Genomic DNA, 106,256 nt, shown 5'->3' with positions numbered 1-106,256 from the left:
GAACTCAGAAGTGAAACCGCTCAGCGCCGATGGTAGTGTGGGGCCTCCCCATGTGAGAGTAGGACATCGTCAGGCATTAAAATCAAAAAGGGTCACCCCGTCTGGGGTGACCCTTTTTTTATTTTAAGCTTTGCTGAATAGGCTGCTCTCACATGGGGTTCCCCATGTGGAGTAGGGTGAGCCACGATGCCCAAAGGGCAAAGCAAGCACTGCTTGCTTAGTGAGCGAACGACCCGCATCTGTGATGCGGGGCCGGGCCATCGTCAGGCATGCTGCGAGCTGCTGGCATTTAGTGATTCGGCCCATCCATGGGCCTCACCCCTGCGGGGCGCCGTGAGCGGCGTCCAAAACGGCAGTCCTGCCGTTTTGTCAGGCATTAAAATCAAAAAGGGTCACCCCGTCTGGGGTGACCCTTTTTTTATTTTAGGTGTCCCGTCCTGAAATAGGTTTACACCTAGAGGATCTATTATGGACAGGCCACGAACTACGTACCGCAAACGCACTCAACGTGATTACACGCTGGGCTTTAAATTGCAGGTAGTTTCTGCGGTTGAAAAAGGCGATATGACCTATACGCAAGCCCAGAACATCTATGGTATCCAGGGCCGATCGACAGTGCTGACCTGGCTGAGAAAGCACGGTAAGATGGACTGGTCGCAGCCAACTCTTCACATTATGTCTACATCACCCAAAGCCAAAGAGTCACCCGCCCAGAAGATTAAGCGCTTGGAGAAAGAGCTTGATGATGAGCGAGCCAGAAACCTGCTGTTGAACGAAGTGGTGGATATTCTGGATGCTGAGCACGGGGCAGGATTGAGAAAAAAGCTTATTGCCAAGGAGCTAGAAGCCTCCAACAGCAAGGTAAAGTAAGCCTGAGTCAATCGAGCAGGCTTCTTGGCATTAGTCGTCAAGCAATTTATCAAAGTGAGCAACGCCAGAAGCGGCGGGCATCAGAACGGGTTCCAGTGACAAACATGGTCATGGAGCTACGAAGGTTTATGCCCCGCGTGGGCACTCGCAAGCTTTACCAATTGATCAAACCTCAACTGCTCGAGTTAGGGATAAAGCTGGGTAGAGACGGATTGTTTACCCATCTGCGAGATCAGCAAATGCTGGTGAAACCTCGTAAAAGCTATATCAAAACGACAGATAGCAAACACTGGATGAAGAAATACCCAAATCTGTTGAAGGGACTTGAGATTGATAAACCCGAACAGGTCTTGGTAAGCGATATTACCTACGTTGAAAGTGATGAAGGTGTTCATTACCTCTCGCTGGTCACTGATGCGAGTAGCCGCAAAATAATGGGGCATGAGCTGAGTCGGGATATGAAGGCAGAGAATGTTGTAAAAGCCCTTCATCAGGCAGCACGGGCGTGTCACCACACCGAATCGGTAATTCACCACTCTGATAGAGGCGTGCAGTATTGTTCATCGCTGTACCAGGGGGCGCTGAAGCTAAACAGGATGGTGCCGTCGATGACAGATGGCTATGATTGTTATCAGAATGCGCTGGCGGAGAGAGTCAATGGAATATTGAAACAGGAGTTTCTTCTGTATCGCTGTAAAACCTTCGCGGAGCTGAAGGTTTTAATTGGTGAATCGATAATGATCTACAACCAAATGAGGCCGCATCTAAGCCTCGGCATGAAGACGCCGGAAGAGGTGCATAGCAAAGCGGCTGCCTAGGGCAGCCGCTTTAAACTAAAAACCGTCAACTTATTCTAGGACGGGACAAGGCGTTGCTGAATAGGCTGCTCTCACATGGGGTTCCCCATGTGGAGTAGGGTGAGCCACGATGCCCAAAGGGCAAAGCAAGCAGTGCTTGCTTAGTGAAGCGAACGACCCGCATCTGTGATGCGGGGCCGGGCCATCGTCAGGCATGCTGCGAGCTGCTGGCATTTAGTGATTCGGCCCATCCCTGGGCCTCACCCCTGCGGGGCGCCGTGAACGGCGTCCAAAACGGCAGTCCTGCCGTTTTGTCAGGCATTAAAATCAAAAAGGGTCACCCCATCTGGGGTGACCCTTTTTTTATTGCGCTCGCTTTTAGCTCTGGCCTTTCTTGACACAGGCTATGACGCTTGAGACAGTCCTGATTCCTGCTCCGTCGATCTGATGACTGCCCGCCAGGCCGTCTGAGTGCACTGATCCCGGAAAGACGCGTACACAAAAACAATTGGAGACAAGTCTCATGCGTGTTGCCTTTACTCTATCAGCTCTGGCCTTTCTGATCGTAGGTGCAGCCACAGCTGCTCTTGCTCAGACTCAACCACCAGCTTCGCCTCCAGAACACTGGGGCCCAGTTTCGATCGATCTCAATGAAGTCGACTATCCCCATCCCGTTCAATATCTGGAAAGAGAGCTTGAGGGCGAGCGTGTTCGGATTGCATACATGGATGTCATGCCAACCGGCCCGGCAAATGGCCGCACTGTCTACCTGACTCATGGAATGAGCTACTACGGCTGGTATTGGGGCGAAACAATAGCAGCACTGGCAGATGAAGGGTATCGAGTCATTGCCGAAGACAGACTTGGTTGGGGCAAGTCATCAAAACCACTGATTCCTTATAGTTGGCATCTGCACGCAGAGAACATGGCCGCTGTCATGGATCACCTGGGCATTGAGCAGGCGGCAGTGATAGGGCACTCAATGGGTGGACAGATGGTTTCTCGCTTCGCGCGTTTATATCCAGAACGCACAACGCACCTGGTAATGGTAAACCCCATCGGTTTGTCCGGTAGGAGCGGTCCGGCCCCGATGTCACCGGTGACAGGGGACGTACTTGCGCCTGACCACACACCAGAAACAGATCGCCAAGCCGTTTATGAACGTCATCTGCGTACTGAAACCCGTCGAGTCGTCGAATGGAAGCCAGAATTCCTGGAACATGTCCGTATACGGTTTGGCAATGATATCAGCGAAGGAGGCCCGCTCAAGAATGCCATACTGGCAGCCAACCGCACTGGCGACAGCATGGCTGGTGACTGGCCACTCATTAAGGCCAGGGCTCTGGTGATAGGGGGGGAGGAAGATGGTGCAGGGTTCCCGGAAGCCGTTAGAAATGCGGCGTCTATTCTCCCGAATGGAGAGGCTCACCTGATACCTGGTGTGGGGCATAATCCACACCTTGAAGCACCCGACACGCTGAACCGTGAACTTGTCCGCTTTCTTGCTCGTTAGTCCTGAAAGACGCGCGCTGGAATTTTGGTATTGCTCTCGTACCGAAGCACAATCTGGCGCACGCTAAGCATTTCCAATCCGACGCGAGTCGAATTAATCTTTGTTGATAAAGATCGGGTGGCTTGATTGTCGTAGAATCGTGCTGCAGTCACTCACAGGGAAATAGCTCACACATGGCAAAAAACACTGATAAATCGATACCCGTAAAGCTTTCCAGTAGCGTTGATGTTAGCACGGCTGCGTCAGTTTATCGCAAGCTAGGGCGTGTCCACATGCCCGACATCCTGAGTTCGCAGAGTGTCAAACAGCTTGTCGAAAGTTTGAGTCAGGATATTCCCTGGAAACTGCACTTCAACAGCAGTGGCAATGTCTATGACCTGGAGCCTGCGCAGTTTGAAGCCCTGCCTGACTCAGGTAAAAAGTCACTGACTGACGCAATTCATGCAAATGCCAGAAGCAACTTTCAGTACCTGTTCGAGAACTTTCCAGTGTCTGACATGTATGAGTCAGGATACTTTAAACAACACTACGTGATGCGCGTTTATGAATTTCTCAACTCAGAGCGGTTTCTTTCCTTTGCGCGGGAGCTTACCGGAAATGCTGACATCAGGCTGGTAGACGCCCAACTGACCCGATATCAGCCGGGGCACTTTCTGACTTGCCATGATGATCATGTTCCGGGCAAAAATCGCGTTGCGGCCTACGTACTGGGATTAACAGACAACTGGCGCCCTGATTGGGGCGGGGCTTTGAATTTCGTGGATGGGGACGGACATATTGCAGAGGGGTACATGCCCCGACTGAATGCCTTGAACGTATTCAAGGTGCCACAATTGCATTCAGTCGGGTGTGTCGCGCCATTTGCAGGCTCGCCTCGAATCAGTGTCAGCGGGTGGTTTCGAACCTGAGCTGCTTGGGCTCAACGCAGTGCGATTCGCACGTCACCTACCCCGACATCTGCACTCAGATCCATGTCACCGTCGCCGGAGCCACTGGTATCGCTGCTGACGAGCACGCGCTGACTCTCAGTGTCAGATGCTCCTCTTACCCGAGTATCACCGACGCCGGCGCTGGCGGTGATGCGACCAGTTGATGCTCGTGAGGTCTCGATATCAATCGTGCCAACACCCACCTGAATATCGAACTCGCTGTTTATGTCGACAATTTCTACGGTACCGACGGCAAGTTCAATCGAAATGCGATCGAGATCCGGGATGCGAATTACCCAGTCTGCGGACACGTCGTCGGCGTCCAGTCCAAGGTTCAGCTCGCCCGCGTGGATACGGCTTTCTATATCTATCTTGCTCAAATCAGGTTCGTCGTCAAACCAGCTCAGGCTCCAGCGGCCATCTTCGGCTTTGATGACGACTTCGACTTCGATAGATCCCGAGTCAGAATGTTCGATCAGCAAGGTTCCCACATTGGTGTCGATGTCCAGTCGATCAATCTCGTCGCTGTCGAACGTGTGGCGGCGAACTTCATCGGCGCATGCCACACTTATGGAAAATGCCAATAATAAAACAGTGCCCAAAGTTTTTACGTTGATCATCCCTTACTCCTGCCCAGTAGTTACTTTTTGTATTGGTTACGCAAGTAATTGCGCGTTGCAATAGGAATAGCAATAGTTGTGCCAATCAAAAATATTCTTTATTAACAACAGGATGGAAAGTTGTGCTCAGTCTGGTATTGGCGGGATTGACTAAAAATGTGTGGCATTCAGTAAAAAAAAGGGGAGGCCTTTTACTGGGCCTCCCCCTTTTCATTCAACTGCACCTAAGGGGCGCAGCAGGAAGTTTTACTGACGGACGTAGCGCTTGATGCCGCCGACTGGGCCAACTTCTGCACCGTAGATCACACCATTGCGGTCTACAGTTACACCTTCAGCCGTACAGGTACCACGGCAATCAGGTTGCGGATCCGGGATCAGATAATGAACTTCACCGGTACGTGCGCTGCCGACACGGATACCACGAGTCCAGTGTCCCCACTGTGGCGCAACTGAGCCTGACTCGGAGTCTGCGGCGTACAGTACGTCATTCTCGTCGATGAACAGGCCACTGTTGCGGCTGAACTGGTACCAGGTGTCCAGCAATTCACCATCCTGTGTATAGATCTGAATGCGGTTATTGCTGCGATCAGAGATAAACAGGCGGCCCTGCGAGTCCAGTGCCAGCGCGTGGGGCTGCATGAAGTTCTCGGGGCCTGTGCCGTAGGAACCCCAGGTCATGACCAGATCACCGGAAGGGCTGAATTTCAGAATACGCGCCGTTGAGCCTTCCGCGTTAGAGTGCCCTTCGGCCACAAAAATATGGCCATCTGGAGCTACCAGCACATCATTGGGCTGGAACAGATAGTTAGGGTCACGGCCACCACCGGGCATGCCCAGAGTCATCAGGTGATGACCATCAGGGCTGAATTTGTGTACCTGGTGACCGTAGACTTCAGTTTCTTCTACACCGTCGCCGCGGTTGTCGCGCGCATCAGTTACCCAGACGTTGCCCTGTGGATCAACCTCGATACCGTGAGGCCATGTGATCATGCCGGCGCCAAAACTGGTAACCATGTTGCCATCGGCGTCGAACTTCATGACTGGATCCAGATTTGAGTTCTGGACACAAGCGCCAACGTTGCCGCTGCAGCGTTCTGCGACCCAGATGCTTTCACCATCAACATCGATGTGAACGGCACTGGTTGAACCCCATTCGCGACCAGCAGGAAGCTTCAGATAGTTTTCCACGGTCTGGTAGGGGTTTGGCAGGTCATTGACTGGATCCATATCCGGATTGCTGTAGTCGGTCTGCGCGCTGGCAGCGATGGACATGGCGCCGAATGCTGCTGTAATGGTCAGCAGGACGGCCTTCAATGGCTTATTGCTATTGCTCTGACTGATGTATGACATGTGTGGAGTGATCTCCCTTCTGATAACTGTTATGGGGCCGATCAGCATAAACTACCTGTTACGCTAACTCAATGATTACCGGACGTTACCGGTTCCTCCTGAGGCCAGATCTGACTGGGCTGCAGTGGCTGCTGGTAAACGCGAGTGGCATCAAAGTTCGTCTTGTCGATGCCATAGACCTCGAACAGGGTCTCCAGGCCTGTGGCAGGCTGATCTGTTGCGCTGTTAGAGTTCAGGCTGGTAAGCCGGCCAGGGTCAGTTACGACGGCGGCGGCATGCATAAGGCCAGCATCACGGGTCCCTGTAACCAGCAGAAACTGATTGCCACTGGCGGCGGGCCATGAGGACACCAGGCCCAGATCCCTGAAGGGCTCGCCCTGTTCTGGCAGACCAGCTGTGCTCCGGTGCAGGCGTCCGGTACTCTTTTCATACAACTCGTCGAAGGTATCGCCAGGTAAAAGGCCAGATGCCGTGAAGTAAAGATTGTTAAGTTTGTCCATGGCGCTGATGTAGCCGATATATATGATGTGGTTGTTGCGCAGATCTGCGGTGGTGACGCGCGACATCATCTTGATTTGATGGCGCTTGCCCGACGCCTGAACAACGGGGCCTATATTCAACAGGGCTGAGGCGCTGCCTTCTGGCATGTAGGTCATGTCGAGGTCGCGGAAGTAACTCTGAAGCTTACTGTTCTGCATGAACAGGGTGACCAGATCCTCGCGCGAGTTGATGTAGAAATCCCGCACCATGCGTGCAATGCGACCCTGCTCGTCCAGCTCACCAAAGATATAGTAGTCGCCCATAATGACGAGAATTGGGATCTCATCATCCATCATGGCCGCCCAGGGTTTGGAGCCCAGCACGGCAGTGACAGAATCAGAGGCAGACGGCCGGGTTCTATCCAGCCATTGCCAGACATTCGCCAGCAGCAATGCAACAACCAGGAGTCCCCAGGCAAGGTTTATGGCAGTCAGTCTGCGTTTGTGAACTGGCTGAGGCAGGCCGTCAGCCACTGCCCCGTGGTCATCTGGTTGGCTGGTGGTTACTACCATGTATTGTCCTTTAGGGATGCGCAGTTTAGGGTCTGCATCGGGGGCAATGGTCAGGTAGTATTTTTCGAGTCGAGTTCGCAGTTTATGAATATAAACGCGCACAACCGAGTCCCGGGCTACATCGAAGCTGCCATCCCTGCCGAGCACGTCGACGGCAATGTCAAACTCCTTGGGCTGGCGGGAGTTTTCAGAGCAGTCAATAAGGTAATCCAGCAGTTGCGTATAGACTGGAGAGCGCCCGAGTACGCCGCTGGCGACAACTTTGTCGCGGGCCTCTCGCAGGGCTGCTGTTGCTGTGTTGTTGTCGATGCTGCTTGGCATAAATGGGCCGGCTCCAGGTTCCTGGATAGCTGGTTTCTGGACTTGAGAGCCGATATTAAACCGCTGACTACGGTGTATGTCCAATAGCATCAGGAATATCGTATGAATGCTGGAATTTACGCGATGAATGGACTCATTCAATTTAATTCGGTGTGTTAATCTCGCCGTCTGATTTGGATCAATCCGATCGCTGGATTTGCGTGGGTAGCTGCGCTATTCTTCGCGGCACTATATACGGAGCGAACGACCGGTAAACGTGCCGGAGGGTTCACAGTGGGAGGTCAGCAGCATAATGAACGAATTGCTATATCAATTCGCAGAGTGGCTATATGCAACGCCATGGAGCCGTGCGATAGAAGAGTCGTTCTATCTTTATAACTGGATTGAAACGACGCATGTTCTGACAGTCATGCTCAGCCTCGGTATGCTGATTTTCATCGATCTGCGCATGCTCGGATGGGTCATGCCGCAAGTGTCAGCCGTGAAGATTGCCCAGCGTTTGAATACAGCCATGATGATTGGCTTCGTGATTATGTTCATTACCGGCATTCTGCTGTTCTACGCCAAACCAACTTACACCATTCAGAGCATCTGGTTCCGTATCAAGATGGTCCTCCTGCTGGGTGCATTCGTGAATGCTCTGTTATTCCACAAGCGTATGATGTCATCTGCCGGATCATGGGACATGGAACCCAAAGCACCCGCGCATTTGCGCCTTGGTGCGGCTTTGTCGCTGGGTCTGTGGGCTGGAGTTGTAACAACGGGGCGACTGATTGCCTATGACTGGTTTCATTGCTATCGGGACCTGCCAGCAGCGATGGCATGGGCTGCCGGTTGCGTGGCTGACTGAACAATGGGTTCAGCCGCGGTTGCGGAATGAGAGTTAACTGACGCCGACGCATAGCAGTCGGCTTGCGAGAGACAGGAGTACCCGATGGAACTTTTACCACTAGGATTCTTTGAATGGGCCGAGTCATCCTTCCTCGGATATATTGGCAAGACATATGGTGGCATCTACGCGACGCTGGGTCAGTCCGTGCATCTGATCTCGCTGGCTGTGCTGGGCGGGGCAGTGCTGGTCAGTGATTTTCGACTGTTAGGGTGGGTGCTGCGAGATGTGCCATCTGAGGTAGTCGCGGAACAGGCTCACAAATGGTTCAAGATTGCCCTGTTCACGATCATTGCCAGTGGTGTGTTCATGGCTGCGGCGATCGCTATCAAGCTGTATTACAACGCCGCCTATTGGGCGAAGATGTATGCACTGATCGCTGGTGTGTTGTTTGTATTTCTGGTGCGCCGTCCGCTTCTTAGAGGTGACCACTCACAGATCAATCCCTGGGTGCTCAAGCTCGTGGCTGTCGCGTCCATTCTGGTTTGGGTCAGCGTTGCAGCAACAGGCCGCTGGATCGGTTTTTCCTGATTGCGGCATTTCGGAAAAGAATTGGGAGTAAAGTTATGACAGAGCCAGCAAAGCTGAGCACAATTGAAAAGATTGCAGTCGCCAGTTCCGTGTTTATTATCGGTGCCGGTATTGTCTATTGGGGGCTTCAGGTTCAGAACGTCATGGAGCTGCTGGAGATGGCATACGGCTAGGTAACAGACGGGCAAAACCCTTGAGGTAAAAGCTGCAGGGGTAAAAAGCGGCGATCAATTGGGTATTTTCCAATGATCGCCGCTTTTGTTTTTATAGTATTTTCAGGTTTAAAAGATTCCCAGCTCCATCAGGAAGTAGTCGTCCATAAACAGTTCCGATACCAGTCGGTCCAGACCTTTGCCGATGGCTGCGCTGATGTCATCGCCTTCCGAGTCCACCCGGCTAAAGACGGAGGCCTGCCAGGCATTGCGGCCCTGGTTGTTCAGGCTGAGCTGGCAGCGAATCAGTACCTGCAGACCATCCGCAGTTTCTTCAATCTGCATTTCCAGCAGTTCACCCTGCAGCCGCAGATTGCCTTCATCTTCTGTCAGATTGGCTTCTGAGGCGGCAAGTGCCTGATTGAATGTCTGTTGGATCAATGCTGCAGGCGTCTGTTCGGACAGCGTTACATTATCCTGGCCGGGGCGAGCTATGTCTTGCTTGTCTGCAATGTCGCGGGCATCAGTGAACTCGCTGACGCTAATCGGGCCGCCGAACATGGACGCCAGGCTGACACCCGTGTCGCCTTTATATTGATAATCAACGGTAACTTCTTCGCCTGCCAGCGCCTGACATGCCAGCAGCATGGCGCCAGTCACAGTAAGCGCGCATAAAGTACGTAACTTCACAGTAAAACTCCCTCACTTCTCAAGATGGCTGTAGTGCAACTTGTTGTTGGTTTTAAACCAGTGTAATCAGTTGGATGGCTAAGATAAAGCACATTGGCGAACCTGACCTGACAAACAAAAGGGCCGCGGCGGTGAAGCGCGCGGCCCTTGTGAGTGCTCTTAAGTCGTTCAAGCTTACCTGGCTGACAGAGTCTGTCTTCCGGGCAGCTGTCTCAGACTTACAGAGTACCTTCTGGCCATGGCACACCCTGGTGGCCTGATGGTACAGACTTCATGCCTTTGAAGACGAACTTCTGAATACGCTTGCCTTCGTAGGTTTCAGTTGTATAGAGGTTGTTCTGCGAGTCAGTCGCGATGCTGTGTGGCGCATAGAACTGGCCAGGCTGACGGCCACCGCCACCAAAGCTGATCAGTACTTCCAGCGACTCACGGTCAATCACGTAGATTTTGAAGTTCTGGCCATCAGCCAGGTAGATGTACTTCTGCTCTGGATCGTTCGAGAAATCGATGTCCCAGGTAGAGCCCTGAGCCAGTGTCTCTGGAGCGATGTAAACTTCGCGAACATAAGTGCCGTCTTCGCGGAACACCTGGATGCGGTCAGAACCACGGTCACACACGTAGACCAGTCCGTCGTTCGACGGGATGGCGCAGTGAACCGGGCCACGGAACTGCTGCGGACGATCGCCGGGAGCGTAGTCAACACGGACGTCTTCCGGACGGTTGCCGTAGGCACCCCAGTAGCGCTTGAATGCGCCGGTGTTCAGGTCGATAACAGCAACCCGCTTGTGACGATAACCGTCAGCGAGGTAAACCTCGTTCGCTTCACCGTCGATCTCGATCTCAGCAACCTGGCCGAAGAATTCAGTGCTGTTGCTGTCTGGCTCGCTGCCAGGAATACCATATTCGGCAACGAACTGACCGTCACCAGTGAATACCAGTACGTGCGCGTCGCCGCCGCCATTGCCGCCGATCCAGACATTACCGTTGGGTGCCACTGCGATGCCGTGGTTGGACGCTGGCCAGGTGAATCCGTCACCGGGGCCGCCCCACGCGTTTACCAGGTTGCCTTCGGGGTCAAATTCAAGAATGGGTGGTGCAGGGGTGCAGCATTCGCTGACGCCCATTTTCAAGCCGATTTCGGTGATGCCGCCGAACATGGAGTCCTGATCGCGGTGAACCATGAATACATGGTCACGATCATCCACTTCAACGCCAATAGAGCGGCCAATGATCCAGTTGTTCGGCAGAGGTTTTGGCCAGAACGGGTCCACTTCAAAAGTGGGGGTCTCGACCATCGCGCCGGACTGCGCCACGGCGGGTTCTTCGGTGAGCCATTGGGCTCCCATCGCAGCGACTGCCAGCGTAAGACTTGCGCCAACAGCCAGTTTGATTCTTTTTGTCATTATGTAGCTCCCTCCAGGTTGGTTTCCGGGCATGTTGATCTTGTTGTGCCCAGAGTATACTCAGTAATCAATGCTCAGTATACTCACGTGTCCAAAAAAGTGATCCGCTGTCGTAGCTTGGGCTGAGGTAGATATGCAGAATAATAAGATGAGGGGAGTTCTGGCGGAATTCCTGGGGAGAATGCCGCGATTATTCAGGTGGCACTGGCTGGTGTTGATGGCGCTGATTTGCAGCGCTGGGGCTCAGGCTGATGAAATTCCAAGTCGCGTTGCCGTTCAGGCTTACGTCAAGGCAGAGGGCGACCGGCTCAACCTGCTGATGCGGGTGCCCATGGATGCCCTGCTGGAAGCACAGTTTCCGCTGCGTGGCGAGATAGGCTATGTGATCTTTTCACAGGCCAGGGGCGCCATGGAGGATGCTGCCTACAACCAGCTGTTGCAGTCTATACAGATGTTTGAGGGTGACCGGCTGCTGGAAAATCCGCGTCTGGACGCTGTGCGAATCTCCCTGCCATCCAATCGTAATTTCGTAGATTACCCGACTGCCATGCAGGCGGTTCAATCAGCCCCGCTTGATGACAGTGTCGACCTTTATTATCGCCAGGGCTTCCTGGATGTGCTCGCGTCCTATCCCATTGAGTCTGAGGATTCACGCTTTTCGATCGACGCGCGACTGGGCGGCCTTGGGCTGGAAACTACTACGGTACTGCGCTACGTCCTTGATGACGGTGCTGAGCGCTCATTCAGCTATATAGGCAACCCGGGGCGCGTCTATCTGGATCCGCGCTGGTATCAGGCGACGTTCAACTTCATCGCACTTGGTTTTGACCATATTCTTGAAGGTACAGATCATCTGCTGTTTCTGTTCTGTCTGATCATACCGCTGCGCCGCATCAGAGCGCTGATCCCGGTGGTAACCTCATTCACAATAGCGCATTCGATCACCCTGATAGCATCTGCGCTAGGGTGGGTCCCGTCTGCAATCTGGTTTCCGGCGCTGATTGAGTCGCTGATTGCACTGTCCATTGTGTACATGGCTTTCGAAAACATCATTGGTGTTCGGCAGCAGCATCGCTGGATTGTGACGTTCGGCTTTGGTCTGATCCATGGGTTTGGATTCTCTTTCCTGCTGACAGAGAGCATGCAGTTCGCCGGCTCCCATTTGCTGGCGTCACTGCTGGCTTTCAATATAGGTGTGGAGCTGGGGCAGATCCTGGTGTTGCTGATTGCTGTTCCTGTTGTTCATCTGCTTTTCAAGTATGTATTGCCGGAACGCGCCGGTGTTATTTTGCTGTCAGCAATACTGGCACATTGGGCGTGGCACTGGATGGAGGAGCGCTTTGCCGGCTTCTTCGCCTACCAGCTGAACATGCCTGCGCTTGATCGATATTTCTTTGTGGGTGTATTGCAGTGGCTGGCTCTGCTAGCCCTTTCACTGGCGGTTCTGTGGGCAATGCGGGGCTTTTTCTCGCGCTTCGTGGATGCGGGCGACAAGCAGGAAATGGGTGAGTCACGAATTGTAGGCTAGAGTCGCCTTGGTTGTGTGTCTCAAACGAAACTTGCTATGATTCGGCGCTGCCTCAAGCGCCTGCAAGGTTTGTCTTGATAATAATAAATCGGGAGTTAGTAGTATGAGCGGGATCGGAATTGTATTGTTCGGGATAGCGGGGCTGGCGTTTGGCTGGTTTGTATACTCCCGGTTTATCGCGGAAAAGATCTACCGTCTGGATCCGAATTTCCAGACCCCAGCACACGAGCTCAATGATGGTGTGGACTACGTTCCCACCAACAAATACGTACTGTGGGGTCACCATTTCACGTCAGTTGCTGGAGCGGCGCCCATTGTTGGTCCTGCCATCGCCGTATACTGGGGCTGGGTTCCGGCACTGTTGTGGGTTACCTTCGGCACCATTTTCTTTGCCGGCGTTCATGATATGGGCGCGCTGTGGGCGAGTACACGCAACAAAGGCAAATCAATCGGCGCGCTGTCCGAGAATGTGATCGGCAAGCGCACACGCTCACTGTTCCTGATTGTAATCTTCCTGCTCCTGTTGATGGTCAACGCTGTATTTGGTGTTGTCATTGCTACCGGCTTTGTGAACACCCCCGGATCAGTGTTCCCTGCCTGGATGGCGATTGTGGTAGCACTGATTATTGGCCAGCTGCTACGTCGCAACTACAGCCTGATGCTGCTGACCGCAGTGGGTGTTGTGATTCTTTATCTGTCCATCTGGGCGGGTACCTTCATTGAATGGTCGCTGCCGGAAACCATGTTTGGTCTGACAGCCAGCGCCAACTGGATCATCATTCTGTTTATTTACGCAGCCGTCGCATCAATGCTGCCGGTATGGATGCTGCTGCAGCCGCGCGATTTCATCAACGGTATGCAGCTGATTGTGGGCCTGGCTCTGCTCTACGGTGCAGTATTCCTTTCTATGCCGGAGATGGTGGCGCCCGCGTTCAATTCGCAGGTGGCTGAGGGTACACCGAGCATATTCCCGCTTCTGTTTGTGACCATCGCCTGTGGTGCGATCTCTGGCTTCCACGGAATCGTGGCCTCGGGCACCAGCTCCAAGCAGCTGGACAAAGAGACCGACGCGCGATTCGTTGGTTATCTGGGCGCGATTGGCGAGGGTTCCCTGGCGCTGATCACCATCGTGGCTGTATGTTCTGTGGCTTACGCGGCCAACACTGAACAGTGGCATGCGGTATATACCCAGTTCTCTGATGGTGGGGCGCCCGCATTCGTTGCCGGTGGTGCGGCGTTGATTTCTGGCTCGTGGGGCATATCTGAGAACTTTGCACAGGTGCTTCTCGCAACCATGGTGGCTTTGTTCGCTGGTACGACCATGGACTCGGGTGTGCGACTTCAGCGTTACATCATTCAGGAGTGGGGTGACATTTACGGAATCTCACTGTTCAAGTCTGGTCTGGTGGCCACGGGCGTCGCAGTTCTGGCGTGTTTGCTGCTGGCATTCGGCGCAGGTGGTTCCTCGGGTCAGGGTGGCATGATCATCTGGCCATTGTTTGGTGCAACCAACCAGATTCTGGCAAGCCTGACATTGCTGGTGATCACAGTGATGCTGCTCAAGATGGGTCGCCCTGCTTATTACACGCTGATTCCGATGATCTTTGTCCTGATTACCTCCTTCCTGGCCGGCATGATTCAGCTGGTGCAATTCTACGAGGCTGGTAATTACCTGCTGGTCACGCTCGACTTCATCGTGCTCGTGGTCAGCGTGCTGGTAATGCTTGAAGCAGCCTCGGTAGTCAGCAAGCTACGCAAGGAGCGAGCGCAGCTGGCTGAATAAGCTGCCGCATCGCCGAATCCGGCCCGCCACGCGGGTCGGATTCGAGCGATCGTTACAAATAATTGCAATGTGAATCACTGCATCATTAGTGTTGTGAAACTGATTGACTATAATCCGTATCGATAGCCGGAACGGCAGATTGAATGGAATTATGGTTGGAATGGTCCGAACCCTCGCGGTAATCCTCTGGTTGGCATTTCTGGCATGCGCCCCTGCATGGGCCTCCCGTGTGCCTGACTTTTCTCTGATCGATCAAAACGGCAGATTTCACCAGCTGAGTCGCTACAGTGACAGCGACATCGTAGTTCTGCTGACCTACCATAAGGACTGTGAAGTAAGCCGTAATGCGCTGACTGAGCTTGTTTCTCTTCATGAGCGGTTCTCCGGCAATGAGGTCAGATTTCATGTGCTGGTTGCCGATCCGACAGAAACTCGGGCATCGCTCAGAGATCTGGCGGAGCGGCTCGAAACGGATTTACCGTTATTGCTGGATGAAACGCAGCTGGTCACTGATGCGCTGGGATTTACTCACGCCGGTGAGGTGCTGGTTGTCGATCCCGAAATGAGTCAGGAGCTCTATCGAGGCGGTATCGGGCTATACGACGACAATCCCATGCAGCTTGCGCTGGCGGCCAGTCTGCCGGGTCTGAGTTCGCACCTGCATTACATCGTCCATTCTGAGCTGAACGGTGACCCTTTCATCCAGGAAACGATGCCGTTGACCGGCAATACCCTTGCGCTTGATCAGCTGGAACAGGCGCGTAGCGAGCCGATAAGCTACGAGGAAGACATAGTCCCGATTCTTCAGCGCCGCTGCGTAGAGTGTCATCGCGAAGACGGCGCCGCGCCCTGGGTGATGGGCAGTCATCGAATGATTCAGGGTTGGAGTCCGATGATCCGTGAGACACTTCTGACACGCCGGATGCCGCCGGGTCAGGTGGATTATCAGGATGCAGCGCGATTTGAGGATGTCCATCATATGACCAATGATGAGATGATCGCCATGCTTACCTGGATTGAAGAGGGCGCCCGCCGGGATGAGGGTTCCGAAGATCCATTGCTGTCCCTGTCGCCCAGGGAGTCCAGCTGGGAGCTCGGCGAGCCTGATTTGATAGTGGATTTTCCGGCACACCAGATACCAGCTTCCGGCGTACTCGACTATATGTTCGTTCCCATCGAGCTGGGATTGCCGGAAGATAAGTGGGTGCAGGCCTATGAGTTTGATGTAGATGCGAAGACGTCACTTCATCATGTGATGCTATACACCCAGGACGAACGGCAGCAAAGACAGAATGCCAGTCGTGGAGGGAGTCGTACGAATTTTGGTGGCTACGCGCCCGGGCGCGAATATGTAGTGCTGGATAGTGATACTGGCATCAAGTTGACGCGTGACATGCGGCTTATGATCCAGTTCCACTACACCACGATTGGGCGTGAACTGACAGACCGGTCCCGCCTGGGAATATACTTCAGGGACACACCGCCGACTCACGAACTGGTGAGAACTGCAGTGATGAATGGCGAATTTGAAATACCGCCAGGCGTCAGGGAGTTTCCAGTGCAGGCAGAAACGCTGATCGATACTGACAGTTATCTGTATAGCTTTGCACCGCACATGCACTACCGGGGTAAACATATAAAGTTTGAAGCGCAATTTCCTGATGGCACCACGGAGTCGCTGCTGTCCATTCCCAATTTTCAGCACAATTGGCAAATGGTCTATCGGCTGAAGGAGCCGCTGTTTCTTCCATCTGGAACGCGCATAGTTGCCAGCGGTGCCTTTGATAATTCCATTCATAATCCGCTCAATCCGGATCCCCGTGACCGCGTTGTCTGGGGGGATCAGGTCTGGGATGAGATGTTTATTACCTGGATGCGGGTGAGTCCTGTTAAATGAACGTCGTCCCACTTCTCGAGTGCCTTGCAGACGGGCAGTACCACTCCGGACAGGCAATTGGTGAGCGTCTGGGTATCAGTCGGGCTGCGGTATGGAAACAGATGCAGGCAATTCGCGACCTGGGTGTTGTGATTGAGGCTGTTACAGGCAAAGGATATTGTATCCGGGGTGGTCTTGAGTTGTTGGACAGCGCCCTGATCGAGGCGCGACTTTACCCTCAGGTCCACGCAGCGCTGGGGACGCCCGATGTCAGATTTTCTACCGGCTCAACAAATACCGATGCGATGCAGAAGGCAATGACCGGTGTCGAGCGTTATCTGGTATTGGCTGAGCATCAGGCTGCTGGCCGCGGGCGACGGGGTCGACAGTGGGTGAGTCCGTTTGGGCGAAACCTCTACATGTCCATGTTGTGGACGTTTCAAAATGGTATCGCAGCACTTGAGGGGCTCAGTCTGGTCTGTGCTTTGGCGGTCAAGCGCTCGCTGCAGGCCATCGATCGCGATATTTCCGTCAAGTGGCCAAATGACGTTTATCTAAATGGCAAGAAGCTGGCAGGCATCCTTCTGGAAGTAAGTGGCGATGTCGCAGGGCCTTGCCGTGTAGTGATGGGTGTCGGATTGAATGCGGCGATGCCGGCTGAGCATGCTGCTGCTATAGGTCAGCCTTTTGCCGACATTGCCTCAGACAGAGATGGCAAAATAAGCCGCAATGACCTGGCAGCCAAAGTCATCAACGAGTGGGTGGCAGTGCTCGCGCATTTCGAGAGCGAGGGTTTTGAACCCTTCCGCGAAGAATGGATGGCGTCAGACTGTTATCTGGGGCAGCGCGTTGAAATCCGTGCTGGTGAGCACCTGACTCTGGGTAGGCATGCTGGTGTTGATCTGTCCGGACGTCTTTTGCTGGACACTGATGTTGGTCGTATCACCGTGGCGGGGGGCGAGCTTATGCCCAGTTTGCGACCGGCGGCCGGTTGATGCGTCGGGTACTGGCTCTGTTGCTGGCAATCAATCTGTTGATCGGCTTGTGGCTGGGCTTGCGAGCTGAGTCAGTGTCTGAAGAGTCGGAGTTTTTACCTGCGTCGGCTGCCAGGCTGGAGCTGGTGTCGGACCTGCCCCCGGATGTCCGGGAAAGCCGTGAGCGATGTGCAGAGCTGGGGCCATTCTCAAACGAAGATTTGCTGCAAGAACTGCCGGCTCTGAATGAGTCAGTCTGGTCGCTTGGAACTGTTGTTTCTGGAGAGCAGTCTCTGTATCGCGTATACCTCGGGCCGGCCGCCGATCGCGCTGGCGCCCTGGTGATGTTGGCGGAAGTCCGGCAGCGGCTTGAGGAGGCTGGTCTCAATATTGACTCGTATGTAGTGGCAGAAGGTGTGCTTGATAATGCGGTATCTCTCGGCCTTTTCAGTAACATCGATAATGCCGAGCGGGTCCGCGATCAGTTGCTTCAGCTTGGCTACGATGTGCAGCTGGAGCCAGAGACAAGGCGCTCCGAAGTTCTGTGGCTGAGTGCAAAGCTTAGCGATATACCAGAAGGGCAGCTTGAATCCTGGCGTCCCATTCTGGCTGCAGACGGCGCCATTTCTATCTCAGAAAATCTCTGCGAAACGATTGCACATCGTAAATAATTCCCATAAAATGCCGCCTCTGCTTTAGAGACCCGGGAAAAAAGATATCCCGCAGGCTCTTCTGGGAGGGGTTCCCGAGCGGCCAAAGGGATCAGACTGTAAATCTGACGCGAAAGCTTCGGTGGTTCGAATCCACCCCCCTCCACCACTATATAGCCACTATATAAAGGTATATAGAAAAGGTTAGGAAGAGTCACCTTGCAAGGGGTGATATCTGGGATTCTGGCGACAGGCGGGTATAGTTCAATGGTAGAACACCAGCCTTCCAAGCTGGATATGCGGGTTCGATTCCCGCTACCCGCTCCAATGCAGGGGCTCGGTCTCTGGCTGAGAATTTTGCTCGCATAGCTCAGGCGGTAGAGCACTTCATTGGTAATGAAGAGGTCACCAGTTCGACTCTGGTTGTGAGCACCAGATTTTGTAGTAATGTGCCGGCGCGATGTATGTGCCGAAATTTTTTTATTTGATGATCCTCTGCAGCGGTATGGGTCATTTTCAGGCATGCTTGGTAAAGAAAAGAGGCGGTCACAATGGCTAAGGGTAAATTTGAGCGTAAAAAAGTACACGTCAACGTGGGAACAATTGGTCACGTTGACCATGGTAAAACAACGCTGACAGCAGCGCTGACGCGCGTTTGCTTTGATGTGTGGGGTACTGGTGAATCGCGTGCTTTCGACCAGATCGACAATGCGCCGGAAGAAAGAGAGCGTGGTATCACCATCTCTACTGCGCACGTTGAGTACGACTCACCAAACCGTCACTACGCACACGTTGACTGCCCCGGACACGCTGACTATGTGAAGAACATGATCACTGGTGCGGCGCAGATGGACGGCGCGATTCTGGTAGTGTCAGCTGCTGACGGCCCCATGCCGCAGACGCGTGAGCACATCTTGCTGTCCCGTCAGGTTGGCGTTCCTTACATCGTTGTGTTCATGAACAAAGCGGACATGGTTGACGATGCGGAGCTGTTGGAGCTGGTTGAGATGGAAGTGCGCGAGTTGCTCGACACTTACGATTTCCCGGGCGACGACACGCCGATCATCATCGGTTCTGCGCTGATGGCACTGAACGGTCAGGACGACAACGAAATGGGTACCTCAGCTGTGAAGAAGCTGGTTGAGACTCTGGACGAGTACATCCCTGAGCCTGAGCGTGACATCGAGAAGCCCTTCCTGCTGCCAATCGAAGACGTGTTCTCGATCTCTGGTCGTGGTACGGTGGTTACTGGCCGTGTTGAGCGCGGTATCGTTAAAGTGGGCGACGAGATCGAAATCGTTGGTCTGAAAGACACCACCAAGACTACCTGTACGGGTGTTGAGATGTTCCGCAAGCTGCTCGACGAAGGTCGTGCAGGTGAGAACGTGGGTGTTCTGCTGCGTGGTACCAAGCGTGAAGACGTTGAGCGTGGTCAGGTACTGGCCAAGCCTGGTTCAATCACTCCGCACACCAAGTTTGAAGGCGAAGTGTACGTACTGAGCAAGGAAGAAGGTGGTCGTCACACGCCATTCTTCAAAGGCTATCGTCCGCAGTTCTACTTCCGTACGACTGACGTGACTGGTGCGGTTGAGCTGCCGGAAGGTGTCGAGATGGTTATGCCTGGCGACAACCTGAAGTTCTTGGTAACGCTGATTGCTCCGATTGCGATGGATGAAGGTCTGCGTTTTGCGATCCGTGAAGGCGGTCGTACTGTAGGCGCTGGCGTGGTATCCAAAATCATCGAGTAAGTCGGTCGCCGGAAAATCTGAGAAATGGTGCAAGCCGAAACGCCTGCTGGGGGTTTCGGCTTGTGCATCTTGAAAAAGTATAGGCCAGTAGCTCAATTGGCAGAGCGGCGGTCTCCAAAACCGCAGGTTGGGGGTTCGATTCCCTCCTGGCCTGCCATTTATGGCAGCGCTGAGACAAATAGTTATGTCTGACAAGTCTACTACGCAGGCACCGAAGCAGGATTTGCTGAAGTGGATTGCCGTTGCAGTTATCGTCGCCGGTGGCGTGTATGCCAATGCATACTTCGCTGCTGAATCTCTGGTATTGCGGGTGGTTGGACTGCTCGTCCTGGCTGTGCTGGCAGGTTGGATTGCAGCTCAAACGGTCAAAGGCAGTGCATTCCTTAATCTGTGTATCGAAGCGCGCACCGAAATTCGCAAGGTGGTCTGGCCAACTCGGCAGGAAACAACGCAAACCACGCTGATCGTGCTGGTGGTGGTGTTTATTGTTGCGCTGGTGTTGTGGCTGCTGGATACAGCGCTGGGTGCGATCATCTCGCGTATCATTGGATAGTCAGGAGATATCAGATGGCAAAGAATTGGTATGTGGTTCATGCCTACTCCGGCTACGAGAAGCGGGTGATGCAAGCCCTCAAAGAGCGCATTACCCGTTCCGGAATGGAAGACCTGTTTGGCGAAGTGCTCGTCCCAACAGAAGAAGTACTGGAAATGCGCGCCGGTCAAAAGCGCAAGAGTGAGCGAAAGTTCTTCCCGGGATACGTTCTGGTGGAGATGGAGCTCAACGATGATACCTGGCACCTGGTGAAAGAGACTCCAAGAGTGCTTGGCTTTATTGGTGGTAAGGCTGATCGGCCTGCGCCGATCACGACCCGTGAAGCCAACCGAATTCTTCAGCGCCTTGAAGAGGGGCAGGACAAGCCGCGTCACAAGATTATTTACGAGCCGGGTGAAATGGTTCGTGTCATTGATGGTCCATTTAATGACTTTACTGGCACCGTCGAAGAAGTGAATTACGAAAAGAATCGACTGCGTGTGGCGGTGTTGATTTTCGGTCGCTCCACGCCGGTTGAGCTAGAGTTCAGCCAGGTCGAAAAAAGCTAACTGATTTTTAAAACCCCGTCGGGCCGCCAATTCCGACGGATAACAGGGGAGTTTCTGGCTGCTTTATGCTGTCGGCAACGCTCGAACCCACAGGAGAAGTACTATGGCAAAGAAAGTCACTGCATACATCAAATTGCAGGTTGGCGCTGGCAAGGCAAACCCAAGCCCGCCCGTTGGTCCTGCGCTCGGTCAGCATGGTGTTAACATCATGGAATTCTGTAAGGCCTTCAATGCCCAGACTCAGGGCATGGAAGCAGGTCTGCCAATTCCTGTTGTGATTACAGTATACGCGGATCGTAGTTTCACCTTTATTACTAAAACTCCTCCAGCATCTGTTCTGCTGCGCAAGGCATTGAATATTCCAAAAGGAAGCTCGCGTCCTAACACTGAAAAAGTGGCAAAAGTGACACGTGCTCAGCTGGAAGAGATCGCTGCCATCAAAATGCCAGATCTCACAGCAGCCGATATGGATGCAGCTGTTCGCACACTGGCTGGTACTGCCAGAAGTTCTGGTATCGACGTGGAAGGAGTGGAATAAATCATGGCTAAACTGACCAAAAAACAGCAGGCTATTGCTGACAAGATTGATCGTACCCGTGCTTATTCCATTGAAGAAGCTATCGCGCTTCTGAACGAGTTTGCATCACCAAAATTCAAAGAGTCCATTGACGTCTCTGTTAATCTGGGCGTTGATCCGCGTAAATCCGATCAGGTAGTCCGTGGCTCAACACTGCTGCCAAACGGTAGCGGCAAAACTGTCCGAGTTGCCGTGTTCGCTCAGGGTGAAAATGCTACCAAGGCAAAAGACGCTGGTGCAGACATCGTCGGTTTTGATGATCTGGCTGACAGCATCGCTGCTGGCAACCTTGACTTCGACGTAGTGATTGCAACGCCGGACGCAATGCGCGTGGTAGGTAAGTTGGGTCAGGTGCTGGGTCCGCGTGGCTTGATGCCAAACCCAAAGGTTGGCACAGTGACGGCAGACGTTGCCGGCGCAGTCAAAAATGCCAAGTCTGGTCAGGTTCGATACCGAACTGACAAGAAGGGCATTATCCACGGTGCCATCGGCAAGATCGGATTCGAAGCGGATGCCATCCAGGGTAACCTGGAAGCATTGCTGGCTGATCTGAAAAAAGCAAAGCCTGCCTCTTCAAAGGGCGTTTATATTCAGAAAGTTGTGCTGTCATCGACAATGGGCCCTGGCGTCCTGATCGATCACGCAGCCCTGAAAGTATAAGTATTGAGATTCGCGGCAGCAGATCTGTTGCCGCTACAGACTTTGGGGTTTTGGTGCGGGCATGTCCTGCACCAGAGCTGTCAAAGACCGTAGGTGTCAGCTGCAGTACGGGGTGACTTAATGTCCTACGCAGATGGTGAAACCCGTTCCGGCCCGCCGGAGCATTCCACCAGTTAAAGGCCCACTTTTCCATCAGGTTGAGTGGGAGCAAAACAACAAGGGCTGTCTATGGCAGTCCCTATCAGGAGTAAAGCTAGTGGCTATTAGGCTTGAAGACAAAAAGCAAATCGTCTCGGAAGTCAATGAAGCTGCTAACAATGCTTTGTCTGCAGTGCTCGCCGATTATCGCGGTGTCACTGTGTCGAGCCTGACTTCACTGCGCAAAAAGGCGCGCGAAGAGGGTGTGTATCTGCGTGTTGTACGTAACACACTGCTCAAGCGTGCTGTAGATGGTACTCAGTATGAGTGCATCCGCGAAGTGCTGACAGGTCCGACCATTCTTGCGTTTTCAATGGAAGATCCAGGCGCCGCGGCTCGCGTGCTGAAGGACTTCGCCAAAGAGAACGAGAAGTTTGAGGTCAAGGCTTTGTCTGTCGGTGGCAAGTTGTTGGGTGCCGACCAAATTGATGCTCTGGCTAAACTGCCGACTTACGATCAGGCAGTGTCCATGCTGATGAGTGTCATGCTGGCCCCGGTTACCAAGCTTGTTCAAACCTTCAATGAGGTTCCGACCAAGGTTACGCGCGCAGTTGCTGCGGTACGTGACCAGAAGCAAGCAGCATAACTCTGAGATCGAAACGGTTTATTTATTCATTTTTTATTAGGAGATAAGAGTCATGGCTCTGTCTAAAGACGATATTCTGAATGCAATCGCCGAAATGTCTGTAATGGACGTTGTAGAACTGGTTAGCGCGATGGAAGAAAAATTCGGTGTTTCTGCTGCTGCAGCGGTTGCTGTTGCTGCACCTGCTGCTGGTGGCGATGCTGCTGCTGCAGAAGAAGAAAAGACTGAATTTGACATCGTACTGAAAGCTGCTGGTGACAAGAAAGTAAACGTCATCAAGGTTGTTCGTGGCATCACTGGTCTGGGCCTGAAAGAAGCTAAAGACCTGGTTGACGGCGCGCCTTCAACTGTTAAAGAAGCTGCCAGCAAAGCTGAAGCAGAAGATGCGAAGAAGCAGCTGGAAGAAGCTGGTGCTACGGTTGAACTGAAGTAATCCTTCTGTTCAAGTCAGGCAGTAAAATTGTATACCGACAGGGGTAAAACCCCCTGTCGGTATTCAATGTTTATAAGGCAGGCATAATTTAGTGCAAAACGGATTCTGATCGAATCCTATGATAGTGGGGTATATCCGGGCATCTCCAGCGCCACTTTCCGGATATCAACAGACATACTTGCTAGGAAAACATAATGGCCTATTCGTATACAGAGAAGAAGCGTATCCGCAAAGACTTCAGTAAGTTGCCGACTGCGATGGATATTCCATATCTCTTGTCAACCCAGATTGACTCCTACAGGCAGTTTACCCAAGCCGGCCTAGCCCCTGATGTACGTCAGGATGTTGGTCTGCAGGCGGCGTTCAAGTCCGTGTTCCCCATTGTCAGCTACTCCGGAAAAGCCATCCTGGAGTTTGTCAGCTATGAATTGGGTAAGCCAGTGTTTGACGTCAAGGAATGTCAGCTGCGTGGCACCACATATTCCGCGTCCCTTCGCGTGCGTGTCCGGTTGATCCTTTACGATAAGGAATCAACTACACAGGCAATCAAGGACATCAAAGAGCAAGAAGTCTACATGGGTGAGATTCCCCTGATGACCGACAGCGGTACCTTCGTCATCAACGGTACTGAGCGTGTTGTTGTGTCTCAGCTGCATCGTTCTCCCGGTGTGTTCTTCGACCACGATCGTGGCAAGACCCACAGCTCGGGCAAGCTGCTGTACTCCGCGCGGATTATTCCGTATCGCGGCTCCTGGCTGGATTTCGAGTTTGACCCGAAGGACCTGGTATACGTACGAATCGACCGTCGTCGCAAACTGCCAGCCACAGTGTTGCTGCGCGCGCTGGATTTCACCGCAGAACAGATTCTCTCCATGTTCTTCGAGAACAACAGCTACCGTGTGGGCAAATCGGTCGAAGAGCTGATGCTCGAGCTGGTTCCGTCACGTCTTCGCGGTGAAGTATTGAACTTCGATGTCAAAGACAAGAAGGGAGAAGTCATCGTCGAATCGGGCCGTCGTATCACCGCGCGCCATATTCGTCAGATGGAAAAAGCCAAGCTTCAGGAGCTGCAGGTCAGCGCTGAGTTCGCCAGTGGCCAGTCGCTGGCAAAAGATATAGTCAACCCGGAAACAGGCGAGATCCTGTTTGAGTGTAACTCGCTGGTTACTCCGGAAATGCTGGACGCTATGATCGCGGCCGGCGTTGACAGTTTCGAAACAATTTACACGAACGACCTGGACTGTGGTCCGTTCGTCTCTGAAACGCTGCGAATCGACAGCACAACATCACGTCTTGATGCGCTTGTGGAAATCTACCGCATGATGCGTCCTGGCGAGCCACCGACCAAAGACTCGGCTGAAAACCTGTTCGGCAACCTGTTCTTCTCACAGGAGCGTTACGACCTGTCGGCTGTTGGTCGTATGAAGTTCAATCGTCGTCTCGGCCGTGAGGAAACAACCGGCGAAGGAGTTCTGAGCGTTGATGACATCGTTGATGTTCTCAAGACGCTGGTAGGCATCCGCAACGGCTTTGGAACCGTGGATGATATCGACCACCTTGGCAACCGACGTATCCGTTCTGTTGGTGAAATGGCTGAGAACCAGTTCCGTGTAGGTCTGGTCCGTGTAGAGCGCGCTGTCAAAGAACGTCTGAGCATGGCCGATTCCGAAGGCCTGATGCCTCAGGACATGATCAACGCCAAGCCGGTGGCAGCAGCTATCAAAGAATTCTTTGGTTCCAGCCAGCTGTCTCAGTTCATGGATCAGAACAACCCGCTGTCAGAAGTGACTCACAAGCGTCGTGTTTCTGCTCTCGGACCGGGTGGTCTGACTCGTGAGCGAGCAGGCTTCGAGGTTCGTGACGTACACCCGACTCACTATGGACGTGTTTGCCCGATTGAGACGCCTGAAGGTCCGAACATTGGTCTGATCAACTCCATGGCGACGTACGCTCGCACCAACGATTACGGTTTCCTGGAAAGCCCGTATCGTCGCATTATCGACGGCAAGGTAACCAACGAAATCGATTACCTGTCTGCGATTGACGAAGGTCAGTACGTGATTGCACAGGCGAGTGCGACACTGGACGCAGAAAACCGTTTTGTCGACAACCTGGTGACCGTGCGTTACGCCGGTGAGACAACCTTGATGCCGAAGGAACAGATCAACTACATGGACGTGGCACCTCAGCAGATGGTGTCCGTGGCTGCGGCGTTGATTCCGTTCCTTGAACACGACGACGCCAACCGTGCATTGATGGGTTCCAACATGCAGCGTCAGGCGGTACCAACATTGCGCGCGGAACCGCCGCTTATTGGTACCGGTCTGGAGCGCAACGTCGCAGGAGACTCTGGCGTGTGTGTGGTGGCTGATCACGGTGGCAGAATCGAGAGCGTCGATGCATCTCGCATTATTGTGCGTGTGAACGATGATGAAACACAGGCTGGTGAAGCTGGTGTGGATATCTACAACCTGACCAAGTACACCCGCTCCAACCAGAACACCTGTATTACACAGCGGCCCCTGGTGAAAGAGGGTGATCGAATCAGCCGCGGAGATATCCTGGCTGACGGCCCATCGGTTGATCTGGGCGAGTTGGCACTGGGTCAGAACATGCGCATCGCGTTCATGCCCTGGAACGGTTATAACTTCGAAGACTCGATTCTTATATCCGAGCGTGTTGTCAGCGAAGATCGACTGACAACCATCCACATCCAGGAGCTGACCTGTGTGGCGCGTGATACCAAACTGGGCGCCGAAGAAATCACGTCGGATATTCCAAACGTTGGTGAGGGTGCCCTCGGCAAACTGGATGACGCGGGTATTGTTTACATTGGTGCTGAAGTTGGTGCCGGTGACATTCTGGTTGGTAAGGTTACACCAAAGGGTGAAACACAGCTGACTCCGGAAGAAAAACTGCTGCGTGCGATTTTCGGTGAGAAAGCGTCTGATGTGAAAGACACCTCGCTGCGTGTGCCTTCCAGTGTAAAAGGCACCGTTATCGATGTGCAGGTATTCACACGTGACGGTCTGGAGAAAGACCAGCGTGCCAAAGAGATCGAAAAGTCGCAGCTCGATAAAGTACGTAAGGATATCAACGACGAATTCCGTATCGTTCAGGGCGCAACGTTCTACCGTCTCAAGCAGGCCTTCCTGGGCAAGAAAGTTGCCGGCGGTCCTGGTCTGAAAAAGGGCGCAGAACTGACTGAAGAGTACCTGGATGGTCTGGGTGCTGACGACTGGTTTAAGCTGCGTCTGGTTGATGAAGAGCTCAACAAGCAGCTGGAGCTGGCTGAGACACAGCTGAAGCGTCGTCGCGATGATCTGGATGAGCGTTTTGAAGACAAGAAGCGAAAGCTGGTGCAGGGTGATGACCTGGCGCCGGGCGTGCTGAAGATCGTCAAAGTGTATCTGGCCATCAAGCGCCGCATTCAGCCAGGCGACAAACTTGCGGGACGTCACGGTAACAAGGGTGTTATCTCCGCTATCATGCCGGTTGAAGACATGCCTTTTGATGAAAGTGGCAACCCGGTTGACGTGGTCCTGAACCCACTGGGTGTACCATCGCGAATGAACGTAGGTCAGATCCTGGAAACCCACCTGGGTGCGGCTTCCAAAGGCCTGGGTGCGCGTATCGACACGATGTTGCAGGAAAAGCGCAAGGTTGCTGAAGTGCGCAAATTGCTGGATGAGATCTATAACTCTGTCGGCAACAAGAAAGAGTCACTGGACGAGTTGACCGATGATGAGATTCTGGATCTGGCAAGCAACCTGAAAAAGGGTGTGCCGATGGCGACGCCTGTGTTCGACGGTGCCAATGAGACAGAGATCAAGCAAATGCTGAAGCTGGCCGGGATGGACGAAAGTGGCCAGGTCACACTGTATGACGGGCGTACCGGTGATGCTTTCGATCGTAAGGTCACAGTCGGCATCATGTACATGCTGAAGTTGAACCACCTGGTCGACGACAAGATGCACGCGCGTTCTACTGGTTCTTACAGTCTTGTTACGCAGCAGCCGCTGGGTGGTAAAGCCCAGTTCGGTGGTCAGCGCTTCGGTGAGATGGAAGTGTGGGCGCTGGAAGCATACGGCGCGGCCTATACGCTGCAGGAGATGCTGACAGTCAAGTCGGACGACGTCGCTGGTCGAACCAAGATGTACAAGAACATCGTGGACGGCGACCATCGTATGGAGCCAGGTATGCCTGAATCGTTTAACGTGCTTCTGAAAGAGATCCGGTCTTTGGGTATTGATATGGATCTGGAAGTTTCCGGTAAATAACGAATCGCCGATATTGTGATGCCAGCTGCATGACAGCTGGCGGAGGAAAGTAGAATGAAAGACTTGCTGGGATTATTGAAGTCACAGTCACAATCAGACGAGTTTGACGCTATCCGTATTGGCCTGGCCTCGCCGGAGATGATCCGCGCCTGGTCGTTTGGCGAAGTGAAGAAGCCGGAAACCATTAATTACCGTACTTTCAAACCTGAACGTGATGGTCTGTTTTGTGCGAAGATTTTTGGTCCGGTCAAGGACTACGAGTGTCTGTGTGGCAAATACAAGCGCCTGAAGCACCGTGGCGTTATCTGTGAGAAGTGTGGCGTTGAAGTGGCGCTGTCAAAGGTCCGTCGTGAGCGCATGGGCCATATCGAACTGGCCAGTCCAGTCGCTCACATCTGGTTCCTGAAATCACTGCCGTCGCGTATTGGTTTGTTGCTGGATATGACGCTGCGTGATATCGAACGCATTCTCTATTTCGAGTCATTCGTTGTTACCGATCCGGGCATGACGACTCTGGAGAAAGGCCAGCTGCTGACCGATGAGCAGTACTATGAAGCCATGGAAGAATTCAGTGATGAATTCGACGCCAAGATGGGTGCTGAGGCTATTCAGCAACTGATGCGCGACCTGGACCTGCCCGAAGAGATCAACCGTCTGCGCGAAGAGATTCCCGCGACTAACTCTGAGACAAAGTTGAAGAAGCTTTCCAAGCGGCTCAAGCTGCTGGAGGCATTTGCTGACTCTGGCAACAAGCCGGAATGGATGGTCCTGACCGTATTGCCTGTGCTGCCACCGGACCTGCGTCCGCTGGTACCGCTGGATGGCGGCCGTTTCGCTACTTCCGATCTCAACGATCTGTACCGTCGCGTAATTAACCGTAACAACCGTCTGAAGCGCCTGCTTGATCTCAACGCACCTGACATCATCGTGCGCAACGAGAAGCGTATGCTGCAGGAAGCTGTAGATGCGCTGCTGGACAACGGTCGTCGCGGTCGTGCCATTACCGGCACCAACAAGCGTCCGCTCAAGTCACTGGCCGACATGATCAAAGGTAAGCAGGGTCGTTTCCGTCAGAACCTGCTGGGTAAGCGAGTCGACTACTCCGGTCGTTCGGTGATCGTGGTAGGTCCGACCCTTAAACTGCACCAGTGTGGTCTGCCCAAGAAGATGGCGCTGGAGCTGTTCAAGCCATTCATCTTTGGCAAGCTGGAGCGTCGTGGTCTGGCTACGACCATCAAGGCCGCCAAGAAAATGGTGGAGCGCGAAACTCCGGAAGTATGGGATATCCTGGCTGAAGTGATTCGCGAGCACCCAGTTCTTCTGAACCGGGCGCCCACGCTGCACCGCCTTGGTATCCAGGCTTTCGAGCCGGTCCTGATTGAAGGCAAGGCCATCCAGCTGCACCCGCTTGTCTGCGCGGCCTATAACGCCGACTTCGACGGTGACCAGATGGCTGTTCACGTGCCGCTGACACTGGAAGCCCAGCTCGAAGCGCGTACACTGATGATGTCGACCAACAACATCCTGGCGCCTGCCAACGGTGAGCCGATCATCGTTCCATCGCAGGACGTTGTACTGGGCCTGTATTACATGACGCGTGAGCGAATCAATGCCAAAGGTGAAGGCATGGTGTTCGCTGATGCGGCAGAAGTTAAGCGCGCTTACGATACTGGTCAGGCGCATCTGCAGGCGCGCATCAAGGTGCGTCTGTCGGACTACGAGCTTAACGAAGCGGGTGAGACCGAGAAAGTGCGTCGCATCGTCGACACAACTGTCGGTCGCGTCCTGCTGTACTCAATTGTTCCGTCTGGTCTGCCATTTGCAATGGTCAATCAGAAGATGACCAAGAAGCAGATTTCCGGCATCCTCAACGCCTGTTATCGAAACGTTGGCCTGAAAGAAACGGTTATCTTTGCTGACCAGTTGATGTACACCGGTTACAAGTATTCAACCGTCTCTGGTTCGTCCATTGGTGTTAACGACTTCGTTATCCCGGAAGCCAAAGCCAAGATCATTGGTCAGGCTGAATCCGAAGTAGAAGAGATCGAAAACCAGTACGCCTCTGGTCTGGTGACACAGGGTGAGAAGTACAACAAGGTGATCGACATCTGGTCCCGCGCCAACGACCTGGTTGCCAAGGCCATGATGGAAGGTCTCTCTACCGAGCCAGTGATCAATAAAGAAGGCAAGGAAGAGCGCCAGGAGTCATTCAACTCCGTCTATATTTATGCTGACTCTGGTGCACGGGGTTCGCCCGCCCAGATTCGTCAGCTCGCAGGTATGCGTGGTCTGATGGCACGTCCTGATGGCTCCATCATTGAGACGCCAATCACGGCGAACTTCCGTGAAGGTCTCAGCGTTGTGCAGTACTTCACCTCAACGCACGGTGCGCGTAAAGGTCTGGCAGATACGGCATTGAAGACAGCGAACTCCGGTTACCTGACTCGCCGTCTGGTTGATATTTCCCAGGATCTGGTGATCACAGAGGAAGACTGTGGCACACAGGAAGGCCTGTTGATGCGTCCAATCATCGAGGGTGGCGATATTATTGCCGCGCTGGGTGAGCGAGTGCTGGGTCGTGTTCTGATCAGTGATGTTGTGCATCAGGATACTGGTGAAGTGCTGGTTGATGCTGGCACGATGCTTGACGAGAAAATGGTTGAGCGTCTGGAAACCATGGGTATCGACGAAGTACATGTCCGCTCTGCGATAACCTGTGATACGCGATTCGGTATCTGTCGTCAGTGCTACGGCCGAGATCTGGCGCGTGGTCACCTGGCAAACGTGGGTGAGGCTATTGGTGTCATCGCGGCACAGTCCATCGGTGAGCCTGGTACACAGCTGACGATGCGTACGTTCCACATCGGTGGTGCGGCATCGCGTGCAACCGCTGCTGATAACGTGCAGGTTCGTACCACGGGTACAGTCCACCTGCACAACATGAAGACAGTGACCAATGCCAACGGTGGCCTGGTTGTGGTTTCGCGTTCTGGCGAGCTGATCGTGAATGACGAAGCAGGTCGTGAGCGGGAGAAATACAAGCTGCCTTACGGTGCCGTGATTACGCTGAAAGAGGATCGCAAGGTTGAAGCTGGTCAGGTTGTGGCTACCTGGGATCCGCACACGCACCCGATCATTACCGAGGTAAAAGGTCGTGTTGCCTTTACCAATATGGAAGAAGGCCTGACTGTCCGTCGCCAGACAGACGAAATCACAGGCTTGTCCAGCCTGACCGTTATGGATCCGGCAGAGCGGCCGTCGGCAGCCAAAGAGCTGCGTCCGGCGATCACACTGCTGGATGAGAAAGGCAAGGAACTGCCACTGCCTGGCACGAATATGCCCGCAGTCTACTTCCTGCCGGCACATGCGATCATCGCTGTTCAGGATAGCGTTGATCTGTCGGTTGGTGACGTTATTGCCCGTATTCCGCAGGAAGGTTCGAAAACTCGTGACATCACCGGTGGTCTGCCTCGTGTTGCCGACCTGTTTGAAGCCCGCAAGCCGAAAGAACCGGCTATTCTGGCAGAGATTTCAGGTACGGTTACCTTCGGTAAGGAAACCAAAGGCAAGCGTCGTCTGGTCATCACGCCAAAAGAAGGCGAGAGCCTGCCAGATGGCAGCACTCACTATGAGACGCTGATTCCGAAATGGCGTGCCATGACAGTGTTCGAAGGCGAGTTCATCGAGAAGGGTGAAGTTGTTTCAGACGGCCCGCCCTCTCCGCACGACATCCTGCGTCTGAAAGGTGTTCAGGCCCTGGCCGAATACATCGTCAACGAGGTGCAGGAAGTCTACCGACTGCAGGGCGTGCGCATCAACGACAAACATATCGAAGTAATTGTGCGTCAGATGTTGCGTAAGGTTGAGATCACCGATGCTGGTGACTCTTCGCTGATTCGTGGCGAGCAGGTCACGATCACGCAAGTGTTGGAAGAAAACGACAGGCTGCGTGAAGCTGGCAAGATTGAGGCGCGTTATCAGCGTCAGTTGCTGGGTATCACCAAGGCGTCGCTGGCGACCGAGTCGTTCATCTCGGCGGCATCCTTCCAGGAAACCACGCGTGTATTGACCGAGGCTGCCGTAACAGGCAAGCGCGATCACCTGCGTGGCTTGAAAGAGAACGTGGTGGTTGGTCGACTGATACCAGCAGGTACTGGTCTGGCCTACCACGAATCGCGGCGTCAACAGGCAGCGGCATCACGAGCCCAGGAAGAGGGTTCAGGTGTTACCGCCAGCGAAGTTGAAGCAGCGTTGACGGAAGCGCTGAAAACAGGTGGCTAAACCGGGGAAACCCGACTGTAGCGCCTAATTCAGTTGACTAGAGGATGCGAGGTCTTTAAACTCTCGCATCCTTTACTCTGGTGAGTGGTCTTTTGTCTGTGGTTCCACGGAATCGCAGTAATCGGCTGCACGCCGGAGTACAAGTATTTAAATGACTAGTTCAGGAGTAATGAATGGCAACTATCAACCAGTTGGTTCGTAAACCAAGACAGAGCAAAGTCGCCAAGAGTGACGTGCCCGCTCTGCAAGGTTGCCCGCAAAAACGTGGCGTGTGCACCCGCGTCTACACAACTACACCAAAGAAGCCAAACTCAGCACTGCGTAAAGTATGTCGTGTGCGTTTGACTAACGGTTATGAAGTCACCTCCTACATCGGCGGTGAAGGTCACAACCTGCAGGAGCACTCTGTGATCCTGATCCGTGGTGGTCGTGTAAAAGACCTTCCGGGTGTGCGTTATCACACAGTGCGCGGCAGCCTGGATACATCAGGCGTATCAGCACGTCGTCAGGGTCGCTCCAAGTACGGTGCTAAGCGTCCAAAGTCTTAATTTTCAAATAAATTTTTCCAGTAAGGCCGCGTGACATTCGTCGGTGACGGGTGTGAATCGTGGATTTACCTGAATAGTGAGGTGAGTTATGCCCAGAAGAAGAGTGGCAGCAAAACGTGAAATCCTGCCTGATGCCAAATATGGCAGCAAGGTGCTGGCCAAGTTCATGAACCACGTGATGGAAGACGGCAAAAAGTCAGTTGCCGAGAAGATTGTCTATGGTGCACTGGATACAGTGACCAAAAATGGCGGTGGTGATCCGCTGGAAACCTTTGAAAAAGCCCTTGAGCAAATTGCACCGATGGTTGAGGTGAAGTCTCGCAGGGTGGGTGGTGCAACCTATCAGGTTCCAGTTGAAGTGCGCGCAGAGCGTCGTACCGCTTTGGCAATGCGTTGGTTGGTTGAGCATGCACGCAAGCGTGGCGAGAAGTCCATGGCATTGCGTCTGGCCGGTGAGATTTCTGACGCATCTCAGGGCCGCGGCAGCGCGGTCAAGAAGCGTGAAGATGTGCACCGTATGGCTGAAGCCAACAAGGCGTTCTCGCACTACCGTTTCTGATAAATCATTAAATTCAATTTTTTAAGCATATAGGTGCGATTGTGGCCAGAAGAACCCCATTGAGCCGTTACAGAAATATCGGTATCTGTGCTCACGTAGATGCTGGTAAAACAACTACGACCGAGCGAGTCCTGTTCTACACAGGTATGAACCACAAAATTGGTGAAGTACACGACGGCGCTGCCACCATGGACTGGATGGAGCAGGAGCAGGAGCGTGGTATCACCATTACCTCTGCTGCCGTGACGACATTCTGGCGTGGTATGAGTCAGCAGTTCGATGAACACCGTGTCAACATCATCGACACGCCCGGACACGTGGACTTCACCATTGAGGTTGAGCGTTCACTGCGAGTGCTGGATGGTGCTGTCGTGGTACTGTGTGGTTCTTCAGGTGTGCAGCCGCAGACAGAAACTGTATGGCGCCAGGCAAACCGCTACGAAGTGCCGCGTCTGATCTTTGTTAACAAGATGGACCGTGCCGGCGCTGACTTCCTGAAAGTGGTCAAGCAGGTCAAGAACCGTCTGGGTGCCATTCCTGTGCCCATGCAACTGGCCATCGGTGCTGAAGACAACTTCAAGGGTGTTATTGACCTGGTGAAGATGAAGAGCATCGTCTGGAGCGAAGCTGACCAGGGTGTGACCGTGGCTTACGAAGACATTCCTGCTGACATGCAGGCTGAGTCTGAAGAGTGGCGCGAATACATGGTCGAGGCAGCTGCCGAAGCCAACGAAGAGCTGATGAACAAGTACCTGGAAGGCGGTGAGCTGACTGAAGAGGAAATCAAGGCTGGTATCCGTATTCGTACGCTGGCCAACGAAATTGTTCCAACCTTCTGTGGTTCCGCATTCAAGAACAAGGGTGTTCAGGCTGTTCTGGACGCGGTAGTTGAATACCTGCCGTCACCAACAGAAGTGAAGGACATCGAAGGTACGCTGGAAGATGGTTCTGTTATCCGCTGTGAATCCAGTGATGATGAGCCATTTGCGGCCCTGGCGTTCAAGATTGCCACAGACCCGTTTGTGGGTACGCTGACCTTCTTCCGTGTTTACTCAGGCAAGCTCAATTCTGGCGACTCTGTCTACAACTCGGTGAAGATGAAGAAAGAGCGTGTCGGTCGTATGGTGCAGATGCGCGCCAACAACCGCGACGAGATCAAAGAAGTAATGGCCGGCGACATCGCTGCTGCCATCGGTCTGAAAGACGTTACCACGGGTGAAACGCTGTGTGATCCAAGCCGTATCGTCGTTCTGGAAAAGATGGACTTCCCTGATCCTGTAATCTCGGTTGCTGTTGAGCCCAAGACCAAGGCTGACCAGGAAAAGATGGGTATTGCTCTGGGCAAGCTGGCTCAGGAAGATCCATCGTTCCGTGTTGAGACAGATGAAGAGTCAGGCCAGACCATTATTTCCGGTATGGGTGAGTTGCACCTGGACGTTCTGGTTGACCGTATGCGTCGTGAATTCGGCGTAGAGGCCAATATCGGCAAGCCGCAGGTGGCTTACCGTGAAACCATCCGCAAGGCAGTTGAAGTGGAAGGTAAGCACGTCAAGCAGTCCGGTGGTCGCGGTCAGTTTGGTCACTGTTGGTTGCGCATCGAGCCGCTGCCGGCAGACGAAGAGTACCAGTTTGTGAACGAGATTGTGGGTGGTGCGATTCCCCGTGAATACATCCCTGCCGTTGATAAAGGCGTTCAGGAACAGATGAAAAATGGCTGTTTGGCGGGATATCCGCTGCTGGCCATGAAAGTCACAGTCTATGATGGCTCTTACCACGACGTTGACTCCAGTGAAATGGCGTTCAAAATCGCTGGCTCCATGGCGCTCAAGAAAGGCGCTCTGATGGCTGATCCGGCGCTGCTGGAACCAATCATGAAAGTTGAGGTGGTTACTCCAGAAGAGAACATGGGTGACGTGATGGGTGACCTTAACCGTCGTCGTGGCATGGTTCAGGGCATGGATGACACCTCCAGCGGTAAAGTGATCAATGCTGAGGTGCCTCTGTCAGAAATGTTTGGTTATGCAACCGACCTGCGTTCCATTTCGCAGGGTCGTGCGACCTACACCATGGAATTCCTGAAGTACGGTGAGGTGCCATCGAATATTGCTGAGTCCATCATCAGCAAAAACAAAGGCTGATTTTCTGAAAATATAGACTAGTTTCACGAGGTGATATTGTGGCTAAGGGTAAATTTGAACGTAAAAAAGTACACGTCAACGTGGGAACAATTGGTCACGTTGACCATGGTAAAACAACGCTGACAGCAGCGCTGACGCGCGTTTGCTTTGATGTGTGGGGTACTGGTGAATCGCGTGCTTTCGACCAGATCGACAATGCGCCGGAAGAAAGAGAGCGTGGTATCACCATCTCTACTGCGCACGTTGAGTACGACTCACCAAACCGTCACTACGCACACGTTGACTGCCCCGGACACGCTGACTATGTGAAGAACATGATCACTGGTGCGGCGCAGATGGACGGCGCGATTCTGGTAGTGTCAGCTGCTGACGGCCCCATGCCGCAGACGCGTGAGCACATCCTGCTGTCCCGTCAGGTTGGCGTTCCTTACATCGTTGTGTTCATGAACAAAGCGGACATGGTTGACGATGCGGAGCTGTTGGAGCTGGTTGAGATGGAAGTGCGCGAGTTGCTCGACACTTACGATTTCCCGGGCGACGACACGCCGATCATCATCGGTTCTGCGCTGATGGCACTGAACGGTCAGGACGACAACGAAATGGGTACCTCAGCTGTGAAGAAGCTGGTTGAGACTCTGGACGAGTACATCCCTGAGCCTGAGCGTGACATCGAGAAGCCCTTCCTGCTGCCAATCGAAGACGTGTTCTCGATCTCTGGTCGTGGTACGGTGGTTACTGGCCGTGTTGAGCGCGGTATCGTTAAAGTTGGCGACGAGATCGAAATCGTTGGTCTGAAAGACACCACCAAGACTACCTGTACGGGTGTTGAGATGTTCCGCAAGCTGCTCGACGAAGGTCGTGCAGGTGAGAACGTGGGTGTTCTGCTGCGTGGTACCAAGCGTGAAGACGTTGAGCGTGGTCAGGTACTGGCCAAGCCGGGTTCAATCACTCCGCACACCAAGTTTGAAGGCGAAGTGTACGTACTGAGCAAGGAAGAAGGTGGTCGTCACACGCCATTCTTCAAAGGCTACCGTCCGCAGTTCTACTTCCGTACGACTGACGTGACTGGTGCGGTTGAGCTGCCGGAAGGTGTCGAGATGGTTATGCCTGGCGACAACCTGAAGTTCCTGGTAACGCTGATTGCTCCGATTGCGATGGATGAAGGTCTGCGTTTTGCGATCCGTGAAGGCGGTCGTACTGTAGGCGCTGGCGTGGTATCCAAAATCATCGAGTAAGTCGGTGAAGGCATAAGAGAGGCGGTCGATAGGCCGCCTCTTTTTATTGCTTCGCTGTGTTAGGGTCAAAGAAGACTAAATTTGCTGTAACGAAATAGTTTTCTTGACATGGGGCTGTGTCAGCCTTAGAATTCCGCTTCCTTTTTTCCGGTCCTCAACTGGGATCCGGGTAACAAAAAAAGTAAGTATTTAATTTAAAAAGTGTTTGGAGAGCAGACTAGATGCAAAATCAGCGTATCAGAATTCGGCTGAAGGCCTTTGATCATCGGCTGATTGATCAGTCTACTCAGGAAATTGTCGATACTGCCAAGCGAACCGGTGCGCAGGTGAGAGGGCCAATCCCTCTGCCAACGAACAGGGAACGCTACACGATTCTGATATCGCCGCACGTGAATAAAGATGCGCGCGATCAGTACGAGATCAGAACGCACAAGCGCCTTCTTGATATCGTAGAGCCGACAGAGAAAACAGTGGATGCGTTGATGAAGCTGGACCTGGCGGCAGGTGTGGAAGTGCAGATCAGTCTTGGGTAAGGGCTGAGTGATCCAGAATTTTGTGTTAGGCCGGGTTTGTAGATAGAAGCGAGAATGGTTCAGTAATGGTTCAACTCTGAAACAACTGATAACAGCTGGCTTGGCGGGGTCCAAAAGCCCCCAGGCAAACATGGTGTAATGCGATAGCAGCCATAGCGGGTTAAAGCCCCGTACACGATGAGGTTCAAAAAATGTCGATTGGTTTGGTCGGTCGAAAAAGCGGCATGACCCGTATATTTACTGAAGCTGGGGATTCTGTTCCAGTGACAGTGGTAGAGGTCAGCCCAAACAGAATTACTCAGTTGAAAACTGAGGAAGTGGATGGCTACAGCGCCGTTCAAGTGACTGTGGGTGAGCGCAAAGCTTCCCGCGTTTCGCGCTCTTTGGCGGGTCACTTCGCGAAAGCTGGAACAGAAGCTGGTGCCGGCCTGTGGGAATTCCGCGCTGGTCAGCAGGAGCTGGCTGAGTTCGCCCCCGGTGCTGAGTTGACAGTTGCTCTGTTTGAAGCAGGTCAGCGTGTAGACGTAACCGGCACTTCAAAAGGTAAAGGCTTCGCTGGCGCCATCAAGCGTCACAATTTCCGCGCACAGGATGCAACTCACGGTAACTCGCTGTCTCATCGTGCTCCTGGTTCAATTGGTCAGTGTCAAACGCCTGGTCGTGTCTGGAAAGGCAAGAAGATGGCTGGACACATGGGTGATGTGCGCGTAACGACTCAGTTTCTCGAAGTCGTTCGCGTGGATGCCGAAAATAATCTGCTGTTGGTAAAAGGTGCCATCCCGGGAGCTACTGGCTCACACGTGGTAGTGCGTCCTTCTGTCAAATCAGCCGGATCCAGGGGGTAAGCAATGATGGAATTGAATCTTGCGCAGCCCGGTAAAAAGGCCGGAGCAGGCACTGTTTCTGTTTCAGAAGAAACGTTTGGCAAAGAATTTAACGAAGCGCTGGTGCATCAGGCGGTCGTGACCTACATGGCAGGCGCCCGTCAGGGTACTGTTAAGCAGAAGACGCGTTCAGAAGTTGCAGGTGGTGGTCGTAAGCCATGGCGTCAAAAGGGTAGCGGTCGTGCGCGTGCGGGTACCACTCGTGGCCCTATCTGGCGTACCGGTGGTGTAACCTTCGCTGCGCGTCCCCAGGATCACAGCAAAAAACTGAATCGCAAAATGTACCGCGGTGCAATGCGCAGCATTCTGTCAGAGTTGCTGCGTCAGGATCGTCTGGTCGTTGTTGAGCAGTTCAGCGTTGATACGCACAAAACCAAAGATCTGGCGAGCAAGCTGAAAGAGTTTTCGCTGGATAACGTACTGATCGTTGCTGATGAAGTGGCAGAAAATCTGTACCTGGCAGCTCGCAACCTGCGTCACGTTGATGTATTGGATGTGTCAGGTCTGGATCCGGTCAGTTTGATCGGTTTCGAGAAGGTGCTGATGACTGTTCCTGCGCTGAAAAAAGTTGAGGAGATGTTGTCATGAACCAACAGAGACTTTACACGATTATCGTTGGGCCGCACGTATCTGAGAAGGCTGCGCTGATTGCAGACCGCAACAACCAGGTTGCGTTCCGTGTTGCCAATGACGCAACCAAGCCTGAGATCCGTGAAGCGATTGAAACACTGTTCAAAGTGACAGTGGAAGATCTGCAGGTACTCAACGTCAAGGGCAAGACCAAGCGTACTGCGCGTGGCAAGCTGAGACAAAAATCAAACTGGAAAAAGGCTTACGTGAAGCTGGCGCAGGGTCAGGAAATTGACTTTGCGGAGATGGCGTAAGAAAGGGTCGCGGTTATGGCAGTTGTTAAATGTAAACCCACCTCGCCAGGGCGCAGGTTCGTCGTAAAAATCGTAAACCCTGATTTGCACAAGGGTGAGCCTTACGCTGGTTTGGTGGCGACCAAGTCAAAGACTGGTGGTCGAAACAATGCTGGACGCATCACTCGTCGTCATGCGGGCGGTGGTCACAAGCAAAAGTACCGAATTATCGATTTCCGTCGTGATAAAGACGGCATCGTAGCCAAGGTTGAGCGTCTGGAGTATGACCCCAACCGTACGGCCAACATTGCGTTGCTGCTCTACGCCGATGGCGAGCGCCGTTACATTATTGCGCCGGCCAAGATTTCTGCTGGCGACACGCTGGTCTCAGGTGATGAGGCGCCGATCAAGACAGGTAACTGTCTGCCGCTGCGCAACATCCCGCTGGGTAGCACCGTTCACTGCGTTGAGCTGAAGCCGGGTAAAGGCGCTCAGATCGCGCGAAGCGCTGGCGGCTCAGTGCAGCTGGTGGCTAAAGAAGGTAATCACGTCACGCTGCGTCTGAAGTCTGGTGAGATGCGCAAAGTGCTGGCCGATTGTCGCGCAACGCTGGGAGAGGTTTCCAACTCTGAGCACAGCCTGCGCTCCCTGGGTAAAGCCGGTGCCAAACGCTGGCGTGGTATTCGACCGACGGTGCGTGGTGTGGCCATGAACCCGGTTGATCACCCGCACGGTGGTGGTGAAGGTCGTACCTCCGGTGGCCGTCACCCTGTGACGCCATGGGGTAAGCCGACCAAGGGCTACAAGACCAGAACTAACAAGCGCACGACCAATATGATCGTCCGCCGCAGAAATGCTAGCCGATAAGGCCTGACAACAGAGGAAATTAAAGTGCCACGTTCACTGAAAAAAGGTCCCTTCATAGACCTTCATTTAATGAAAAAAGTGCAGGCAGCACGCGATGCTAATGACAAGCGTCCTATTAAGACCTGGTCACGACGCTCGATGATTTCTCCAGATATGCTCGGGCTGACGCTGGCTGTGCACAATGGACAGCAGCATGTGCCGGTTTTTGTGACCGAAGACATGGTTGGTCACAAGCTGGGTGAATTCGCGCTGACGCGTAACTATCGCGGTCACGCGGCAGACAAGAAAGCCAAGCGCTGATAAGTGGGGAAATTGAGATGGAAGTTGTAGCAATATTGCGCGGCGCTCGGCTCTCTGCCCAGAAGGCGAGATTGGTAGCCGATCAGATCCGCGGCAAGAATGTCGAAGAGGCACTTCAGTTGCTGACCTTCAGCCCAAAGAAGGGTGCTGATGTCATCAAGAAGGTGTTGAACTCTGCGATTGCGAATGCCGAGCATAATGAAGGGGCGGATGTGGACGAGCTGAAAGTCTCCACTATCTACGTCGACGAAGGTATGTCCATGAAGCGAATCCGTCCACGTGCCAAAGGCCGTGCTGATCGCATTCTGAAGCGTACCTGTCACATCACCGTTAAAGTAGCCGATAAGTAGGAGATCAGGATGGGTCAGAAAGTACATCCAACCGGAATTCGGCTTGGTATAGTTAAAAAGCACACATCAGTGTGGTTTGCCGAAGGCAAAGATTATGCTGAGCATTTGCTGGTTGATTTGCAGGTGCGTGATTACATCCGCAAGCAACTTGCCAATGCGTCTGTTTCACGTGTTGATATCGAACGTCCGGCGCAGACAGCCCGCATTACTATTCACACTGCCCGTCCAGGTATCGTGATTGGTAAGAAAGGCGAAGATGTAGAGACGCTGAGAACCGCTCTGATTGCCAAGATGGGCGTGCCGGTTCACATCAACATCGAAGAGATCCGTAAGCCTGACCTCGATGCGCAACTGGTTGCTGACAGTGTTTCGCAGCAGCTGGAGCGACGTGTCATGTTCCGTCGCGCCATGAAGCGCGCTGTACAGAACGCCATGCGCCAGGGTGCGGAAGGTATCAAGATTCAGGTCAGCGGTCGTCTGGGCGGTGCAGAAATTGCCCGAACAGAATGGTATCGGGAAGGTCGTGTGCCATTGCACACACTGCGTGCCGATATCGACTACGCGACTTCAGAGGCTAGCACAACTTACGGGATCATTGGCGTTAAGGTCTGGATTTTCAAAGGCGAGATCCTTGGCCACAAGGAAGCCCCTGCGGCTCCCCAGAAAGCGTCCAAGTAGAGGATAGGCCAAGATGTTACAACCAAAGCGTACTAAATTTAGAAAGATGATGAAGGGCCGTAACCGCGGTCTGTCTCATCGTGGCAGCAAAGTGGATTTCGGCGAGTTTGGCCTGAAAGCCCTGGGTCGTGGCCGCCTGACTGCGCGTCAGATCGAAGCTGCCCGTCGTGCCATGACTCGTCACGTAAAGCGTGGCGGTAAAATCTGGATTCGGGTTTTCCCCGACAAGCCAATTACCCAGAAGCCTCTCGAGGTTCGTCAGGGTAAAGGTAAGGGTAGCGTGGAGTACTGGGTCGCCCAGATTCAGCCCGGTCGTGTGATGTTTGAGATCGAAGGCGTAGACGAAGGTCTGGCGCGCGAAGCGTTTCAACTGGCTGCTGCCAAGCTGCCGTTTGAAACCACTTTTGTAAAACGGACGGTAATGTGATGAAAGCCAGCGAATTGCGAGAAAAGTCAGTTTCTGAGCTGAACGAGCAGCTCAATGGCCTGTATCGTGACCAGTTCAACTACAGGATTCAGAAGCGGACCGGACAACTGGCACAGACTCATGTGCTTTCTGCAGTAAAGCAGGATATTGCCCGGATTAAGACCATCATTACTGAAAAGCAGAAAAGTGGGTCCTGATTATGTCGCTTAATGAAACAGAAGCAGTACAGACCGGTCGCGTTGTGACCGGCAAAGTTGTCAGCGCCAAGATGGACAAGTCCATTGTTGTGCTGATCGAGCGTCGGGTTAAGCACCCGGTGTATGGAAAGTTCATAACTCGCTCTTCAAAAGTGCATGCGCACGATGCGAACAATGATTGTCGCGAAGGTGATCGAGTTACGGTTAAAGAAGTCAGACCGATCTCCAAGACCAAGACCTGGTCTTTGGTATCAATTGATGAGCGTGCAACGCAGATCTGATTCTGGCGGTAAATGGGTTTCTGGCGCCAGTCGGCGTTGTTGCTAAAGCGACAGTTTAAGGGTTCGGAGAGAATCGATGATTCAGGTACAGTCATATTTAGATGTGGCAGATAACAGTGGTGCCAAGCGAGTAATGTGTATCAAAGTGCTCGGTGGCTCACATCGTCGTTATGCCCGCATCGGGGATGTCATCAAAGTGACAGTGAAAGAAGCGATTCCCCGAGGCAAAGTTAAAAAGGGACAGGTGCTTTCAGCACTCGTTGTTCGCACGAAGAAAGGTGTTCGCAGAACTGATGGCTCGTTGATCAAGTTTGATGACAATGCCGCGATTCTGTTGAACAACCAGCAGGCGCCTATCGGTACTCGTGTGTTTGGGCCTGTGACGCGTGAATTGCGAACTGAAAAGTTCATGCGAATCATCTCCCTGGCACCAGAAGTGCTGTGACAGATATCGAGGCCGCGGAATATGCGTAAGATTAAAGCTAATGATGAAGTAATCGTCATCGCCGGAAAAGACAAGGGCAAGCGGGGAACCGTGACGCGCCTGGTCGGTGAAACCAAGGTGATTGTCGGTGGTATCAATATTGTAAAACGACACACCAAGCCTAACCCCAATGCGGGTATTGCAGGCGGTATCGTTGAGAAGGAAGCTGCGCTGGATGTTTCCAATGTAGCGATCTTCAATCCGGAGACCAACAAAGCTGACCGCGTCGGCTTTCAGGTTGAAGATGGAAAGAAAAAGCGGATTTTCAAGTCCACTAACAAAGTCATTGATTAACGGAAACTCAGGTCGCCAACATGGCTCAGTTGAAAGAATTTTACAAAAGTGACGTAGTACCCACACTGACCAAACAGTTCGGGTATGACAATCCGATGCGTGTACCCCGTATCACTAAAGTGGTACTGAATATGGGTGTAGGTGAGGCCGTCGGCGACAAGAAGTTGCTGGATAACGCCGTCGCTGAATTGACCATGATCAGTGGTCAGAAGCCGGTTATCACCAAAGCGCGTAAATCCATTGCCGGATTCAAGATTCGTGCTGGCTGGCCAATTGGCGCCAAAGTCACACTGCGCGGCGAGCGTATGTACGAATTCCTGGATCGTCTGGTTGACATCGCGATTCCACGTATTCGTGACTTCCGTGGTCTGAACCCGAAGGCATTTGATGGTCGTGGCAATTACGCTATGGGTGTGACTGAACAGATCATCTTCCCGGAAATTGAATACGACAAAGTCGACAAGCTGCGTGGTCTGGATATTACCATCACCACTACTGCACAGAACGACGAAGAAGGACGCGCCCTGCTGACGGCGATGCGCTTCCCATTTAAAGCATTGACCGGCAAAGCTGCCGCCAAGGAGTCGTAAAGATGGCCAAGACCTCAATGGTTGCACGTGAAGAAAAACGTACGCGCACAGTTGCCAAGTTTGCTGCCAAGCGAGCTGCCCTGAAAGCAATCATCGCTGATGTGAATGCCAGCGAAGATGATAAGTGGCAGGCGCAGATCCAGCTGCAGAAGCAGCCACGCGATGCAAGCCCTGTTCGTCAACAGAAGCGTTGCCGTATCACCGGTCGTCCCCACGGTGTATATCGTAAATTTGGTATTTGTCGTCACAAGCTGCGTGAAGCAGCGATGCGTGGTGATGTGCCGGGACTGACCAAGGCAAGCTGGTAAGCGGAGAAATTTATTATGAGTATGTCAGATCCTATTGCAGATTTGCTGACACGCATTCGAAATGCACAAATGGCCCGCTTGTCCCAGGTGAGCGCGCCCGCGTCCAAGCTGAAAGTTGCCATTTGCAACGTTCTTCAGGATGAGGGTTATATCAGTGGTTACTCAGTCAGTGACGATGTCAGCGCCAAGCGCGAGCTGGTCATTGATCTGAAATACTATCAGGGCAAGCCGGTTATCGAAGAAATCAAACGAGTCAGCCGTCCTGGTCTGCGTCAGTACATGGGCAAAGAAGAACTGCCCCGCAACCGTCAGGGACTGGGCATTGTGATTGTGTCAACCAACAAAGGGTTGATGACAGACAAGCAAGCACGTGCTGCCGGCATCGGTGGTGAAGTTCTGTGTACGGTATTCTGATACACACGATTCTTACTAACAGTTTATAGAGCACGATTATGTCCAGAGTAGCAAAAAATCCGATTTCGCTGCCCAAAGGCGTGGAGACAACAATCGCTGGTTCAGCGGTCACTGTCAAAGGCAGCAAAGGCAGTCTTAATCTTGAACTGCATGACTATGTGCAGATCGAGAAAGACGGTGAAGTCCTGCGCGTGTCCGCGAAGAACCAGTCTCGCGAAGCAGTTGCGATGGCTGGTACATTCCGCGCACTCGTTAACAACATGGTTGTTGGCGTAAGTGAAGGATTTCAGCGCAAGCTGCAGTTGCAGGGCGTTGGTTATCGAGCCAAGGCACAGGGCAACACTGTCAATATTACAGTAGGGTATTCTCATCCAATCGATTATCAGCTGCCAGCTGGTGTCACAGCAGATACACCTTCTCAGACCGAAATCGTACTGAATTCGGCTGACAAGCAACTGCTTGGCCAGGTAGCCGCTGAGATCCGCAAGTTCCGTCCACCAGAGCCTTACAAGGGCAAGGGTATTCGCTACGCGGATGAGAATGTTTACAGAAAAGAAGCGAAGAAAAAGTAGGGCGTGACATTATGAACGATAAAAAAGTAGCTCGTATCCGTCGCGCACGACGTACCAGAGCAAAAATAGCGGAGCTCGGTGTAAACCGATTGTGCGTGTATCGTACTCCGCGCCATATCTATGCGCAGATCATTGCCCCTGAAGGCAATGTAGTGTTGGCTTCTGCCTCCACAGTTGAAAAAGACCTGCGTGGTAAGGCAACAGGAAACGTTGAAGCGGCCGGCAAAATCGGCGCACTGATTGCTGAACGTGCCAAACAGGCTGGCGTAAGCAAAGTGGCGTTCGATCGTTCCGGTTACAACTATCATGGTCGAATCAAAGCGTTGGCTGATGCGGCACGTGAAGGCGGCTTGGAATTTTAAGGGTTTAGAACTATGGCACTGAGAGACGAGGCGAAAAAGAACGAAGAAGGTTTGCAGGAGAAACTCATCCAGGTAAACCGTGTCGCCAAAGTAGTTAAAGGTGGTCGTATTTTCGCCTTTACTGCGTTGACCGCAGTAGGTGACGGTAACGGTCGAGTAGGCTTCGGTCGCGGCAAAGCACGTGAAGTGCCACTGGCGATCCAGAAGGCCATGGAAGCCGCACGTCGCAACATGATTTCCGTGTCGCTGGACGGTAATACACTGGAGTATCCGGTCAAGGCGCGTCATGGCGCGTCCAAGATCTACATGCAGCCAGCATCCGAAGGTACCGGTATCATCGCCGGTGGCGCGATGCGTGCGGTGCTGGAACTCGCTGGTATCCAGAACGTTCTGGCTAAATGTTACGGTTCAACCAATCCGGTCAACGTTGTTAACGCGACGTTCAAGGGATTGAAAGAGATGCGTGCGGCTGAGAGTGTTGCAGCCAAGCGTGGTAAGACACTTGAAGAGATCCTGGGTTAAGCGTTATGGCCAACAAAACAGTTAAAGTTACGCTGGTTCGCAGTCCGATCGGCACGATGGAGCGTCATCGTCAGTGCTTGAAAGGTCTGGGTCTGCGTCGTATGCACCAGACTGTGGAGCTGCAGGACACGCCTGCTGTCCGCGGCATTATCAACAAGATCAGCTACATGCTGCAAGTTGAGGGTTAACAGATGCATTTGAATACATTGAGCCCGGCAGAGGGCAGCACCCAGTCTCCGAAGCGCGTTGGACGCGGCATCGGAAGCGGCTGGGGCAAGACCTGTGGTACAGGTCACAAAGGTCAAAAGTCACGCAGCGGCGGTACTGTACGTCCAGGTTTCGAAGGCGGTCAAATGCCTTTGCAGCGTCGTCTGCCGAAGTTCGGTTTCAGCTCACGTATTGGTCGTCTGACCGGCGAAGTTCGTACCAGCGAACTGAATGCCCTGGAAGGCAACGTTGTAAGCATCGAAACACTGCGAGCTGCCAACCTGATCAACGGTGGCATCAAGCGAGTAAAGATCATGCTTTCTGGTGACGTGACCAAAGCTGTTACTGTAGAAGGTCTGCGTGTCACTAAAGGTGCGCGTCAGGCAATTGAAGCGGCTGGTGGCAAGGTGATCGATCCTGTTGTACCTGAGTACGCAGGAAAGAAAAAAACCAAAAAAGCTAGCGCTTAATTTTGAAACTACCGAAAGAGCTGATTGATTAAAGATGGCAAAGAAACCCAATATGTCAGGTGAAGGGATTGGAGCGGGACTAGGTGAGCTGAAGGCTCGTCTGCTGTTCCTGCTGTTTGCCATATTTGTCTATCGTGTCGGCACGCATATACCGGTTCCTGGTATCGATCCAGCGCAGCTGGCGAACATGTTCAGTCAGAACGAAGGTACCTTCCTCGGTCTGTTTAACATGTTCTCTGGTGGTGCGCTGGAGCGTATGAGTATTGTTGCCCTGGGCATCATGCCGTATATCTCCGCATCGATCATCATGCAGCTTCTGAGTGCGGTAAACCCTTACCTGGCACAGCTGAAGAAAGAGGGTGAGTCGGGTCGTCGCAAGATCACGCAATACACCCGTTATGGCGCTCTTGCGCTGGCGATTGTGCAGGGTACTGGCATGGCCGTTGGCCTGCTGGCACCGATGGCTTACAACCCGGGTCTGGGCTTCACCTTCACTGCCATTGTGTCGCTGGTGACAGGTGCGATGTTCATGATGTGGCTGGGTGAGCAGATTACCGAGCGTGGCGTAGGTAACGGCATCTCCATGCTGATCTTCGCCGGCATCGTGGCAGGTCTGCCCGCCGCAATAGGCAGCTCGCTGTCGCAGGCGTACGAAGGTCAGATCAGCGGTTTGCTGTTGTTTGTGGTGGCCATAATTGCGGTCATCGTGATTGCCGGTATTGTGTTTATCGAGCGCGGGCAGCGTCGCATCACGGTTAACTACGCCAAGCGTCAACAGGGCAACAAGCTGTATCAGGCGCAGTCGAGCCATCTGCCTCTTAAGGTGAATATGGCGGGCGTGATTCCGGCGATTTTCGCCAGCAGTATCCTGCTGTTTCCGGCTTCCATCGGACAATGGTTTGGACAGAGCGAAGGAGCCGAATGGCTGCAGGATCTCGCGCTGCTGATTGGTCCGGGTCAGCCTCTGTACGTAATTCTGTTCAGCGCGATGATCATCTTTTTCTGTTTCTTTTACACCGCGCTGGTGTTTAACCCGAAAGATGTAGCGGATAATCTGAAGCGTTCGGGCGCATTTATCCCGGGTATCCGTCCCGGTGAGCAGACAGCCAAGTACATTGATGCTGTTCTGACGCGACTGACCATGTTTGGTGCGATCTACATCACTATCGTGTGTCTGTTGCCGAATTTCTTTCAGATGATGGCGAACGTACCGTTTAACCTGGGCGGCACCGCGCTGTTGATTGTTGTGGTCGTAAGCATGGACTTTATGTCACAGGTACAGGCGCATCTGATGTCGCATCAGTATGATTCTCTTATGAAAAAGTCCAATTTGGGTAGTTTCGGTCGAGGCCGCTAGGCCGTCGGGAACTTGAATTTAGAGCGTCTCGGGCGATACCCGACGTTGAATGGAGAGTAGAAAGTGAAAGTCAGAACATCAGTCAAGAAAATCTGCCGTAAGTGCAAGGTGATCAAGCGCAACCGAGTCGTACGAGTTATCTGCGACGCAGAGCCTCGTCACAAGCAGCGCCAGGGTTAAGCACTGGTTGATTTTTAATTCGCCAGAGTATATCCTTTGCGCCCCTGAATTTAGGGGTCCAGGTTCTCTGGTAAACGCGTAAATTAAAAGATTGGAGTCAAGCTATGGCACGTATTGCCGGTGTCAACATACCAGATAACAAGCACCTGGTTATTTCCCTGAGTTATATCTTCGGGATTGGTGCCACGCGCGCTAAGTTGATTTGTGAACGCGTGGGCATCGCTCCTTCGACAAAAACCAGTGCACTGTCACCGGAAGAACTCGACAATGTGCGTGCCGAGGTTGGCAAGTTCACTGTAGAAGGTGACCTGCGTCGTGAAGTATCCATGAGCATCAAGCGATTGATGGACCTTGGCTGTTTCCGCGGTATTCGTCATCGCCGGTCACTGCCAGTACGTGGTCAGCGCACCAAGACTAACGCCCGTACACGTAAGGGTCCGCGTAAGCCGATTCGCAAATAATATTTAGAGACAATACGCTTTAATCTTATTCAGGAATTTTCTATGGCTAAGCCAGCAGCTAAAGCAGCGCCTAAAAAGAAGGCAAGAAAAGCCGTTATTGACGGTATTGCATTCATTCATGCGTCGTTCAACAACACCATCGTTACCATCACTGACCGCCAGGGCAACGCTCTGAGCTGGGCTACATCTGGTGGTTCTGGTTTCCGCGGTTCGCGTAAGAGTACGCCATTTGCCGCTCAGGTTGCTGCGGAGCGTGCGGGTAAGACTGCCATCGAGCTTTATGGTCTGAAAAACCTGGATGTTAAGGTCAATGGTCCTGGCCCTGGCCGTGAGTCGGCAGTGCGTGCCTTGAACGCCTGTGGCTTGAAAGTGGGTGTGATCACTGATGTGACACCGATTCCCCACAACGGTTGTCGACCCCCGAAAAAGCGTCGCGTCTAAAGGCGAGAGTCGTAGGATCAGTAATAGCTTATTCCGGCTAATAACCGAGATTTAGAAAACAGGAGTCAGTGTATGGCCCGCTATCTAGGCCCCAAATGTAAACTCGCACGACGCGAAGGAACCGATCTGTTCCTGAAGAGCGGCGTTCGCCCGCTCGACAGCAAGTGCAAGGCGGAAACGATTCCGGGTCAGCACGGTGCACGACGCGGCCGTCTGTCTGACTACGGCGTTCAGCTGCGTGAAAAGCAGAAAGTACGACGCATATACGGCGTACTTGAGCGCCAGTTCCGCACGTATTACAAGGAAGCAGCCCGTCGTAAGGGCGCAACAGGCGAAAACCTGCTGCAATTGCTTGAGTCGCGACTGGATAACGTTGTGTACCGAATGGGATTCGGAGCAACTCGCGCTGAGTCGCGCCAGTTGGTGTCTCACAAATCGATCACTGTTAACGGTAGCGTTGTTAATGTGCCGTCTTATCAGGTTAATCCCGGTGATGTCGTTGCTGTTCGTCAGAAATCCAAAGAACAGCTGCGGATCAAGTCAGCGCTGGAGCTTGCCAACCAGCGTACGCCGGTTGAGTGGATCACTGTCGATTCGGGCAAACTGGAAGGTCAGTTTACCCGCAAGCCAGACCGTGCTGATCTCTCAGCGGATATTAACGAAAACCTGATCGTCGAGCTTTACTCCAAGTAAACCTGCTTAAACAGGCGTTATTCGGAAGTAGAGTTAAACATTACCGGGCTAATTGTTAAGGGTGACCCCATGCAGATTTCGTTGTCGGATTTTCTTACACCACAGTTGATCAAGGTAGAAGAGTTTGACAAGTATCATTCCAAAGTGGTGCTTGAGCCTCTTGAGCGTGGTTTCGGCCATACTCTGGGGAACGCATTAAGAAGAATCCTGCTGTCTTCCATGCCTGGTTGTGCAGTGGAAGAAGTTGAAATCGATGGTGTTGTGCACGAGTACAGCAGTATCGAAGGCGTTCGTGAAGACGTTATTGAGATCCTGCTGAACCTGAAAGGTGTTGCAGTGATTCTGAACGGCCAGGACGAGGCCGTGCTCAACCTGAGCAAGAAAGGCCCTGGCGTTGTCACAGCTGCTGATATCGAGACCGACCACAATGTCGAGATCGTCAATCCGGAGCACGAGATTGCCAACCTGAATGGTTCAGGTGAGCTGAACATGCGACTGGTGGTACGTAAAGGCCGAGGTTATGTTCCTGCCGATTCTCGACGTCATGATGACGATGAGACTCGCGCTGTTGGTCGTCTGCAGTTGGACGCCACTTACAGTCCGGTGCTGAGCGTTGCCTACTCTGTTGAGAGCACTCGAGTAGAGCAGCGTACTGACCTGGACAAGCTGATTATCGATCTGCGTACGAACGGTACAATTGATCCAGAAGAAGCGATCCGTCGCGCAGCAACAATCCTGCAGCACCAGCTGGCTGTGTTTGTTGACCTGCAAAGCCAGGAAGCTGCTGCACCGGAAGAGCCCGAAGACGAGATTGACCCGATTCTGTTGCGTCCGGTCGATGACCTGGAGCTGACAGTTCGTTCTGCAAACTGTCTGAAAGCGGAAGATATTTATTATATTGGCGACCTGATTCAGCGCACAGAAGTTGAACTGCTGAAGACTCCAAATCTGGGTAAAAAGTCGCTTACAGAAATTAAAGACGTATTGGCTACTCGTGGACTTTCACTGGGCCTGCGTCTTGAAAACTGGCCGCCGGCTAGCCTGCGTACAGAAGACAAGTAATACCGTCATCGGATTAAAATACTATAGCGAGTCAGCCGTGAGGCTGCGGTTGAAATAGGAATTGTAGATATGCGTCATCGTCATAGTGGACGTCAGTTGAACAGAAACTCTGCGCACCGTAAGGCCATGTTCCGTAACATGACTGCCTCGCTGGTTGAGCACGAAATTATTAAGACCACTGTCGTCAAGGCAAAAGAGCTGCGTATGGTTGCGGAGCCTCTGATTACCTTGGCCAAGACGGATAGCGTTGCCAACCGTCGTCTGGCCTTCAGCCGTCTGCGTAGCAAGTCTGCCGTCGGTAAGCTGTTCACGGATCTCGGTCCGCGTTACCAGGGTCGTCCTGGTGGCTACATCCGTATCCTGAAATGTGGTATCCGCGCTGGTGATAAAGCACCTATGGCTTATGTAGAGCTGGTGGATCGTCCGGCAGGTGTAAGCGCTGAGGAAGGCGCTGAAGACTGAAGCAAGCTGTATTGATGCCGCGGATAATTTTCTGCGTTCAAATACAAAAAAGCCGGGACTGTGTCCCGGCTTTTTTGTTTGGGAGGAGCATATGACCAAGACATTCCATCCACCACACAGGGTTTTGATGGGGCCGGGTCCTTCTGATGTCAGTCCGCGTGTGCTGGAGGCTCTTGGCCGTCCAACGATTGGTCATCTTGATCCCGCCTTCATCGGATTGATGGATGATATCAAGCGGCTGCTGCAATATGCCTTTCAGACAGAAAATGAGCTTACTTTGCCCGTTTCAGCACCAGGTTCAGCTGGGATGGAAGCGGTTTTTGTAAATCTTGTGCAAGCAGGAGACAAAGTAATTGTCTGCCAAAATGGTGCTTTTGGCGGGCGAATGAAAGAAAACGTCGAGCGCTGCGGTGGCACTGCGGTAATGGTTAGCTCAGAGTGGGGGGCAGCTGTCGATCCCGGCAAAGTCGAGGAAGCCCTGTTGGCCAACCCGGATGCCGTAGCCGTGGCATTTGTTCATGCTGAAACGTCAACAGGTGTGCGCAGTGACGCAAAGTCACTGGCCGCGCTGGCGCATCAACATGACTGTCTTGCAATAGTCGACGCCGTTACCTCGCTGGGTGGTATCGAACTTAAAGTCGATGAGTGGGAGATCGACGCGATCTATTCCGGCACACAAAAGTGCCTGTCCTGTGTGCCAGGTATCTCTCCAGTCAGTTTTAGCCCCAGAGCAGTAGAGCGAATCAAGAGTCGACGCGAACGTGTGCAAAGCTGGTTCCTGGATATGAACCTGATAATGGATTATTGGGGGAGCGGGCAAAAGCGCAGCTATCATCATACGGCGCCAGTTAATGCCATGTATGCTCTCCATGAGGCTCTTAGCATTCTGGAGGAAGAAGGGCTTGAACAGTCCTGGGCCCGGCATGCGCTGCACCACCACACGCTGGTTGAAGGTCTGGAAGCGATGGGGCTGCAGATGGCTGTGGCAAAAGAGTCGCGACTGCCCCAGCTTAATGCTGTCAAGGTTCCTGAGGGAGTGGATGAGACAGCGATCAGAAATGCGCTACTGAGCGACTGGAACCTGGAAATTGGCGCAGGCCTGGGTCCGCTGGCGGGCCAAATCTGGCGTATTGGATTGATGGGGCACAGCGCGGACGCCACCCATGTGCGTTTGCTGATGGCCGCGCTGCAGGACGTGCTGCCTTAGAAAGCAGATACGGACCAGTTCAGTTGGGGTCTGACAATTCAGTCCCTGTGCCAGAACAGGCCAATAAATAACAGAGGCCAAAGTCCGACGTGGATGAATACGTCGGCAGTATTAAAGACGTAGTTCCAGAATGGGATTGCGCGGATATCAATAAAGTCGACAACACTTCCGTAGATTAGCCGATCAAGGATATTGCTGATTCCGCCTCCGGCGACAAAGCCGAAAAATATGAACTCGTATTGGCGAACCTGTTTTCCTTTCACCAGGTACCAGCAAAGAACTGATATCAGTGCGATACTGAAAAGCGCAAACAGCCAGCCTTTGCCCTGCGCCATTCCGAAAACACCGCCCAGATTGCGCACGTGAGTGACATTAAACACGCCATCGACTACGGCCACACTGCTGCCAATAGACAGTGAGCTGTTTACCAGCCAGCTGCTTAACTGGGACAGAGACAGGCAGGTGACTGCGATCGCCAAGAAAATAAGCAATGCCCGGGGACGAGTCGACGTCGCGTCGTTTATCAGTCGGTCCCGAAGGGATTGGGGTGAGGGTTTAGTGTGATTCAATTCGGTCTCGCGATTTTATGCCGTTGACGGTTGGCCAGAGTGTCCCGGTTGCCACCCTGCAGGCAGCAACCGGATCCAGCGGACAAGCCTACCGGAACTTCATTCAGAGTTCAGCAAAAAAAGCTCGCAGCCGCTCGGCATTTTTGCCGACGTCACTCAGACCAACGCGGGAAGTTGAACGAGCATCCAGTTCCGTCGTACCGTCCTCTGTCTCCTGAATCCGTATGACGACATCATCCTTGAAGCGGAACCAGAAGGTTGTATCAGTGGCCTCAATGCGCCCCTCATCAGGCACCTGGGACACCAGCTCCCAGCCCAATGCGTCGACTGCCGCCAAGGCGCGTTCAAACACAACATCGACAGGCTCTGAGAATGTCTGAGTGCTCACATCTGGATAGGCTTCAAGTTGCAGTTCTGCATGCTGCTCAGGTGTGTAGTTGGGGTTGCCGGTGCCATAGACTGTCGGGTTGCTGTTGCTGCCTCTTAGTGGCAGCACATCAACAAACTGCGGCGGATTGGCCACATCCGTGCTGATGTCATGGATCGGAGGAATCGTGCGACCCGCGCCCGGAAGATAGGACTGGGGAACGTACCAGGCGATTGCCGCAACTACTGTCGCAGCCAGGCAAATGGCAGTGTTTCGGCCGGCATTGCTGTCACTCTGCCAACGCCCCAGTACAAAGACGATGACGGTCGCCAGCGCGCAGCCTATCGTTATCCAGGCCACCAGTGGCTGGGCTGAACGCAAAATGGAGAAACCCTGGCGGAAGTCCCAGGCCTGCAGCCAGACACCGACAGGTGCAGCCAGGGCGGTCAATCCCAGACCGATACCTGCAATGCCCGCTAATACCGTCAAGATTAACGGTAATCCGGCTTTTGTCTTGATTTCAGTGCTCATTTTGAATCTCCACGGAAGGGTGTTCGTAAGGTTTGTCGCAATAGAGAGTGATACGACGACTGCCGTCGCGCTGGATTTGTATCGTACTGCGTGCACAGTTATGCATGGCAGGAGGTTGCCACAGATCAGCAAGGTCGCGGCCTTCGATTGCACACAGCAGCGATTTTATCCAGACGCCGTGGCTGACGATCGCGATATGTCCTGCATCAGTTTCTGCCAGTATTTTTTCCAGTCTGCTCAGCGCTCGATGCTGGATGTCGGCAAAGGTCTCCGCACCGCTCAGCAAAAACGCGTCAGGTTGATTCCAGAATGCATGATAGCGCTGCGGATCGTTTTTCTGGATGTCTGCATACAGTTGTCCTTCCCAGGGACCCATATTGATTTCCCTGAGCAGGTCGCAATATTCCATTGGCACGTCTCGCTCGCTGAACGCGATCTCGGCCGTTTCGCGGGCGCGCTGACTGCTGCTGACAAAAACAGCCTGCACTGGAATGTCGCGTAATGCCTGTCGCAGTTGTCTGGCCTGCTCACGGCCAGTGTCAGTCAGAACAGATTCCTGCTGTCCCTGTGCGCGCCGCTCGCGATTCCAGTTTGTTTCGCCATGCCGAATAAGATGCAAGGTTCTCATGACTGGCTCCGGGTTCTGCGCACGGCGTCCAGCCAGCGGGCGTACTGAGCATCGCGCCACTCTTTCGGCTGGGTAGGCTCGAACTGACGCTCCAGCTGCCACAGCACTGAAATGTCTTCGAGTGAGCCATACAGGCCAGCCTGCAGACCTGCTACAAAGGCGGCGCCAAGGGCGGTTGTCTCCGTGATCTGTGGTCGGTCGACAGGGCCGCCCAATAAATCGGCAAGTCGTTGCATCGCAAAATTGTTGGCTGCCATACCGCCGTCTACGCGCAGCATGGTTGGACGCTGACCATCTGACTCCATGGCCTTTTGCAGGTCCTTGGTCTGATAGGCCACCGACATCAGTGCGGCAGCAACGATCTCTGGGATACCTGCATCACGTGTCAAACCGAAAATCGCACCACGCGCATCGGCATCCCACCAGGGCGCTCCCAGGCCAGTGAATGCTGGCACCAGCATGACAGACAATCCAGGGTCAGCCTGATTGGCCAGGGCCTCAGTTTCTGCGGCTGACTTGAACAGGCCAAGTTTATCGCGCAGCCACTGCATGGTGGCACCTGCCATGAAGATGCTGCCTTCCAGTGCGTAAACAGGCTTGTCGTCAAGCCGGTAGGCCACGGTAGCAAGCAGGTTGTGGCGAGATTCCAGAATTTGTTCGCCGGAATTCATCAGCAGAAAACAGCCAGTGCCATATGTACTCTTTGCCATACCAGGTTGAAAACAGGCCTGCCCGAACGCTGCAGCCTGCTGGTCTCCAATCATGCCGCAGATTGGCACGGGCGCGCCCAGCAGCTCAGACGAGGTTTGCCCAAAGTCGGCAGCGCAATCCTTAACCTGAGGTAGCAATGAGGCTGGGATATCAAACAGATCCAGTAATTCTTCATCCCATTGCTGCGTCTGGATATTGAACAGCATGGTGCGAGAGGCGTTCGTGGCGTCGGTGCTGTGTTCCTTGCCGCCAGTCAGGCGCCACAACAGGAAAGTGTCGATTGTGCCAAAAGCGAGATGCCCTGCCTTTGCCGCGTCGCGTGCGCCGGTCACGTTTTCAAGCAGCCAGTGGATCTTGCTGGCCGAGAAATAGGAGTCGATAAGAAGGCCGGTTTTTTTCTGGACGAGATCGGGACGTCCCTCACGCTCAAGGCGTGATCGAAGCTTCTCACAGAAGGCTGCAGTGCGACGATCCTGCCAGACGATGGCTTTATGGATGGGTTTGCCGCTGCGACGATCCCAGATCAGCGTGGTCTCGCGTTGGTTGGTGATACCGATACCGGCCAATTTTGACGGCTGGATTCCACTGGCAGTGAGAGCCTCACGACAGCTCTGGACAGTTGTTGTCCAGATATCTTCGGCTTCATGCTCGACCCATCCGTCATTGGGGTAGTGTTGTGGGTAATCGTGCTGACCAACTGCGACGCGCTCGCCATTCCGCGTGAAAATGATGGCCCGACTGCTTGTCGTTCCCTGATCAATAGCCAACAGATAGTCACTCATAGGTGTTTTCCGTTTCCATCGCACCGGCCTCCTTTTTCGCTTATTGTTGCGTGCTACTATAACATACGTTCGATACGTAATCGGTGTACAGGGGGACAAAGTGCCGGATCAATCAGGCGTTATACAAACTGACTTGCTGGTAGTCGGAGCAGGTGTCAATGGAGCCGGCATAGCCGCGGATGCAGCAGGCAGAGGTCTGTCAGTGGTCCTCTGTGACCAGGCAGACATTGGCGGTGCGACTTCTTCGTCCAGTACCAAGCTCATCCATGGTGGTCTGCGGTATCTCGAAACCTGGCAGTTCAAGCTGGTCCACGAGTCGCTCGAAGAGCGCGAGGTGCTGCTGCGTGCCGCCCCTCACATCATCTGGCCGATGCGGTTTCGGCTGCCTCATCACAAGCAGTTGCGCCCGGCCTGGATGATTCGCATCGGCCTGTTCCTGTACGATCACCTGGCTCGCCGTGTCACTTTACCCGGATCCCGCAGCATTTCCTTCAGTGGCGACGGACCACTGCGCTCCGATTACCGGCGTGGCTTCGAATATTCAGACTGCTGGGTGGATGATTCACGCCTGGTCATTCTTAATGCCCTGCAGGCTGCCAGCAATGGGGCCCAGGTCCTGCCGCGCCATCGATGTGTCAACCTGACAGCGCAGCAGAAAGGAAAACAAGGTCGCTGGCTGGCTGAACTTCTGAATGAGCGCAGTGGTGAGGTCACAAAAGTGAGTGCTCGCTGTGTGGTTAATGCAGCAGGGCCATGGGTAACACGTGTCCTCACACAATCAGGCACCGACAACCGGGCGGTGAGACTGGTGAAAGGATCGCATATTGTGGTACCAAGAATGCATCCTGGCGAGGAGGCATTCCTGTTGCAGAATGCTGATGGCCGGGTAGTGTTTGTCATTCCCTACGAAGATGACTACACCTTGATAGGCACGACCGAGGAGGATTACGCCGGCGATCCAGCAGATGCCAAAATCTCGTCGCAGGAAATCGAATATCTGTGTGACGTGGTTAACCAGTACTTCAAGCGGAATATATCACCAGCCGATGTTGTTCATACCTACGCGGGTGTCCGGCCGCTGGTAGAAGAGGAAAGCGATAAGGCAGCCGGAAAATCCGCCAGTAAAGTCTCCCGTGATTACTCGTTTCAGCTCGACAGGCGCGAGGCACCACTGTTAACGGTGTACGGGGGCAAGATCACAACCTACCGGCATCTGGCTGAGTCGGCACTTCGCCAGCTTCGTGAGATATTTCCCGACATGGGGGAGCCCTGGACCAGGACCGCCAATCTGCCGGGAGGTGATTTTACTGACCAGGCTTCATTGCTGAGCGTTTTGCAACAGGAGCACCCGGCTTTACCAGCGCAACAGATTGCCGCCTGGGTGAAACGCTACGGCACATCAACTCGAAAGTTACTTGATGGTGTGAATGGAGTAGCTGATCTTGGCCGGCAGTTTGGCCCGGGTCTTTATGCTCGCGAAGTGGACTACCTGATCGCTAAAGAATGGGCGATGACGGCCGACGACATACTCTGGCGACGAACAAAGCTGGGTATCCGTTTTACGCAGGAACAGGTTCTTGATTTAGAAGGTTACATGGCACGTGATACCTGATAAACGGCGTCTGCTCTGGTGATCTGATCTGCACACAGCTGGTGCGAATGCCTGATTCAAGTGTCCGCGTTGGTGCAGACTGGCTTGCACCCGGGAGTGACAAAAGCTCTACAGGGGACAGCAGGAAGCGTGTTCGCTCCAGCCGGGAACCCGCGCAGATTGCTGTCAGTCTCAGCAAGCCCTCGTATTGTCGGCAAATTTTGCGTCGTATGTCATAAAGTGAGCGCGATGACACGCGAATGGCACTTAAATTGCTTCAGTCAATACTGTGTGATCGTGGCATCAGAAGCAGATATCAACAAGCAGTAGTCCACGGAAGGAGTTGCTAATCATGAAGTTTTTGTCGAACTCTCGGCTTCGCGGCAATATTGAACAGTCAATTGACGAACTGGCAAGGAATCTGGATCTCGGCGCTGGCGCCGGGGCACAACACGACGCTGCGTTGACTGCACTGAAACAGACTTTGCACAGCCGAATCAAACACTGCATTGAGGCTGCCGTGACCATCGCCTGTCAGGCGCCTGAAATGTCCGCCATTGCCAGTGACACTACGCGCACGGGACAGCAACTGGCGCAGTCGTCGGAAGCCATCGCCAGCAGCAGTGAGCAGGTTACCACTGCTATTGAAGCTGAACTGCTGCCAGCGACGCAGGATGTTGCCAAATTGTCGGCCGAAGTGGCGGATGCCATACGTACTTGTGAAGCTGACAGTAGCCGCACCCGGTCGAGCATCACTCGCATCAACGCCACTGAAGAGCATCTCGGCAGTGTCATCGCGAGCCTGCAGCTGCAATTGCAGGAAGTCGTCAAGGTAATCTCGTCCATCTCCGATATCTCCAGACAGACCAATCTACTGGCCCTGAATGCTGCCATTGAAGCCGCTCGGGCCGGCGAGCACGGGCGTGGATTTGCTGTCGTTGCGGAAGAGGTCAGGGCTCTGGCCAACAACACAACAGATGCCACCAGCCAGGTTTCAATGATTATCGAGAATTTTACCGAGCAGGTGGCGGGTCTGGGCGTCGCGGGCAAGGAGATGCGTGAAGCAGTGACAGCAGGTTCGGATAGTGTGGAGCACATTGGCCAGGAGCTCTGCAAAGTCCGTGAAGCCATGGATAACCTTGATCAGCGATTTCATGGCATAGTATCCAGCACCGAGCAGATGAGTCAGGCCATGCAGGCGGTCAACCGTGACGTGCACACAGTCTCAAGTGTAGCGGCGGATATGAAGACCAAGGCGGCGCGCGTGAATGAGCTCGGGCATGCAATTCATGTCCAGAGCGACTCGCTGCTGGAAGGTCTGGGTGGTTTCCGGTTGCAGATTCACAGGCTTGCCGGTGAGGTTATTGCGGAGCTGGCTGCGGCACCCGAGCTTGTCAGTCACGATCGTGGAAGCATGGAGTCCCGACTGGCTACAGCGCTCAACCAGCACCAACAGTTCGAACTCATGTACCTGGTTGGTGCCGATGGAATTCAGGTTTCCGAGAATATTTTTGCCGCTGATCTGTCGGCGACAGCGGACAGGGCATCGGCGCGGGGTAAAGACTGGCGTTCACGGGAATGGTTCAAGCGGGTCGTTGACACCGGAAAGACCTATATATCCGAGGTGTACCGTTCGTCGGCCACCGACGAGTTCTGTTTTACGGTATCGGTTCCGGTGTTTCAGAATGGCAAGCTGGTGAGAGTGCTGGGTGCAGACGCCCGGCTATCGGCATTGCTGTAGCGCCTCAGTTCGGGCGCGAAGCTTATTCCTCTGCCTGTGGGAGCCAGGTGTCCCTGATCCACTCCCACAGGTTTTGCCACTCTTTGTTGCCTTCCGGATCCTTGCCCAGCTTTTCGCCATTCCAGTAAAGGATTACACCGTCTTCCCTGATGCAGTAGCAACCCGATCCAGCCTGGCAAACCGGCAGCAGGTGGCGCGGCATACCTTCATTCCACATGATCGCCGCGACTTCAGGCAGATAGGTATGTGAGCGCGGATCGGTTACTGTTACCGGCTCAAAGGATCCGAGCACAACGTCGCTGGCCTCCAATAAGTAAACCCGCAGGTCGTCGGGTAATGACAGCAGCAGCTCTTCCTCAATCTCGACAAGCAGATCGTCATCAGGCAACTCCAGCGCAACTGGTACGTCCTCACTCATTTCATGCAATAGATCGATGATGTCTTCCATGGTGTTTACCTGATTAGATACCTGGGGGGCGATTACAGAGAGTCGGCCGGTTTGCGGGCACGCAGCAGGAACTGGCTGGTTCCACGATTGAGCATGGGATCAAAAATTGATCGACGCGGGTTGTCTCCTTCAGTGAGCAGCAGCTCGCTCTCCGCCTCGATGATAAAGCCCGCATCAGTTATTACCTGCTCTGCATCAGACTGCACCATGCGGTGCAGTCGGCGGTTGTCATTGCCAGGTGCACCATGATGATCAATGATGCCGATAATGCCGCCTGGTCGAAGCAAACGATGCAGCTCGACCAGCAGGCTGTAAGCGCTTGCGGGGCTGCGGTTAAAGTAATCGTGCAGAATCTGCGATACCAGCACAAAATCTACAGAAGCCTCTGGCAGTCCCGAGTCCTGGATGCCGCGATCGATCCGCTCGACATTCTGCAACTGGCCGTCCCGTATCTTGTTGGCGAGCGCGTCGCCCTGACTTATGTCAGTGCGATCTTCGTCATAACGAAGCGCCCTCGGCGAGTTCTGCGCGTACACGATTCCATCCGGGCCGACCGCTTTTGAGAGTATATAAGTGTAATAACCGCCTGCGGCATACACATCAAGCACCGTCATGCCTGGTTCCAGACCCAGAAACTGCAGTACCTCCACAGGTTGTCGGGCTGAATCACGCATTCGATCGCTGATGTCGCGATCACTGCCACTGATCTGTGCCTTGAGCGCCTCGCCGTCCAGGCTTTGCGCGAACGCCCCGGTCATCAGACCAGCGAGAAGGCATACCGCGGTAAGCATGTGTGCCAGGTGCTGTGTCGACTTGTTCAGCATGGTTGTTCCTCTTGCGTGGTCGATTGACCCTAAAGTTTCCTATAATGTCGAAATTACCTAAATCAACAATTGAACCGCGAAGGATGCTTGATGACTAATTTGCCCGCGCTTGTCAGAGAAACCCGCCCGGATGGACACGCCGATGCGGCGGTTATATGGCTGCATGGCCTGGGTGCCGATGGCAGCGACTTTGTCCCCATTGTACCCGAGTTGCGACTTCCGTCTGACATGGCGGTACGCTTTATTTTTCCGCATGCACCATCGATCCCGGTATCCATAAACCAGGGGTATGTCATGCCGGCATGGTATGACATTCTGGAAATGGATGTCAGCCGGCGGGTGGATGAAACTCAGCTGCGCGCATCGGCTGCAGCCGTGCATGAACTGGTTGAAGCCCAGATGGCGGCTGGCATCGATAGTCGACGCATTATCCTTGCTGGATTCTCGCAGGGCGGAGCGGTTGTGCTGGAGGCGGGCCTTAGCTGTCCACATCCGTTGGCAGGTATCATGTCGCTGTCCAGTTACTTCCCGACGGCCGACACCGTGACAGTCAATCAGGCGAATCGAGAGCTGCCAATCAGAGTTTTTCATGGCACGGCCGATCCGGTCGTGCGAGAGGCGTTGGGACAGCAGGCAGTCGCTGCGCTGCAGGCCAAAGGCTACAAGCCAGAATACAGCAGCTACCCAATGCAGCATACCGTTTGTCTGGAGGAAATCAGGGATATCTCAAGCTGGCTTCAGTCGACGCTGAATACCAGGTCCGCCTGATGGTCGACTAGTATCCTATGCCTCTTGCCACCAGCCAGCCCAGAACCGGGGTCACGATAGCTACTGCCACGGCGGCTTTTTGTAGTCGTGTGATGGCGCCGGGGGTGTCCTCGATGTGTTTGTCCGGTGTCAGTGTGTGCCGCTGACGCCAGAAGAATGCGGCAGGCCAGACTGTCAACAGAATGAGCAAAGCAACCAGGGACAGTTTGGCGTGAAACAGTGGGTTGTTACTATAGAATTCTGCCGGTTTTCCAACCATCAGCCACAAGGTCAGTCCTGCAGTGATTGCTGTCAGCAAGGCGATTAATGTCCATTGATAGACTTTTACTATCCCTTTCAGGTCGTCGTGGCTGACAGCTTCACGGGGCGCCATGGCAACTATTAGCAAGCCGATTGCCCAGCCGAGTAGCGCGATGATATGCAGGAAATCAATTGCCGCCGTGATCATGTCAGTTCATACCGTCAATTTTGCTGCCGGGCGACCAGCTGCGCATTAAGCAGTTCCTGCAGTTTTCCACTCTGAGCTGCCTGCCTGGTCTCTGTATAGCCACCGATGTTATGTGAGGCTCCCACAAAAACCTGCGGCAGTGTCCGGCTGCTGGTCATTTCCAGCAGTTCACGCCGCATTTGTTGATGGCGGTCTGGGTTGGCGTACTCTCCGGTATCCAGCTCCACAGTGGTGTATGCAATTTTCAGATGATCCAGCAACTGTCTAACTGCGTGGCAATAGCTGCACCAGGACAGCGTGAACACTGTCACTGGCGTTTTGCTGACACCCAGCAGGGCATTGATATCTGAGGTTTGTGGGGATAGATCGGTCTCACTCATTGCTTTTCCCGCGGCAAATAAACGCTATTGTGTCATAACTGAGTATGGTAATCTTTAGCGCCGTTAAATTACGGCAAGATAAATCAGGTGTTCATACATGGCAGACGACACTAAATTCCGGGCCTCGGACAAGGTGGTCGATATGACGGTAAACCCTGCCGACGATCCTGCGTTCGCAACCCTGGGTTTGCGTGAGCGCAAAAAGATAATCCGCTTGCAGCGGATCGTCGCGGCGGCCCGTATCCTTTTTGTCGAGAAAGGCTTCACCAATACCACGATTCAGGATATTGCGGCGGAAGCCGATGTCGGCCTGGGTACACTCTATCTGTATGCCAAGAGCAAGGAAGATCTGTTGGTGATGGTCTTTAAAGACGACATCATCAGCATGATTGAGCAATCCTATGCGGAAATTGAGCCAGATGCGCCATTAATTGACCAGTTGATGGTTTTCTTTGATGGGCATATCCGCTACCACAGTCAGGATGAGGTGCTGTCCCGCACTGTGCTCAAGGAGCTGTCGTTTTCTGCGACAGAGCAACGCCGCGAAGATATCGATCAGATCATGAACCGCACCTACGCCAAGCTGATGAAACTTATAGAAAAAGCCAAGCGAGACGGGCGTTTGTCGAAGAATCTGTATACCGGTACCGCCGCCTGGAGCGCTTTCGCCCTCTACTATCACCTGTTGCAGGGTTATCTGTGCGGATTCCACTCAGAAACCGAGTTCCGTAAAAGCCTGCGCAACGCGCTTCACGCGCTGCTAAACTGAACTATCCGACCTGTCTATGGCTGTGGTCGCCAGGTGTGCTGTACGCCGGCAATCCAGCGCCTCAGAAAATGACTTTCGTCATTTGACTTTGTACCGCACGGTGGTACGATCAGAATCCTGAATAGACTCAGAATTATAGTTTAATCGCCTGATTTTCAATGTCTTAGTAACGCTGCGAATAAGCGGTATCAGTTAATCCGATAATGGTCGCCGCCCGAATGGACTAGCGGCTCAAGCGGGTCTTTTAAACTAAGGTTTGAATCGCATCAATTTTTGGCTCAGCCAGAGTGGTTTTGGCTAGCTGGTTTTAGTCGGAGGGGTAACATGATCAGTTGGATTCGAAAGAGCAGCAGGATGGCAGCTGGTGGCGCCATCACTGCCCTGGCACTGGGTTTTAGCGCAAGCTTCAGCCATGCTGCCGATGAGCGGGTTGGGGATTTTGCCCTTCTCGATCACGAGGGTTATTACCACCACATGGCGTGGTATGACAACAACAAGGCCATCGCGTTTCTGGTGCAGGGTAATGGCGCCGAAGAAACCCGTGCGGCACTTGGCCAGTTCTCCGCCCTGAAAGCGGAATACGCTGACAAGGGTATTCAGTTCATGATGATCAACCCGTTGGGTGAGGCTCGTGACGAAGTGGCAGCAGATGTTGCCGCGCTGAATACCGAAATACCTGTGCTGATCGATGATGTTCAGGCTGTTTCCGAGTCCATGGGTATTGAGCGTTTTGGCGAAGCTGTCATATACGACCCCAAATCGTTCTCGGTTGTTTACCGTGGTGATGCTGGTCAGCCATTCGCTGATGCACTGGCCCAGGTTGCAGCCGGCAATGCCGTCAGCACCGCATACGTGGCAGCCAGCGGCGCGGAAGTTGAATATGTGGAGCGTGATCCAAGCTCAGTGTCCTACGAGAAAGACGTAGCGCCGATCATTGCTGAAAACTGTGCAAGCTGTCACCGCGAAGGTGGTGTAGCACCGTTCGCTCTTAATAGTCATGCGATGGTGCAGGGCTGGAGCCCGATGATCCGCGAAGTACTGATGACCAAGCGTATGCCGCCGGGTCAGATGGACCCGCATGTGGGTAACTTCCGTAACAGCTACGTTGTGCCTTTCGAAGATCAGCGCAAGGTGCTGGACTGGATTGCGGCAGGTTCGCAGAAAGATGGCTCCACAGATCCGCTGGCCATGATTGAGTGGCCACCAACCGAGTGGGCATTCGGCGAGCCGGACTACGTAATCGAGATTCCGGAGCAGCAGATTCCCGCAACCGGTGTCCTGGATTACCGCTATGAATTCATCCCGATCAATCTGCCGGAAGGCAAAGATCGCTACGTGAAGGCCAGCCAGTATATGCCTGGTGACCGCACTGTGCTGCACCACACGCTGAACGCACTGTTCAAGCCGGGTGTGCGCCCTAGCGGAAACGGCTTTGTAAGCACGCCTGATCCGAATCAGGCTTACATCACGCCCTACATCCCTGGTGCTGCGCCGTACGTGGAAGAGCCCAATACCGGTGGTCTGTTGATGGACGGCTCTACCATCGCTATTCAGCTTCATTACACAACAACCGGCCGTGAGTCAGTAGATGCCAGCCGCATTGGTGTCTGGTTCTACGATGAAGATGAGATTCCGGAAGAGCGTATGACAGGCGAGTGTGCGTGTATCTTTACACCTACATGGACCAACATTCCTCCGTACGATCCCAATTTCGAGCAGCAGACCGAAATCGTGATCCCGGACGATGCGTATCTGCACAGCTTCCTGCCGCACATGCACTTCCGTGGCAAGTACATGCGCTTCGAAGCACACTACCCGGATGGTTCTACTGAGCTGCTGGCCAACATCGCCAATTACGACTATAACTGGCAGATGGAATACAAACTGGCTGAGCAAAAGCGTGTTCCCGCAGGTACTCGTATTGTAGTTACCGGTGCATTTGACAACTCAACCCAGAACAAAGCCAACCCTGATCCTGCACGTGAAGTGCCATGGGGTGACCAGAGCTGGGATGAGATGTTCTTCGGTCAGGTCTACTACAAGTTCGTAGACCAGAGCCGCTACCAGGCTCAGGCCGAATCAGACGACGCTAACCTGGTCAGCAGCACAAACTAAGCTGAGCAAGTTGCAGTAAGAGGGCGACCGACTGGTCGCCCTTTTTTTTGCCGGAACCGAGGTGGATTGCCAGGAATTCTGCTCAGTCTGCTTTGCAGTCTCCAGCCAGCGGCGCTGGGCTGTACAGCACTTGCCGGGATCGATTAACATCGAAGCAGCTCAACACAGCAGTAACAGACCCATGCCGTGATCCGATTCCAATCTGGAAATGTGAATGAACATATTGTCAGCAAGCCGTCCTGTCCTGATCACTGCTATGGTTGCACTGGTCCTGTCTTCCTGCGGGGGTGGCCCCAGGTGGCAGGCACCTTCCGCTGATGAGCTTCTCATCCCGGAGATTTCGGCAGACGGCACAAAGTTCTTTGTGTTTCAGCGTAACTATCATCGACCACAGCCCGCCACCGTCCAGACACCCGTTGATCCGTCGCGGCGACAACAGCTTCCAATCGGTGAATATGATGTCACAGAGCGTATTGATAACGTCCTTCTCCAGACTGAGTACTGCCGCACCGGCTTCTTTGAGCTGTATCGTGAGCAGGGTCTGCAGCATTTCGAAGTGCGAGGTGAGTGTCGAGAGGCGGCAACCGAGGAAGATCGGCAACGCTACGACGGGCCTTTACCAGTAGACTCACTGGCACCACCGCCACAGTAGGACTGAAAGGAGATTCTCAGGTGTATTCTCTACGACAAACACTGCTCCTGGTGATGTGCCTGAGCTGCTTCTCTGCAACCTTTGCCCAGTCCCCGCCCTCTGCACCACTACCAGATGGACTGCAGACGATCAGCTTTGACAGTCCTGCCGTTGGCCGCCGGATGAAGTTCGATATCGTTTTGCCGCCTGACTACGAACAAAGCGACAGACGCTACCCTGTGCTGTATCTGCTGCATGGGTACATGCAGAACTATACTGTGTGGGGACGAAACCTTGGGGCTGCGTTCTACGCCCGCAATATCGGTGAGCTGATAGTGGTGATGCCGGATGCCGGCAATAGCTGGTATATCAATTATGCGGAAAGTGCAGGCGGGCAGCGCAATCACTGGGAAGATCATGTTATCGAGGACGTTATAGGCTACGTCGATGCGAATTTCCGGACTCATGCCCGACGCGAAGGTCGGGCGATTGCTGGTTTGTCGATGGGCGGCTATGGTGCGCTGATGCTGGCGCTGCGTCACCCGGACATATTTGTGTCAGTGGCCAGCACCAGTGGTGCGTTGACTCATGCCAGACAGCGCGCAGACGCAATCGCACAGCAAAGACCAGCGCCACAATCGCGTACCGCAGCCGATTCGCCCGAGTTGGCGCGGGCAGACGCCGTCATATCCCAGATTATTGATATCCCCGGATTCAGCACGCAGGAAGAGCGCAATCCGCTAGGTGTGGACTTCGCCACCGTGGAGCAGGCGCAGGCCTACGACCCGTTTCAGATCATCTATAATGTGCCAAAGAGTCAGCTGCCACATTTTTATTTCGATGCCGGACTCAGTGATGGCCTGATCAATGACGCACGCGAATTCATGCAGGTACTGCTGCTGAACGACGTCCCATTCACCTACATGCAGACAACGGGCCGTCACAACTCCGAATACTGGCGGCGCTCAGTTGGGCAATTCATGCCGGTACAGAACGAAATCATGCAGCGTGCGCTGGGCAACCGTCCCTGAGTTTAAGGGCGATGACTGATCAGGCGTTGTTTTCAATCAAGAACCTCAACTGCAGGGTTACCAGCCGGTTGCAGTTGCAGGTGGATTTCTTCGAAATCCGGGAGGGCCAGCACTGGTGTCTGTTTGGTGGCAACGGTGCTGGCAAAACGCTGTTACTTGATGCTCTGCTTGGTAAACTCCCGCTGGCCCGCTCGCACATAACGTATCACGATGGTTTTGATCCGCGCGTCGACGTGTGTGTTGTGTCATTTGAAGAGCAGCAGCGTTTATGGCAGCGCGACAATCGATTTGATGTCAGTGAGTTTGAAGCCAGTGGGGCAGACAGTGGGACGACGGTCTGGGCGCTGGCCTCCGGTCTCGCTCGGGTCAACGACAGTGAGGTTCAGTATTACCTGCGAGCGCTGGGTATCCATGATCTTGCTGAGAGGGGGATTCGCTTCCTGTCCTCAGGGCAGTTCCGGCGTGCACTGATCGCCCGTGCACTTGCCCAGCGTCCGAGATTGCTGGTTCTGGACGAACCGCTGGAAAGTATCGACAGAGACAGCGTAACCGTCATCACGCAGGCGCTTACCGAATGGATGACGCCTGGAAATACTACCCTGTTGCTTGCTCGACGCGAGAATCAGCTGTTTTCCCGGCTGAGCCATATGGCCCTCATTCGTGATTCGAAAATGATTACTGAAGGCGAAGCAGGGCCTGTCAGCCAACACCCTTATTGCCAGCAGTTGTTGTCTCCACAGTTGCCCAGTGACATCACTTTGCCTGAGACGCCGACAATGACCGTCAGTAACCGATTAAAAAGTGCCATCTCGCCCAGTCGATCACAGCCATTGATTGAACTGAAACACGTCAGTGTCCAGTACGGCGACAAGTATGTATTTCGTGATTTCAGCTGGCAGATGAACTGGGGCGATCACGTGCTGGTGGAAGGTCCCAACGGCTGCGGGAAATCAACACTTCTGGCCATGCTCGACGGCGACAACCACAAAGCCTACGGCCAGCATGTTGTTATGTTCGGCCATCGCCGTGGCACGGGAGAGTCTGTCTGGGATGTGAAGGCGCACTTCGGTATTGTTTCCAACGAACTACAGCGTCAATACGTCAGCGGTTGGCGGGTGCTTGATGTTATCTGTAGTGGTTTTCACGACACCGTGGGGCTGTATGCAGATATTGGTGCGACTCAGCGTGCTCATGCCAAAGCCTGGATGCAGGCCCTGGGTCTGATTGGTGCCGCTGAAAGTTTTTTCAGTGAGTTGTCTTTTGGTGAACAGCGGCTTGTGCTGCTGGCCCGTGCCATGGTAAAGCAACCACTGATCCTGATACTGGACGAGCCCTGCGTCGGCCTCGATGATGTATACAGGGCGAGACTGCTGCAGCTACTGGACCTGATCGCAGCACAAGGACAAACACATTTGATCTACGTGAGTCACACTGACGAAGATGCACCACGCAGTATTAATCACCATTTAATCTGCGCAATGGATGAGGAAGATTCAGTCGGTCGCTGGCGTAGCCGTCCAGCGTTCAATCAGGCGTAACAACTCTCTTTTACTGAATGGTTTGGTCAGGACATCATCCATGTCCGCCTGCAGGCAGCGTTGTTTGTCCTGTTCCAGGGCGCTTGCGGTGATGGCGACTATGGGCGTCCGTGGCCCTGATAGTTCCCTGATCTGGGCTGTGGCCGCATAACCGTCCATCACCGGCATCTGACAATCCAGCAGAATGAGGTCGAAGTCATGATTGCGGACGGCGTCTACTGCGGCTTCCCCATTGGGGACAATATCAAGAAGGCAATGACTGCTGGCCAGAAAAGCTTTGGTTAATTGCTGGTTAATGGGGTCGTCCTCGGCCAGCAGGATGCTTAGAGGGCGACTTTTGACGGGCGCTCCGTCGGCAGCAATATCTTCTGTGGCCTGGATGGCGGCGCGCGGTGCGCGCAACCGCAGCGTAAACGTGGAGCCTTTACCTTTCTCGCTGGCGACAGCGATTGTGGCATCGAGTTTGTTGGCCAGTTGATGGGCTATTGTCAGCCCAAGCCCGGTGCCGGAGTACGAACGGCTATCGCGGTCATCAACCTGATAAAACGCGTCAAACAGGCGAGGTTGATCGGCGCTGGCGATACCAATACCGGTATCCGTCACACTGAACAGTAAATCCTCATCTTTAACCGTGGCACTCACGGACACAGAGCCCATGCTGGTAAATTTGATCGCATTGCTGACAAAGTTGTGCAGTATCTGACGAATGCGCAAGGCGTCGCCGATTCGTGGCATGTGGCCAGAATCATCGAGATTCACAATCAGTTCCAGGCCCTGCTGTTTTGCCAGTGGCAAAAACATGCGACTCAGTTTCTCCAGAATATCGGCGGGACTGAACACGACCTTTTCGATGGTGATTTCATTGGCCTCAACTTTGGAGAAATCGAGAATGTCATTGATGATCTCCAGCAGCGTTGCGCCGGCATCATGAATGGCATGTAAGGTCTGTCGTGACCGGCGGTCGTCGACATGCTCCAGTGCGATATCTGTCAAACCCATGATGGCATGCAAAGGCGTGCGAATTTCATGACTGACGCGTGCCACAAAACGTGATTTAGCCTCATTCGCAGCTCGCGCATCATTGGCCAGCCTTTCGGCTGTATCCCGCGAATTGCGCAGTGCTGCATTGGCCTCCTGCAGCGCTTGCTCATGACCCCGTCTGCGCTCGGCATTCACGAGCAGCTCGGCAAGCAGCTTGAGAATGGTGATATCAACTTCCGTCCAGTGACGTTCCTGGTGTACGGCATCAAAGCCGATGAATCCGGTGCAGCGATCATTGTCGATCAATGGAATGGTGACGATGGAACGAATCTGCTGGGGTTCGAGTATATTGCGCAGGACGTTGTCCTCAGGGAGCTCGGATACGCGAGTGCAATAGAATGGCAGGCCGCTGGTATGGGTGTTTACCCATAGAGGGATGTCATCGATAGGCACGTTCTGCAGGTTGTCTATTTCCGGCGTTATACCGTCCCGACACCATTCGTGGGTGTTGCGTATGATACGCTCGTCAAACAGATAATCCATACGATAGGCACGGTCCGCACCAACAAACTGACCAACGTCGCGCAGAGCTTCAGTTGTCAGATAATCAATTTCCGTGGCATCGGCCCTGACCATTTTCATTGACAGCGTGATCAGCAGATTTTCCAATTGTGATCGGTAAAGCGATTGAGTGCGCGCCAGCTCAAGTTCGGTAATATCGTAGTTGACCCCAATGATCTGCGCTGAACCATCTTGCGCTGTCGTCAAGGAGGCATAACCTGCCAGCTTTTTAGTCACGCCGCCTGGCGTTGTGATGCGAAATTGATATTCGGCTGGTTCTTTGAGGTCCAGCTTGATCAGGTTGCCAAGCAGGGTAACCACATCGGCCGCGTCTGCTGGGTCAAGCCAGCGCCGGAAGTCATCTATACCGCCGCTGAACTGTGCCGGGTCGACTTCAAACAGCCTGAACATTTCCTCGTCCCAGTTCAGTGTCTGCGAGCTTAGTTTGTACTCCCAGACACCAATGCCACCAGCATGTGTGGCAAGCGACAGGCGGCGGCTGCGCTCGATTTCACTCAGACGATTCTGCGACTGCTGCAGCGCGCTGCCCAGTTTGTCGAGAATGCGCATGAATTGGTGGCTGTCGGTCTCCGACAGTGACCAGGTATCACAATGAATAATCAATGTGGCATTGTCCGCAACAGGAAAGTGGCGCATCGCAGTCGGTGTTTCATCTGCATGTCGGGACAAAAGCTGTCGTGTTGTTGAATTGTCGGGGACCAGGACAACAGTTTCGTCGCCAGGAACGTGCATGACAGGCTTTAGCTCGAGGGCAGCGTAGCCTTGAGCGCAGCGGACCTGTATGTGTTCGAAGAGAGTGGAAAGAAATCGTCGGCATAACACATCGGCACGATCTTCAAGCGAAATGGCGAGTGCCAGGTCCAGTAACAGACGATGTGTTGACCCGGCATCATGTGTTGGAGGAATGTTTTCAGTCACAGGGACATCTCACATTAAAGCCTCGCGCATTGCCTGACAGGTTGCTGGCCATGCCTCTTGCAGTTGAGCCAGCAACTGCTGGCATGTCTGGCTGTCTCCTCGTTCACCGTGTGTTTCCAGTTCAGCCATCAACTCAGCCACCCGTCGCGCGCCGATGCTAATGCTGGAAGCACGCACGCTGTGCGCCAGGCTGGCAGCCCGGGCCAGGTCCTGATCAATGTTAATGGCCTTCTGCAAAGCAAGGATGATCGCGGATAAGTGGGATTGATAATGCTCGTGTAGCGACTGCAGTAAAGCCTGTTCATCGGACTCGAGTTCCTGCGGGAGCCGTTTGGCATCAAACAGCGCTGAGGATTTGCTTCGAGCCGGAAGCGTATTCATGTCAGTCACCCCAGGGAGAGTTCATAACCTTCGCCACGCCGGGTACGAATCCTGAAAGACGGATCTGCCGTTGCCAGCTTGCGGCGCAGGCGGCTGATGAGAATATCGATAGATCGATTGCTGGGATCCATTTCATAGCCATAAAGGCTCTGAAACGCCCCATAGCGATTGATAAAATGCGGCTGCTGACAGAAGAACAGCTCCAGCAAGGCGGCCTCCTTCTCAGTCAGTGGTACGGATTTCCCATTATCACCGATAATACTGTGGCTCTGGCGGTCCAGCCTGAAGGTTTCACTGAGTGGGATGGTCATGGCCGAGCGTGCCGCGCCCTGATGGTCGGAGACCCGGGACAGTCGCTGTCGATTGCGATTCACTACCTCGATGCGTGCCACCAGTTCTTCCAAGTCGCATGGCTTGACGATGTACTGGTCGGCACCGCCGTTCAGGCAGGATACTTTGATATCTGTGGTGTCGTCGTTCGATAGCATGATGACGGGCCTGTCCAGATAAACGCGTATCTGCCGACATAAATCCAGTCCGGATTGCGACTCATTGCCCAGGTGGTAGTCCAGAATAAAGACATCGGGCAACTCACCATCCGTCACGCCGTTCAGGCTGGAAGCCTGAGTGGACGGCAAAACTTGCGTGGCGTCATTACAGACGAGGCATTGATAGCCTCGATTTTTTAACTGATGCGACAGTATCCGGGTGTATACCGGGTCGTCATCAACAAGCATTAATACCGAATTGTTATTATTCATACCGTAAAGCAGGTAGCGTACATTTTTTTACAATGACTGTGAACTGGATCAACGACAAACGATGCCGTTTTTAGCACTATCGAAACTGCGAGCCAGATAATAACAGAAAAAAGCGCTGGAAATGTGGGGAGTATGAAACTGATGAAACAAGAATTTTGCGCGGTGGTGAAAGCCAGGCGATCCTTCGTCTTTGTGATGGCCGCCTGGCTGCTGACGCTGGGGGTTGTGCAGTTGCTGGGGCAAATCTAGCGCCCTGTCCTCAGTAGGGCGCCCCGGCGATGCTGCCATCTCCTGGCAGAAACAGCATGGCCTCGTCAGGAGCCTGGTAAAGGCGTGTCACCATCAGCAGGACACCCGGGACGTCAAGAAGCTCTGCGTCAGACAGCACCAGCTTGCCGCGGATCCGCTGCTGCTCCACGAAGGCCAGCCCATTCCGGGAGAACCGCAAGTGACTGAAGTATTCGCCGGAACGTCCCCACTTCGATGAAATCATTTCCTGGCCGACTTGCCCGTCCAGTCGCGCGAACGGATAAAACCAGCGTGCACCCTGCACACCTGCAAGGTAAGTAATAATATGCCCGTCAGGGTAGTACCACGCCTCCTGCTCGGTCCGGAAGCTGAACGTGGCAGGGTTTCCATTCGGCCAGAAAACGGTTTCTTCACCGCGTGTCCAGCCATATGCCAGCAACTGACCATTGGGGTAGTAGATGGCTGAATTGCGGCCTGGATGTGTTGTGAAAACCTGGCCATTCGGGAAGTACCAGGCCTGATTGAACAGATCAATGGATACCTGGCGCCCATTGGCATAGGTGTTCTGATAGCGTGTCCCGCCATCGTGCACAACCGGCTGGCAGGCAAGGCGATTCAGTTCGCGCATTTGTTGACTGGCCAGCTGCAGTTCGGCGACATCATCATTGTTGGCAGGCAACAGCAGGTTCAGTGCAGTCATCTTCGCCATGAACTCAAGCGTGGCGCAGGCACTTGCAACATGCTCTTCGTCTGCATGACTGACACTGACCGGTATCAGCAGGCAGGCTGGCAGTATAATGCCGAACAGGCGTCGTATATAACGGTTTCGGATGGTCTTGACTTCTCGCTTGTTACTCATGCCGCTGCTCCTTCGCATTGCCTCTGACTGTGCCCAACTAGCGATTGGGCGCTTACAGAGACAGCCTAGAAGCCTGAGTATTAACCTTTGCTGAACAGCCTGAATTAACGGGCAGGAAGATTCAGAATGCCGCCCCGGATGTTGGCAACTTTGTCAAAGCCAGCGCTTTTCAGAATGCTGTAGGCCAGCGATGATCGTTTGCCTGAGCGGCAAAGAGTCACTATCGGTTTGTCGCCGGGTATTTCTGAAAGACGATCACGCAGCTGATTTAATGGGATGCTGATGGCGTTGCTGAGAATTGAAATATCCTGTTCAACCTCTTCGGCTTCGCGAACATCAATGATTGTCACAGATGGCTGGTTATGTACTACCCATTCTGGTGTTACCTCGGGGATGCCTGCGAAACTTATGCGAATATCTGCCCAGTCGGGTTCGTCAGGTAACTTGCCGTCTTCTGGTTTGCCACTTCGCATGTTCGCAGGAAGTGCCTCATCTATTTTTTTGGGATGAGGTAATTGCATGGCTTTCATGTATTGTACAAAATCGGTTTCATTTGCATTTCCCCCTACTCTGGGATTGTGCAGCTTTTCTTCCGCGACGGACGAGCGTGTGCGTCCATTGTAGTCATGGGCGGGGTAGATGGCGCAATCGTCAGGCAGTGAGAAAATCTGCTCGGTTATGGAGTGGTACAGGCGAGATGCATCGCCCTGCTGAAAATCGCTGCGTCCGCAGCCGCGGATCAATAATGCATCACCAGTGAATGCCATGCTGTAATCGTCCAGCACATAAGTCAGACAACCGGCGGTATGGCCCGGTGTGGCCCTGACTTCCAGCTTTACACCCTGCACGCCAAATTTGTCGCCGTGCTTTAGTGGCAGGTCAACGTTTTCGGCTCCGGCAGCAGCTGACGAGGCTATCCAGCAGCCTGTATGCTGCTTCAAAAGCCATGCTGCAGTAACGTGGTCGGCATGTGCGTGGGTATCAGCAACGATCTTTAGTTTGAGCTCCAGTTCTCTGAGCATGGCAAGATCGCGGGTCACCTGTTCGAATACCGGGTCGATCAGGATCGCCTGACCCGAGTGTTCATCTGCCAGTAGGTAAGTGTAGGTGGAAGATACCGAATCATACAGTTGTCTGAAGATCATGCTGCGTTCCTGTTATTTACCAAATTGTCATGATTTTGTCATGTAACAGTGTCATTACTATCCCTCATATCGAAACACAAATCATTGATAGGCATCAATAAAGCGTCAGTCTGAAGGCTGAGACCGGGAGCCGTGGATTTTTCGAGACTTGTCACAGTTCTGACAAAGAACTCGTTCAGTATACGGCCATTCAGGATTCTTGATTCCATCCCGGAGAGAGCTAAGGTATGAATATTAAAACAATCTTTGGTGTCAGTGTATTGGCCGCAGCAGTCGCAGCTTGCGACGGTGGTGGTGTCACGCTGGCTCCTTCCACAACGGTTTCAAACTCAAACAACACCACTAATAGCGGTGGCAATAGTGGTGGCGGTACAACCAACCCCTGCGCTAGTTACACCGTGTCCGGGCAGGCAGTTCAGGGAGCGTTTAGTGGTGGTAACTGCACGTACTCTAACACCTTTGTCAGCGATACACGCCCTCTGACCACCGACCTGGTTATCAATGAATTGCCAAATGGCGGCCTGCACATTTTTGAAGACAGCCTGTTCGTTGGTCGCGATGTTAATGCGAATTCTGCAGCGCAGGGTGTCCGTATTCCTCAGGATGGCGAGGGTGCAACCCTGACAATTGGCGCCGGCGCCAAGATTGCCTTCTTTAATGCGGAAGACTACGTCAGAATCGCGCGCGGTTCGCGAATCGTTGCCGATGGCACGCGTAGCAAGCCGATTATTTTCAGTGCGGTCCGTGACCTGCGCGACAACCAGGCTACTCAGTCTGATCGTGGCCTTTGGGGCGGCGTTCAGATCAATGGTAATGGTCTGACCAACAAGTGTACCGATGCTGATCGTCAGGCAACAGCCAGCAATCCGCACAATTGCCACGTGACCTCAGAAGGTCGTCCGGCCACTTACGGTGGTAACAACAACTCAGAAAGCTCCGGTCTGTTGCGGTACGTGCAGATTCGTCACGCAGGGTTTGAGGTGGTTGATGGTGACGAGCTGAATGGTCTGACTCTGAATGCGGTAGGTTCTGGAACGACGATTGAGTACGTGCAGACTTACACCACGCTTGATGATGGTTTCGAAATGTTCGGCGGTGCAGTTGACCTGAAGAACGTCGTGGCTGTCAACGTAGGCGACGATTCCATCGACTACTCAGAGGGCTGGGTAGGCGATATTCAGTTCGCACTGATTGTTCAGACCTCTGGCTCCAACCGTTGTATCGAAGCCGATAACACCGGCGACTCACAGCCCGATAATATCGCTCCTTACACCAAAGGCCGTGTCTCCAACATGACCTGTATCACCTCAAATGTCGATACCAACGCAGGTACTGCGCCTTCCTCCAAAGGTGATGCAGAAGGCCCGCTGTATCGTGAGGGCAGCTACTTTGAACAGTACAACTCGATCATTACCTCCAATGCCAGCGGCATGGCCAGTAACGAGTGTTTTGAAGTGGAGAGCTCACAGACAATCGCTGGTATCAACAGTGGTATCAGTGCTGCCAGTGGCAACGTGATCGCCTGTACCGAGTCACTGAAAGTGTCTTCAAGTGCCGGTCTGGACCTGCGCAACTGGTGGACAAGCAATGGCAACGCCGTCGTTGATGCATCAGCCAATCTGCCCGCTACGGTGCTCACTGGTCTGAGCCCGTCCAACCCGACGGCTTATGTCACTGCTCCCAGCATGACTGATGCCAACGGTGCGGCGATCAATGTGACTGTGTTCGATGTGACACGTCTGCAGGATAACTTCAGCGCTGACGCAGCGCCGGCTCTGGGTGGTTCCGGCAGCAGCTCATTCTTTGAGTCTGTGGACTTCATCGGTGCTGTGAAAGCGGGTGACGACTGGGTATCTGGCTGGACAACCGGCCTGTAACAGTCAGCGCAATCAAGCGCAGCCCAGAGCGGGGATGAGGCCGAACAGGACTTGTCCCCGTTCGGGTTTCCAGAAAGGCATAGATTAAGGTAAAGGTGATGAATATGATGAACTGGCAACCACGCAAACTGACGTGTGCGATTGCAGTCGTAATGTCAGGTGCAGCAACCGTTTCAGCTAAGGTCCTGGCGCAGGAAGAGGCTGGACAGGCTGCCCAGGTCCCGGCACCCCAGGTGGAAGAAATCATGGTCATGGGACGCCTGCGTGATGCGGCGCGCTCCATCATCATGGAGCGGGTGGAACAGCCCTTCGCTGCCGAAGTGGTCGGCGTCGAGCAAATCTCACGCGCCGGTGACTCCGATGTGGCCATGGCTTTGCGCCGCGTGACTGGTCTGTCGCTGGTGGACGGCAAGTTCATTTATGTGCGTGGTCTGGGTGAGCGCTACTCCAGCGCAACACTGAACGGTGCAGAAATTCCTTCACCTGAGCTGAGCCGCAACGTGATTCCGCTGGACTACATTCCTGCCTCGATTCTGGAGTCAGTGAAAGTTCACAAGGCCTATTCATCAGACCAGCCGGCAGCCTTCGGTGGCGGCAACGTTGATATTCGTACTCGTGGCACCCCGGATGACCTGGTATTCGATGTGTCGGTGGGTGCAGGCTGGAACACCGAAAACAGCGGTGACGGCTTGCGCAACCTGGGCGACCAGGGTGACCTGCCAGAAGGCATCATGAATGCGCTGAATACTTATCAGGGCGATATCAGTCCTTCCAATATCACGCGATTTGAGTATCCAGGTGTTGGTACGCCGACGGAAGCACAACGGCTTGAAGGCATTCGCATCAACCGCGAACTGCTGCGCTCAATTAACCGCGATGTTGATATCGAAAGCACAACGTCCCTGGATCCGGATACCAATGCGTCCGTGACGCTGGGCAATGCATTTGATATCAACAATGATCTGACATTTGGTGTACTCGCCAACGGCGCAATTGGTACTAGCCAGAGCAACTCCGATCAGTTCGAGCAGAGCTTCAGCAACCCGGATGAAACCTTCCGCAATATTCAGCGAACATTCACAAATGACAGTCTGACTGCTGCACTGAACCTGAGTCTGTCGTATCAGGACCGGCATACCATTTCCACCAACACCTACCTGTTGCAGGATGATGAAGATCAGGCGTCCATAGTGCTGGGCTTCAACCCCGATTTCCAGCAGGCCAGTGGTCGCCAGCGCAAGACTAATGTGTCGCGTCTCGAACAGCGCGAATTGTTCGTTAACCAGGTTGTAGGAGAGCATTCCCTGGAAGCCTACGACCTCGAACGTCTGCCAATGCGCAGTCTGTTCAGCTTCGTAAACGGAGTTGATCTGCGCTGGTTCTACTCAGACGCCCAGGCCAGCACCAATGTGCCTAATTCAAGCTCGGTACAGTCGACCAATATTCTCGACCCGGGTTCACAGCAGCTGATTTCAACCCAGGTCAACACTGGCTCGTCGGCTCAGTTTGCCTTCCTTGAACTGGAAGACAGTGTAGAAAGCTGGGGTTATCAGGCTGATGCACATTTTGACCTTGGTTTCACAAATGGCACCGTTTCTGGTGGCTACAACTACAGCGAAAAAGCTCGTGAGTACTACGGCTATACTGCCAACATCGTGATGGGCCCGACAGGTCGCGAAGGACTGCCATCGCAGGTTTTCAGCGATGATAACCTGGCGGATCTGGATAATGGCTTCTTCCTGAACATGGGTTCCAACTTTGGTACCGAGAGTTACGTTGCCGGTGAAAGCAAAATCGCTGCCTTCGGTATGGTGGACTCTTACTTTATGGACAACTGGCGGATGACGGCGGGTGTGCGTTGGGAAGATTTCTCCCGCGGCGTGATTCCATTGAACCTGCTTGACTACTCTGGCGACTTCCTCAATGAAGTAATCGAAGATATTAACCAGCCAGATAGCAATGCGCTGCTGCGGGATGATGATTTCTATCCGTCTGTAGCACTGACCTATATGCAGGATGGCCTGTTTGGTACAGATAATTTCCAGGTACGACTCGGCTATGGCAAGACGGTTGTCCGTCCTGACCTGCGAGAGTACGCAGACATTCAGTTCATTGACCCCGAGTTGAATGACCGTGTTCAAGGCAACCCGAACCTGAGTTTCTCGGACATTGATCATTTTGACCTACGCACCGAAATGTTCTTTGATAACGGTGACAACCTGACGGTTTCACTGTTCTACAAGGATATCTCCAGTCCGATCGAGCGAGTTGAACGACCAGGTCCACAGGACGCGCGTTTGCTGAGCTTTGACAACGCAGAGGCTGGCGAGATCTACGGTGTGGAGTTTGAAGGCCTGAAGAACATCGGCCGCGGCTTCTTTGTCAGTGGCAATCTGGTGCTCAGCGATTCCGAGCTGACATTTGACGCTGCCAGCTCGCAGACCAGCCTGGACCGTCGTTTGACTGGCCACTCGGAATATGTGGTCAACACGCAATTGGGCTACGACTCTGACAACGGCAGACACGCCGCGTCATTGCTGTACAACGTGTTTGGTGAGCGGGTCTTCTTCGGTGGCCGTAATGAGTCACCAGATGCGTTTGAAAATCCGTTCCACTCACTGGACCTGACGTACTCTTATTTTCCGACAGACCGCATTACTGTCAGATTGCGTGCGCAGAACCTGCTCGACGAAAACCGCGAATTCTATCAGGATGATGTAAAAATCATCGACGTTGCTACCGGTTCGCGTTTGCGTCTTGACCTGCAGTGGAAACTGTAAGGTTTATTCGGAGACGATGCTGAACAAACTTGCGCAAACCCGCCTGTGGGTGTCCGGACTTGCAGTACTGCTGACTCTGGCAGTGCTGATCTGGTCCGGATACTCGCTGGCGAGACTGTTCTGGTTGCTGGTTCCCGATGCCGCGGAAGGTATTGCGCCGCCGTCGGTAACGCGCGCCGATAATGTTGCGACTCAGTCCCGTTCTGTAGATCTTGCCCGCATAGCCCAGGCATTCACATTGACGGAAGCCAGGGGACTGTCTGCTTCAAACATGGTCAGTGAAACTGCTACTGCCGATGACACTCGCTTACAACTTGTGTTACGCGGAGCCGTACTCAGCACTGAGCCGTCCTCATCCCGAGCCATCATTGCCAGTGGTGACCAGCAACAGGTTTATCGGCCTGGCGACGCGCTACAGGGCACCTCCGCCGGTGTGACTCTAGAGCAGATCTTCAGTGATCATGTCACGCTGAACAACAATGGTCGGATAGAGCGACTTCGGCTTTACGATCCTGCTGCAGCCAATGGGGCGACTTCAGCAGTTGCACCAGTTACGACTGCCCAGTCGAGCTCCGTGAGTGAGGACACGACGGAACCAGTGTCCGGCATGGACCAGGCAGCAGAGTTGGCTCGCGTCATGCGGTTGCAAATGGTCAATCTGGAAGGAGTTGCTGGTCTGCGCATCCGTCATGGCAGTCGCGCCGATCTTCTGTCAAATGCCGGTCTGGCAATCGGCGACATCATTACTGCCGTCGATGGTACGTCCATCAATGACCTTGGTCAGCTGCAATCCCTGCTGGGTCAGCTGCAGCAATCACAAACGGTACAGCTGCAGGTGTCACGCGACGGCACCCTGCAGACTGTCAATCTGAACAGGGCCACGCTTGGCCTGCCGTGATATGAGAGAGTTAATGAAAGCGAATCCTGCCAATCTGCTTATCCGCAAGATCCAGCCTGACTGGATGGCTCCTTTGTGCCTGTCATTCATGCTGGCATTGTCATCCGTGACAGCCATTGCCCAGGAAGCCATGTGGACGCCAAATTTTCGTAACAGTGACATTCTCGAGGTTATTCGGGCTGTTCAGGATGTGACCGGGAAAACGATGATTCTGGATCCGCGCGTGCGCGGCGAGATAACCGTTATCAGCAGCTCGCCTGTCAACGCTCAGGACTATTACCGTATCTTTCTCAGAGCCCTGGACATCACCGGGTTTACCGCCGTGGAAACCGGCGACAATATGGTCAGCATCGTACCGTCGCAGGAAGTGCGCTCGGCGCCGCTGCCATTCTCGAGCTACGACAGCAACGACAGCAGTCGCTATGTCACCGAGGCCATCCAGCTCGACAATGTGTCTGTTAATCAGGTGCTGCCAGTGCTGCGTCCACTGGTGTCGCAAAGCAACGGGCAGATGTCTGCCTACCCCGATGGAAATATGATCATTCTGGTCGACACGGTTGCCAATGTGCAGCGTATTCGACAGATTCTGGATCGCATTGATCAGTCTTCAGTGCCGGAAACCGAAGTCGTCAGCCTGCAGTTTGCGCAGGCCAGCGACATTGTTGCCCTGCTTCGCGAAATGAATGAAGACCAGGTGGCCGCTGATCAGGAACCGGTCACCTCGCGGCTGCAGATCAATGCGGATACACGCACGAACTCAGTGCTGGTGACAGGTGGCAAACGACAGCGGGACACCATCCGGGAACTCATTACCTTGCTTGATAAGCCGCGTGAGCAGACCGGCAACACTCGTGTTGTCTATCTGGAATACGCAAGTGCCGAGCGTGTTGCGGAGGTACTGACCTCGGTCATACGTAACACTTTTCAACTGGGTGGTGTGGCGCCGGGGCAGGGTGTCACCGAGGGAGCAGCAGCTGATGGTGCGCGCCGTGCCAGTGTTGAAGCTGACCCTGACAATAACGCGGTCATCATTACTGCAGACATGGACATCATCGATTCTCTGATGGATGTAGTGCAGCGGCTGGACATCCAGCGCGCCCAGGTTCTGGTCGAGGCCATTATCGTCGAGATAAATGATGATGTGGGGCAGAACCTCGGAATCCAGTGGCTGTTCAGGGACGAAAGTGGCGCGTTTGCCGGCAGCTTTGAGCCCGGCGCCAATCTGCAGCGACTTGGACTTATTGCCGATGGCGCACTCAATGAAGACCGCGAGGAAGGCCTGCAAAACCTGGCGGCTGGTCTGGCCAGTGCTGCCGGACAGACCATTGGTATCGGTCGCCTTGGCGGCAGCACCGACCTGCTGGCACTGATAGACCTGTTACAGGCCAACTCTGGCGCCAACATTCTGTCTACGCCAAATATCCTGACCACGGATAACACCGAAGCACTGATTACTGTTGGTGAAAGTGTGCCGTTCATCACGGGGTCCTACACCAGCACGGGCAACAGCGGTAATGTTCAGAATCCGTTCCAGACCATTACCCGACAGAATGTTGGTACCACCTTGCGAGTCACGCCACATGTCAATCGTGGTGACAAGGTGGCGCTGGACATCGCTCAGGAAATCTCCAGCATTTCCCAGAAAGCAGGTGCGGTGGACCTGATCACCAACGAACGCAAAATTGAAACTCGCGTAACGGTAGCAGATGGTGAGACCGTGGTGCTGGGCGGCCTGATTCGCGACAATGTGGTTCAGAGTGAAAGTCGTGTGCCGGTACTGGGCAGCGTCCCAGGCCTGGGCCGATTGTTTCGTTCCACCTCCAGTTCGGTGCAGAAAACCAATCTGCTGGTATTCATACGACCGACTATCCTGCGCGATGACAACGCCCTGCGCGGCGCAACCGCTGAAAAGTACGAACACATCCGTAATCAACAGCTTCTGCAACAGCCTGTCCATGGTGGTATTTTTGGCGACTCACAAATGCCACTGCTGCCTGCCTGGGAGACGCTGCTGGACGCCCCTGATGCCGAGGCGCAGGAAGATCAGCCGTGAACCAGCACTATGTTCTGCCTTATGATTTTGCCAACGGCAAAGGTGTGCTGCTTGATGACGGCGAAGTGATCTGTCGGGGTGAACCTGCGCTGAATGTGCTGCTGGAACTGCGTCGCATCATGGGTCATGGATTCACGCCGGTCGTAATATCAGCAAACGAATTTCAGCAGCGGCTGACCACGCTTTATCAAAGTGGGGCAGATGACGCCCAGCGTGCGGCTGATGAGCTGGGTGGCGATATCGACCTGACGGCACTGGTTGATGATATTCCCGGCAACAGTGATCTGCTGTCTGATGCCGACAATGCTCCGGTGATCAGACTGATCAACGCCGTGTTGTCGCAGGCCGTTCGCGAACAGGCATCAGATGTACATATCGAGCCTTTTGAACAGCGTGTCGCAATCCGCTTCCGCGTGGATGGTGTTCTGCGCGATGTGCTGGCGCCACGCTCTGAGTTGGGACCTGTGCTGGTCTCGCGTCTCAAGGTCATGGCGCGTCTGGATATAGCCGAAAAGCGACTGCCTCAGGATGGGCGCATCAGTGTCAGGCTGGCGGGTCACGCGGTGGACATTCGCCTGTCCACCATTCCGTCTGCTTTCGGAGAGCGAGTGGTGCTTCGCCTGCTGGATCAGGCTGCCGGTCAGCTGAAACTCGAACAACTGCAGATGCCGGCACCCATTCATGCGCTGTTTGCCAGTGCACTGGCCAGACCTCACGGCATCATACTGGTCACAGGACCGACTGGCTCTGGTAAGACCACGACGCTATATGCAGGTCTGCAGCATATCAACAGTCGCGAGCGCAATATTCTGACGATTGAAGATCCAGTTGAATATGTGCTTCCCGGCATCGGCCAGACACAGGTCAACACCAAAGTGGATATGAGTTTTGCCCGCGGTCTGCGCGCCATTTTGCGACAGGATCCAGACGTGGTGATGGTGGGTGAAATTCGTGACCAGGAAACCGCGGCGATTGCCGTGCAGGCCTCACTGACCGGACACCTGGTGTTGTCGACCCTGCATACCAACACGGCGGTGGGCGCGGTCACTCGACTGCAGGATATGGGCATCGAGCCATTTCTGCTGGCGTCCAGTCTGCAACTGGTGTTGGCGCAGCGTCTTGTTCGACGTCTCTGTAACGACTGCAAGCAACCGGTTGCAACCGATGCGGCAGAGCAGCAGCGTTTCGGATTTACGGAAGGGACGCAGGTATGGCGAGCCGCCGGCTGTGATCAGTGCAACCACACCGGTTACCGCGGCCGAACCGGCCTTTACGAGGTGCTGGAGGTGGACGCCACCATGCGTCGACTGATTCACGATCAGGCTGGAGAGCCAGCCCTGGAAGCCCATGTACGCGCGACCAGTCCTGCCTTGTCCGAGCATGGAAGGCAGCGAATACTGGCCGGCGAAACCAGTCTGGAAGAGGTGCTGCGGGTGACTGCCATGGGCACGGGGATCTAGGTCATGGCTTCGTTCCGCTACAAAGCACTGGGCGCCGACAGCAAGCCGGTGAGTGGTGTGCTGGAGGCTGACAGCGAGCGCCAGGCGCGTGCACGGCTGCGCAGCCAGGGCATGAAACCCATGACAGTTACCGTGACCAGTGCTGCCAATGATGCCAGTGGCGGTCAGTCTCTCTGGTGGCGACCGCGCCGCCTGTCGGTCGCCCAGCTTTCATTAATTACCAGACAACTGGCGTCGCTGGTGCAATCAGGCATGCCGCTGGACGAGGCACTGCAGATCAGTGCCCGGCAGTCACGGCAGATAAAAGTGAAAGGCATACTGTCTCAGGTCAGGTCGCGGGTTGTCGAAGGCCATTCGCTGGCACAGGCAATGTCAGAGCACCCGGCGGCGTTTGACCGAATGTATTGCGCCATGGTGCGGGCAGGTGAATCTGCGGGTTACTTGGGTCCGGTGCTGGAGCGCCTGGCAGAGTACACAGAAACAGGCCAGCAGGCGCGTCAGAAACTCAGCACCGCCATGATCTACCCTCTGGCATTACTGTCGGTCAGCCTGCTGGTAGTGGCCTTGCTGATGACCTTTGTGGTGCCGAGACTGGTCACCATGTTCGCCACATCGGGACGTGACCTGCCTGGTCTGACACAGGCTTTGATCAGCGTCAGTGAGTTTATGGGCTCACCATGGGCCTTGCTGTTGCTGTGTGCCATTGCATTAGGCGGGGTACTGTTTCGCTGGTGGCTGCAGGCTGTCGAAAACCGCCTGCGCTGGCATGGATTTTTACTCAAGGTGCCAGGTGTTAGTGAAAACCTGCGGCAGCTGGAAAGTGCACGTTTTGCATCGACGTTGGCGATACTTCTTGGCTCCGGAGTGCCATTGCTGGAATCAGTCCGCATTGCGGCACAGGTTCTCAATAACGAGGTCATGCGCGCCGCGGCCCGCACGGTGGCCACTGCAGTCCAGGAGGGTGGCAGCTTCAGCAAGAGCCTGCGTCAATGCGCGGCGTTTCCTCCACTCCTTGAGCAGATGGCCGCCAATGGAGAAGCGAATGGCAGCCTGGGGCGTCAGCTGGCCTATGCTGCCGAAAACCAGGAACGGGAATTGAGCATCAGGCTCAGCACCATGATGGCATTGATGGAACCGCTGACCATTGTGCTGATGGGCGGTCTGGTGACATTGATCATGCTGGCAGTTCTGCTGCCAATTTTTGATATCAACACATTGATATAACGAGTTCAGACGATGGGTGATTCTATGTTGGTTAAAAATGCTGCCGTTAACAGCACAAACAGCTCAGCTCTGGCGCTGCCAGAAGCAAAATCTATCAGGAAGCAACAAGGCTTCAGTCTCATCGAGATACTGGTAGTGCTGGTCATCATGGGCCTGCTTATCAGCATTATTGCGCCCAATGTTCTCGGCCGTGCCGATGAGGCACGAGTGCAGAAAGTGTTCGCCGATTTCAGCGCCATCGAAACTGCGTTGCGTATGTATCGCCTGGATAACTATGTCTATCCCAGCAGCGAGCAGGGGCTGCAGGCACTGGTAGACCGACCGACGCTGGAGCCGGTGCCGACAAACTGGAAGCAGGATGGCTACCTGGAAGCTCTGCCAGTCGATCCATGGGGGAATCCCTATCGCTATCTGAGTCCCGGTCAGAACGGACAGTACGATGTCTTTACCTTTGGTGCCGACGGAACGCGTGGTGGTGAGGGGCAAAACGCTGATTATGGCAACTGGCAGAATCAGGAACAGTAAGCCGATGAGCCCTGGCGCGGCCCGTGGTTTCAGTCTGGTCGAGCTTCTTGTGGTGATGGCAATCGCTGCGCTGCTGGTCAGCACGGTGGCGTTCTCCGTGGGGCGGGGTTCAGACGCTGACGACCAGGCTCTGGATATCGCAGAGGATGTGAGCCAGCTGATTGGCCTTGCGTCAAATCGGGCAGTCGTCATGGCGCAACCGATAGGAATGCATCTGAGGGCACCTGAAGATTTGGCTGATGAAGGCTGGCAGCTCGTGTGGTCTCGTTGGCGTAACGGTCAGTGGCAGATTGATGACGACATGGAATTACAGGCTGAATTACCGCCATCCCTTCAGCTCGATTTATGGGTCGAAGAACAGCCTGTTGATCTGGCCCGCCGTGGGCTCCAATCTGGCGATGAATCAAATGAACCTGTGCTGGTCATGTATCCGACTGGCGAAACGACGCCATTCATCTTGCAGTTGTCAGTGCAAACGGCGAGTGGAGAAACACAGCTTGCTCGTGTCGCCACTCAGGAATCAGGGGTCATTGAAACACAGTGGTAGCGAAAAATTTCCACAGCCCGCTGGTTCGGACAGTTCAGCTAATGAGCCTGCAATGGTGAGCGCATGATGCACAATCAGCGATCGGAACAGCTCGGCTTTACCCTGATTGAGGTGATGGTGGCATTGCTTGTCGTCGGAATCGCGCTGCCGGCGCTGATGTTCCAGTTGGGCGCACAACTGGATGCTACCGACCGGTTTCGCCAGCAAACCATTGCCAGCTGGGTTGCTAAGAATCAGATGTCACATTTACAGCTGGATGCGGCGGCGGGAATCATGTCGACTGCAGCGTTCCGGGAGGGCGAAACTGAACTTGCCGGGCGTCGATGGTCATGGCAGTTGTCGGTGGAAGAGACACCTGTGCCGGGTCTGCTACGCCACCGGCTTGATGTGGCAGCCATGGAGCGGCCTGCCGACACGCTGGCCAGTCTGACCAGCTATCTGTCTGCTGCTCAGGCGATTGGCCCCTCAGCGCTCAGTGGAGATGCCGATGGTCAGGACTGAGGGTGGATTTACGCTGGTCGAACTGCTGATCGCGATGTCAATCACGGTCATGATTGCTGCAGTGTCCTATCAGTTTCTGGACAGCGCGATAGAAGCCCGTGAACGCGGCGATCAACTCATGCAGGAAATAGAGCAGATCGAGCGGTTCTGGCAATTATTGAACGGTGATATCGAGCACATTGCCAATCGCCCATTACCGATGCCGGCCACTGGGGTTGATCCGCTGCAGTCAGTGCTTGGTGACACCGATGAGCGGGTGGTAATGCTGGCAGTGCCACATAATGCGTTTTCTCTGGAAGCACTCAGTGGTCGACAGGGTGCCATGATCTGGTTCAGCAGACACGCCTGGCACAACCCAATGGCGTCTCCGCGATCGGAGCTGCAACGGGTGCTCTACCGCCTGTCACCTGACGGCACGCTGTACCGCGATTCTTGGCAGGAAAGCAATCAGGCGCTGGGCACACCTCCAATGCAGTCCATGCCACTGTTGCAGGCTGTAGAGCAGGTCTCCTGGCGGTTCCTGCCGGTTGGCGTCACTACCCAGGGCTCATCAATCGATGATGCGGGCTGGATATCGGGTTGGCCGCTCGCTGCTGCTGCCGGGGACAACGAAATTCTGCAGCGCCAGCGCCGCTTACCGGCGGCCATCGAAGTCAGTTTGCGCGTTTCGGGTCTGGGTGAGGTGCGCCGGGTGTTTGTGTTGCCGATGGCGTTTTCAGCGGGCGGAGCATCAACGTGAGCGATCAGCATTCAAAAGCTGCAAGCCAGCGTCTTCAGCAGACTGGTAGTGCACTCATACTGGCCATGCTGGTGACTGCCATGGTCGCAGTGCTGGCGACTCAATTTGCTGAGTCCTTCGTACGAAGCGCATCGATGGCGGAGGCAAGATTAATGCAGCAACGATTTGATACCTATCTGCAGGGAGCTGAAACCCTGGCTGCTCAGGTATTGCTTATGGACTCGCAGCGGGCAGGCGACAGGCCTGCAGAGCCGGTTGATCACCTTGGTGAGAGCTGGGCTGCGATGTTGCCCCCCATGCCAACCGACGATGGTTTTCTGCGCGTATTCATTGAGGACGCGCAAGGGCGGTTCAATATCAACAATCTGGTATACAAAACAGAAAATTTTGACGATCTGGGCGCATTGAGCTCAGTTCGTTTCAGTGCTGCACAGCGGCACTTTATACGCATGTTGCAGAGCCTGCCCGAAATGGCTGTCACCGAAGCGCAAGCGGTCGCGATCACCGAGGCTATTGTAGACTGGATCGACGAGGATGACCGAGTTAGTGGCCTGTCAGGCGCCGAGTCACTTTATTACACAGGCGCTGGCACGGTCGCACAGTCTGCGAATCAGCTCATGCATGATGTGAGCGAGCTGGCGATGGTGCGACACATCACGCCGCAGCTTCTGAAGGCATTGCGGCCACGTGTGGTTGCCCTGCCAGTTGCGACATCCATCAATATCAACACGGCATCGGCATCAGTGATGTCAGGCGTCAATGACGAAAACACCCTGACCTTTGCTGAGCAGGCCGTCGTGGACACGTTTTTGGAGCTGCGGGATCAACAGGCCTTTGTGTCTGTCACTGAATTTTTGCAGTCCGCGCAGCAGTCTGGCCTGCAGTCTGATCCCGGACAGTCAGGGGACGCCGCAGGTCAAGTGCCCACATACAGCGTAAGCAGCGAATATTTTCTGGCCTACATACAGGTCACAATCGGTGAGGTTTCCCGTTACCTGACATCACTGATTCATCGTGACGGGAGTGGCGTGACGACGCTGGCGCGCTATCACAACTCCTTTCACGAAAATCCGTTTGAAACACTGGTGAATTGAAAAATGAGTGTATTGATAATCAGGCCGGAATCGACTCCGGGTCATTATCGCTGGCGGCGATACGACCGACGCGCCGGTTGGCTGGCTGCTTCTCAGAAAGGATCACTGCAAACGCTGTGTAAGCAGCACCCTGGTGCTCAGGTCTGGCTGATGCTGGACGGACCACAGTTGGTCATGCGTCGCCTGCCCTACAGACCGGAGGAGAGAAAACATCTCAGTCGACTGATTCCGTTTGAACTGGAGTCAGACATTGCCGGTGATATTCAATCCCTGCATATTGCCATTGGTGCTGTTGAGCCGGAGACCGTCACGCTTGCCTATGTTGACCGGGAGTGGTTTGCAGAGCAGATAGAAGCCCTGGAATCAGCGGGCCTTGAAGTATCACGCTGTTTTGTTACCGGTCAGTTGATAGATGGCGATAACGATGACTGGAAAATACTGGTCACGGACGGAGCTGACGATGGTTGGCTGCCGACACAGCTCAGCGGTCTCGGGCTATCTGTTGATGTCAGTATGCTGCCTCTCGTTGCAGAACGAGTCCAGCGCGAAGCCGTTGCTGGAGCCAGCCCGGCGTTGCACGTGCCGGCGTTGCACGTGTTTGCGAGTTCACAGTCCGAAGCTGACGATATCGTCAGTATGTTGCCAGAGAGCATTCGGGGCGAAGTCCGGACGAGAGTATCCATTGTTAACGAGCCCTGGGATGCATTGACGTTTGAGATGCCGGGCGCCATCGAACTGCGTCAGGGACAGTTTGCGGCGCCGGTACGCTGGCAAAAACTGTGGCGACCGGCGCGGATTCCTGTCATTGCAGCGGCGGCAGCCTTGCTGATTTTTATGTTGTCCAGTTTTATAGAACTGCAGATCAATAACGCTGATTATCGCCGCATACAGCAGCAGGTGGAACAGGTTTACCGGACTGCCGTGCCGCAGGGTGTACTGGTAGATGCTGAGCAACAGCTGCGCAGCCAGTTGGCGCAACTTCGCGGCTCTGGTGCCAGCGCATCGGTGCTGCCACTGCTGGATCAGATCGCGCCGGTGCTTTTGCAGCACGGCGATGTGCGTGTACACCGTGTGAACTTCCTGGCGGCGCGCCAGGAGTTACAACTGGCGTTGACTGCGCAGAGCAATTCCCAGCTGCTCGCCTTTAGCGAAGCACTCGGAAATGCAGGGCTGTCAGCGCAGGCGCGCAATATCAGTCAGGCTGGCAGTCGGCAACAGGCCAATCTGCTTGTCAGCGGGGTAGCGCCATGAAACTGAGAGCATTGCAGGTCAAGTTGATACAGCGCTGGCAGCAATTTACCGGACGTGAGCAATTGTGGCTGCTGGCATGTGGTGCGTCGCTGCTGGTGTACCTGCTTTGGGCTGCCATCGTCCAGCCGCTGAATGCGGCCAGAGAGCTGTCAGAAAGACGGGTCACAGAGGCGCGCCAGCAGGTACTTGCTGTACAGAGTCTCGCGCAGGAGTTGATCGAGTTGCGCGATGAGCGCCAGCTTGGGACCGCGATGGCAAGTCTGCCGCAGTTTCTCGATGATGCGGCAAGCGCAACCGGCCTGCGGGTAAGCACACTGGAACCTGCGATTGATGGTCAGTCGGCCACCATTCGCATGGAGCAGGTGGCCATGAACAATCTGCTGCAGTGGCTGTCAGCAGTCGAGGCGGGTGGCCGTAACCGTGTCGAGAGCATGACCATAGTGCCATCAGCGGCCGCGGGCCTGTCTGTAAACGTCACAGTGAGAGGCCGTTGACGTGACCAGCACTCGCGTTCTATGGCTGGTGGTTCCAATGACGCTGGTATGGATCGTACTGCTTGCACCGGCGACTTTGCTGGTGGGGCCTGCCCAGGTTGCCGGCCTGCAATTGTTCGGTGTTGACGGCACATTGTGGCGGGGCGCAGTGGATCGAGCAATGCTACGGCAGCCACAGGTCGTGCTGGATATCGGCGAGCTGCAATGGCAATGGCTTCCATCCCGACTCATCCAGGGTCAATTGTGTGCAGATGTGCAGTCGCGTGCCCGCCCGATAGCCGGCCAGCTCCAGTCCGTAGACGCCCGCGCCTGCCTGCAAACCAACGGAACTGTGTTGCTGAGCCAGGCCTCCGCGGACATGCCCGCCGCCGTCCTGTGGCGGGAAGAAAGCGTCCGATTGCTGGGCCACCTGGCGCTGCAACTTGTTGAGCCAGTGGCCTTGCAGGCCGGGTCTGCGGTAGCCCGCGCACGTGGGCTCTGGTCGCAGGCTGGCATCACGGTGCTGGGGCAGGGGACGAGGGATCACATTGACGTTGGTGAAGTGGCACTGGACGTTGCTGTTACGATGAACAATGGTCAGGTTTCAGAGGTTCAGCTTCGCCTGTCGCCGATTGGTAATCAATCAATCACATTACCTGAGTGGCTGGCGCTTATGCTGGAACAGGATGAATCTGGCAGTTATCTGTTTAACTGGCAATCCTGATACCTTCCTCTCGCAAGCTTGTGACAAGACGGCTGGCGAAAAGCAGTGCTTCTGGTGTGTCGCCGTGCACACAAAATGTTTCGGCATTCACCGAAAGCCGCTGCCCCGTTACAGTCATCAGGTAACCATGTTTAATGATTGACAGGGCCTGCTTAATCGCGGCATCGGCATCATGAATTAGGGCGTCAGGCTGTGAGCGTGGCACCAGCGTGCCGTCTGTCTGGTAGCGCCGGTCCACAAACGCCTCCGCACGGGTTCTGATGCCAAAAACTCTGGCTGTCTGCAGCAATGCACTTCCCGCCAGTCCCACTACTGTCAGTCTGGTGTCGAACTCCCTTACCCAGTCGCAGAATTTTTCAGCCAGCGCCTGATCAGTGGCCATGTCATTGTAAAGTGCGCCATGTGCTTTGACGTGACAGACGCGAGCACCTTCAGATGAAGCCATGTCGCACAGATATTTCAATTGTCGCAAGATGCTGTCGCGCAGCTCATTTATCGGGATGTCCAGCGAGCGCCTGCCCATGTGTTCCCGGTCCGGATATGAGGGGTGAGCGCCAACGACAACACCAAACTCGACAGCGTTTTGCAGCGCGGCCCGGATACTGTCAGCGTCGCCAGCGTGAGCGCCGCAACTGATATTTGCAGAACTGATCAGCTGCAGCAGCTCTCTGTCATTGGGGGCGCCTTCACCCAGGTCTGCGTTCAGGTCTACCTGCGTTGCCTTCATCTTGCCTGCTTCCGGTACTGTATCTGTTGCCTGAGTATCTGCAGCTCATGCTGCCCGGCGCTATGTAGACCCTGCGCTTCAGCAACGCTTACTTCCGTGAAATAAAGAAGCGTGCCAGGTGTTGCATAAGCAAGCTGGTGGAAGTCGACCTCGATGACGCTGGCAATGACCGGATAGCCTCCGGTTGTCTGGGCGTCGCAGCCTAGCAGAATCGGCTGACCATTGCCTGGCACCTGCAACAGTCCGGGCAGCACTCCGGCTGACAGACGCAAGGTGTCTCCCTGATATCTCAGGGTGGGGCCTGACAAACGTAGCCCGGTGCGGTTGCTGTTGGCCTGCACTCGCCACGGAAACTGCCATAAAGCATTCTGGCTTTGGGGATCGAAATGCTCGTAGTCCAGCCCGCGTATGGCGCGCAGTGACATGGTGATGGCTGGTTGCCGAATGCCTCCGGAAGAAAATTGCTGATTTGCCGCTTCGCCAACGGGCAATCGATCTCCCGCCCGCAGGGCGCGCCCCTGATAACCGCCAAGCTGATTATTCAGATCAGTGCTGCGGGAGTTTAGTGTGGGGGCAACATCAATGCCTCCGGCAATGGCGAGAACAGCGCGTTGTCCGGGAATCTGAGGGCGGTTGAGTAGCAGTCGTGTTCCTGCGGGCCAGCGCATAATGAATCCTGGCGGCAGATAATTTTGCACCACGGTTTGCATATCGGCCTGCAATAGCTGAGCTGACATATCTGCGCCAGACAGAACAATATGCTGGTCCCGATCGCTCTGCAGGACCACGGGTCCAGCAGAAATTTCCAGACCAGCGGCCAGCGGATCATTCTCCAGTAGCAGGTTGGCCCGCAACAGGGCTGGGGCATCCATCATGCCGCAGCGAGGTACACCGAGATGGCGCATGCCGAATCGGCCCTGATCCTGCACGGTCAAAAGTGGCGCTGTGGTGATGACCTCTATCATGCCGGGAGCTCCTCATTGACCGCTACAAATCGAACCCAGTCGCCTGGCTGCAGCAGGCTGGGAAGCTGCTTCTCAGGGTCGAAGAGTTTGATGGAAGTGCGTCCGATGATATGCCAGCCGCCCGGACTCGCCGAGGGGTAAATGCCGGTTGTGGCGCCACCAATGCCAACGGCGCCAGGCATCACGCGGGTTGCCGGATTATCCTTGCGAGGTGTGGCCAGTGCCGGATCCATGCCGCCAAGATACGGGAAGCCCGGCATGAAACCCAGACACAATACAAAGTAGTCTACCGAACAGTGGCGCTGAATGACTTCGCGCGGGGAAAAGCCCGTGATTTCAGCAACCGCCAGCAGGTCAGGGCCATGGTCGCCACCGTAATGCACCGGAATATCATGTCGTTGACCTGCGCTGGCATTGAATTCTAGGTGTTGCCAGAGCTGCTCAGCTTCGCGCAGCACACGACGCGCCGCATGTCCGTCTCGCAGCGCCAGCAAAAGACTGCCTGGCCCCGGTACCGCATCGGTCACTAAGGGGCCAATCTGAAGGTGTGCCTGCAGGGTACTGGCCAGCTGACAGATTCTGGCCTGCAGCTCGACATCAACGCTGTTCAGCGAAGGTTCAGCGAACTGCAGGAGAATAGCACTTTCAGTAACAAAACTGATTCCAGGTTCTGATATGCTCATATCGCTACTTTGCTCACGATGACGGCTCATGGCTAAGGTCTAACTGGTTGATTGCATACGTGAGAATAAGTTCACTGTTATGGATGTCGAAGACTTAGTCAACAGCCAATCGTGACAGGCATGTTTTAGCTGGCAGAACCTGCAACTGGTGACGTTGTAAAAAAGCGACGAATGAAAGGAGTTTCATATGACTTTTCGCAAGGGGATAAGATTCACGGTAATGAGCGCCACACTGGCATTGCTGGCTTTGTCCGCAAATGCACAGCAATCAGTATTACCGCAACTGCCGGAGGGGCAGACGCTGATCAATCTGTCAGTCACAGAGCGGATCAACGTGGCTCAGGACGAGATTGTTGCCGATCTGCGAGTAGAAGTAGAGGACCGCGATGCGAGTGTTGTCCAGAATGCCATCAATGAGCAGATGCGTGAGGGGCTGATCGTGGCGCGTGCCGTGACAGGAGTAGATGCTGCGACAGGTCACTACAGCGTTTATCAGATCAATCGCCAGCCTCAGGGTGGGCGCGCTGATCCGGTCTGGCGCGGTTCCCAGAGCATCACACTGGAGAGCAAAGACCCTCAGACTTTATTGTCGCTGGCGGGTGAGCTGCAGGATATGGGTTTTGTCATGAGTCAGTTGTCCTATCGCCTGAGCACTGAACGTGCGGATGAGGTACGCGATTCATTGATGGAAACCGCCATCGCCAGGGCTCGTGCCAATGCCGAACGCGCGGCGGCAGCGCTGGGCCGTCCTGAGGTAGAGATCGCTTCATTAACCATCGAGACAGGCATGTCATACGCGGCACCGGTGATGATGCGGGCCATGGACACAGGCTCGCGCGAGATGGCAACACCATCTGCGGAGGCAGGCGAGTCCGAGGTTTCGCTGACGGTCAATGTGCAGGCAGTCGCGCGCTGATCATCACAAGCTGACCCCTCGTTACGGGTTTGGGGCACGTCAAAAGTCATTCATCGAGCGCCTGCTCTTGCCTTGCCGTGCCCCCCTGTTTATGCTCCGAAATCAAAGCACAAAAATAAGCAGCGGAGATTTCAGGTATGCAAACCCACAACCCACCGGCGTCGACCCCTTTTTTGCGCAAAAAACTGGCGCTGGCCATGATCATGTCAGGCGTGCTGCTGGCAGCATGTTCCAGTGAGGAGACGACTCCCCCGGTAGAAACCCTGAACGAAACCACAGGCAGTGCGTCCGTTGACCAGATGGCGGCCGATCGACCTGAGGATCTGCGGCCGGTAGATGCCAGCCGTATCATCAATGCGGGGAGCAACACTGCTGACTGGTTAAGTCATGGGCGGACCTATTCAGAGCAGCGTCATAGCCCGCTGGATACCATTAACCGCAGCAATGTCGAACAGCTGGGCCTGGCCTGGGACTTTGAACTGGACACGGATCGCGGCCAGGAAGCCACACCACTGGTCATTGATGGCGTAGTTTATTTCACCTCTGCCTGGAGCAAGGCGTTTGCTGTTGATGCGCGCACTGGTGAGGAAATCTGGCGTTATGACCCTGAGGTACCTGGTGCGAAGGCGGCTGATGCCTGCTGTGACGTTGTCAACCGGGGTCTGGCAGCCTGGGGTGACATGGTATTCCTGGGTGCCCTTGATGGCCGCCTGATTGCGCTGGATCGCGAAACCGGTGCCGAAGTCTGGTCAACCATGACCGTCGATCCGGAGGGTCGCTACACAATCACTGGCGCGCCTCGAGTCGTCGATGGCAAGGTTGTGATTGGCAATGGTGGTGGTGAGCTGGGTGTTCGTGGCTATGTATCTGCATACGATGCGGAATCTGGCGATATGGTATGGCGCTTCTACACGGTGCCCGGTAATCCGGAAGAGGGCTTCGAAAGCGACGCCATGGAAATGGCCGCCGAGACCTGGGCCGGCGAATGGTGGCGAATCGGGGGCGGCGGTACAGTCTGGGATTCCATGGCCTATGATCCAGAATTGGACCTGCTGTATATCGGCGTTGGTAACGGCAGCCCCTGGAATCATCACATCCGTTCCAATGGAGAGGGTGACAACCTGTTCCTGTCATCCATTGTTGCATTGCACGCTGATACCGGTGAGTACGCCTGGCATTTCCAGACCACACCTGCGGAATCCTGGGACTACACAGCAACGCAGCACATGATCCTCGCAGATATCGAAATTGATGGACGCATGCGTCAGGTGATCATGCAGGCGCCCAAAAACGGTTTCTTCTACGTGATTGACCGCACCACTGGTGAATTTATCTCCGGTAACAATTACGTTGAGATTAACTGGGCCAGCGGCCTGGATCCGGTGACCGGACGTCCGATAGAAGCGGAAATCGTGCGCTACGAGCGCGACCCTGCCGTGGTTATCCCCGGTCCCCTGGGTGGTCACAACTGGTACCCGATGTCATACGATCCCAATACTGGTCTGGTCTTCATTCCGAGTCAGAACACTTCCTATGTCTATTCGAACCCGGGTGACTTCGAAGAGCAGGAAGTAGGCTGGAACCTCGGTGTTGGTGGCGTCAATGCGCCACCCGCAAACCCTGAAGATGCGCAGCGAGCCCAGCAGCTACCGGCATCAGCCCTGTTGGCCTGGGATCCTGTTACACAACAGGAGCGCTGGCGCGTCGAATATCCCGTCTATGGAAACAGTGGTCTGTTATCGACAGGTGGCGGCCTGGTCTTCCAGGGCTCTGCAGATGGGCTCTTCCATGCCTATCGCACGGACAATGGTGAACGCCTGTGGTCCTACCCCGTTGGTGATGCCATTCTCGGCGGTGCAGTCACTTATGAACTTGATGGTGAACAATATGTGCTGGCGCTGGCTGGTCAGGGCGGTGCGATGCCATTGACCATGGGGCTGCTGTCTGGCAATTATCCGCGAGAGCGGAATGGTCGCCTGATGGCATTCAAACTGGGTGCTGAGGGCCAGATGCCAGAAATGGCAACGACCGAACGAGTGCCATTAAACCTGGAAGGCATCAGCAGCGATGGCAGTGTTGAGTTGGGTGCGGCCATGTATGGCGCTTACTGCTCTGTGTGTCATGGCCCAATGGCCCTGAGCGCTGGCCCGATTCCTGACCTGCGTTACAGCCCGATGCTGCTGAGCAGTGAAGCCTTCCATGGCATCGTGCTGGAAGGCACGCTGGAAAGCCGTGGCATGCCGAATTTCTCGGCTGACATAGGTGAAGCGCAGGTGGAAGGCATCCGGGCGTTTCTGCTACAGCGCGCCGCAACCGTGGCGGCTGAGTGACACTACTGTGATTCAACTCCTCCCATCGAGCTTCGATGGGAGGAGTACTGAATGTTGATCAATCCAGCAGGTGCTGATTGAACCATTCCAGGCGAGCCCGGTAATCATGTGGGTGCCACCAACCTGATGGGCAAGGCGTTGGGGATCGTCACCCGCTGTATCGTCACAGACCTGATCCACAGAGCCGGCTTCGCCCACAACACGGCCCGCAGCAGTCTGTTTGCCTTGCCCATAAATGTTAACGTTATGTATTAGGTCGGGCGGAAAAACTGGTACTGATTCCGGCCGGCGGCCTTGGCCTGATACATGGCGTGGTCGGCCTTGGTCACCAGTTCCTTGAAATCTAGGCCGTGATCCGGCGCCAGCGCTATGCCCATGGACAGCGCAGGGATCAGGGTCTCGCTGCGGATGGTGACAGGATTGGCGACAGCGCGGCGGACCTTTTCCAGAATAATCTCGACATCCGCGCTTTTGGAAATATCGGATAGCAGGATCAGGAATTCGTCGCCGGCGATGCGGACCAGTCGGTCGGACTTGCGCAGCTGCGAGCTGATGGTCTGGCCCAAATGGCGGAGCAGCTCGTCGCCCAGGTCGTGGCCATGTGAATCGTTGAAGGTCTTGAAGTTGTCGACATCAACAAAGACCAGACCCACACCCGCCGCTTCTCGCTGGGCGTGCTGCAAGAGCTCCTGAAAGTACTGCTCGGCCATCCGTCGGTTCGGCAGCCCGGTCAGATTGTCGTGATTGGCCATGTGCTCGGCCCGCAGTTTCGACTGAGTGACATCGTCCATTTGCACATGCAACGCGGCCAACAGCGCAAGCAGGTCTGAAGCCAGCACGCGAATAATGAAGGCCGCGGCAATCAGAATAACTCCGTAGTCGCCCAGCCAGCGATAGGCAGTGGCGTCTTCCAGGCCGGTTCGCCAGCCGTTTTGGGTGGCATATAGCAGAATTGGCATGTACACCAGCATGGCGATCAGGGCCATGTAAAACGTCCGTTTGCCAATCATGATCATGGCGAACAATAAAATTGCCGGGTAACCCATCAAGGCAGATGAACGCAAACCTGCACCTCCCCACATGGCCTGTGCCACACAGACAAACATGACTATTACGGTCAATGCGGCAGCCGCCTGCGGATAGCCATTACGTAAAAGCAACAGGGCAAGTAACAGAAATATGACAGTAAACAGCAGCGCTGTTACAACAACGGGTCGATTGTCCAGGAAGTTGACCAAGGAGAGGGTGATGATTGCCAACAGCATAACCATGATGCCCTGGCCTATACGTTTGGTGCGGATCTGTCGAATGGGGTCTGAGCGACGTGACGTGTTCAGCGGGTTGGGCAGGTTATTTTTATTCAGCTCTTGCATCCTTTGAGTCCCGGTTCATGCTACAAGCGTGTTGCTACGTTAGGAACTATGCAGTGGATCAACGGAGAAGGCAATCCCCGGTTTTGCCTCCTGCCAAAGTCATGTGGCAAAAATGCCGGAATCAATGACGAATCAGGCTATGACCAGGATTCAGGCACCAACAACAAGCTGGACCGACTGCGATGGACTGATCCCGGTTTGCCAGACACTTCTGGCCTATAATTGGACAGATCTAGGCCTGCGCCACTGTGGCGGCTGAGTAACTCTGCTGTGATTCAGCTCCTCCCATCGAGCGTCGATGGGAGGAGTACTGAACGGTGATCAATCCAGCAAGTGCTGGTTAAACCATACCAGGCGATGATCAATCCAGCAGGTGCTGATTGAACCACTCCAGGCGAGCCATGGCAGCTTCCTGCGCATCGTCGCCACGAAAACCATGCGCGCCGCCTTCGATTGTGATGAACTCACTGACCACGCCCGCTTCCTGCAGCGCCGAGTACATTCGCTCGCTGTGACTGATATTGACCAGTTCGTCGGCATCACCATGGATCAGCAAGACGGGCGGATCGTTTCGGTCTGCAAGCAGCAAGGGTGAGATACCAGCGGCCAGTTCCTGGGGAAAATCCAGGGCCGGGAAGCGGTCGTTCGGACCGGTCATTTGCCGCAGATCCACCGGTGGGAAATAGGCGACCACGGCGGCCACGCCATTGCCTGCCTGCATAATCGGGTCGTCGCTGTCTGCCATGCCATCATCGGCGTCCAGTCCCAGCATCAAGGATAGATGGCCCCCTGCGCTGCCATGATGGACAGCAATCACGGTATAGCCCTCGGCCAGCATGGAGGCAAAGGAAGCCAGGCGATTCTCGGGTTCAGTCCAGCGGGAGAACCATCCACCACTGACCATGTAGACAATCGCCGCGCCATTGGCGTTCTGTTCGGGTTGAAAGACGTCATAAATCAAGGCCATGCCGTCTTTGTGCCCGTATACCACATTCGGGATGATCCGGGCCTGCGCCTGCGCGCCTGCCGACAACATCATCAGGCATGTCAGCAGGCAAGCGGTCATTATTCTTATCGTTTTACACCTCAAAGTTTTTAATTGTTGTGTCAGGTAAACCCATTGTACTCGCCATTGCCTGTCGGCATAGCCCTTTCAGCCTGCCAGGCGTGCAGTCTGTCTGCGGTCAGGGCAAAAGTCTGCGCAGATAATGACCAGTGTGCGAGTGCTGGCTCTCGGCAATCGTTTCCGGCGTGCCCTGTGCGATTATCTCGCCACCACCACTGCCACCTTCCGGCCCCAGGTCAACAATCCAGTCGGCCGTCTTGATGACATCAAGATTGTGCTCAATAACCACAATGGTATTGCCCTGGTCCCGCAGACGATGCAGCACAGTCAGCAGTTGCTGAATATCGTCAAAATGAAGCCCTGTTGTAGGTTCGTCCAGGATATACAAGGTCTGACCGGTATCGCGCTTGGAAAGTTCACGTGCCAGCTTGACGCGCTGCGCTTCGCCGCCGGACAGTGTCGTCGCTGCCTGGCCAAGACGGATGTAGGACAGACCAACATCCATCAGGGTCTGCAGTTTGCGCGCAACGACCGGTACCGGATCAAAAAACTCACGGGCGTCCTCAATGGTCATGTCCAGTACTTCGGCGATATTGCGACCCTTGTATTTCACTTCCAGTGTTTCGCGGTTGTAGCGCTTGCCGTGACAGATGTCACATGCCACATAAACGTCCGGCAGGAAGTGCATTTCGACTTTGACAACACCATCGCCCTGACAGGCTTCGCAGCGTCCACCTTTAACATTGAAACTGAATCGGCCAGGGGTGTAGCCCCGTGAGCGTGCTTCCTGGGTGCCGGCAAACAGCTCGCGAACTGGCGTGAAGATACCGGTGTAGGTCGCCGGGTTGGAACGGGGGGTTCGGCCGATAGGGCTCTGGTCAATATCAACCACCTTGTCCAGTAGGTCCAAACCGCGTATCTCTGCATGCTCGGAGGGTGTCAGGGTGGTGGCACCATTCAGACGCGTTGCAGCGACCGGATAAAGGGTGTTGTTGATCAGTGTTGATTTACCCGAACCAGACACACCCGTGACACAGGTGAACAGACCCAAAGGAATTTCCAGGTTTACGTGTTTAAGGTTGTTGCCACTTGCGCCGATCAGGCTCAGCGTTTTGCCTTTTTTGGGTGTATGCCGACTGTCAGGTATTTCGATGCGGCGTTTATTGGACAGGTACTGGCCGGTAAGCGAGCGCGGTTCGGCGATAATATCGTCAATAGTGCCTTGTGCCACAATTTCACCGCCGTGCACCCCGGCGCCAGGTCCGATGTCAATCAGATGGTCGGCGCTGCGGATGGCATCTTCATCATGTTCGACTACGATGACTGTATTGCCGATGTCACGCAAATGGAACAACGTGTTCAGCAGCCTGTCGTTGTCACGCTGGTGCAGCCCGATGGACGGCTCATCCAGGATGTACATGACTCCGACCAGGCCAGCGCCAATCTGGCTGGCCAGGCGGATTCGCTGCGCTTCGCCACCAGACAGGGTGTCGGCACTTCGACTGAGCGTCAGGTAGTTCAGGCCCACGTCAATAAGAAACTGCAGGCGCAGTTCCAGTTCTTTCAGGATCTTGTCGGCAATGGTCGCACGTGCTCCACTTAATTTGAGCGAGCCAAAATAGTCCCTCGCCTGTGCGATTGTCATGTGTGTAATGTCGGGCAGGGTTGTTCCTTCGATATACACATGGCGAGCATCGGAACACAGCCGTGTGCCTTCGCAATCCGGACAGGCGTGTGAGTTCAGAAAACGCGCCAGGTCATCGCGGACGGCCTGAGATTCGGTTTCCCGGTAGCGACGCTCCATATTGGGCAGAATGCCTTCAAACGCATGGCGCCGGACCATGGTGTCGCCCCGGTCATTGGCAAACCTGAAGTCGATCTGTTTGCCCTTGCTGCCGTAAAGGATCAGGCTTTGATGGGCATCACTCAGCTCGGCAAATGGTGTGTCCACAGCAAATTTATAGTGCTCAGCCAGTGATGTGAGCATCTGGAAATAATAGAAGTTGCGACGATCCCAACCGCGAATTGCGCCTTCTGCCAGCGATAAAGATGTGTCAGTGATAATCCGCTGCGGGTCAAAGAACTGTTTGACACCCAGGCCATCACAGCTGCTGCAGGCACCTGCCGGGTTATTGAACGAGAACATGCGGGGTTCCAGTTCGCTGATGCTGTGGCCGCAGACGGGGCAGGCAAAGCGCGCAGAGAACATGATTTCATCGCGTTCTTCGTCCATGAAAGCGATCGTGACCGTACCGTCACTGAGTTGAATGGCAGTCTCCAGACTTTCTGCCAGACGCTGCTGAATATCATCCCGAATTTTCAGCCGGTCGATGACAGCCTCAATGGTATGTTTCTTGTTTTTCTCAAGCGCTGGCGGATAGTCGAGTTCGGTTACGGTGCCATCGATACGGGCACGGATGAATCCGCTGCTCTGCAGTTCCTTGAAAACGTGCAGATGTTCACCTTTGCGCTCCCTTATCACGGGTGCCAGTACCATGATCTTGCTGCCCTCGGGCAGGGCCAGCAGCTGATCGACCATCTGACTGACGGTTTGCGCCTGCAGCTTCTGATGGTGTTCGGGACAGAATGGTTCGCCGGCACGAGCAAACAGCAGCCGCAGATAGTCGTAGATCTCGGTGATGGTACCGACAGTCGAACGTGGGTTATGAGACGTCGATTTCTGCTCTATGGAAATGGCAGGAGAGAGGCCTTCGATATGATCAATGTCCGGTTTGTCCATCATGGACAGGAACTGCCGGGCATAGGTGGACAGCGATTCCACATAACGGCGCTGGCCCTCGGCATACAGCGTGTCGAATGCCAGCGAGGATTTTCCCGAACCCGACAGCCCGGTGATCACTACCAGTTTGTCCCTGGGGATACTCAGACTGACGTTCTTCAGGTTGTGGGTGCGCGCCCCCCGGATCGTGATTTTATCCATGCTGTTCCTGCTGCTCCCATCGCAATACAACAGCCCATTATGGTCAAATCCCTGTCCCAGCGCAAAGGGCACTGAACGTAAATCTGCTGTCGGCGCAGTCCCAGGAAACATGCTATGCTTAAACCGAACGTAACGAATTTATCTTCAGTCTGACAATAGACGGCAGAAGACGCCAAGGGCACGGGAGGATTAGAAAAGGTGGCAAGTCGCGGCATCAACAAAGTTATTCTGGTAGGCAATGTAGGCAAGGATCCCGAAACCCGCTATATGCCCAGCGGTGGCGCGGTCACCAACCTGACCCTGGCAACTGGCGATACCTGGAAGGATAAAAATACCGGGCAACAGCAGGAACGTACGGAATGGCACCGTATTGTTTTCTTCAACCGTCTCGCAGAAATTGTGAATGAATATGTCCGCAAGGGCAGCAAACTGTATATCGAAGGCAGTCTGCGTACCCGTTCATGGGAGCAGGATGGCATTACCCGCTATGCAACTGAAATTGTTGCCAACGAAATGCAGATGCTGGATTCACGTGGCGCGTCCAGTGGCAGTGACGATCGCTTTGGACAGGACATGAATCAGGATATGCCGTCTCAAAATGCACCGTCGCAACGCAGCGGCGGCCAGGCAGCCCAGGGCAGCTCGCGGCCGGCGGACTTCGATAATTTTGACGACGACATTCCTTTTTGATCCGTTGGGCGGGGAGTGAACTCAGTCGGTGAAGGTCTTAATTCTCGGGGCGGGCAGTGGTATCGGACAGGAGTTGTGCCGACTGTTCGACGAACGCCAGATTCAATGGGTTGCGGCTGATCACAAGAGTGTCAATGTAGATGACCCGGTTGGCGCAGCTCGGGTCATTACCCATGCTGGCGCGGGTCAGGTGATAAACCTGACCGCCTATGCGGCCGGCCGCCAGGATGCTCTGGAGCTGGCCGAAGCAGCACCCGACGATACAGATAAACAGAACCACCAGCTGGCCGACCTGTTATCACAGGTCTGTGATCATCTGCATATACCCATGATTCACCTCTCCACAGCGCAGGTGTTTGGTGGCGACAAGAAGCTGGCATATAACGAGCAGGACACCCCGGCACCGGTAGGTGTTTATGGTGCAGCGGCATTCGCAGGCGAGCAGGCCATCCAGAAAAACCTCAAGCAGCATATTATTATCCGTTCAGGATGGCTGTTCGGCCCGGGGCAGGACCAGGATCTGCGTCGCTGGCTGGATGAGCTGCGTGACGGCGACGGCAATGTCCGGGTGATGCGCCGCAAACTTTCACCAACGCCCATTGAGGACCTGGCGCGAGTCATTCTGGCGGTTGCTCTGCAAGTGGATTGTCATGCCGATGTCTGGGGTGTGTACCATTATGCGGCACTGGAACCGCTGCGTGAAAGTGAGTTCGTCCAGCATCTCGTCAAGTTTGCCGCGCAACATGACGAGCGCGTGTATGCGCTGCTTGACCACCTCAATATCAACCTGGTTCGCGTCGAAACGCCACATATTGCCAATAACACGCTGGCAACCAAGAAGATTTTCGAGACCTTTGGTATCAAGCAGCGACCCTGGCAGGGCAGCCTGCAAAAGCTGATCAAATCCTGGTACAAGGGACAGCCTGCGTAATGGCCAGCTCCGGCGCTTTCATGTCAACGGCCACCCTGAAACCCGTCGGGCAGGTTCGTGACCATATTCTGCAGGTGGCGCGTACTCGCCTAACGCGTGAAACCATACCTTTGTCCGAGGCGCTGGGCCGGATCCTCGCCACGGACGTGATTGCGGCAGTTGATGTTCCGCCGTGGGACAACAGCGCCATGGATGGTTATGCCATACGGGTTGCTGAACTGGCGGATGGCGATGTACTGCCAGTGAGTCAACGAATCACCGCAGGCAGCTCTCCTGTGCCACTGCATCCGGGCACTGCAGCCCGCATTTTTACGGGTGCGCCCGTCCCAGATGGCGCTGACGCTGTGGTCATGCAGGAAAACTGTGAGCAGTCAGGCGTCGAAACCAACACACAGTCTGTTTGCATTCTGCAGGTTCCGCAGGCAGGCGCCAATGTCCGGCGCCGAGGCGCCGACATTCAGAAGGGTGAGTTGTTGTTCGCGGCCGGCTACCGATTGCAGGCAGCCGATCTTGGACTGCTGGCGTCAACAGGGGTATCGCATATCGCAGTTGGTCGAATGCCCAGAGTGGCCATTCTGACAACTGGGGATGAGCTGGTTGCGCCTGGCGAGGAGCTGGCGCCCGGGCAGATCTACAACAGCAATGCAGTGACGCTGCAAGGCCTGCTTAACGGATTGGGTATAGTGCCGCAGCAGGTCAGGCACGTCGCTGACACTCTGGCACAGACTCAGGGCGTGTTACGCGAGCTGGCGCAGACCTGTGACTGTATTATCAGCAGCGGAGGTGTCTCGGCAGGCGAAGAGGATCACGTCCGTCGTGCACTTCAGGAAGAGGGCCAGCTTGATGTCTGGAAGCTGGCTTTAAAGCCAGGCAAACCATTTGCCTTTGGGCATCTTCACGATACGCTGTTCTTTGGCTTGCCGGGTAATCCCGTGTCTTCGTTTGTAACATTCGTTCTGCTGGTACGTCCAGCGCTGTTGGCGTGGATGGGTGCGGCCCGGCCGCTACCAACGTCCTGGCCTGTGCGCGCGGATTTTGAGCGCCCGGTTGCCAGCGAACGTGAGGAGTATCTCCGGGTAACATGTCATGAGAGGGACAGTCAGGTCTGGGTAACACCGCTCGCTGATCAGAGTTCCGGCGTATTGAGCTCAATTCATACAGCTGACGGGTTGGCGATTGTGCCCAGCGGCCAGACGCTGGCAATTGGCGATGCATTGCGATTTATCGCGTTTAGTGACATAGTTTAGACAAGTAATTACCCCCACTGTGAAGTCATCATGCATTACGCGCCCTTCTGTTTTCCGTCGCCTCACGTTTTACGGTCCTTTGCGAAATATGGAAAACAGGGTTTCGTCAGTCTGTTGTTTTTGACTGGAGCGATCGGCTGCACTGTGCAGCAGGCGCAACCGGCTCCACCGGCGCAGGAACCTGTCGTAGAAGTACCTTCTGACGATCTCGACAGTGTCAGCGCAGAAAGGGATGAAGCAGAACAGCAGCGACGAATCGTGGCTGATATTCTGTATAGCGGCATGCGAGCCCTTCGCGCCGACCGACTGCTGACGCCACCCGAGGACAGTGCCTATCGGTATTTCAGTCGCGCACTGGCTCTGGATCCGGGAAATAGTGTGGCGCTGGACGGCATGCAGGATATCGTCCTCCGCTATCTGCAACTTGCCGAGCTGTCATCGCGGCAGGGCCAGTTCGAAAATGCCGAGACCTACCTGCGCCGCGCCGCTCAGGTTGATCCCGGGCATGACGGGATTGTCGCTGCCCGCAACAACCTTGCTGCCGAGAGAGAGCGGACGCACAGCGTTCATACGCTGGATGGCCGCGCTCTATATGCCCGCAATGAGGCAATGGTGAACCAGTTGCAACAACTGGCACGCGTTGTTCACGAGACTCAGGCCTTTGTCTTGATTACAGCACCCAATGATGAACTGGGTCGCTGGATTTACGCACGAATGCAGGACGCCTTGACGGATTACCGTGTTCGCGGTGATATCGAGATTGGTGACCAGGCCACCGTCAGACTGGTCAGGACTGGCAACAGCTGAAGCCAGAAGTTGGTTTCCGCAATTTCGAATTCACTTCATCATACTGTCACACCTCATTGCTAGAGTACTCACCAGAACCGAATGCCAAGGTTGGTCCTGGAGTCGATTCTTTTTGTTCATTCAGATAGACCTTTTTGCTGTAAGTGGAATTCTCCCCGCCTACCACTGCCAGGCTTTTCGGCCCTTACCGAAAAGCCTGTTTTTTTATGCGGAAGAGGAACTACCTTTACATTTTGTGATGCTCTATTTAGGCTTGGCCCTCAATAATGAAAAGACATTGAGGTCATCAGACAGCTATGAGCAAGTCGATCGCCGCGCTATGGCAAAGCCTTTGGACATCCCACCGCCAGACCAAGAATGCGCTGCGAGGCAGGCCACCTGAGGACACTCCACCACAGGCCTATTCCCGCTCACAAATTGTCGGGCTACTGCTTGGACCGCTGCTGTTTATCCTGGTTATGCTGGTTTTTGAGCCACAGGGCCTGAGCTACGAAGCCAAAGCCGTGCTTGGTGTCACCTTGTGGATCGCGACCTGGTGGATAACTGAGGCGATTCCCATACCAGCCACATCGCTGCTACCTATACTGCTACTGCCGATTACGGGTGCCGTGGACAATGCCACGGTTACCTCAGCCTACGGTGATGACATCATCTTTCTGTTCCTGGGTGGTTTTTTTATCGCCACAGCGATGGAGAAGTGGAATCTTCACAAGCGGATGGCGCTGGCCATCATTGCCTACGTGGGTACCAGCACACAGCGCATACTGCTGGGATTTATGCTGGCCACCGCATTTTTGTCCATGTGGGTATCCAACACTGCCTCGGTGATGATGATGGTGCCGATGGCGCTGGCGATCACGGCGCAGGTTGCGCATACCCTGCGCGGCAAGCCGGGGGAAGAAGACATCCCGGTATTTGAAAAGTCACTGATCTTTGGTGTTGGTTATGCCGGAACTATCGGTGGACTGGGCACTCTGATTGGTACGCCGCCCAATATTATTCTGGCCGCCCAGGCGCGCGAGCTGTTTGGCGTTGAGATCAGTTTTGCGGGCTGGATGCTGATTGGTGTACCCATGGTCGTGGCCCTGCTGGTCATCACCTGGCTCTACCTGGGTCGTGTGGCGTTTCGAATGCATATCAAGTCACTGCCTGGCGGGCGTCAACTGATCCAGCAGGAACGCGACGCGCTGGGCATCATCTCTTTTGAAGAGAAGGCGGTGGCAGCGGTGTTTGCGTTTGCTGCCTTCATGTGGATCAGTCGAGGGTTCATCTGGGCCGATCTGGTCCCGGAAATCAGAGATGGCATGATTGCCGTTATGGCCGCAGTACTTTTGTTTGTCATTCCGTCACGTTCCGAGGCGGGGTCACGCGTGCTGATGTGGAAGGACAGCAAAGAAATCCCCTGGGGCATTTTGTTGCTGTTTGGTGGTGGCCTGGCGATAGCGGCAGGTTTTCGCTCGACCGGCCTGTCTGACTGGATGGGCAGTCAATTGACCATTCTTGACGGCGTGCATCTGATGGTGATGATCGCCACGGCGGCGCTGCTGATTCTGTTCCTGACCGAAATCACGTCCAATACAGCCACTGCCACCATGATTCTGCCGGTTGTGGCGAGTCTCGCCCTGGCGCTGAATGTGCATCCATTTGCCTTGATGATTCCGTGTGCCATGGCGGCCAACTGTGCCTTCATGCTACCTGTGGGTACGCCTCCCAATGCCATTATTTTTGCCACGGAAAAGCTGCGTATTGTCGAGATGATGCAGGTGGGTTTTCTGCTCAATCTGATAGCAACCGTGCTGATCACCTTGATGGTGTACTTTGGTGTGCCCCTGCTCTGGGGTATTGATCTCACTACAGTTCCTGCTGCATTCCTTCAGTAAGGCTTTGTTTTAATTTCAATAATCAGCGTTAACGATTTTCGTTAACGCTGATCGACAACCGTTTCGTA

Annotated in this window: 106 protein-coding genes and 4 tRNA genes; 86 read left to right on the top strand and 24 right to left on the bottom strand. The window is 54.3% G+C overall.

From position 1 onward, the window contains the following. Nucleotides 1–468: 468 nt before the first annotated feature. From QGM61_RS13085 to QGM61_RS13075, 3 genes are all read left to right on the top strand, one after another. Nucleotides 469–1,688, top strand: a protein-coding gene (locus QGM61_RS13085; protein ID WP_411268766.1) for an IS3 family transposase whose coding sequence is annotated in 2 segments (ribosomal slippage) — nt 469–844 and nt 844–1,688 — 1,221 coding nt in all. Because the reading frame shifts where the segments join, the coding sequence is not laid out codon by codon here. 502 nt (nt 1,689–2,190) lie between these two features. Next, nucleotides 2,191–3,180, top strand: coding sequence for an alpha/beta fold hydrolase (locus QGM61_RS13080; RefSeq protein ID WP_281133219.1), 990 nt, complete (start codon nt 2,191–2,193; stop codon nt 3,178–3,180). A gap of 272 nt (nt 3,181–3,452) precedes the next feature. Next, a complete protein-coding gene (locus QGM61_RS13075; protein ID WP_281133218.1) occupies nt 3,453–4,088 on the top strand; it encodes a 2OG-Fe(II) oxygenase in 636 nt (211 codons plus the stop codon). A gap of 11 nt (nt 4,089–4,099) precedes the next feature. Here QGM61_RS13075 and QGM61_RS13070 read toward each other — a convergent pair whose 3' ends face one another. The 3 genes from QGM61_RS13070 to QGM61_RS13060 all read right to left on the bottom strand — a co-directional run bounded on the left by QGM61_RS13070 (nt 4,100) and on the right by QGM61_RS13060 (nt 7,452). Next, on the bottom strand, nt 4,100–4,729 hold the full coding sequence (locus tag QGM61_RS13070) for a hypothetical protein (RefSeq protein ID WP_281133217.1): 630 nt from the start codon (nt 4,727–4,729) through the stop codon (nt 4,100–4,102). 246 nt (nt 4,730–4,975) lie between these two features. Next, entirely contained in the window at nt 4,976–6,079 is a 1,104-nt protein-coding gene (locus QGM61_RS13065; RefSeq protein ID WP_281133216.1) for a peptidyl-alpha-hydroxyglycine alpha-amidating lyase family protein, read from the bottom strand. Between the two features lie 68 nt (nt 6,080–6,147). Then, nucleotides 6,148–7,452: a hypothetical protein gene (locus tag QGM61_RS13060; RefSeq protein ID WP_281133215.1), complete on the bottom strand. Its 1,305-nt coding sequence runs from the start codon at nt 7,450–7,452 to the stop codon at nt 6,148–6,150. Nucleotides 7,453–7,744: 292 nt separating this feature from the next. Here QGM61_RS13060 and QGM61_RS13055 point away from each other — a divergent pair, with 292 nt between their 5' ends. The 3 genes from QGM61_RS13055 (at nt 7,745) to QGM61_RS13045 (ending at nt 9,045) form a co-directional block, all read left to right on the top strand. Next, nucleotides 7,745–8,302: a hypothetical protein gene (locus tag QGM61_RS13055; RefSeq protein WP_237134990.1), complete on the top strand. Its 558-nt coding sequence runs from the start codon at nt 7,745–7,747 to the stop codon at nt 8,300–8,302. 84 nt (nt 8,303–8,386) lie between these two features. Further along, a complete protein-coding gene (locus QGM61_RS13050) occupies nt 8,387–8,872 on the top strand; it encodes a DUF6644 family protein (RefSeq protein ID WP_281133214.1) in 486 nt (161 codons plus the stop codon). Between the two features lie 35 nt (nt 8,873–8,907). Next, the gene (locus tag QGM61_RS13045) at nt 8,908–9,045 is read left to right on the top strand and encodes a hypothetical protein (protein ID WP_237134988.1); all 138 of its coding nucleotides are present in this window, start codon (nt 8,908–8,910) and stop codon (nt 9,043–9,045) included. 108 nt (nt 9,046–9,153) lie between these two features. On the opposite strand, the gene QGM61_RS13040 is transcribed toward QGM61_RS13045, so the two are convergent. Both QGM61_RS13040 and QGM61_RS13035 read right to left on the bottom strand, forming a co-directional pair. Beyond that, entirely contained in the window at nt 9,154–9,714 is a 561-nt protein-coding gene (locus QGM61_RS13040; RefSeq protein WP_237134987.1) for a hypothetical protein, read from the bottom strand. Nucleotides 9,715–9,932: 218 nt separating this feature from the next. After that, nucleotides 9,933–11,117: a hypothetical protein gene (locus QGM61_RS13035; RefSeq protein WP_237134986.1), complete on the bottom strand. Its 1,185-nt coding sequence runs from the start codon at nt 11,115–11,117 to the stop codon at nt 9,933–9,935. 133 nt (nt 11,118–11,250) lie between these two features. Here QGM61_RS13035 and QGM61_RS13030 point away from each other — a divergent pair, with 133 nt between their 5' ends. The 51 genes from QGM61_RS13030 to QGM61_RS12780 all read left to right on the top strand — a co-directional run bounded on the left by QGM61_RS13030 (nt 11,251) and on the right by QGM61_RS12780 (nt 51,738). Beyond that, nucleotides 11,251–12,645 carry a HupE/UreJ family protein gene (locus QGM61_RS13030; protein WP_281133213.1) on the top strand — a complete coding sequence of 465 codons (1,395 nt, stop codon included), beginning with the start codon at nt 11,251–11,253 and terminating at the stop codon, nt 12,643–12,645. 103 nt (nt 12,646–12,748) lie between these two features. Then, nucleotides 12,749–14,428, top strand: a complete 1,680-nt coding sequence (locus QGM61_RS13025; protein WP_237134984.1) for a carbon starvation protein A — start codon at nt 12,749–12,751, stop codon at nt 14,426–14,428. A gap of 229 nt (nt 14,429–14,657) precedes the next feature. After that, a complete protein-coding gene (locus tag QGM61_RS13020) occupies nt 14,658–16,325 on the top strand; it encodes a redoxin domain-containing protein (RefSeq protein WP_281133212.1) in 1,668 nt (555 codons plus the stop codon). Beyond that, on the top strand, nt 16,322–17,299 hold the full coding sequence (gene birA, locus QGM61_RS13015) for a bifunctional biotin--[acetyl-CoA-carboxylase] ligase/biotin operon repressor BirA (RefSeq protein ID WP_281133211.1): 978 nt from the start codon (nt 16,322–16,324) through the stop codon (nt 17,297–17,299). The genes QGM61_RS13020 and birA overlap by 4 nt, the downstream gene beginning before the upstream one ends. After that, complete coding sequence (locus QGM61_RS13010) at nt 17,299–17,949, top strand: SPOR domain-containing protein (protein ID WP_281133210.1); 651 nt, start codon at nt 17,299–17,301, stop codon at nt 17,947–17,949. The genes birA and QGM61_RS13010 overlap by 1 nt, the downstream gene beginning before the upstream one ends. 64 nt (nt 17,950–18,013) lie before the next feature. Beyond that, nucleotides 18,014–18,097 (top strand) — tRNA-Tyr (locus QGM61_RS13005). 84 nt (nt 18,098–18,181) lie between these two features. After that, nucleotides 18,182–18,255, top strand: a tRNA-Gly gene (locus QGM61_RS13000). Between the two features lie 32 nt (nt 18,256–18,287). Further along, nucleotides 18,288–18,363, top strand: a tRNA-Thr gene (locus QGM61_RS12995). Between the two features lie 116 nt (nt 18,364–18,479). Beyond that, a complete protein-coding gene (tuf, locus tag QGM61_RS12990) occupies nt 18,480–19,676 on the top strand; it encodes an elongation factor Tu (protein WP_237134970.1) in 1,197 nt (398 codons plus the stop codon). An 81-nt stretch (nt 19,677–19,757) separates the two neighbouring features. Further along, a tRNA-Trp gene (locus QGM61_RS12985) sits at nt 19,758–19,833 on the top strand. A 27-nt stretch (nt 19,834–19,860) separates the two neighbouring features. Beyond that, nucleotides 19,861–20,229 (top strand): preprotein translocase subunit SecE, encoded by a 369-nt coding sequence (gene secE / locus QGM61_RS12980; protein ID WP_237134980.1) that lies wholly within the window; start codon nt 19,861–19,863, stop codon nt 20,227–20,229. Nucleotides 20,230–20,243: 14 nt separating this feature from the next. Next, nucleotides 20,244–20,777: a transcription termination/antitermination protein NusG gene (gene nusG / locus QGM61_RS12975; protein ID WP_237134979.1), complete on the top strand. Its 534-nt coding sequence runs from the start codon at nt 20,244–20,246 to the stop codon at nt 20,775–20,777. A 103-nt stretch (nt 20,778–20,880) separates the two neighbouring features. Beyond that, complete coding sequence (gene rplK, locus QGM61_RS12970; protein ID WP_237134978.1) at nt 20,881–21,315, top strand: 50S ribosomal protein L11; 435 nt, start codon at nt 20,881–20,883, stop codon at nt 21,313–21,315. Nucleotides 21,316–21,318: 3 nt separating this feature from the next. Continuing rightward, complete coding sequence (gene rplA / locus QGM61_RS12965) at nt 21,319–22,014, top strand: 50S ribosomal protein L1 (RefSeq protein WP_237134977.1); 696 nt, start codon at nt 21,319–21,321, stop codon at nt 22,012–22,014. Nucleotides 22,015–22,270: 256 nt separating this feature from the next. Further along, nucleotides 22,271–22,798, top strand: a complete 528-nt coding sequence (gene rplJ, locus QGM61_RS12960) for a 50S ribosomal protein L10 (protein WP_237134976.1) — start codon at nt 22,271–22,273, stop codon at nt 22,796–22,798. 52 nt (nt 22,799–22,850) lie between these two features. After that, on the top strand, nt 22,851–23,231 hold the full coding sequence (gene rplL / locus QGM61_RS12955; protein WP_237134975.1) for a 50S ribosomal protein L7/L12: 381 nt from the start codon (nt 22,851–22,853) through the stop codon (nt 23,229–23,231). A gap of 194 nt (nt 23,232–23,425) precedes the next feature. Continuing rightward, a complete protein-coding gene (gene rpoB / locus QGM61_RS12950) occupies nt 23,426–27,511 on the top strand; it encodes a DNA-directed RNA polymerase subunit beta (protein ID WP_281133209.1) in 4,086 nt (1,361 codons plus the stop codon). Between the two features lie 54 nt (nt 27,512–27,565). Then, the gene (gene rpoC / locus QGM61_RS12945; RefSeq protein ID WP_237134973.1) at nt 27,566–31,792 is read left to right on the top strand and encodes a DNA-directed RNA polymerase subunit beta'; all 4,227 of its coding nucleotides are present in this window, start codon (nt 27,566–27,568) and stop codon (nt 31,790–31,792) included. 173 nt (nt 31,793–31,965) lie between these two features. Continuing rightward, entirely contained in the window at nt 31,966–32,340 is a 375-nt protein-coding gene (gene rpsL, locus QGM61_RS12940) for a 30S ribosomal protein S12 (protein ID WP_058022520.1), read from the top strand. Nucleotides 32,341–32,428: 88 nt separating this feature from the next. Further along, nucleotides 32,429–32,899 carry a 30S ribosomal protein S7 gene (rpsG, locus tag QGM61_RS12935; RefSeq protein WP_237134972.1) on the top strand — a complete coding sequence of 157 codons (471 nt, stop codon included), beginning with the start codon at nt 32,429–32,431 and terminating at the stop codon, nt 32,897–32,899. A 41-nt stretch (nt 32,900–32,940) separates the two neighbouring features. Next, nucleotides 32,941–35,037, top strand: coding sequence for an elongation factor G (gene fusA, locus QGM61_RS12930; RefSeq protein WP_237134971.1), 2,097 nt, complete (start codon nt 32,941–32,943; stop codon nt 35,035–35,037). 38 nt (nt 35,038–35,075) lie between these two features. Further along, nucleotides 35,076–36,272, top strand: a complete 1,197-nt coding sequence (gene tuf, locus QGM61_RS12925) for an elongation factor Tu (RefSeq protein ID WP_237134970.1) — start codon at nt 35,076–35,078, stop codon at nt 36,270–36,272. A 221-nt stretch (nt 36,273–36,493) separates the two neighbouring features. Beyond that, a complete protein-coding gene (gene rpsJ / locus QGM61_RS12920) occupies nt 36,494–36,805 on the top strand; it encodes a 30S ribosomal protein S10 (RefSeq protein WP_237134969.1) in 312 nt (103 codons plus the stop codon). A gap of 191 nt (nt 36,806–36,996) precedes the next feature. Continuing rightward, nucleotides 36,997–37,650: a 50S ribosomal protein L3 gene (gene rplC / locus QGM61_RS12915; protein ID WP_237134968.1), complete on the top strand. Its 654-nt coding sequence runs from the start codon at nt 36,997–36,999 to the stop codon at nt 37,648–37,650. Nucleotides 37,651–37,656: 6 nt separating this feature from the next. After that, the gene (gene rplD, locus QGM61_RS12910; protein WP_237135009.1) at nt 37,657–38,277 is read left to right on the top strand and encodes a 50S ribosomal protein L4; all 621 of its coding nucleotides are present in this window, start codon (nt 37,657–37,659) and stop codon (nt 38,275–38,277) included. Continuing rightward, nucleotides 38,274–38,573, top strand: coding sequence for a 50S ribosomal protein L23 (gene rplW, locus QGM61_RS12905; protein ID WP_237134967.1), 300 nt, complete (start codon nt 38,274–38,276; stop codon nt 38,571–38,573). The genes rplD and rplW overlap by 4 nt, the downstream gene beginning before the upstream one ends. Nucleotides 38,574–38,588: 15 nt before the next feature. Further along, nucleotides 38,589–39,419: a 50S ribosomal protein L2 gene (rplB, locus tag QGM61_RS12900; RefSeq protein ID WP_237134966.1), complete on the top strand. Its 831-nt coding sequence runs from the start codon at nt 38,589–38,591 to the stop codon at nt 39,417–39,419. Nucleotides 39,420–39,443: 24 nt separating this feature from the next. Beyond that, nucleotides 39,444–39,719 carry a 30S ribosomal protein S19 gene (gene rpsS, locus QGM61_RS12895; protein ID WP_237134965.1) on the top strand — a complete coding sequence of 92 codons (276 nt, stop codon included), beginning with the start codon at nt 39,444–39,446 and terminating at the stop codon, nt 39,717–39,719. Nucleotides 39,720–39,736: 17 nt separating this feature from the next. After that, the gene (gene rplV / locus QGM61_RS12890; protein WP_237134964.1) at nt 39,737–40,069 is read left to right on the top strand and encodes a 50S ribosomal protein L22; all 333 of its coding nucleotides are present in this window, start codon (nt 39,737–39,739) and stop codon (nt 40,067–40,069) included. A 9-nt stretch (nt 40,070–40,078) separates the two neighbouring features. Further along, on the top strand, nt 40,079–40,747 hold the full coding sequence (rpsC, locus tag QGM61_RS12885) for a 30S ribosomal protein S3 (RefSeq protein WP_237134963.1): 669 nt from the start codon (nt 40,079–40,081) through the stop codon (nt 40,745–40,747). Nucleotides 40,748–40,760: 13 nt separating this feature from the next. After that, nucleotides 40,761–41,174, top strand: a complete 414-nt coding sequence (rplP, locus tag QGM61_RS12880; RefSeq protein WP_237134962.1) for a 50S ribosomal protein L16 — start codon at nt 40,761–40,763, stop codon at nt 41,172–41,174. Next, a complete protein-coding gene (gene rpmC, locus QGM61_RS12875) occupies nt 41,174–41,371 on the top strand; it encodes a 50S ribosomal protein L29 (RefSeq protein ID WP_237135008.1) in 198 nt (65 codons plus the stop codon). The genes rplP and rpmC overlap by 1 nt, the downstream gene beginning before the upstream one ends. Nucleotides 41,372–41,373: 2 nt before the next feature. Continuing rightward, nucleotides 41,374–41,652, top strand: coding sequence for a 30S ribosomal protein S17 (gene rpsQ / locus QGM61_RS12870; RefSeq protein WP_237134961.1), 279 nt, complete (start codon nt 41,374–41,376; stop codon nt 41,650–41,652). A 76-nt stretch (nt 41,653–41,728) separates the two neighbouring features. Then, nucleotides 41,729–42,097, top strand: a complete 369-nt coding sequence (rplN, locus tag QGM61_RS12865; RefSeq protein WP_237134960.1) for a 50S ribosomal protein L14 — start codon at nt 41,729–41,731, stop codon at nt 42,095–42,097. A 21-nt stretch (nt 42,098–42,118) separates the two neighbouring features. Next, complete coding sequence (gene rplX / locus QGM61_RS12860; RefSeq protein ID WP_237134959.1) at nt 42,119–42,430, top strand: 50S ribosomal protein L24; 312 nt, start codon at nt 42,119–42,121, stop codon at nt 42,428–42,430. Between the two features lie 20 nt (nt 42,431–42,450). Then, nucleotides 42,451–43,020 carry a 50S ribosomal protein L5 gene (rplE, locus tag QGM61_RS12855; RefSeq protein WP_237134958.1) on the top strand — a complete coding sequence of 190 codons (570 nt, stop codon included), beginning with the start codon at nt 42,451–42,453 and terminating at the stop codon, nt 43,018–43,020. Between the two features lie 2 nt (nt 43,021–43,022). Then, nucleotides 43,023–43,328 (top strand): 30S ribosomal protein S14, encoded by a 306-nt coding sequence (gene rpsN, locus QGM61_RS12850; protein ID WP_237134957.1) that lies wholly within the window; start codon nt 43,023–43,025, stop codon nt 43,326–43,328. 15 nt (nt 43,329–43,343) lie between these two features. Further along, nucleotides 43,344–43,742, top strand: coding sequence for a 30S ribosomal protein S8 (rpsH, locus tag QGM61_RS12845; protein WP_237134956.1), 399 nt, complete (start codon nt 43,344–43,346; stop codon nt 43,740–43,742). 38 nt (nt 43,743–43,780) lie between these two features. After that, the gene (gene rplF, locus QGM61_RS12840; RefSeq protein WP_237134955.1) at nt 43,781–44,314 is read left to right on the top strand and encodes a 50S ribosomal protein L6; all 534 of its coding nucleotides are present in this window, start codon (nt 43,781–43,783) and stop codon (nt 44,312–44,314) included. 11 nt (nt 44,315–44,325) lie between these two features. Continuing rightward, nucleotides 44,326–44,676: a 50S ribosomal protein L18 gene (gene rplR, locus QGM61_RS12835; RefSeq protein ID WP_237134954.1), complete on the top strand. Its 351-nt coding sequence runs from the start codon at nt 44,326–44,328 to the stop codon at nt 44,674–44,676. Nucleotides 44,677–44,688: 12 nt separating this feature from the next. Beyond that, nucleotides 44,689–45,198 (top strand): 30S ribosomal protein S5, encoded by a 510-nt coding sequence (rpsE, locus tag QGM61_RS12830; protein ID WP_058022499.1) that lies wholly within the window; start codon nt 44,689–44,691, stop codon nt 45,196–45,198. Nucleotides 45,199–45,203: 5 nt separating this feature from the next. Further along, the gene (gene rpmD / locus QGM61_RS12825) at nt 45,204–45,386 is read left to right on the top strand and encodes a 50S ribosomal protein L30 (RefSeq protein ID WP_237134953.1); all 183 of its coding nucleotides are present in this window, start codon (nt 45,204–45,206) and stop codon (nt 45,384–45,386) included. A 3-nt stretch (nt 45,387–45,389) separates the two neighbouring features. After that, a complete protein-coding gene (gene rplO / locus QGM61_RS12820; protein ID WP_237134952.1) occupies nt 45,390–45,875 on the top strand; it encodes a 50S ribosomal protein L15 in 486 nt (161 codons plus the stop codon). Nucleotides 45,876–45,909: 34 nt separating this feature from the next. Next, entirely contained in the window at nt 45,910–47,232 is a 1,323-nt protein-coding gene (secY, locus tag QGM61_RS12815) for a preprotein translocase subunit SecY (RefSeq protein WP_237134951.1), read from the top strand. 63 nt (nt 47,233–47,295) lie between these two features. Further along, a complete protein-coding gene (gene rpmJ / locus QGM61_RS12810; RefSeq protein ID WP_082628126.1) occupies nt 47,296–47,412 on the top strand; it encodes a 50S ribosomal protein L36 in 117 nt (38 codons plus the stop codon). Between the two features lie 104 nt (nt 47,413–47,516). Continuing rightward, entirely contained in the window at nt 47,517–47,873 is a 357-nt protein-coding gene (gene rpsM / locus QGM61_RS12805) for a 30S ribosomal protein S13 (RefSeq protein ID WP_237134950.1), read from the top strand. Between the two features lie 42 nt (nt 47,874–47,915). Then, the gene (rpsK, locus tag QGM61_RS12800) at nt 47,916–48,314 is read left to right on the top strand and encodes a 30S ribosomal protein S11 (protein ID WP_237134949.1); all 399 of its coding nucleotides are present in this window, start codon (nt 47,916–47,918) and stop codon (nt 48,312–48,314) included. Nucleotides 48,315–48,386: 72 nt separating this feature from the next. After that, nucleotides 48,387–49,007 (top strand): 30S ribosomal protein S4, encoded by a 621-nt coding sequence (gene rpsD, locus QGM61_RS12795; protein WP_281133208.1) that lies wholly within the window; start codon nt 48,387–48,389, stop codon nt 49,005–49,007. 69 nt (nt 49,008–49,076) lie between these two features. Next, on the top strand, nt 49,077–50,069 hold the full coding sequence (locus QGM61_RS12790; RefSeq protein WP_237134947.1) for a DNA-directed RNA polymerase subunit alpha: 993 nt from the start codon (nt 49,077–49,079) through the stop codon (nt 50,067–50,069). 69 nt (nt 50,070–50,138) lie between these two features. Beyond that, nucleotides 50,139–50,531, top strand: a complete 393-nt coding sequence (rplQ, locus tag QGM61_RS12785) for a 50S ribosomal protein L17 (RefSeq protein WP_281133207.1) — start codon at nt 50,139–50,141, stop codon at nt 50,529–50,531. A gap of 91 nt (nt 50,532–50,622) precedes the next feature. Continuing rightward, nucleotides 50,623–51,738 carry a pyridoxal-phosphate-dependent aminotransferase family protein gene (locus tag QGM61_RS12780; protein ID WP_281133206.1) on the top strand — a complete coding sequence of 372 codons (1,116 nt, stop codon included), beginning with the start codon at nt 50,623–50,625 and terminating at the stop codon, nt 51,736–51,738. A 38-nt stretch (nt 51,739–51,776) separates the two neighbouring features. On the opposite strand, the gene lspA is transcribed toward QGM61_RS12780, so the two are convergent. The 4 genes from lspA to glpK form a co-directional block, all read right to left on the bottom strand. After that, the gene (gene lspA / locus QGM61_RS12775) at nt 51,777–52,229 is read right to left on the bottom strand and encodes a signal peptidase II (RefSeq protein WP_272907376.1); all 453 of its coding nucleotides are present in this window, start codon (nt 52,227–52,229) and stop codon (nt 51,777–51,779) included. A 181-nt stretch (nt 52,230–52,410) separates the two neighbouring features. Further along, entirely contained in the window at nt 52,411–53,205 is a 795-nt protein-coding gene (locus tag QGM61_RS12770; protein WP_281133205.1) for a DUF1499 domain-containing protein, read from the bottom strand. Further along, complete coding sequence (locus QGM61_RS12765; RefSeq protein WP_281133204.1) at nt 53,195–53,833, bottom strand: histidine phosphatase family protein; 639 nt, start codon at nt 53,831–53,833, stop codon at nt 53,195–53,197. Before QGM61_RS12765 ends, QGM61_RS12770 begins: the two co-directional genes overlap by 11 nt. Further along, entirely contained in the window at nt 53,830–55,326 is a 1,497-nt protein-coding gene (gene glpK / locus QGM61_RS12760) for a glycerol kinase GlpK (protein ID WP_281133203.1), read from the bottom strand. Before glpK ends, QGM61_RS12765 begins: the two co-directional genes overlap by 4 nt. A gap of 100 nt (nt 55,327–55,426) precedes the next feature. Between glpK and glpD the strand changes: the two genes are divergently transcribed. Both glpD and QGM61_RS12750 read left to right on the top strand, forming a co-directional pair. Continuing rightward, nucleotides 55,427–56,938: a glycerol-3-phosphate dehydrogenase gene (gene glpD / locus QGM61_RS12755; RefSeq protein WP_281133202.1), complete on the top strand. Its 1,512-nt coding sequence runs from the start codon at nt 55,427–55,429 to the stop codon at nt 56,936–56,938. Between the two features lie 331 nt (nt 56,939–57,269). Continuing rightward, nucleotides 57,270–58,658: a methyl-accepting chemotaxis protein gene (locus QGM61_RS12750; RefSeq protein ID WP_281133201.1), complete on the top strand. Its 1,389-nt coding sequence runs from the start codon at nt 57,270–57,272 to the stop codon at nt 58,656–58,658. Between the two features lie 22 nt (nt 58,659–58,680). Here QGM61_RS12750 and QGM61_RS12745 read toward each other — a convergent pair whose 3' ends face one another. Further along, on the bottom strand, nt 58,681–59,106 hold the full coding sequence (locus QGM61_RS12745; RefSeq protein WP_281133200.1) for an SMI1/KNR4 family protein: 426 nt from the start codon (nt 59,104–59,106) through the stop codon (nt 58,681–58,683). A gap of 32 nt (nt 59,107–59,138) precedes the next feature. Beyond that, nucleotides 59,139–59,930: a class I SAM-dependent methyltransferase gene (locus tag QGM61_RS12740; protein ID WP_281133199.1), complete on the bottom strand. Its 792-nt coding sequence runs from the start codon at nt 59,928–59,930 to the stop codon at nt 59,139–59,141. A gap of 90 nt (nt 59,931–60,020) precedes the next feature. Between QGM61_RS12740 and QGM61_RS12735 the strand changes: the two genes are divergently transcribed. Further along, on the top strand, nt 60,021–60,698 hold the full coding sequence (locus QGM61_RS12735; RefSeq protein WP_281133198.1) for an alpha/beta hydrolase: 678 nt from the start codon (nt 60,021–60,023) through the stop codon (nt 60,696–60,698). A 7-nt stretch (nt 60,699–60,705) separates the two neighbouring features. Here the strand turns inward: QGM61_RS12735 and QGM61_RS12730 are convergent, their stop codons facing one another. Both QGM61_RS12730 and QGM61_RS12725 read right to left on the bottom strand, forming a co-directional pair. Then, nucleotides 60,706–61,146: a DUF2214 family protein gene (locus QGM61_RS12730; RefSeq protein WP_281133197.1), complete on the bottom strand. Its 441-nt coding sequence runs from the start codon at nt 61,144–61,146 to the stop codon at nt 60,706–60,708. A gap of 14 nt (nt 61,147–61,160) precedes the next feature. After that, on the bottom strand, nt 61,161–61,526 hold the full coding sequence (locus tag QGM61_RS12725) for a glutaredoxin (protein ID WP_281133196.1): 366 nt from the start codon (nt 61,524–61,526) through the stop codon (nt 61,161–61,163). 97 nt (nt 61,527–61,623) lie between these two features. Between QGM61_RS12725 and QGM61_RS12720 the strand changes: the two genes are divergently transcribed. The 5 genes from QGM61_RS12720 to QGM61_RS12700 all read left to right on the top strand — a co-directional run bounded on the left by QGM61_RS12720 (nt 61,624) and on the right by QGM61_RS12700 (nt 67,610). Continuing rightward, nucleotides 61,624–62,295 carry a TetR/AcrR family transcriptional regulator gene (locus QGM61_RS12720; RefSeq protein ID WP_281133195.1) on the top strand — a complete coding sequence of 224 codons (672 nt, stop codon included), beginning with the start codon at nt 61,624–61,626 and terminating at the stop codon, nt 62,293–62,295. Between the two features lie 324 nt (nt 62,296–62,619). Further along, nucleotides 62,620–64,410 (top strand): hypothetical protein, encoded by a 1,791-nt coding sequence (locus QGM61_RS12715; RefSeq protein ID WP_237134932.1) that lies wholly within the window; start codon nt 62,620–62,622, stop codon nt 64,408–64,410. Between the two features lie 214 nt (nt 64,411–64,624). Then, nucleotides 64,625–65,062, top strand: a complete 438-nt coding sequence (locus QGM61_RS12710; RefSeq protein ID WP_281133194.1) for a hypothetical protein — start codon at nt 64,625–64,627, stop codon at nt 65,060–65,062. A gap of 20 nt (nt 65,063–65,082) precedes the next feature. Next, entirely contained in the window at nt 65,083–66,072 is a 990-nt protein-coding gene (locus QGM61_RS12705) for an alpha/beta hydrolase (RefSeq protein ID WP_281133193.1), read from the top strand. An 11-nt stretch (nt 66,073–66,083) separates the two neighbouring features. Further along, the gene (locus QGM61_RS12700) at nt 66,084–67,610 is read left to right on the top strand and encodes an ATP-binding cassette domain-containing protein (protein WP_281133192.1); all 1,527 of its coding nucleotides are present in this window, start codon (nt 66,084–66,086) and stop codon (nt 67,608–67,610) included. On the opposite strand, the gene QGM61_RS12695 is transcribed toward QGM61_RS12700, so the two are convergent. From QGM61_RS12695 to QGM61_RS12675, 5 genes are all read right to left on the bottom strand, one after another. After that, on the bottom strand, nt 67,566–70,091 hold the full coding sequence (locus QGM61_RS12695; protein ID WP_281133191.1) for a GAF domain-containing hybrid sensor histidine kinase/response regulator: 2,526 nt from the start codon (nt 70,089–70,091) through the stop codon (nt 67,566–67,568). The two genes, QGM61_RS12700 and QGM61_RS12695, sit on opposite strands and share 45 nt — an antisense overlap. A gap of 9 nt (nt 70,092–70,100) precedes the next feature. After that, nucleotides 70,101–70,472, bottom strand: a complete 372-nt coding sequence (locus tag QGM61_RS12690; RefSeq protein WP_237134927.1) for an Hpt domain-containing protein — start codon at nt 70,470–70,472, stop codon at nt 70,101–70,103. A gap of 5 nt (nt 70,473–70,477) precedes the next feature. Then, nucleotides 70,478–71,233, bottom strand: coding sequence for a response regulator transcription factor (locus QGM61_RS12685; RefSeq protein WP_237134926.1), 756 nt, complete (start codon nt 71,231–71,233; stop codon nt 70,478–70,480). Between the two features lie 259 nt (nt 71,234–71,492). Next, the gene (locus QGM61_RS12680) at nt 71,493–72,341 is read right to left on the bottom strand and encodes a hypothetical protein (protein ID WP_237134925.1); all 849 of its coding nucleotides are present in this window, start codon (nt 72,339–72,341) and stop codon (nt 71,493–71,495) included. 104 nt (nt 72,342–72,445) lie between these two features. Next, nucleotides 72,446–73,486, bottom strand: a complete 1,041-nt coding sequence (locus QGM61_RS12675; protein ID WP_237134924.1) for an MBL fold metallo-hydrolase — start codon at nt 73,484–73,486, stop codon at nt 72,446–72,448. Nucleotides 73,487–73,713: 227 nt separating this feature from the next. On the opposite strand from QGM61_RS12675, the gene QGM61_RS12670 reads away from it, so the two are divergent. From QGM61_RS12670 to gspN, 14 genes are all read left to right on the top strand, one after another. Beyond that, a complete protein-coding gene (locus tag QGM61_RS12670) occupies nt 73,714–75,363 on the top strand; it encodes a hypothetical protein (RefSeq protein WP_237134923.1) in 1,650 nt (549 codons plus the stop codon). 104 nt (nt 75,364–75,467) lie between these two features. Continuing rightward, nucleotides 75,468–78,143, top strand: coding sequence for a TonB-dependent receptor domain-containing protein (locus tag QGM61_RS12665; protein WP_237134922.1), 2,676 nt, complete (start codon nt 75,468–75,470; stop codon nt 78,141–78,143). 16 nt (nt 78,144–78,159) lie between these two features. Continuing rightward, nucleotides 78,160–79,041, top strand: a complete 882-nt coding sequence (locus tag QGM61_RS12660) for a type II secretion system protein N (RefSeq protein WP_281133190.1) — start codon at nt 78,160–78,162, stop codon at nt 79,039–79,041. A 13-nt stretch (nt 79,042–79,054) separates the two neighbouring features. Then, on the top strand, nt 79,055–81,094 hold the full coding sequence (gspD, locus tag QGM61_RS12655; RefSeq protein WP_281133189.1) for a type II secretion system secretin GspD: 2,040 nt from the start codon (nt 79,055–79,057) through the stop codon (nt 81,092–81,094). Continuing rightward, entirely contained in the window at nt 81,091–82,554 is a 1,464-nt protein-coding gene (gspE, locus tag QGM61_RS12650; protein ID WP_237134919.1) for a type II secretion system ATPase GspE, read from the top strand. The genes gspD and gspE overlap by 4 nt, the downstream gene beginning before the upstream one ends. A 3-nt stretch (nt 82,555–82,557) precedes the next feature. Next, the gene (gene gspF, locus QGM61_RS12645) at nt 82,558–83,778 is read left to right on the top strand and encodes a type II secretion system inner membrane protein GspF (RefSeq protein WP_281133188.1); all 1,221 of its coding nucleotides are present in this window, start codon (nt 82,558–82,560) and stop codon (nt 83,776–83,778) included. 24 nt (nt 83,779–83,802) lie between these two features. Then, entirely contained in the window at nt 83,803–84,303 is a 501-nt protein-coding gene (gene gspG, locus QGM61_RS12640; RefSeq protein WP_272907355.1) for a type II secretion system major pseudopilin GspG, read from the top strand. Nucleotides 84,304–84,307: 4 nt separating this feature from the next. Further along, nucleotides 84,308–84,850, top strand: a complete 543-nt coding sequence (locus tag QGM61_RS12635) for a Tfp pilus assembly protein FimT/FimU (protein WP_237134917.1) — start codon at nt 84,308–84,310, stop codon at nt 84,848–84,850. 63 nt (nt 84,851–84,913) lie between these two features. Further along, the gene (gspI, locus tag QGM61_RS12630) at nt 84,914–85,351 is read left to right on the top strand and encodes a type II secretion system minor pseudopilin GspI (protein ID WP_237134916.1); all 438 of its coding nucleotides are present in this window, start codon (nt 84,914–84,916) and stop codon (nt 85,349–85,351) included. Continuing rightward, entirely contained in the window at nt 85,338–86,090 is a 753-nt protein-coding gene (gene gspJ / locus QGM61_RS12625) for a type II secretion system minor pseudopilin GspJ (RefSeq protein ID WP_237134915.1), read from the top strand. The genes gspI and gspJ overlap by 14 nt, the downstream gene beginning before the upstream one ends. Continuing rightward, complete coding sequence (gspK, locus tag QGM61_RS12620) at nt 86,087–87,184, top strand: type II secretion system minor pseudopilin GspK (protein WP_237134914.1); 1,098 nt, start codon at nt 86,087–86,089, stop codon at nt 87,182–87,184. Before gspJ ends, gspK begins: the two co-directional genes overlap by 4 nt. Before the next feature lie 3 nt (nt 87,185–87,187). Next, on the top strand, nt 87,188–88,435 hold the full coding sequence (gene gspL / locus QGM61_RS12615; RefSeq protein ID WP_237134913.1) for a type II secretion system protein GspL: 1,248 nt from the start codon (nt 87,188–87,190) through the stop codon (nt 88,433–88,435). Then, nucleotides 88,432–88,929, top strand: a complete 498-nt coding sequence (gspM, locus tag QGM61_RS12610) for a type II secretion system protein GspM (protein WP_237134912.1) — start codon at nt 88,432–88,434, stop codon at nt 88,927–88,929. Before gspL ends, gspM begins: the two co-directional genes overlap by 4 nt. A 1-nt stretch (nt 88,930) precedes the next feature. Continuing rightward, nucleotides 88,931–89,632, top strand: a complete 702-nt coding sequence (gene gspN, locus QGM61_RS12605; protein WP_237134911.1) for a type II secretion system protein N — start codon at nt 88,931–88,933, stop codon at nt 89,630–89,632. On the opposite strand, the gene pxpA is transcribed toward gspN, so the two are convergent. Genes pxpA through pxpB form a run of 3 tightly spaced genes read right to left on the bottom strand, consistent with a single transcriptional unit; the run spans nt 89,616 to nt 92,007 of the window. After that, nucleotides 89,616–90,359 carry a 5-oxoprolinase subunit PxpA gene (gene pxpA, locus QGM61_RS12600; protein WP_281133187.1) on the bottom strand — a complete coding sequence of 248 codons (744 nt, stop codon included), beginning with the start codon at nt 90,357–90,359 and terminating at the stop codon, nt 89,616–89,618. The two genes, gspN and pxpA, sit on opposite strands and share 17 nt — an antisense overlap. Then, complete coding sequence (locus QGM61_RS12595; protein WP_237134909.1) at nt 90,356–91,324, bottom strand: biotin-dependent carboxyltransferase family protein; 969 nt, start codon at nt 91,322–91,324, stop codon at nt 90,356–90,358. Before QGM61_RS12595 ends, pxpA begins: the two co-directional genes overlap by 4 nt. Then, a complete protein-coding gene (pxpB, locus tag QGM61_RS12590) occupies nt 91,321–92,007 on the bottom strand; it encodes a 5-oxoprolinase subunit PxpB (protein ID WP_237134908.1) in 687 nt (228 codons plus the stop codon). The genes QGM61_RS12595 and pxpB overlap by 4 nt, the downstream gene beginning before the upstream one ends. 187 nt (nt 92,008–92,194) lie before the next feature. Between pxpB and QGM61_RS12585 the strand changes: the two genes are divergently transcribed. Beyond that, complete coding sequence (locus QGM61_RS12585; protein ID WP_237134907.1) at nt 92,195–92,923, top strand: SIMPL domain-containing protein; 729 nt, start codon at nt 92,195–92,197, stop codon at nt 92,921–92,923. A 137-nt stretch (nt 92,924–93,060) separates the two neighbouring features. Beyond that, nucleotides 93,061–95,253, top strand: a complete 2,193-nt coding sequence (locus tag QGM61_RS12580; RefSeq protein ID WP_237134906.1) for a PQQ-dependent dehydrogenase, methanol/ethanol family — start codon at nt 93,061–93,063, stop codon at nt 95,251–95,253. Nucleotides 95,254–95,504: 251 nt separating this feature from the next. Here QGM61_RS12580 and QGM61_RS12575 read toward each other — a convergent pair whose 3' ends face one another. From QGM61_RS12575 to uvrA, 3 genes are all read right to left on the bottom strand, one after another. Beyond that, nucleotides 95,505–96,626: a GGDEF domain-containing protein gene (locus tag QGM61_RS12575; protein WP_237134905.1), complete on the bottom strand. Its 1,122-nt coding sequence runs from the start codon at nt 96,624–96,626 to the stop codon at nt 95,505–95,507. A 361-nt stretch (nt 96,627–96,987) separates the two neighbouring features. Next, nucleotides 96,988–97,692, bottom strand: a complete 705-nt coding sequence (locus tag QGM61_RS12570) for an alpha/beta hydrolase family protein (RefSeq protein WP_237134904.1) — start codon at nt 97,690–97,692, stop codon at nt 96,988–96,990. A gap of 118 nt (nt 97,693–97,810) precedes the next feature. Continuing rightward, entirely contained in the window at nt 97,811–100,633 is a 2,823-nt protein-coding gene (gene uvrA / locus QGM61_RS12565) for an excinuclease ABC subunit UvrA (RefSeq protein ID WP_237134903.1), read from the bottom strand. Between the two features lie 198 nt (nt 100,634–100,831). On the opposite strand from uvrA, the gene ssb reads away from it, so the two are divergent. The 5 genes from ssb (at nt 100,832) to QGM61_RS12540 (ending at nt 106,188) form a co-directional block, all read left to right on the top strand. Beyond that, entirely contained in the window at nt 100,832–101,323 is a 492-nt protein-coding gene (gene ssb / locus QGM61_RS12560) for a single-stranded DNA-binding protein (RefSeq protein ID WP_237134902.1), read from the top strand. A gap of 28 nt (nt 101,324–101,351) precedes the next feature. Next, a complete protein-coding gene (locus QGM61_RS12555) occupies nt 101,352–102,254 on the top strand; it encodes an SDR family oxidoreductase (RefSeq protein WP_237134901.1) in 903 nt (300 codons plus the stop codon). A gap of 20 nt (nt 102,255–102,274) precedes the next feature. Beyond that, on the top strand, nt 102,275–103,501 hold the full coding sequence (gene glp / locus QGM61_RS12550; protein ID WP_237134900.1) for a gephyrin-like molybdotransferase Glp: 1,227 nt from the start codon (nt 102,275–102,277) through the stop codon (nt 103,499–103,501). Between the two features lie 144 nt (nt 103,502–103,645). Beyond that, nucleotides 103,646–104,308 carry a hypothetical protein gene (locus tag QGM61_RS12545; RefSeq protein ID WP_237134899.1) on the top strand — a complete coding sequence of 221 codons (663 nt, stop codon included), beginning with the start codon at nt 103,646–103,648 and terminating at the stop codon, nt 104,306–104,308. Between the two features lie 296 nt (nt 104,309–104,604). Continuing rightward, complete coding sequence (locus tag QGM61_RS12540) at nt 104,605–106,188, top strand: SLC13 family permease (protein ID WP_237134898.1); 1,584 nt, start codon at nt 104,605–104,607, stop codon at nt 106,186–106,188. The last annotated feature ends 68 nt before the right edge of the window (nt 106,189–106,256 follow it).

Source organism: Pseudohongiella sp. SYSU M77423, assembly GCF_029911965.1.
Taxonomy (GTDB): domain Bacteria; phylum Pseudomonadota; class Gammaproteobacteria; order Pseudomonadales; family Pseudohongiellaceae; genus Pseudohongiella.
This window is presented reverse-complemented; position numbering and strand designations above follow the sequence as displayed.

Coding starts and splice junctions, on each gene's coding strand:
- rpsK (WP_237134949.1), top strand. CDS start 47,916: ATGGCTAAGCCAGCAGCTAAAGCAGCGCCTAAAAAGAAGGCAAGAAAA.
- QGM61_RS12585 (WP_237134907.1), top strand. CDS start 92,195: ATGACTTTTCGCAAGGGGATAAGATTCACGGTAATGAGCGCCACACTG.
- rpsH (WP_237134956.1), top strand. CDS start 43,344: ATGAGTATGTCAGATCCTATTGCAGATTTGCTGACACGCATTCGAAAT.
- rpoC (WP_237134973.1), top strand. CDS start 27,566: ATGAAAGACTTGCTGGGATTATTGAAGTCACAGTCACAATCAGACGAG.
- nusG (WP_237134979.1), top strand. CDS start 20,244: ATGGCAAAGAATTGGTATGTGGTTCATGCCTACTCCGGCTACGAGAAG.
- QGM61_RS12720 (WP_281133195.1), top strand. CDS start 61,624: ATGGCAGACGACACTAAATTCCGGGCCTCGGACAAGGTGGTCGATATG.
- QGM61_RS12790 (WP_237134947.1), top strand. CDS start 49,077: ATGCAGATTTCGTTGTCGGATTTTCTTACACCACAGTTGATCAAGGTA.
- rpsM (WP_237134950.1), top strand. CDS start 47,517: ATGGCACGTATTGCCGGTGTCAACATACCAGATAACAAGCACCTGGTT.
- QGM61_RS12635 (WP_237134917.1), top strand. CDS start 84,308: ATGAGCCCTGGCGCGGCCCGTGGTTTCAGTCTGGTCGAGCTTCTTGTG.
- rplB (WP_237134966.1), top strand. CDS start 38,589: ATGGCAGTTGTTAAATGTAAACCCACCTCGCCAGGGCGCAGGTTCGTC.
- QGM61_RS13065 (WP_281133216.1), bottom strand. CDS start 6,079: ATGTCATACATCAGTCAGAGCAATAGCAATAAGCCATTGAAGGCCGTC.
- QGM61_RS12780 (WP_281133206.1), top strand. CDS start 50,623: ATGACCAAGACATTCCATCCACCACACAGGGTTTTGATGGGGCCGGGT.
- rpsC (WP_237134963.1), top strand. CDS start 40,079: ATGGGTCAGAAAGTACATCCAACCGGAATTCGGCTTGGTATAGTTAAA.
- uvrA (WP_237134903.1), bottom strand. CDS start 100,633: ATGGATAAAATCACGATCCGGGGGGCGCGCACCCACAACCTGAAGAAC.
- QGM61_RS12765 (WP_281133204.1), bottom strand. CDS start 53,833: ATGAGAACCTTGCATCTTATTCGGCATGGCGAAACAAACTGGAATCGC.
- rplF (WP_237134955.1), top strand. CDS start 43,781: ATGTCCAGAGTAGCAAAAAATCCGATTTCGCTGCCCAAAGGCGTGGAG.
- gspD (WP_281133189.1), top strand. CDS start 79,055: ATGAAAGCGAATCCTGCCAATCTGCTTATCCGCAAGATCCAGCCTGAC.
- gspG (WP_272907355.1), top strand. CDS start 83,803: ATGTTGGTTAAAAATGCTGCCGTTAACAGCACAAACAGCTCAGCTCTG.
- rpsE (WP_058022499.1), top strand. CDS start 44,689: ATGGCACTGAGAGACGAGGCGAAAAAGAACGAAGAAGGTTTGCAGGAG.
- QGM61_RS13080 (WP_281133219.1), top strand. CDS start 2,191: ATGCGTGTTGCCTTTACTCTATCAGCTCTGGCCTTTCTGATCGTAGGT.
- QGM61_RS13045 (WP_237134988.1), top strand. CDS start 8,908: ATGACAGAGCCAGCAAAGCTGAGCACAATTGAAAAGATTGCAGTCGCC.
- rplA (WP_237134977.1), top strand. CDS start 21,319: ATGGCTAAACTGACCAAAAAACAGCAGGCTATTGCTGACAAGATTGAT.
- QGM61_RS12715 (WP_237134932.1), top strand. CDS start 62,620: ATGATCAGTTGGATTCGAAAGAGCAGCAGGATGGCAGCTGGTGGCGCC.
- QGM61_RS12735 (WP_281133198.1), top strand. CDS start 60,021: ATGACTAATTTGCCCGCGCTTGTCAGAGAAACCCGCCCGGATGGACAC.
- secY (WP_237134951.1), top strand. CDS start 45,910: ATGGCAAAGAAACCCAATATGTCAGGTGAAGGGATTGGAGCGGGACTA.
- QGM61_RS12580 (WP_237134906.1), top strand. CDS start 93,061: ATGCAAACCCACAACCCACCGGCGTCGACCCCTTTTTTGCGCAAAAAA.
- rplO (WP_237134952.1), top strand. CDS start 45,390: ATGCATTTGAATACATTGAGCCCGGCAGAGGGCAGCACCCAGTCTCCG.
- secE (WP_237134980.1), top strand. CDS start 19,861: ATGTCTGACAAGTCTACTACGCAGGCACCGAAGCAGGATTTGCTGAAG.
- rpsJ (WP_237134969.1), top strand. CDS start 36,494: ATGCAAAATCAGCGTATCAGAATTCGGCTGAAGGCCTTTGATCATCGG.
- pxpA (WP_281133187.1), bottom strand. CDS start 90,359: ATGAAGGCAACGCAGGTAGACCTGAACGCAGACCTGGGTGAAGGCGCC.
- QGM61_RS12670 (WP_237134923.1), top strand. CDS start 73,714: ATGAATATTAAAACAATCTTTGGTGTCAGTGTATTGGCCGCAGCAGTC.
- QGM61_RS12665 (WP_237134922.1), top strand. CDS start 75,468: ATGATGAACTGGCAACCACGCAAACTGACGTGTGCGATTGCAGTCGTA.
- QGM61_RS12725 (WP_281133196.1), bottom strand. CDS start 61,526: ATGAGTGAGACCGATCTATCCCCACAAACCTCAGATATCAATGCCCTG.
- rplW (WP_237134967.1), top strand. CDS start 38,274: ATGAACCAACAGAGACTTTACACGATTATCGTTGGGCCGCACGTATCT.
- rplL (WP_237134975.1), top strand. CDS start 22,851: ATGGCTCTGTCTAAAGACGATATTCTGAATGCAATCGCCGAAATGTCT.
- QGM61_RS12710 (WP_281133194.1), top strand. CDS start 64,625: ATGAACATATTGTCAGCAAGCCGTCCTGTCCTGATCACTGCTATGGTT.
- rplV (WP_237134964.1), top strand. CDS start 39,737: ATGGAAGTTGTAGCAATATTGCGCGGCGCTCGGCTCTCTGCCCAGAAG.
- rplP (WP_237134962.1), top strand. CDS start 40,761: ATGTTACAACCAAAGCGTACTAAATTTAGAAAGATGATGAAGGGCCGT.
- birA (WP_281133211.1), top strand. CDS start 16,322: ATGAACGTCGTCCCACTTCTCGAGTGCCTTGCAGACGGGCAGTACCAC.
- rpoB (WP_281133209.1), top strand. CDS start 23,426: ATGGCCTATTCGTATACAGAGAAGAAGCGTATCCGCAAAGACTTCAGT.
- QGM61_RS12700 (WP_281133192.1), top strand. CDS start 66,084: ATGACTGATCAGGCGTTGTTTTCAATCAAGAACCTCAACTGCAGGGTT.
- QGM61_RS12685 (WP_237134926.1), bottom strand. CDS start 71,233: ATGAATAATAACAATTCGGTATTAATGCTTGTTGATGACGACCCGGTA.
- rpmD (WP_237134953.1), top strand. CDS start 45,204: ATGGCCAACAAAACAGTTAAAGTTACGCTGGTTCGCAGTCCGATCGGC.
- QGM61_RS12675 (WP_237134924.1), bottom strand. CDS start 73,486: ATGATCTTCAGACAACTGTATGATTCGGTATCTTCCACCTACACTTAC.
- rplE (WP_237134958.1), top strand. CDS start 42,451: ATGGCTCAGTTGAAAGAATTTTACAAAAGTGACGTAGTACCCACACTG.
- pxpB (WP_237134908.1), bottom strand. CDS start 92,007: ATGAGCATATCAGAACCTGGAATCAGTTTTGTTACTGAAAGTGCTATT.
- rplN (WP_237134960.1), top strand. CDS start 41,729: ATGATTCAGGTACAGTCATATTTAGATGTGGCAGATAACAGTGGTGCC.
- rpsG (WP_237134972.1), top strand. CDS start 32,429: ATGCCCAGAAGAAGAGTGGCAGCAAAACGTGAAATCCTGCCTGATGCC.
- QGM61_RS13035 (WP_237134986.1), bottom strand. CDS start 11,117: ATGACAAAAAGAATCAAACTGGCTGTTGGCGCAAGTCTTACGCTGGCA.
- glp (WP_237134900.1), top strand. CDS start 102,275: ATGTCAACGGCCACCCTGAAACCCGTCGGGCAGGTTCGTGACCATATT.
- rplC (WP_237134968.1), top strand. CDS start 36,997: ATGTCGATTGGTTTGGTCGGTCGAAAAAGCGGCATGACCCGTATATTT.
- rpsQ (WP_237134961.1), top strand. CDS start 41,374: ATGTCGCTTAATGAAACAGAAGCAGTACAGACCGGTCGCGTTGTGACC.
- tuf (WP_237134970.1), top strand. CDS start 18,480: ATGGCTAAGGGTAAATTTGAGCGTAAAAAAGTACACGTCAACGTGGGA.
- QGM61_RS12690 (WP_237134927.1), bottom strand. CDS start 70,472: ATGAATACGCTTCCGGCTCGAAGCAAATCCTCAGCGCTGTTTGATGCC.
- rpsN (WP_237134957.1), top strand. CDS start 43,023: ATGGCCAAGACCTCAATGGTTGCACGTGAAGAAAAACGTACGCGCACA.
- rpsL (WP_058022520.1), top strand. CDS start 31,966: ATGGCAACTATCAACCAGTTGGTTCGTAAACCAAGACAGAGCAAAGTC.
- QGM61_RS12750 (WP_281133201.1), top strand. CDS start 57,270: ATGAAGTTTTTGTCGAACTCTCGGCTTCGCGGCAATATTGAACAGTCA.
- QGM61_RS13075 (WP_281133218.1), top strand. CDS start 3,453: ATGCCCGACATCCTGAGTTCGCAGAGTGTCAAACAGCTTGTCGAAAGT.
- gspJ (WP_237134915.1), top strand. CDS start 85,338: ATGGTCAGGACTGAGGGTGGATTTACGCTGGTCGAACTGCTGATCGCG.
- QGM61_RS13010 (WP_281133210.1), top strand. CDS start 17,299: ATGCGTCGGGTACTGGCTCTGTTGCTGGCAATCAATCTGTTGATCGGC.
- gspL (WP_237134913.1), top strand. CDS start 87,188: ATGAGTGTATTGATAATCAGGCCGGAATCGACTCCGGGTCATTATCGC.
- gspI (WP_237134916.1), top strand. CDS start 84,914: ATGATGCACAATCAGCGATCGGAACAGCTCGGCTTTACCCTGATTGAG.
- rpmC (WP_237135008.1), top strand. CDS start 41,174: ATGAAAGCCAGCGAATTGCGAGAAAAGTCAGTTTCTGAGCTGAACGAG.
- gspF (WP_281133188.1), top strand. CDS start 82,558: ATGGCTTCGTTCCGCTACAAAGCACTGGGCGCCGACAGCAAGCCGGTG.
- rpsD (WP_281133208.1), top strand. CDS start 48,387: ATGGCCCGCTATCTAGGCCCCAAATGTAAACTCGCACGACGCGAAGGA.
- QGM61_RS12730 (WP_281133197.1), bottom strand. CDS start 61,146: ATGATCACGGCGGCAATTGATTTCCTGCATATCATCGCGCTACTCGGC.
- QGM61_RS12595 (WP_237134909.1), bottom strand. CDS start 91,324: ATGATAGAGGTCATCACCACAGCGCCACTTTTGACCGTGCAGGATCAG.
- QGM61_RS12740 (WP_281133199.1), bottom strand. CDS start 59,930: ATGCTGAACAAGTCGACACAGCACCTGGCACACATGCTTACCGCGGTA.
- QGM61_RS12575 (WP_237134905.1), bottom strand. CDS start 96,626: ATGCAAGAGCTGAATAAAAATAACCTGCCCAACCCGCTGAACACGTCA.
- QGM61_RS12680 (WP_237134925.1), bottom strand. CDS start 72,341: ATGAGTAACAAGCGAGAAGTCAAGACCATCCGAAACCGTTATATACGA.
- rplX (WP_237134959.1), top strand. CDS start 42,119: ATGCGTAAGATTAAAGCTAATGATGAAGTAATCGTCATCGCCGGAAAA.
- QGM61_RS13025 (WP_237134984.1), top strand. CDS start 12,749: ATGAGCGGGATCGGAATTGTATTGTTCGGGATAGCGGGGCTGGCGTTT.
- rplD (WP_237135009.1), top strand. CDS start 37,657: ATGGAATTGAATCTTGCGCAGCCCGGTAAAAAGGCCGGAGCAGGCACT.
- rplQ (WP_281133207.1), top strand. CDS start 50,139: ATGCGTCATCGTCATAGTGGACGTCAGTTGAACAGAAACTCTGCGCAC.
- QGM61_RS13070 (WP_281133217.1), bottom strand. CDS start 4,729: ATGATCAACGTAAAAACTTTGGGCACTGTTTTATTATTGGCATTTTCC.
- QGM61_RS13055 (WP_237134990.1), top strand. CDS start 7,745: ATGAACGAATTGCTATATCAATTCGCAGAGTGGCTATATGCAACGCCA.
- QGM61_RS12570 (WP_237134904.1), bottom strand. CDS start 97,692: ATGACCGCTTGCCTGCTGACATGCCTGATGATGTTGTCGGCAGGCGCG.
- rplK (WP_237134978.1), top strand. CDS start 20,881: ATGGCAAAGAAAGTCACTGCATACATCAAATTGCAGGTTGGCGCTGGC.
- QGM61_RS12540 (WP_237134898.1), top strand. CDS start 104,605: ATGAGCAAGTCGATCGCCGCGCTATGGCAAAGCCTTTGGACATCCCAC.
- QGM61_RS12745 (WP_281133200.1), bottom strand. CDS start 59,106: ATGGAAGACATCATCGATCTATTGCATGAAATGAGTGAGGACGTACCA.
- QGM61_RS13050 (WP_281133214.1), top strand. CDS start 8,387: ATGGAACTTTTACCACTAGGATTCTTTGAATGGGCCGAGTCATCCTTC.
- QGM61_RS13060 (WP_281133215.1), bottom strand. CDS start 7,452: ATGCCAAGCAGCATCGACAACAACACAGCAACAGCAGCCCTGCGAGAG.
- QGM61_RS12660 (WP_281133190.1), top strand. CDS start 78,160: ATGCTGAACAAACTTGCGCAAACCCGCCTGTGGGTGTCCGGACTTGCA.
- QGM61_RS12770 (WP_281133205.1), bottom strand. CDS start 53,205: ATGAGCACTGAAATCAAGACAAAAGCCGGATTACCGTTAATCTTGACG.
- QGM61_RS13030 (WP_281133213.1), top strand. CDS start 11,251: ATGCAGAATAATAAGATGAGGGGAGTTCTGGCGGAATTCCTGGGGAGA.
- rplR (WP_237134954.1), top strand. CDS start 44,326: ATGAACGATAAAAAAGTAGCTCGTATCCGTCGCGCACGACGTACCAGA.
- gspM (WP_237134912.1), top strand. CDS start 88,432: ATGAAACTGAGAGCATTGCAGGTCAAGTTGATACAGCGCTGGCAGCAA.
- glpK (WP_281133203.1), bottom strand. CDS start 55,326: ATGAGTGACTATCTGTTGGCTATTGATCAGGGAACGACAAGCAGTCGG.